The organism is Bradyrhizobium sp. i1.15.2, from assembly GCF_040548425.1.
Taxonomy (GTDB): Bacteria; Pseudomonadota; Alphaproteobacteria; order Rhizobiales; family Xanthobacteraceae; genus Bradyrhizobium; species Bradyrhizobium canariense.
This window is the reverse complement of record NZ_JBEPRQ010000030.1, coordinates 1-89,672: the sequence shown is the minus strand read 5'-3', so window position 1 is coordinate 89,672 and position 89,672 is coordinate 1. Positions and strand designations below refer to the sequence as shown.

The 89,672-nt window shown below is 62.9% G+C and carries 92 protein-coding genes and 4 pseudogenes; 63 read left to right on the top strand and 33 right to left on the bottom strand.

The window, feature by feature from the left end:
* Positions 1-100: 100 nt before the first annotated feature.
* The 3 genes from ABIB80_RS33690 to ABIB80_RS33680 all read right to left on the bottom strand — a co-directional run bounded on the left by ABIB80_RS33690 (position 101) and on the right by ABIB80_RS33680 (position 3,210).
* A complete protein-coding gene (locus ABIB80_RS33690; protein ID WP_354129021.1) occupies positions 101-1,681 on the bottom strand; it encodes a winged helix-turn-helix domain-containing tetratricopeptide repeat protein in 1,581 nt (526 codons plus the stop codon).
* Between the two features lie 229 nt (positions 1,682-1,910).
* Positions 1,911-2,036 (bottom strand): hypothetical protein, encoded by a 126-nt coding sequence (locus ABIB80_RS33685; RefSeq protein WP_283806973.1) that lies wholly within the window; start codon positions 2,034-2,036, stop codon positions 1,911-1,913.
* 814 nt (positions 2,037-2,850) lie between these two features.
* Positions 2,851-3,210: a VanZ family protein gene (locus ABIB80_RS33680; protein WP_219684112.1), complete on the bottom strand. Its 360-nt coding sequence runs from the start codon at positions 3,208-3,210 to the stop codon at positions 2,851-2,853.
* A gap of 243 nt (positions 3,211-3,453) precedes the next feature.
* On the opposite strand from ABIB80_RS33680, the gene ABIB80_RS33675 reads away from it, so the two are divergent.
* The gene (locus ABIB80_RS33675) at positions 3,454-3,873 is read left to right on the top strand and encodes a hypothetical protein (protein WP_219684131.1); all 420 of its coding nucleotides are present in this window, start codon (positions 3,454-3,456) and stop codon (positions 3,871-3,873) included.
* Positions 3,874-4,935: 1,062 nt separating this feature from the next.
* On the opposite strand, the pseudogene ABIB80_RS33670 reads toward ABIB80_RS33675, so the two are convergent.
* Positions 4,936-5,851, bottom strand: a pseudogene (locus ABIB80_RS33670) (IS3 family transposase); the annotation flags it as partial.
* Positions 5,852-5,871: 20 nt separating this feature from the next.
* Here ABIB80_RS33670 and ABIB80_RS33665 point away from each other — a divergent pair.
* Both ABIB80_RS33665 and ABIB80_RS33660 read left to right on the top strand, forming a co-directional pair.
* Positions 5,872-6,458, top strand: a pseudogene (locus ABIB80_RS33665) (IS110 family RNA-guided transposase); the annotation flags it as partial.
* 429 nt (positions 6,459-6,887) lie between these two features.
* Positions 6,888-7,283, top strand: a pseudogene (locus tag ABIB80_RS33660) (hypothetical protein); the annotation flags it as partial.
* A 42-nt stretch (positions 7,284-7,325) separates the two neighbouring features.
* Here the strand turns inward: ABIB80_RS33660 and ABIB80_RS33655 are convergent.
* The 21 genes from ABIB80_RS33655 to ABIB80_RS33555 all read right to left on the bottom strand — a co-directional run bounded on the left by ABIB80_RS33655 (position 7,326) and on the right by ABIB80_RS33555 (position 27,324).
* Complete coding sequence (locus ABIB80_RS33655) at positions 7,326-7,778, bottom strand: hypothetical protein (RefSeq protein WP_354129020.1); 453 nt, start codon at positions 7,776-7,778, stop codon at positions 7,326-7,328.
* A gap of 40 nt (positions 7,779-7,818) precedes the next feature.
* Positions 7,819-9,303: a terminase large subunit domain-containing protein gene (locus ABIB80_RS33650; protein ID WP_246649281.1), complete on the bottom strand. Its 1,485-nt coding sequence runs from the start codon at positions 9,301-9,303 to the stop codon at positions 7,819-7,821.
* Complete coding sequence (locus ABIB80_RS33645; protein ID WP_219684107.1) at positions 9,300-9,479, bottom strand: hypothetical protein; 180 nt, start codon at positions 9,477-9,479, stop codon at positions 9,300-9,302. The genes ABIB80_RS33650 and ABIB80_RS33645 overlap by 4 nt, the downstream gene beginning before the upstream one ends.
* An 899-nt stretch (positions 9,480-10,378) precedes the next feature.
* Positions 10,379-11,047 carry a hypothetical protein gene (locus ABIB80_RS33640; protein ID WP_246649279.1) on the bottom strand — a complete coding sequence of 223 codons (669 nt, stop codon included), beginning with the start codon at positions 11,045-11,047 and terminating at the stop codon, positions 10,379-10,381.
* Between the two features lie 11 nt (positions 11,048-11,058).
* Positions 11,059-11,460, bottom strand: a complete 402-nt coding sequence (locus ABIB80_RS33635; protein WP_246649278.1) for an acyltransferase family protein — start codon at positions 11,458-11,460, stop codon at positions 11,059-11,061.
* A 549-nt stretch (positions 11,461-12,009) separates the two neighbouring features.
* Positions 12,010-13,044 (bottom strand): Gfo/Idh/MocA family protein, encoded by a 1,035-nt coding sequence (locus ABIB80_RS33630; RefSeq protein ID WP_219684105.1) that lies wholly within the window; start codon positions 13,042-13,044, stop codon positions 12,010-12,012.
* On the bottom strand, positions 13,041-14,252 hold the full coding sequence (locus ABIB80_RS33625; RefSeq protein WP_007602944.1) for a class I SAM-dependent methyltransferase: 1,212 nt from the start codon (positions 14,250-14,252) through the stop codon (positions 13,041-13,043). Before ABIB80_RS33625 ends, ABIB80_RS33630 begins: the two co-directional genes overlap by 4 nt.
* Complete coding sequence (locus ABIB80_RS33620) at positions 14,245-15,462, bottom strand: class I SAM-dependent methyltransferase (RefSeq protein WP_219684103.1); 1,218 nt, start codon at positions 15,460-15,462, stop codon at positions 14,245-14,247. The genes ABIB80_RS33625 and ABIB80_RS33620 overlap by 8 nt, the downstream gene beginning before the upstream one ends.
* Entirely contained in the window at positions 15,455-16,075 is a 621-nt protein-coding gene (locus tag ABIB80_RS33615; protein ID WP_007602946.1) for a WbuC family cupin fold metalloprotein, read from the bottom strand. Before ABIB80_RS33615 ends, ABIB80_RS33620 begins: the two co-directional genes overlap by 8 nt.
* Positions 16,053-16,718, bottom strand: a complete 666-nt coding sequence (locus ABIB80_RS33610) for a class I SAM-dependent methyltransferase (protein WP_007602947.1) — start codon at positions 16,716-16,718, stop codon at positions 16,053-16,055. Before ABIB80_RS33610 ends, ABIB80_RS33615 begins: the two co-directional genes overlap by 23 nt.
* 25 nt (positions 16,719-16,743) lie before the next feature.
* Positions 16,744-17,136: an LIC12192 family sporadic carbohydrate cluster protein gene (locus ABIB80_RS33605; RefSeq protein ID WP_007602948.1), complete on the bottom strand. Its 393-nt coding sequence runs from the start codon at positions 17,134-17,136 to the stop codon at positions 16,744-16,746.
* Positions 17,129-17,935: a sporadic carbohydrate cluster 2OG-Fe(II) oxygenase gene (locus ABIB80_RS33600; RefSeq protein ID WP_007602949.1), complete on the bottom strand. Its 807-nt coding sequence runs from the start codon at positions 17,933-17,935 to the stop codon at positions 17,129-17,131. Before ABIB80_RS33600 ends, ABIB80_RS33605 begins: the two co-directional genes overlap by 8 nt.
* The gene (locus ABIB80_RS33595) at positions 17,932-19,050 is read right to left on the bottom strand and encodes a DegT/DnrJ/EryC1/StrS family aminotransferase (protein ID WP_354129019.1); all 1,119 of its coding nucleotides are present in this window, start codon (positions 19,048-19,050) and stop codon (positions 17,932-17,934) included. Before ABIB80_RS33595 ends, ABIB80_RS33600 begins: the two co-directional genes overlap by 4 nt.
* The gene (locus ABIB80_RS33590; RefSeq protein WP_007602951.1) at positions 19,040-20,146 is read right to left on the bottom strand and encodes a DegT/DnrJ/EryC1/StrS family aminotransferase; all 1,107 of its coding nucleotides are present in this window, start codon (positions 20,144-20,146) and stop codon (positions 19,040-19,042) included. The genes ABIB80_RS33595 and ABIB80_RS33590 overlap by 11 nt, the downstream gene beginning before the upstream one ends.
* 8 nt (positions 20,147-20,154) lie before the next feature.
* Positions 20,155-21,114 (bottom strand): transketolase family protein, encoded by a 960-nt coding sequence (locus ABIB80_RS33585; RefSeq protein WP_007602952.1) that lies wholly within the window; start codon positions 21,112-21,114, stop codon positions 20,155-20,157.
* 10 nt (positions 21,115-21,124) lie between these two features.
* Positions 21,125-21,973, bottom strand: a complete 849-nt coding sequence (locus ABIB80_RS33580; RefSeq protein WP_007602953.1) for a transketolase — start codon at positions 21,971-21,973, stop codon at positions 21,125-21,127.
* Positions 21,970-22,998 (bottom strand): aminoglycoside phosphotransferase family protein, encoded by a 1,029-nt coding sequence (locus ABIB80_RS33575; protein WP_219684100.1) that lies wholly within the window; start codon positions 22,996-22,998, stop codon positions 21,970-21,972. The genes ABIB80_RS33580 and ABIB80_RS33575 overlap by 4 nt, the downstream gene beginning before the upstream one ends.
* Positions 22,995-23,606, bottom strand: a complete 612-nt coding sequence (locus ABIB80_RS33570; protein WP_245286052.1) for an HAD family hydrolase — start codon at positions 23,604-23,606, stop codon at positions 22,995-22,997. The genes ABIB80_RS33575 and ABIB80_RS33570 overlap by 4 nt, the downstream gene beginning before the upstream one ends.
* Before the next feature lie 5 nt (positions 23,607-23,611).
* Positions 23,612-24,613: an NAD-dependent epimerase/dehydratase family protein gene (locus ABIB80_RS33565; protein ID WP_007602964.1), complete on the bottom strand. Its 1,002-nt coding sequence runs from the start codon at positions 24,611-24,613 to the stop codon at positions 23,612-23,614.
* Positions 24,614-24,640: 27 nt separating this feature from the next.
* Positions 24,641-26,212, bottom strand: coding sequence for a PfkB family carbohydrate kinase (locus tag ABIB80_RS33560; RefSeq protein ID WP_354129018.1), 1,572 nt, complete (start codon positions 26,210-26,212; stop codon positions 24,641-24,643).
* 83 nt (positions 26,213-26,295) lie between these two features.
* On the bottom strand, positions 26,296-27,324 hold the full coding sequence (locus ABIB80_RS33555; RefSeq protein ID WP_007602976.1) for an SDR family oxidoreductase: 1,029 nt from the start codon (positions 27,322-27,324) through the stop codon (positions 26,296-26,298).
* A 162-nt stretch (positions 27,325-27,486) separates the two neighbouring features.
* Between ABIB80_RS33555 and ABIB80_RS33550 the strand changes: the two genes are divergently transcribed.
* From ABIB80_RS33550 to ABIB80_RS33490, 13 genes are all read left to right on the top strand, one after another.
* The gene (locus ABIB80_RS33550) at positions 27,487-28,074 is read left to right on the top strand and encodes an SIS domain-containing protein (protein WP_007602979.1); all 588 of its coding nucleotides are present in this window, start codon (positions 27,487-27,489) and stop codon (positions 28,072-28,074) included.
* Between the two features lie 52 nt (positions 28,075-28,126).
* Positions 28,127-29,419: a methyltransferase domain-containing protein gene (locus tag ABIB80_RS33545; RefSeq protein WP_311985920.1), complete on the top strand. Its 1,293-nt coding sequence runs from the start codon at positions 28,127-28,129 to the stop codon at positions 29,417-29,419.
* A 376-nt stretch (positions 29,420-29,795) separates the two neighbouring features.
* On the top strand, positions 29,796-29,987 hold the full coding sequence (gene secE / locus ABIB80_RS33540; RefSeq protein WP_007602984.1) for a preprotein translocase subunit SecE: 192 nt from the start codon (positions 29,796-29,798) through the stop codon (positions 29,985-29,987).
* Positions 29,987-30,541 (top strand): transcription termination/antitermination protein NusG, encoded by a 555-nt coding sequence (gene nusG / locus ABIB80_RS33535; protein ID WP_007602985.1) that lies wholly within the window; start codon positions 29,987-29,989, stop codon positions 30,539-30,541. The genes secE and nusG overlap by 1 nt, the downstream gene beginning before the upstream one ends.
* Before the next feature lie 130 nt (positions 30,542-30,671).
* Positions 30,672-31,100, top strand: a complete 429-nt coding sequence (gene rplK, locus ABIB80_RS33530; RefSeq protein WP_007602986.1) for a 50S ribosomal protein L11 — start codon at positions 30,672-30,674, stop codon at positions 31,098-31,100.
* Between the two features lie 6 nt (positions 31,101-31,106).
* Positions 31,107-31,799, top strand: a complete 693-nt coding sequence (gene rplA, locus ABIB80_RS33525; RefSeq protein WP_007602988.1) for a 50S ribosomal protein L1 — start codon at positions 31,107-31,109, stop codon at positions 31,797-31,799.
* 90 nt (positions 31,800-31,889) lie between these two features.
* Positions 31,890-32,837 (top strand): 2-hydroxyacid dehydrogenase, encoded by a 948-nt coding sequence (locus ABIB80_RS33520; RefSeq protein WP_007602991.1) that lies wholly within the window; start codon positions 31,890-31,892, stop codon positions 32,835-32,837.
* A gap of 577 nt (positions 32,838-33,414) precedes the next feature.
* On the top strand, positions 33,415-33,933 hold the full coding sequence (rplJ, locus tag ABIB80_RS33515; RefSeq protein ID WP_035995742.1) for a 50S ribosomal protein L10: 519 nt from the start codon (positions 33,415-33,417) through the stop codon (positions 33,931-33,933).
* Positions 33,934-33,987: 54 nt separating this feature from the next.
* Complete coding sequence (gene rplL / locus ABIB80_RS33510) at positions 33,988-34,365, top strand: 50S ribosomal protein L7/L12 (protein ID WP_007602994.1); 378 nt, start codon at positions 33,988-33,990, stop codon at positions 34,363-34,365.
* Positions 34,366-34,847: 482 nt separating this feature from the next.
* Positions 34,848-38,963: a DNA-directed RNA polymerase subunit beta gene (gene rpoB / locus ABIB80_RS33505; protein ID WP_007602996.1), complete on the top strand. Its 4,116-nt coding sequence runs from the start codon at positions 34,848-34,850 to the stop codon at positions 38,961-38,963.
* A gap of 128 nt (positions 38,964-39,091) precedes the next feature.
* Complete coding sequence (gene rpoC, locus ABIB80_RS33500) at positions 39,092-43,288, top strand: DNA-directed RNA polymerase subunit beta' (protein ID WP_007602997.1); 4,197 nt, start codon at positions 39,092-39,094, stop codon at positions 43,286-43,288.
* A gap of 190 nt (positions 43,289-43,478) precedes the next feature.
* The gene (locus ABIB80_RS33495; RefSeq protein WP_007602998.1) at positions 43,479-45,539 is read left to right on the top strand and encodes an FAD-dependent oxidoreductase; all 2,061 of its coding nucleotides are present in this window, start codon (positions 43,479-43,481) and stop codon (positions 45,537-45,539) included.
* A 132-nt stretch (positions 45,540-45,671) separates the two neighbouring features.
* Positions 45,672-47,693, top strand: a complete 2,022-nt coding sequence (locus tag ABIB80_RS33490; RefSeq protein WP_007602999.1) for an ABC transporter ATP-binding protein — start codon at positions 45,672-45,674, stop codon at positions 47,691-47,693.
* Here ABIB80_RS33490 and ABIB80_RS33485 read toward each other — a convergent pair.
* Positions 47,621-48,859 (bottom strand): FAD-dependent oxidoreductase, encoded by a 1,239-nt coding sequence (locus tag ABIB80_RS33485; protein ID WP_219684095.1) that lies wholly within the window; start codon positions 48,857-48,859, stop codon positions 47,621-47,623. The genes ABIB80_RS33490 and ABIB80_RS33485 overlap by 73 nt on opposite strands.
* A 640-nt stretch (positions 48,860-49,499) precedes the next feature.
* Here ABIB80_RS33485 and rpsL point away from each other — a divergent pair.
* The 34 genes from rpsL (at position 49,500) to ABIB80_RS33315 (ending at position 71,429) form a co-directional block, all read left to right on the top strand.
* On the top strand, positions 49,500-49,871 hold the full coding sequence (gene rpsL, locus ABIB80_RS33480) for a 30S ribosomal protein S12 (RefSeq protein ID WP_007603006.1): 372 nt from the start codon (positions 49,500-49,502) through the stop codon (positions 49,869-49,871).
* A gap of 15 nt (positions 49,872-49,886) precedes the next feature.
* Positions 49,887-50,357: a 30S ribosomal protein S7 gene (rpsG, locus tag ABIB80_RS33475; protein WP_007603009.1), complete on the top strand. Its 471-nt coding sequence runs from the start codon at positions 49,887-49,889 to the stop codon at positions 50,355-50,357.
* Positions 50,358-50,387: 30 nt separating this feature from the next.
* Positions 50,388-52,460, top strand: a complete 2,073-nt coding sequence (gene fusA / locus ABIB80_RS33470) for an elongation factor G (RefSeq protein WP_007603010.1) — start codon at positions 50,388-50,390, stop codon at positions 52,458-52,460.
* A 40-nt stretch (positions 52,461-52,500) separates the two neighbouring features.
* Positions 52,501-53,691, top strand: coding sequence for an elongation factor Tu (gene tuf, locus ABIB80_RS33465; RefSeq protein WP_007603012.1), 1,191 nt, complete (start codon positions 52,501-52,503; stop codon positions 53,689-53,691).
* An 82-nt stretch (positions 53,692-53,773) separates the two neighbouring features.
* Positions 53,774-54,082, top strand: a complete 309-nt coding sequence (gene rpsJ / locus ABIB80_RS33460) for a 30S ribosomal protein S10 (RefSeq protein ID WP_002712302.1) — start codon at positions 53,774-53,776, stop codon at positions 54,080-54,082.
* Positions 54,083-54,135: 53 nt separating this feature from the next.
* The gene (gene rplC, locus ABIB80_RS33455; protein ID WP_007603016.1) at positions 54,136-54,849 is read left to right on the top strand and encodes a 50S ribosomal protein L3; all 714 of its coding nucleotides are present in this window, start codon (positions 54,136-54,138) and stop codon (positions 54,847-54,849) included.
* Position 54,850: 1 nt separating this feature from the next.
* Positions 54,851-55,471: a 50S ribosomal protein L4 gene (gene rplD / locus ABIB80_RS33450; RefSeq protein ID WP_007603018.1), complete on the top strand. Its 621-nt coding sequence runs from the start codon at positions 54,851-54,853 to the stop codon at positions 55,469-55,471.
* Complete coding sequence (locus ABIB80_RS33445; protein WP_007603019.1) at positions 55,468-55,770, top strand: 50S ribosomal protein L23; 303 nt, start codon at positions 55,468-55,470, stop codon at positions 55,768-55,770. Before rplD ends, ABIB80_RS33445 begins: the two co-directional genes overlap by 4 nt.
* Positions 55,771-55,782: 12 nt before the next feature.
* Positions 55,783-56,616: a 50S ribosomal protein L2 gene (gene rplB / locus ABIB80_RS33440; RefSeq protein WP_007603020.1), complete on the top strand. Its 834-nt coding sequence runs from the start codon at positions 55,783-55,785 to the stop codon at positions 56,614-56,616.
* Between the two features lie 12 nt (positions 56,617-56,628).
* Positions 56,629-56,907, top strand: coding sequence for a 30S ribosomal protein S19 (gene rpsS, locus ABIB80_RS33435; RefSeq protein ID WP_007603021.1), 279 nt, complete (start codon positions 56,629-56,631; stop codon positions 56,905-56,907).
* Between the two features lie 10 nt (positions 56,908-56,917).
* Positions 56,918-57,304: a 50S ribosomal protein L22 gene (rplV, locus tag ABIB80_RS33430; RefSeq protein WP_007603022.1), complete on the top strand. Its 387-nt coding sequence runs from the start codon at positions 56,918-56,920 to the stop codon at positions 57,302-57,304.
* Positions 57,305-57,322: 18 nt separating this feature from the next.
* Entirely contained in the window at positions 57,323-58,048 is a 726-nt protein-coding gene (rpsC, locus tag ABIB80_RS33425) for a 30S ribosomal protein S3 (protein WP_007603023.1), read from the top strand.
* A 32-nt stretch (positions 58,049-58,080) separates the two neighbouring features.
* A complete protein-coding gene (gene rplP / locus ABIB80_RS33420; RefSeq protein ID WP_007603024.1) occupies positions 58,081-58,494 on the top strand; it encodes a 50S ribosomal protein L16 in 414 nt (137 codons plus the stop codon).
* A gap of 5 nt (positions 58,495-58,499) precedes the next feature.
* Entirely contained in the window at positions 58,500-58,706 is a 207-nt protein-coding gene (rpmC, locus tag ABIB80_RS33415) for a 50S ribosomal protein L29 (protein ID WP_007603026.1), read from the top strand.
* A 13-nt stretch (positions 58,707-58,719) separates the two neighbouring features.
* The gene (gene rpsQ, locus ABIB80_RS33410) at positions 58,720-58,968 is read left to right on the top strand and encodes a 30S ribosomal protein S17 (protein WP_007603028.1); all 249 of its coding nucleotides are present in this window, start codon (positions 58,720-58,722) and stop codon (positions 58,966-58,968) included.
* An 83-nt stretch (positions 58,969-59,051) separates the two neighbouring features.
* Positions 59,052-59,420 carry a 50S ribosomal protein L14 gene (rplN, locus tag ABIB80_RS33405; RefSeq protein ID WP_007603030.1) on the top strand — a complete coding sequence of 123 codons (369 nt, stop codon included), beginning with the start codon at positions 59,052-59,054 and terminating at the stop codon, positions 59,418-59,420.
* Positions 59,420-59,734 carry a 50S ribosomal protein L24 gene (rplX, locus tag ABIB80_RS33400; protein WP_007603031.1) on the top strand — a complete coding sequence of 105 codons (315 nt, stop codon included), beginning with the start codon at positions 59,420-59,422 and terminating at the stop codon, positions 59,732-59,734. The genes rplN and rplX overlap by 1 nt, the downstream gene beginning before the upstream one ends.
* Entirely contained in the window at positions 59,727-60,284 is a 558-nt protein-coding gene (gene rplE / locus ABIB80_RS33395; protein ID WP_007603032.1) for a 50S ribosomal protein L5, read from the top strand. The genes rplX and rplE overlap by 8 nt, the downstream gene beginning before the upstream one ends.
* A 46-nt stretch (positions 60,285-60,330) precedes the next feature.
* On the top strand, positions 60,331-60,636 hold the full coding sequence (gene rpsN / locus ABIB80_RS33390) for a 30S ribosomal protein S14 (RefSeq protein WP_007603033.1): 306 nt from the start codon (positions 60,331-60,333) through the stop codon (positions 60,634-60,636).
* A gap of 14 nt (positions 60,637-60,650) precedes the next feature.
* A complete protein-coding gene (gene rpsH / locus ABIB80_RS33385) occupies positions 60,651-61,049 on the top strand; it encodes a 30S ribosomal protein S8 (protein ID WP_007603034.1) in 399 nt (132 codons plus the stop codon).
* A gap of 16 nt (positions 61,050-61,065) precedes the next feature.
* Positions 61,066-61,599, top strand: a complete 534-nt coding sequence (gene rplF / locus ABIB80_RS33380) for a 50S ribosomal protein L6 (RefSeq protein ID WP_007603035.1) — start codon at positions 61,066-61,068, stop codon at positions 61,597-61,599.
* Positions 61,600-61,610: 11 nt separating this feature from the next.
* Entirely contained in the window at positions 61,611-61,973 is a 363-nt protein-coding gene (rplR, locus tag ABIB80_RS33375; RefSeq protein WP_007603036.1) for a 50S ribosomal protein L18, read from the top strand.
* Between the two features lie 47 nt (positions 61,974-62,020).
* Positions 62,021-62,608 (top strand): 30S ribosomal protein S5, encoded by a 588-nt coding sequence (gene rpsE / locus ABIB80_RS33370; RefSeq protein ID WP_007603037.1) that lies wholly within the window; start codon positions 62,021-62,023, stop codon positions 62,606-62,608.
* 25 nt (positions 62,609-62,633) lie between these two features.
* A complete protein-coding gene (gene rpmD / locus ABIB80_RS33365) occupies positions 62,634-62,840 on the top strand; it encodes a 50S ribosomal protein L30 (RefSeq protein WP_007603038.1) in 207 nt (68 codons plus the stop codon).
* Positions 62,841-62,912: 72 nt separating this feature from the next.
* Positions 62,913-63,398: a 50S ribosomal protein L15 gene (gene rplO / locus ABIB80_RS33360; protein ID WP_007603039.1), complete on the top strand. Its 486-nt coding sequence runs from the start codon at positions 62,913-62,915 to the stop codon at positions 63,396-63,398.
* 152 nt (positions 63,399-63,550) lie between these two features.
* On the top strand, positions 63,551-64,882 hold the full coding sequence (gene secY / locus ABIB80_RS33355; protein WP_007603040.1) for a preprotein translocase subunit SecY: 1,332 nt from the start codon (positions 63,551-63,553) through the stop codon (positions 64,880-64,882).
* 280 nt (positions 64,883-65,162) lie between these two features.
* The gene (locus ABIB80_RS33350; RefSeq protein ID WP_007603041.1) at positions 65,163-66,044 is read left to right on the top strand and encodes an adenylate kinase; all 882 of its coding nucleotides are present in this window, start codon (positions 65,163-65,165) and stop codon (positions 66,042-66,044) included.
* A 187-nt stretch (positions 66,045-66,231) separates the two neighbouring features.
* On the top strand, positions 66,232-66,600 hold the full coding sequence (gene rpsM / locus ABIB80_RS33345) for a 30S ribosomal protein S13 (RefSeq protein WP_007611599.1): 369 nt from the start codon (positions 66,232-66,234) through the stop codon (positions 66,598-66,600).
* Positions 66,601-66,723: 123 nt separating this feature from the next.
* Positions 66,724-67,113 carry a 30S ribosomal protein S11 gene (gene rpsK / locus ABIB80_RS33340; RefSeq protein ID WP_007603045.1) on the top strand — a complete coding sequence of 130 codons (390 nt, stop codon included), beginning with the start codon at positions 66,724-66,726 and terminating at the stop codon, positions 67,111-67,113.
* A gap of 111 nt (positions 67,114-67,224) precedes the next feature.
* Positions 67,225-68,256, top strand: coding sequence for a DNA-directed RNA polymerase subunit alpha (locus ABIB80_RS33335; protein ID WP_007603046.1), 1,032 nt, complete (start codon positions 67,225-67,227; stop codon positions 68,254-68,256).
* 120 nt (positions 68,257-68,376) lie between these two features.
* Positions 68,377-68,793, top strand: a complete 417-nt coding sequence (gene rplQ, locus ABIB80_RS33330; RefSeq protein ID WP_007603047.1) for a 50S ribosomal protein L17 — start codon at positions 68,377-68,379, stop codon at positions 68,791-68,793.
* 159 nt (positions 68,794-68,952) lie between these two features.
* Positions 68,953-69,741 (top strand): SDR family NAD(P)-dependent oxidoreductase, encoded by a 789-nt coding sequence (locus ABIB80_RS33325; protein ID WP_007603048.1) that lies wholly within the window; start codon positions 68,953-68,955, stop codon positions 69,739-69,741.
* A 9-nt stretch (positions 69,742-69,750) separates the two neighbouring features.
* Positions 69,751-70,047, top strand: a complete 297-nt coding sequence (locus ABIB80_RS33320; protein ID WP_007603049.1) for a DUF1330 domain-containing protein — start codon at positions 69,751-69,753, stop codon at positions 70,045-70,047.
* 53 nt (positions 70,048-70,100) lie between these two features.
* The gene (locus tag ABIB80_RS33315; protein ID WP_007603050.1) at positions 70,101-71,429 is read left to right on the top strand and encodes a chloride channel protein; all 1,329 of its coding nucleotides are present in this window, start codon (positions 70,101-70,103) and stop codon (positions 71,427-71,429) included.
* A gap of 3 nt (positions 71,430-71,432) precedes the next feature.
* Here the strand turns inward: ABIB80_RS33315 and ABIB80_RS33310 are convergent, their stop codons facing one another.
* A complete protein-coding gene (locus ABIB80_RS33310; RefSeq protein ID WP_354129017.1) occupies positions 71,433-72,446 on the bottom strand; it encodes a zinc-binding alcohol dehydrogenase family protein in 1,014 nt (337 codons plus the stop codon).
* Positions 72,447-72,524: 78 nt separating this feature from the next.
* Positions 72,525-74,138, bottom strand: a complete 1,614-nt coding sequence (locus tag ABIB80_RS33305; RefSeq protein WP_007603052.1) for an OprO/OprP family phosphate-selective porin — start codon at positions 74,136-74,138, stop codon at positions 72,525-72,527.
* Between the two features lie 312 nt (positions 74,139-74,450).
* Between ABIB80_RS33305 and ABIB80_RS33300 the strand changes: the two genes are divergently transcribed.
* From ABIB80_RS33300 to ABIB80_RS33260, 9 genes are all read left to right on the top strand, one after another.
* The gene (locus tag ABIB80_RS33300) at positions 74,451-75,857 is read left to right on the top strand and encodes a DegQ family serine endoprotease (protein ID WP_007603053.1); all 1,407 of its coding nucleotides are present in this window, start codon (positions 74,451-74,453) and stop codon (positions 75,855-75,857) included.
* Positions 75,854-77,188: a replication-associated recombination protein A gene (locus tag ABIB80_RS33295; RefSeq protein ID WP_007603054.1), complete on the top strand. Its 1,335-nt coding sequence runs from the start codon at positions 75,854-75,856 to the stop codon at positions 77,186-77,188. Before ABIB80_RS33300 ends, ABIB80_RS33295 begins: the two co-directional genes overlap by 4 nt.
* A 78-nt stretch (positions 77,189-77,266) precedes the next feature.
* On the top strand, positions 77,267-77,584 hold the full coding sequence (locus tag ABIB80_RS33290) for a HigA family addiction module antitoxin (protein WP_007603055.1): 318 nt from the start codon (positions 77,267-77,269) through the stop codon (positions 77,582-77,584).
* The gene (locus ABIB80_RS33285; protein WP_007603056.1) at positions 77,581-78,798 is read left to right on the top strand and encodes an RluA family pseudouridine synthase; all 1,218 of its coding nucleotides are present in this window, start codon (positions 77,581-77,583) and stop codon (positions 78,796-78,798) included. Before ABIB80_RS33290 ends, ABIB80_RS33285 begins: the two co-directional genes overlap by 4 nt.
* A gap of 50 nt (positions 78,799-78,848) precedes the next feature.
* Positions 78,849-79,643, top strand: coding sequence for an ATP12 family chaperone protein (locus ABIB80_RS33280; protein ID WP_007603057.1), 795 nt, complete (start codon positions 78,849-78,851; stop codon positions 79,641-79,643).
* A gap of 54 nt (positions 79,644-79,697) precedes the next feature.
* The gene (gene fliK / locus ABIB80_RS33275) at positions 79,698-81,302 is read left to right on the top strand and encodes a flagellar hook-length control protein FliK (RefSeq protein ID WP_007603058.1); all 1,605 of its coding nucleotides are present in this window, start codon (positions 79,698-79,700) and stop codon (positions 81,300-81,302) included.
* The gene (locus ABIB80_RS33270) at positions 81,299-81,559 is read left to right on the top strand and encodes an EscU/YscU/HrcU family type III secretion system export apparatus switch protein (protein WP_007603059.1); all 261 of its coding nucleotides are present in this window, start codon (positions 81,299-81,301) and stop codon (positions 81,557-81,559) included. Before fliK ends, ABIB80_RS33270 begins: the two co-directional genes overlap by 4 nt.
* Positions 81,560-81,627: 68 nt before the next feature.
* Positions 81,628-82,446: a class D beta-lactamase gene (gene blaOXA, locus ABIB80_RS33265; RefSeq protein WP_219684091.1), complete on the top strand. Its 819-nt coding sequence runs from the start codon at positions 81,628-81,630 to the stop codon at positions 82,444-82,446.
* A gap of 65 nt (positions 82,447-82,511) precedes the next feature.
* Positions 82,512-83,168, top strand: coding sequence for a carboxymuconolactone decarboxylase family protein (locus ABIB80_RS33260; RefSeq protein ID WP_007603060.1), 657 nt, complete (start codon positions 82,512-82,514; stop codon positions 83,166-83,168).
* Between the two features lie 108 nt (positions 83,169-83,276).
* Here ABIB80_RS33260 and ABIB80_RS33255 read toward each other — a convergent pair whose 3' ends face one another.
* From ABIB80_RS33255 to ABIB80_RS33245, 3 genes are all read right to left on the bottom strand, one after another.
* Positions 83,277-84,272, bottom strand: coding sequence for a dienelactone hydrolase family protein (locus ABIB80_RS33255; protein ID WP_007603061.1), 996 nt, complete (start codon positions 84,270-84,272; stop codon positions 83,277-83,279).
* Between the two features lie 79 nt (positions 84,273-84,351).
* A complete protein-coding gene (locus ABIB80_RS33250; RefSeq protein ID WP_035994713.1) occupies positions 84,352-84,945 on the bottom strand; it encodes a hypothetical protein in 594 nt (197 codons plus the stop codon).
* Positions 84,946-85,095: 150 nt separating this feature from the next.
* Positions 85,096-85,500 carry a DUF4260 domain-containing protein gene (locus ABIB80_RS33245; protein ID WP_354129016.1) on the bottom strand — a complete coding sequence of 135 codons (405 nt, stop codon included), beginning with the start codon at positions 85,498-85,500 and terminating at the stop codon, positions 85,096-85,098.
* 148 nt (positions 85,501-85,648) lie between these two features.
* Between ABIB80_RS33245 and ABIB80_RS33240 the strand changes: the two genes are divergently transcribed.
* Positions 85,649-87,181, top strand: a complete 1,533-nt coding sequence (locus ABIB80_RS33240; protein WP_007603066.1) for an acyl-CoA carboxylase subunit beta — start codon at positions 85,649-85,651, stop codon at positions 87,179-87,181.
* Between the two features lie 122 nt (positions 87,182-87,303).
* Positions 87,304-87,651 carry a hypothetical protein gene (locus ABIB80_RS33235; RefSeq protein WP_354129015.1) on the top strand — a complete coding sequence of 116 codons (348 nt, stop codon included), beginning with the start codon at positions 87,304-87,306 and terminating at the stop codon, positions 87,649-87,651.
* A 10-nt stretch (positions 87,652-87,661) separates the two neighbouring features.
* Here the strand turns inward: ABIB80_RS33235 and ABIB80_RS33230 are convergent, their stop codons facing one another.
* Together ABIB80_RS33230 and ABIB80_RS33225 are read right to left on the bottom strand one after the other, a co-directional pair.
* A complete protein-coding gene (locus ABIB80_RS33230) occupies positions 87,662-87,814 on the bottom strand; it encodes a hypothetical protein (protein ID WP_007603069.1) in 153 nt (50 codons plus the stop codon).
* Between the two features lie 170 nt (positions 87,815-87,984).
* Positions 87,985-88,632 carry a glutathione S-transferase family protein gene (locus ABIB80_RS33225; RefSeq protein WP_354129014.1) on the bottom strand — a complete coding sequence of 216 codons (648 nt, stop codon included), beginning with the start codon at positions 88,630-88,632 and terminating at the stop codon, positions 87,985-87,987.
* A gap of 130 nt (positions 88,633-88,762) precedes the next feature.
* Here ABIB80_RS33225 and ABIB80_RS33220 point away from each other — a divergent pair.
* Both ABIB80_RS33220 and ABIB80_RS33215 read left to right on the top strand, forming a co-directional pair.
* Positions 88,763-89,078, top strand: a pseudogene (locus ABIB80_RS33220) (hypothetical protein).
* Positions 89,079-89,215: 137 nt separating this feature from the next.
* A complete protein-coding gene (locus tag ABIB80_RS33215; protein WP_354129013.1) occupies positions 89,216-89,494 on the top strand; it encodes a twin-arginine translocation signal domain-containing protein in 279 nt (92 codons plus the stop codon).
* Positions 89,495-89,672 lie beyond the last annotated feature (178 nt).

Here is an 89,672-nt window from a genome sequence, read left to right as displayed (position 1 = left end):
TCCTTGTTTGAGGCTCTACCCGGTCCATCCGGGCAACCCTCGTCGCAACATCGAGGGTGAGTCGCCTCATTTTGTGGGGGGACATACAGTCTAGCCGACATCATCCCTCCGGCACCTCCGCCAGCCGCAGGCCCCGATACACACGCTCACGTTTGGCGAGGTAAATTGGGTTATCGCTGCAAGCTCCATCCCGGAAGCGGCGGATGGTGAAGCTTGGAACAACCGCAAATAGCGCTTTTGCAGCAGCTTTCGCTTCGTCCAGCGAGCCAAGCAAGGCAAGCGCGGCAGCCAGCCCAAAATGTGCGCTCACGTCATTTCGATTGGCCTCGATGCTGCGGCGGAACCAGCAGACTGCTTCGGCATCCTCGTTGATCTGCAGCTTGGCAAAGCCGGCTATCATGAACCATCGATGGCTGAAGATATCACGAGGAGACAGGCGAAGTGCTTCGTTGATATGGGTCACTGTCTCCGCTCCGCGGCCCATGTACAACTTAGCGCTGCCGGTTTGCGCGTGAGCCTCAGCCAAATTGTGATCCAGCTCCAACGCTCTCTCTAACTCAGCGATGCCCTGAGCCGCACGATTCCTGCACAATAGTGCGCAGCCTAAAATCATGTGTGCATAGGCATGGTTCGGCGCGAGGGACACCGCCTTTATTGCTGTTGCCTCGGCCACTGCGAAATGCTCGGCCGTGTCGTCATCCATGAAGCTCACCCCAAGTATCAAATCGACGCCAGCCATCCATACCATCGCTTCGACATTCCTGGGATCGAGGGTCAACGCCCTTTCAAAAATCTCGCGCGCTTGAGGTACGCCTTCAGACGTCCACCCCTTGTGCAACAAAGCTTTGCCTTGAAAATACAAGTCCATCGAATTGGGATGCGGGGATCGCTCTGATCGCCTCGCCTCTTGCTCGGTGAGCTGAGCGTCCAGCGTGTTGGCAAGGCGCGATACGATCTCGTCTTGCATGACAAAAAGATCGGCGATGGGTTTGTCAAACCGGTCTGCCCATAGATGCGCGCCGGTTTCGGCGTCCACGAGTTGAACGTTTACGCGAAGTCGATCACCGGCTCGCTGCACAGAACCTTCTAGCACGTACCGAACATTCAGTTCGCGGCCAATCCGCTTGAGATCGATCGCTTTGCCCTTGTACGTGAATGCGGTGTGTCTGCCGATAACGAACGAGCCGGAGATGCGCGACAAATCCGTGGTCAAACTCTCGGTCACGCCATCGACAAAGTAGTCCTGTCCAGGATCGTCGCTGAGGTTAGCGAAGGGCAACACAATGATGGAAAGGCGGGGCGCTGAAGGCGACGTTTGTGCCGTGCCGCCGTAATGCACCGTCGAATTCGCTAACGCGGTTTCGGACCTCTGTCCTTCGTGCACTCCGCCAACGAAGCGGAAGCCTTTGCGCTGCAATGTTTTGATTAGGCGCTGCTTTTCACCGTCGTCACCGACTGCTGCCCGAGCGGCATTCAGGCGGGTCGTTAACGCGGCGTCTGAGACGATGCGTCCATTCCAAACTGCGTTAATGAGATCGTCCTTGCTGACAACGCGCTCCCTGCGTTGGATCAAATAGTCGAGCAGATCGAAGACCTGCGGCGCTGTGGGGACCACGTCGGCTCCCCGCCGTAGCTCGCGCCGGTCGGTGTCGAAAGCGAAGTCCTCGAAAAAGTAGCGCAACCTACCGCTCCTTGGATGCCACGCAGACGGCTCTAGCGACAATTGCGGTTCAAAAATACGCCGCTGGCGCGCCCGAGGGAAGTCCCCTTCTGGCCCGTTGGCGAAGTGCGGTTTGGCTCAGATATGGCCTGCTAAAGGGGCGGACCGGAAGTGAAAAAGCGCCCATCAAACCGGCGCTGGTGACCCCAAGCCGTCATCGTCGGCGTGCGTTTCAGGAGGGCCCGATCCGCTAACGCTTGCGCACCAGCAAAGACCAAACAGGCGACGCACCGTCCCAGCCGCGAAGGCGCCCCGACAGCCGCACCTTCAGCCCGGCTTCCGTGATCCGCTCGACAACAAGATGCAGCGCGATCACGTCGCCCTCTGACAGCTCCACACAGCCACGCTTCCGCGACCACACCGCGCCCGGGAAGCGAAACAAGTTCGCCTTTAGCCATCGTCCGCTGCGCTCCGACAGCGGTTGTAAGTCGACCTGAGCGCCGGCCCTAGGCCGCAGCCTGACATCTGCCCGTCGCAGCCAATTCGGAATCCACGCCATGCGAATGACTAGCCGTTACTTTCCACGTTTGTCTAGGCTTTGTCCGTCTGAATGGATTCGTCGCCCGAAGCCGAGGACGCTCTTTCAATGTAGACTGGAAGTTTGCAGCCCGCGCCGATCGGCGCCTATTGGCGCGTTGCCGCCCTTCGCCGACAGGGCCGCTATGTCTGCCTTCAGGAGATAAGCCGACCCATAGACGGGTCGCTTATGGAACGGCGCGAATAGAACTCATTGCTCAACTTGAGAAGTTCCGAGCGGAGGCAGGCTATGTTTACAATTTCGCTGCCTATTCCGCCTGTCGCGTGGCCTCAGCCTTCGTGCGCGCTCTCGTGGCGATACTGACGTTGGAGCTAGAGGACATGGTGGTCCGATTGGTTTGAACCCGGCTGCGAAGCTGTTCATCGACACCATCCGCGGGGCGGGAAAGGCAATTGGCAATCCAATCACAGTAATCACGGTGCGGAAGAGTTCAGACGCAAACCTTATGAACCATTCGGCTCCTGTCCTGGTTGAAGGGACCGAGCAGGCTAACCAGCTCGCCAAGTCGATATCGACATTGCGACGTGAGCTATGTCAACGGACGTCCCTGGCTTATGGCACGATTGGGCATGAACCCAACCCGCAATAACCGTTAAACATCAGATGCAGCCGTCCAGCGCTCAATCAGGCGTAAAGCGATGCTGGCGAGCAAAATCCCGAGCAACCCGCCAACCACCTTTTCGGACGCATCCAGCAATCTAGCATGGCGATCTGGCGTCAGCTTTTGGAACAATTCCAGCACCACTGCGCTACCAAGCACGAGGCTGCACACCAGCGTCATCCGGTCCCGGTACGCGGCACAAAATGCGAAACCTAGAAACGCAAAGGCCGCTACGTGTTCAATGTTGGCCGAACTGCTCAGTTGAGGCCTGTCGTGGATTGGAGACAGACTCGCGTAGGTGATAAAGGCAAGAGAAGCCCACGCCACGGCAATTGAAATTCTATACAGCATAGTAGCGACTGACCCCGAGTTGTTGCCGCAAAATACTTAAGCGCCAACCGGATCCAGCGGCTCGCATTTGCCAGCGTGGTGGCTGCGGTTCTTCACCCTCATCCAGAACTTCTGCCGCCCGCGGCAGGGCAGTACGAAGCGCACTAGAACGCAACTTTTCGTGATTGAATCAATTAAAAGGATTTCATTTATTTAATCTAATTTAAGTTAAATAGTCGCAGTTTGAGCCCAGGGGAATACCTGATGCCCGCAAAAGAAGACGAAGACCGCCGGGAGTTCTTGAAGATGTGTGGCAGGTTTGCTGCCGTAACGCCGCCATCGATGACTCTACTCCTGTCGACGTCGTTGACGTCAACAGCCATCGCACGTTCCGGCGCCCATGACGGAGCAGGATATAGCAGCGGTGGCAGCAGTCATTCAGTCTTCGACAATGATCCACACAGCGCGACCGAGGATCACTCGACCAAGGAGCATTCATCAGCCGGCGGCGGTGGTGGGGGCTCTGGCGGGGGTGGCGGCGAGAACTCGGGTGGCGCAAAGGGGTCCAAGGTCGCGCATTCCGGAGAGGAAGGCTCCCGATCTGGAGGTGGCGGCGGTAACAAGGGCTCCTCGGGCTTTGGCGGCCAGGATGGAGATGACAAGAAGAAGAATGAGCGCGATTGAAAAGGACCAGCCAAGCGCCGCTTAGCTGCTGTCTGGTGGGGGGAACATGCGCCGTCTCAAGGTGACAATCCTGGTTTTGGCATATGCGGTGATATCGCCCGCGTCTGCGCAAACCTGTTGCCCCACCGGCTGCGCGCCAGACGCCAATCGATGCGTGAGCGGCGGTCCGCTGTGGACCAGATGCCTTCCTATCGCCTGCGCCGAAGATTCTCGAGGGCCGTCACGTGGGTCCGCCGTGAGCAAGCACAGAGCCGCCGTGCTCGCCCGCCGGCCAGCGCGTACCTACGTGGTCCCAGCTCAGATTCCCCCAGAGTGCCCATTGGTGAAACCGACCAAGGTGCAGGTCGTCGACGCGACCGCTCAATGCATGAACGTGTTGACTCGAAATGCGCAGTTGCGGGATTGCTTTTTTGAGGACGACGCCGGGAGGGTCGAAGACGAAAGAACCGGCCTGAACTGCCCCGATCGCCAAGCTGCGCTGGCGAGGCAGTGTCTAAAGCGCTGCGTCAACTATGCATCCGATACGACACATCTGGTTTGCGCCGGCAGCTATCCAAACACCATCTGGCGTGCGTCTTTTGGAGCTATCTCGGGCTACGCTGTCGGTTCCGAGCTTGTCGACCTTTGCGGCCCTCGGCTAAGAACGCTGCGGCAAGCTCCAACGCGCTGAGGTGCGCTGGACTGAGCCCTTGCCTGCCATCAGGGGGAGACAAGGGTCCGCCAACTGGCCCTCAATCGAGATGAACAAGGGCTCTCTTTGGGCGTCCTGCCGTGAGCTAGATGGCGAGAGAGGCTATTCATCGTTCCGATGTTGCCGATCAGCAAAGGTCTGTTTCTGGCCCTCAAGCGGAAGAGCGCCTCAGCCGCATAAGTCCGCTGGTTCGAGGATATTGTTGCAAAAGTCGTCTTTCGCCGATGACCAAAATTCTGCGGGCCGTGGGCGCGACTTTCGCGTACAAGATGCGAGGGACCTCACGGCCTCACGCAAAATTCACAGGCGACTTCGGTAAGACGATTGAGGTCATACGAATCAGCGGTCGCTCGTGACCTGCCACCGAACTTTCATCCGGCCGCGGTTAGAGCCTCGGGGTTTTTACGCCAAGTGGCGCGGTTGGAGCAACGGACGATCGGCGGAGCTGGTCGGGGTTGCGTAGCCGATCGTCCGTTGCGGTGAGGTGGGCGGCATAAGCCGCGGGGGTCATGTATTTCAGCGACGAGTGAGGCCGCTGAAGATTGTAGTCGGCAACCCAATTGGCGATCTTGGCGCGGGCGTCGTCCAGATCGAAGAAGAGAGTCTCGTTGAGCAGCTCGTCACGCATCCGGCCGTTGAAACTCTCGACGAAGCCGTTCTGCATCGGCTTTCCCGGTGCAATGAAGTGCCAGTCGATGGCTGCGTCCCTGCACCAGGCGAGCATGGCATTGCAGGTGAACTCGGTGCCGTGGTCGGACACGATCATACCTGGCTTGCCGCGTCGTTCGACGACGGCCGTCAGTTCGCGAGCGACGCGTCGTCCTGAGATCGATTTATCCGGAATGGCGCCCAGACATTCTTTGGTGACGTCGTCGACGATGTTGAGGATGCGGAAGCGCCGACCGTTGGCGAACTGGTCGTGGACGAAATCCAGCGACCAGCGCGCGTTGGGCATCGCCTCGACTAGGATCGGGGCACGGGTCCCCACGGCCTTGCGGCGAGCCCGCCGCTTGCGGACGGTGAGCCCTTCTTCCCGATAAAGCCGGTAGATCCGGTTGATCCCCGATGGCTCACCCTCCCGCCGCAGCAGCACGAACACCGGCGGTAGCCGAAACGCCGCCGCTCGTTGGCAAGGTCACGCAGCCGGCCACGGAGAGTCGCGTCCGGAGGACGGCTGGAGCGATAGCGGATCATCTTCCGATCCGCTCCGACAATTGAACAGGCCCGCCGCTCCGACAGGCTCATGACGGCCTGCAGATGCGCGACCGCAGCGCGCTTGGCGGCGGGGCTTTTGAAAGGAGGAAGCAATGAGGACACGGAACAAGCCCAGGCCGGCAACGGTGTTTGGGATCGACATTGGCAAGAACCTTTTCCACGTCGTTGGGCTCGACGCCGCCGGAATGCCGATCCAGAAGGCGACCTTTCGGCGCGATACGCTCTTGCAGTTCTTAACATGCAGGACCGGCTTTGGTGGGGATGGAGGCCTGCTCCGGCTCGCAATGGTTGGCCCGCAAGATCGCCGCCATGGGGCACACCGTTCGCATTATCCCAGCTCAATTCGTGAAGCCATATGTGAAGTCCAACAAAAATGACATCATCGATGCCGCGGCGATCCGAAGCCGTGACGAGACCAACGATGCGCTTCGTCGAGCTAAGGTCGCCTGAGCACATTGACCTGCAAGCGCTGCATCGTGTTCGCGATCGGATGATGTCGCAACGGACGTGCCTCATCAATCAGATGCGCGCTTTTTGCCTGGAATATGGGATCGCTATTCACCAGGGCGCCGGCAAGTTCAAGGCTGATCTGCCGAAGGTTTTGGCCGATCAGTCGAATGATCTAACCTCGACAATGCGTCGCATTCTTGCATCTACATTTGACGAGCTGCGGCAGCTGGGGGGGGGTGAGCTGGCCTTTGTCGAGTCTACGGTAAGCGAAGAAGAGAGAGGGGGACCTAAACCCTCGGTGGAGCGGCCTATGGTGCTGTTTTGTCACCAGTACTTCACCCCGCAGCGCTGCGTGAAGGGAGGCTCAGCAGGACCGGAACCAAAATCAGGCGCCGTAAAGCTGATGGGTGCTCCCGGCGAGACAGAAGCAATTGATCTGGCGCGGCATGGTAGTAAAGAGATCCGCGACGAATGGGAAAAACTCAGCAAGTAAACGCTATCTTCTTCCGTCGATCTGCTGGCGGTGCCCGGCAGGGTCACGCATGCCAATGGCACCGCCGAACGCCGGGCTGCGGAGGTCATGCTGAAGGCGAGACCCAAAGCCCGCAGGTCGTCGCATCACGGCTGGTGAGGACAAGGCGTACGATACCGCCGATCATGTCGCCAATCTTCGCGCCCTCGGCGTGACGCCTCATGTGACACAGAACCAGGCCATCAAGCGATCGACGAACGAACCACGCGGCATCCGGGATTCGGCATGTCGCAATCGCCCGGGGCGATGGTCGAGTGCATTTTCGGATGGGGCAAGCAGCATGGCACCATGCGCAAGAACAAACATTGGGGCATCGCTCGCGTCGCCGCCGACTTCCTGCTTAATCTGATCGCCTATAACCTGATCCGAATCCAAAACTGCTCGCCGCAGAGGCGCCCCATCAGCGCGGAATTTGCCTCGGGCAGTGCTTGTCCAGCCCTGGCTTTGCGCGAGGTTTTTTCTTTGGATCTGGCACAGGAGCGTTCGAAGGTCCCGCCGCGGAACGCGCAGGCACGACGCTGAGGCAATCAGCCAGCGGACAATATGCTTGGGTCACTGACCACTTCAATAGTGCAGGCAATAGGCAGACCTCTGCCGTATCTTACTCCTCTCCAGCAGAAGTCGCTCCATCGCGGCGAGTCCACCTCGTAGTTCGTCCAGCGCCTTGATCAACTTCTGCTTCGCCTCTGACTCTTGCGGCGTCAGCTCCTCGCGTCTGTGCAGCCGCTCGATTTCCCTGGTGGCTGCCACGCTGGCACTATCGAACGGCCTGAACACAGCCAGCTGCTTCATCGCCCGGTGGCCGACCTCGGCGCGGCGTCGCATGATCTCATCACGGGCGAGCTGTCTGCTTCCCTCGATCTCAGTACAGTCGCTATCAAAGGTTCGGGCGAAGTCGTGAAGCTGCTGTACGCACTCATGCAGCAGCCTCCAGACGACGCTCGTGGACGCTTCAGGCCAGCGCAGATGGGTCGGCACGATCCGTATGGCTATCTCGTTCTGGGTCAAGCGCCTCATTGCGGTCTCCTTCTCAATTTAGGACTTCGTAGTGTTGCGATTAGTTCACCTTCAGCCACCGAATTCGCTCTCGCTCAATCGGGCGCATAGTTTTAGGATCGATCTCGCAGCCGGGCCTGCTACCCACTACTGGATAGGTGAACATGCGAAGCCCCGAGCGGACGGCGAGGTTGGAGGCGAGAACGCCGGCGACAGCGTTCGCGAGGTCGTCGTGAGCCCCCGGGGGATGGTCGATTGATTCCCGACCGCTCCTGGCAGTGCGGCGCTCCAGGGCGATGAGCTGGGCGGCGAGTCGCGGGTTGTCGAGTAACTCAGCCCGGCGGCTATTCAGGAGCGGCAGCAAGTCGAGATACAGGTCGCTCTTCGACTTGTTTGAGACGTCATAACTGATGCCGTGCTTGCGAAATTGCTCTCTGGGAAACTCGCCCGCGTACCTGTCGCCCACGATCCCTGAGATTCGGTAGGACCTGCAGGTAGAGGCGAACTCCGCAATCGCGGCTTCGGGTGAGAACGGCGGCTTGATCTCGCGAATACAGTCCAGAATCAGGCTGTCGTTCTCTCGATGAGCGATGGCAAGCGTAAAGCTGTCGGACGACCCGCCACTCGGGTCAGTGAAGGCGAGGTAGCGCAAGCCTGTTCTCGGCTGGCGCTCGAACGTGCCTCTGCTGATGCACGCCTGCACGGCTTCGAGGTTGATGAAGGACTCGACGTCGGACCTGAACTCCGCACCGAACTCGGCGCTCGCGGAGGCGGGATCGCGTTCGTAAGCCTGGTCAATCAATGCCTGCGGGATCGTCGGGTTCATTACCCTCGTCGGTGCCTGCCAGACCAGGACCGGATCGGCATCGCGGCCGAAGTGCCTGCGGTGAGCGTCCCACAGCGCGCCACGCCGCGCGTAGGGGCTGGAGGCGCAGAGCAGCAGCGAATTCGGGAACTGCGCCATGCCGGGCCGCAGAGCATTGATGATCTCGAAGTCGGGCTCCGCCGCGTCGTCGGTCGGCCAGAAGGCAATCTCGTCGCAGAGTGCGGCAACGATGCTATAGCCGCGGGTACTCCGGAATGAGGCGACGTGAACCTCGATGGTGATCTGGTTGTCGAGGTCGAATGCCTCGGCCGTCTCGCGCTCGATCATTTGGGCAAGGAGCGGAACGCGCAGCAGTGCCCGGATGTATCTGAGAATGATACGGGCCTGCTGCCGGTCGCGGGCGATCACCATAATCGTGCCGCGCTCGCCGGGCGCCAGGAATTGTCGGCAGTCGCGGAAGCAGGCGATGAATACCGCCAGCATTGCCAAGACGAACGACTTACCGCCCCTTCTTCCGACGGCCAGCCAAGCCTCGGTCGCGGCTGTAGTAGGCAGCGCCTCGCGGCCCGTGCAGGCTCGATACACCGAAGCTTGCTCCTCCGTCATTTCGATTGCGAACAGGGCAGCAAGAAAGGCGAACCACGCGGCCCAGTGTTCGCGGTTCTTGAACCAAGGGGCGAAGAGGTGCCTGTCACAGGCCGCGTCGAGGATCGAGATCATGTCTCGTCCTCCTCGTCCTCATCCAACTTGCCTTTGAGATAGCTCTCCAGCGAAGGCAGGACCTCCCGCGCCCTGCGGTTGATGCCGATCCGCTGGGCGACCCGGACCATCGTCGACGTGAGCGTCGAGTGGGTGGCCACGTCGATGGGGTGGCCCAGCGCGAGTTGCGCCTCCATCTGCTCGGCGACAACAGCGCTGGCCGCGAAGCGGCGGATCAGCTGAAGCCGAGTCTCGCTAACCTGACGTCAATGGGTACCGCTTTACGATGTACCATCGCGGATTGGTGACGAGTACCGCGGTACGCATGGGCATTGAGAACCCGTCGGCTACCGGAGCCGGCGGGTTTTTCTGTTCGGAATGAGTTAGCGCCGCACTCACTTGCTACCTGTGCCGGGGCAACGCCCTTGTCTCTCGTTGGAGGCGGCCGGTTCGTTCGGATGCCTACAGGAAAGACTCGCCGATCCATTTGCTCTGGAATACGTTGCTCGAGCTACGCGCATTTCGCGTGGCGAATTTTGAACAACGTATATTGGGAGCAGCAAATGTCGATTATGAGAGCTTTTGCCCTGTTCGTAATTCTTGCATTCGGAGGCGCCGTGATCGCCGCCGGGTTCATGACATCGCCGGCATCGGCTAACAAAATGGATGGTAAGCCTGGGGGCTATGGCTCTCGTACCACAGCGAATTATGGTACCCCGAAGAGCGGCACAGCGAAACCGCCAACCGCGACGAAGAAGCCTCCGCAGTAAGCCGTACGGCCCGCCGGTTCGCTGGCGGGCCTCTCTCCCAGGGCGAACTAGTGCTATAATGTGAGGATCGATTCTTCGGCAATCGGTTGGATGAGTCAATGCGCATCCATGTCCTTATGTGGGCAGGTTCGTTGACCCTCTGCGGTCTCCTCATCTCAGCTTGCGCGCATTCAACTGATTCCAACTCGCCGTCAGCTATTCGCGCTGGGGCACCATGGGCGCGAGACCTCAACGAGCCGCCGCCAAGTAGAGAACCCGCTGGTGCGGCAATGCCGCAGATAAAGGCCGATCTAGATGCTGCGCGTGTGAAAGCTTCCACGATTAAATCAAGAAGAAGGAAAGATGCGTCGCGCTAATCTTTGACGTGTTTTAGATCGGGCACCATGCTCGGCGATGCGGGCCATAAACTGCCTTGCCAAGACAATGGACGGATCCGCTTTCGCACTCGAAGCATAGGCTGCTCGATCAATAGCGCCGAAAGTGTACCCATCAGGAGCGTGACCATGAAAGCGAAAAGGGCCCTTGCTCCAGAAGCTTAAAGGCAGGTCTGACGTTAGGTGTTGTATTGGAAGAGCATAGAGATAGACGCCATACGAGATATCGAGCTTGGGCGCAGTCCACCGGGGCAGCGGGATAGTGTTTAGTACGACACAGACCGGTGCGATCGCCACGAGTGCAAGGGTTTCTTTATGGCCACACCACAGGAGCAACACCGCGATCGACGTAAAGCAGGCAACTGCAATCGTCTTCGTTAGGCAACGTTCTAACAGAGCAACGCCGACCCCACCGGCGAAAAGAATTGCGCATGTCAGGCCCCGCTCGCCGAGCCAGATCGGCAATAGCTCGCTCCAAATGCCGGAGATTGCAAAGCCGCCAAGAACAACAAAAACGGCGCCTCCAATGGCGCGGGCATCGAACCGGCAAACTAATGCAACGATGGCCAAACAGACATAGAGCTTTGCCTCCTGGGGAAGCGTCCAGAGCGGTGTTAGCACCTCAGTTGTGCCTAGGCTCGACTCGAAAACTCCCGGAAGCTTGTAATCCAACCCGAAGAAGAGAATCGAGTCCCGCCATAAGAACAAAATGGCGTGTTTCGACCATTGAATCCCAAACCTGGCGGAGCAAAGTAATCGCTTAACGGGAGGGTTGTGACGACAGCACCCATCAGGACGCACAAAGAGACGCAAACGATCAGAGCAGGAAAAATTCGAAACGCGCGACTGACGAGGAATTGCGCCGACGAACGCGATCGGACCATGCTTAGAGAATTCAAATAACCGCTAATCGCAAAGAAGGCGAAGACTGCAAATCCACCCAGCGAGCCAACCCACGGCACGGCGGGCTCAGGGAACCCTGTAATTTGATACTGGTGCGACCAAAACACAAGGGAAGCGGCGACGAGCCGCATCAGATCGAAATTCCCGGCCCGCGGATTCATTGCCGCAACTTATTCGAACGAAAAAAGCAGCGCAATGTACTGCATTGGCCGACACTGTCTGTGTGGCCCGGGCCATGGGCGGACTCCTAGACTTGACGGCGACCACCCGTGGGATCCTGAGCCGCCGCATGGGGCGAGATCAGCGCATCATCGACAAGCTACGGGCATTCGAGCGGCTTTGCATTGAGCTGGCGGCCGACGCGACCATGCCGGAGGAGCCGGCAGGCTCGAGATGGCAGCGAACTATCGCGCCGAGGCTGGCCGCTGCTGGACCCAATCCCGGACCCAAAGGCGAAAGTACAGGACAGAACTGAACGGATAGGGTGGATCAGGGGGCGAGGAGAGCCGCTTGATTTCATTACGCAAACGAATTTGGCGGCACCGGATGATACGATGCCGCCCGTACTCCAAAACCGGGGGTCGCAGGTTCGAGCCCTGCCACTCCTGCCAGCGAAATCAAACGCTTAGCTAGGATGTGGCGATCAGCGATCGGCTGGATATTGCTAGATGGCGTGAGCCCTAGGCGATGACCTGCCGTTTCCAGATCGCCTCCGCAAGGGCGATATCGGCCACAGACTCTGCGCCGGAAGCCAGCGGCGTCCTCCGTTCCACGATATCGGCGACGAATGCATCGGCTTGACGCCGAAACGCCCAGCTCGTGTCGCGCCGCAATTGCGTGCGTTGTCCTTGCTGATCGAGGATGACCTCCGCCTCCTGCTCGGCAAAAGGCGGGGGCAATTCGATGGTCAGCGCGCCCCGCTCGAACGCGATGCTCAGCCCCTCGCGCCAGACGCCTTCGGATCCGTTCGCGAGTTGCAGCGCGCAGGCGACGCCGTCGAAGTCGAGCGTCACGGTCGCCGCGCCCGAGCTCTCGATGGTGCTTTCCGCGACTGTCGGTGACGATCCGAGCATGTAACGCGCGAGGTTGATGATATGGCTGAACACATTCAAAAAATTGTCGTAGCCGGGTAGCATCACGCCCGGCATCCAGTCTGGGCCGTCCTGCCAGAGCTCGAGCCCGTCCGGCCGCACTTCGCCGGTCATGACGAAATTGTCCTGCGACCGGCCAGTGCTGCCGCCGAAGCACCAGCCTCGCGCGCCGACAATGCGTCCAAGCGACTGATCCGTTCGCAGGCGCGCCAACTCGGCCAGCGCGCGCGCCACGCCGGCGTCGTGACGCTTCATGTAGCCGATGCTGTAGACGAGGTTGTGCCGCCGCGCCGCCTCGGCCAGCGCAACGGCCTGAGCCGCGGTGTAGGCCATCGGCTTTTCCGACAGCACATGGCGGCCGCTGTTCAACGCATCCAGCACGATCGGGCCGGTGGCGCGACGCTTCGTAACGACGACGACGGCCGACACCTCGCTATCCGCCAGCAATTCCCGGTGCGTGCCGTAGACCCGCGCGATGTCGAATTTCTGCGCCGCTGCGGCGGCGAGATCAGGCCGGAGATCCGCGATCGCGACAACGCGGCAGGCGGGGTTCGCGGCGAAATTGGCGAGGTGGCACATCTGGCCGACCATGCCCGTTCCGATGATGCCAATGCCCGGCCTCACTTGCTAGGACCCTCGAAGCGTTTCCGGAGAACGAGGAAATGCGCCGGCTGTCCCCAGGTGTTGATGAACGCCCGGTCTGACTGGGTGAGGGCGGTGACTGTGGACGCATCCCGTCGCCCGATCGCGTCAAAGATGCGATGGAAGCTGTCGAGGGTCGCGATGATGGCGTCGATGTCGGACGCATCGTCGGCAAGAATGTCCGTCGCCGGTATCGTCTCGCGCAGTGACGCGAGGTTCGCGATCACACGGGGCAGGCTGGCGCCGAAGGGATCGTCGATCATCGCATCGACATCGAGAACCAGTGTCTCGATCGAAGCCGAGATCGCCTCGACCGCTTCGGTCTTGCCGGCCAGATAGAGCTTCCGTCCGCCGAGAAAGCTCAGACGGCTGCGACCGAGGTGGCGCGTCGCGCGGCGCAGCTTCTCGTCGTCGGAGAGGACCTTCTTGTGCCAGTAGACGTCCAGGCTGTCGCGATAGACGGGCCACCCCGAACAGATATCGAACCCCTGCTCGTGCGCCGCCGTGCACAAGGCCCCCGCGTCGAGGAAGTAGCGGTGCCGGACGAAAGGGTTCTCGAGCACGTCCATCAGCCAGGATTCGAAGCTGCGCGTGTGCGGAATGCTGTTCCATTTCGCGTCGAACAGCAGCTTCGCCGTCTCGAGCCCGGGACGGCCCGTCAGTGCCTTGCCGGCCGCATGAATCGCCTTGAGCGCGAGCTCGAAGAAGCCGCCGTAGCGCTCGTAGTAGGAAACGACGGCGTAACCGTCCGGATTGAGCAGCCGGTGAAAGATGCCGAGCCAATTTTCAGTCGGCTGCACCGTGTAGATGAATCCTTCGGCATCGATAATGTCGAAACGACGATCGCTACGAAATCCTTCGACGTCGAACGACACGAGTTCGCGGAGACGTTGGGCTTGGCTGAAATGCGCGAAGTAAGCCTGGATTTTTGCGTGCGCATGCCGGTTCGGCTCGGCGAGCGTCATGTTCGCGCCCCAGCTCGCAAACACGAGCGCGTTCTCGCCGGAATCAGGGCCGAATTCGAGCATGTCGGCGTCGCGGAACAACCGCGGCGGCAGCACCAGCTTGTCCGAAAACAACTCGCGCCGCAGGCCGGCATAGGCTTCGAGTTCGGCGGCGGATTTGAAATTCCCGAACGTCGGTAGGACGTCCTGACGTTCGTAATAGTTGAAGAGCTTGTCCTCAGCCATGCCGCGACCCTGCGGCCGCCTCGAGACGATCGAGCTCGCTCCAGATGTCGGAGGGCGCGAAGATCGAAACGATGTGGAGCGGACGCTTCACGTTTTCACGCAGCCGGCTGCCGACCTTGTCTTCGTTCTCCTGGTTCACGGCCAGAAGACAGACGAGCGGCTCCGACTTGCCGGCGAGGTCCTCCGGCGGGCGGATCGGAATGCCGGTGCCGGGCAGGAACAAGCCCTGGCGCTCCTTCTGGTCGTCGACCGAGAGGTCGACAAGATCCGCAAATTCATGGGCATTGGTGAAGGTGCAGGCGCGGCAGCCGGCGCCGTAGATGGCAATCTCGGCGCCGTCGGCGCGGGCCTTGGCGAGGATCGGGCGAAGACGCGCGCCGTACTCCCTGGCGCGCCGACCGAATTTCTCGCCGACGCCGGACGGCGCGGCCGGCGTCGTCACGTCGCGCGTCGCGCGTCGCGCTGCAATCGCGAGGCTGCCGCCGCTGAAATTGTACTTCTTCACCGACACCGCCTCGAAGCCGTGGCGCGCCAGCAGCGACAGCAGCGTCGGCTCGGTGAAATAGCTGACGTGCTCCTCCCACAGGACGGAGAGGTCGCCCGCCGTCGAGCCGGGCGCGAAATCAGGCACATCGATGAACAGCAGCCCGTCGTCGCGTAGCGCGATTTTCACGCAGTCGAAAAAGTTCTCGAAATCGACGATGTGCTCCAGCACCTGGCGCGACACGACGAGGTCGAACTTGCCGGCCTCGGCAACCGCGTCGTGAGACAGCGCCGGGCTGATCATGTCGGCATAGACCTTGACGCCACGCTCGCGGGCGATCTTGCCGGACACCGGGTTGGGCTCGACGCCCACCAAAACCTTCGCGCCGCGTTCGCGAAGCCTGTCCATGAACAGGCCGTCGTTGCATCCGATCTCGAACACGGATTGGTGGCTCGAGAATTTGGCGATGGTGTCGAGTTCGTCGACCTGGTGCGGCTCCGGCTTCCAGCTGCTGAAATTGTAGTTGAACTGCCGATACAGAATGTCGGGATCGATCGGCTTCACGATCTGGGGCAGGCCGCACTCGCCGCAGGCGAACACCTCGAACGGATACCGTTCGTCCTGTTCGTCGCGGCTGTGCCGAAGCCGATGCGCAATCGGCATCTGTCCGAGGTCGATGACCGGGCGCAAATTGGTCGAATGGCAGAGGCGGCAATGATTAGTCATCGGTAGCAACCTCTGCTGGAATGGCTCGTGAAGTATGGCGATGGGCCAGATGCTTCGCGGCGAGCGCACCGGTCCTAGTGACATAGTCCTGCACTTCCGCGGCATCGCCGCCATCCGGAGCCCAGTCGGGAAACGCCGTGCGGGAGGGATCGAACGGACCGGCGGTGGTTTCGTGAAACACCAGCCACTCCGAGGTGATCAGGATCGAGTGAAGCACCTGCTCGGGCATCCGGTAGTAGCAGAGCGCGCCCCGACCGTACGGCGCCATCTCTAGCACGTCGCGAATGTGGCCGTCGTCCTCGAAGATCACGACCTGCGCGGTACCCTCGATCAAATGAAACGACTCAGGTTTGCCAAAATGCTTGTGAGGCCGCACATAGGCCTCGCGATGATGCACGATCAGCATCTCGTGCAGGCCGGACGAGGGGTCGGGATGCATGCACAGCCGGCTGCGCAGACGCGGATTGCCTGCGGCGATGCGCTTCAGTTCCGCGATCGTGGCGTCGTCCGCCGTGACGATGGCGTCGTCCGAATAATACACTTCAAGATTTTGCGCTCGCAGCGAGGCCGGCCGGCGCAGGCCCGTTGCTTCATTCGAAGAAGATGAACCCATGGTCGCCCCGGTAGCCGCATTTGTCGTAGATCCAGGCCCAGGTTTTCGGACCATGGAAACTCAGGCAGGTGAGCTGCCAGTAGAGCAGGTTCGCCTTCTCGCGCTCGTCGCGGAACGATTCCACCATCAGATATTTCGAGGTGCCGCGTCCAACGCGCTCGATCTCCGACACGGCGCGGAAGACGTCCTCGAGCGGAAGATTGTGGAGCACGCCGAGCGACACCACGAGATCGAAGCTGTGGTCGGGGTAGGGGAGCTCGACGGCGCTGCCGACCTTCAATTGCGGTCGCACCTCTTCCTTGGCATTGGCGATGCCATAGTCGGAGATGTCGATGCCGGCGATGGTGAGGCCAGGGACGAGTTGGGTGAATTCGTAGAGCAAATAGCCCTTGCCGCAGCCGACATCGAGCACGCTCATCCCGGGCTTGATGCCGTAGCGGTCGATCAGGGTCTGGGCGAGCGGCCGCCACCGTCCGTCGTAGCTATAACCGCCATAGCCATAGCGGCGGTCGCCGTCCCAGTAGTCGCGTCCCCATTGCCGCGCGACAGTGGCAGATTCCGCCTTGTCGTGCTCGACGACCCGCTGAACGTAGTGCCGCTTGGTCGATGCGTGCATTGGCTGGAGCAGGTTGATCTCGGTCATTGTTTTCAACCGGTCCGCGGCATCGTCACAGGATGGTCGCGAATTTGTTGACGAGCAGGATGTCCTCGACGGCCTGAATGTTGTCGCGCGAGGACAGCGTGATCTCCTCGACGGCCGCGTGCAGGTCGCAGCCCTCGCTCAGCACGCGGTCATAGATCTTCCGCCGCCTTGCCTCGTCGGGCGGCAGCATGAAGATGCTGTAGAGAATCAAGCCGCGCAATCGAGGCAACTCGTCCAGGATGTCCTCGAGCACCATGTAGCTGCCGGGCATAGTGTGCTCGGCGGCGCTGAGCAGATAATGCAGGTTCTTCCGCCGCGCGTAGTCGCGGATCACGATGTTCTGGACGTGCTGCGGGGTGCGGCTGCCGTTCAGCGGCCGGGCGCCGATATAGCCGCGATGGCCGGCTCGCTCAGCCATGGAAGCCTCCCGGGAGCTTGTATTGCATGCCGACGCGGGTCGCCGGACGTAGCAGGATCGGTTCGAAGAATTCGCCGAATCGCTTGTCCGCATAGGGCGACATGATGCTCTTGAAGCGGCAGTTCATGCTCCAACGCGAGCCGGCTTCCTCGTTGACGCGATTGCCGTGCATCAGGGTCTGGTTGAACAGCATCACGTGACCGTAGGGAATCTCGATGAAGGTCGCGTGCGGCTTGATGGTCTGGTAGAGTTCCTCGGCGCTGCGCAGGCTGGCCATCCGGTCCTGCATGTCGCCGTTCAGGGATGGCGGCAGCAGATACATCGATTTGGTGCGGTGGACGTCGACCAGCGGTACCCACACCACGACCTCGAACGGCGAGTCGCCCGACCAGACGTCGGAATGGGTGGCGAGGAGCGACGAATCGTCTCCGGGCAGCTGGATGCTGAGATTGACGCGGCGCTGCATGCAGAGTTCGTTGCCGACGATGGTCTCGATCGTCGAGCGCGCCAGACGGAAATAGGTCGGCCGGAACCAGGGTTCTGCATTGAGGCCGTTGAAGACGTGCAGCCGCAGGCCGTTGAGATCATCGACGCTCACCCGCGTGTGGATGGTGTCGAGCATCGCGTAGGGGTCGTTGCCGTGTGGCAGCTTCAAAAAGTCCGCCGCGAGCTCGGCGGCGCGCCGCTGGATCCGGTCGAGCCCGGCGCGATCGTCGGCCGGCGTGGTGACGAAGCCGTCATCGATGAAACGTTGCGCCAATGCCTGCTCATCGGCCTCGAGGAAAGCCGTGTCCGTCATGCAAAGTACTCCCGGGCGGTCGCGCAAATATAGCTGATGTCCGAGGTCGAGAGGAACTGGTTGATGGGGAGCGTGAGGATCTGATCTGCCTGCCGCTCGGTCGCCGGGAACGCGCCGCGACCGTGGCCAAGATGCGCAGCCGCCTCCTGGAGGTGGATCGGTACCGGATAGTGGATCGCGGTCTCGATACCTTTGTCGGCAAGATATTTTTGGAAGCTATCGCGACGGTCCGTCTGCACGACGACGGTGTGGAAGGTGTTGAACTCGATGTTGCGACAAAGCGGGATGAACAGGGGAAGGCCGGCGAGCTCGGCGCGGTATTGCGCGGCGTTGCGGCGCCGGCGTTCGATGACAGAGGGCAGGTGACGCAAGCGAATCCGGAGCACCTCGGCCTGGACCGTGTCGAGGCGTGACACGATGCCCCATTCCTGGACGTCACTGCGATTGATCAGGCCATGATTGCGCAGGCGGCGAATTCTCGCGGCAAGCTCGGCGTCGGCGGTGACGACGAAGCCGGCGTCGCCCGCGGCATTGAGGTTCTTCAGCGGGTGGGCGGAGAAGCAGCCGAACGTTCCGATGGTCCCGCTCATCCGCCCGTCATAGGTCGAGCCGACGGCCTGCGCGCTGTCCTCGATCACGGCGAGAGCGTGCTTGGCCGCGATCGCCATCAGCGGGTTCATGTCCGCCATGCGTCCGGTCAGGTGCACCGGCATGATCGCTTTGGTGCGCGAGGTGACGGCGGCCTCAACTGCGGCGGGATCGATATTCTGGTCCGGCAGCACGTCCGCAAACACGGGCTTGGCGCCGACGGCAATGATGGCCGCGGTCGATGCCACGAACGAATTGGGTGGGGTAATCACCTCGTCCCCGGGACCAATGTTGAGCGCCCTCAAGGACAGGATCAGCGCATCGGTGCCGGAATTCAGCGTCACCACATGCGGCGAGCCGATATAAGTGGTGAGCTCCTCTTCGAACTTGGCAATGGCCGCGCCGCCGATGAAATCGCCGCGCCGGAATACGCCCTCGACCGCCTGCATGATCTCAACGCGCTCTTCCTCGAATTGGGCGGGAAGATTGACGTAACCGATGCGCCGGCGGCCGGTGTCAGCGTCCATGGCAGAACGCCCGAACGATCTCGATGACGCGGTCCTGCTGCGCCCGTGTCAGATGCTGGTCGACGGGGAAGCTGATGACTTCCCGGGCATGGCGGTCGGAGACCGGGAAGGTGCCTGGCGCGTAGCCGAGGTGTTTGAGGCCTTCCTGCTGATACAGCGGGATGGGATAGTGGATCTTCGCTTCGATGCCGTTGTCCAGGCAGTGTTTGTAGAGCTCGTCGCGGCGCTCGGCGAACACCATGTAGAGATGGTAGACGTGCTTCACGTTAGGCCGGCGCGGCGGAATGCGCAGGCCGGGCAGGCACGCGAGGCCTGCATCGTAATAGGCCGCGTTCTCGATTCGACGGCGCGTGATCTCGCTGGTCTGGCCGATCAGCCAGTTGCCGACGACCGCCTGGAGGGAATCGAGCCGCGAATTGCAGCCGAGAATCGCGATTTCGTCGCGATTCTTCATGCCGTGGTTGCGGATCAGGCGAAGCCGCTCGTTCATCCCGTCGTCGTTGGTGACGACGACGCCGGCATCGCCCCAGACGTTGAGGTTCTTCAGCGGATGCAGGGAGAAGCCGGCCGCGATACCGTGGGTGCCGGACCGCTTTCCCGCGAATTCCGACAGGATGCCCTGGCAGGAATCCTCGACCACGGGGATGTTGTGACGCTGGGCGATCGCCATCAGCCTGCCCATGTCGGTGACCTCGCCGGTCAATTGAACCGGCATGATCGCCTTGGTTTTCTCCGTGATCGCGGCTTCGACGTAGTCGACGTTCATGCAGAAGGAGTCGTCGCAGTCGACCAGCACCGGGGTCGCGCCGGTCTCGGCGATGGCGCCGACGGTGGCGATGAAGGTGTTGGCGGCCGTGATGACCTCGTCCCCATGGCCGATGCCGAGCGCCTTGAGCGGCAGCTTGAGCGCATCGGTGCCCGATCCGACGCCGATGGCGTGACGCACGCCGATCAGCTCGGCAAAGCGCCGTTCGAATTCCGCGACCGGCTTGCCCAGAGTGAAGTCACCCGTCGCCACCAGTCGGCCGATCTCGGCCAGGATCGGTGCTGGGTCGGAGAATTGCTCGAGCAGATAGGAATATCGAACGTCGTGCATGGGACCCGTCAGGTGGAATGAAGTTGCGGAGAGGAGGTGTATGAGGCGGGAAGCGCGCGCGCGATCGAGGTCGCAATGGCGTCGGCGGAAAGTCCGTGCTTCTTCAGCAGCGAGTCCTGCGATCCGTAATTGTGCATGAACCGGTCCGGCAACGACAACCGCAGCATCGCGGGCAGGCCAGAGCCGAGCTTGTCGATCAGCGTCTCCGCGACCGCGCTGCCCAGGCCGCCCGAGGGCACGTGCTCCTCCAGCGTCGCCACTAGCCTGATACCCCGGATCGCTTGCAGCAGCGCCTTGGTGTCGAGCGGCTTGACCGTGTGCATGTGCAGGATGCCGGCGCGAATGCCTTGCGCGGCCAGCAGGTCGGCCGCAGCGAGTGCCCGCTGGAGCATGATGCCTGTCGTGATCATGACGACGTCGCCTGGCGGCCGCATCAGGATGGCCTTGCCGATCTCGAAGCCGTGCTCGGCCTTTGAGACTACGGCGTCGCCACCTTTGCCGAGCCGGATGTAGATCGGCCCGGTCCAGTCGAGCGTTTGCCCCATCAGCCGCGCCGCTTCGTCGGCGTCGCACGGGCAGACCACCGTCATGTTCGGCAGCGCCCGCATGATGGCGATATCCTCGATCGCCTGGTGGGTGGGGCCGAGCGGGGCGTAGACGAGCCCGCCGCCATTGGCGATCAACCGCACCGGCAGATTGTGCAGGCACAGATCGACCGCGACCTGCTCGTAGCAGCGGCGGGTCAGAAACGTGGCGATGGTGTTGACGTAGGGCACGAAGCCTTCCATCGCGAGACCTGCCGACATGCCGATGATGTGCGCTTCCGAAATGCCTTCGATCAGGTGGCGCTTGGGAAACTCCTTGCTCATCGCGCGCAAGGTACCTGCGCCGGGATCGGAGCCGATGTAGAGCACACGCTCGTCGCGCGCGGCGAGCTTGTGGACCATGTTCATCGCGGTGTTGCGCATGAGAAGCCGATCAAAAATCCCCGACGGCGACGCGGATGGCGTCGAGCTCGCTGTCGGTGAGCTTGTTCTTGTGATGCCAATCCGCGTTGGATTCCGCGGCCGGCAGACCCTTGCCCTTGACGGTATGGCAGATGATCGCTGTGGGTTTTCCCGGAACGGCCGGGACCTGCTTCAGGACAGTGCGCAGGGCGCCGACGTCGTGGCCGTTGAGCTCCTGCACGGCAAAGCCGAAGCTGCGCCATTTGTCCGCGAGCGGCTCCAGCGGCAGGACGTAATCGGTGGGCCCGTAGCTCTGCAGCTTGTTGTAGTCGATCAGCGCGACAAGATTGTCGAGCCCGTGCTTGGCCGCGCCCATGGCAGCTTCCCACACCGATCCCTCGTTGATCTCGCCGTCGCCGAGAAGGACGAAGGTACGGTAGGTCCGCTCGCGCATGCGCGCGGCGAGCGCCAGGCCGACACCGATCGACAGTCCGTGTCCGAGCGCGCCGGTCGAGGCCTCGACCCCCGGCACCATTCCGTATTCGGGATGTCCGCCCAAAATGCTGTCGGGGCCGCAGAAACCGTCCAGCTCCGACAGCGGAAAGAATCCGCGATCGGCCAAGAGCGCATAGAGTGCCAGACACCCGTGTCCCTTGCTGAGGATCGCGCGGTCGCGGGTCGGATCGCGCGGATTGCTCGGATCGATCCGCAGCACGTCGTCGTAGAGCACGCGGACCATCTCGATCAGCGACAATGCCGGACCGACATGTCCGCGTCCCGCAGAGCGGACAGAACCGAGCACCAGGCGGCGCAGATAGAGGCTGCGCTCATCCAGCGTGCAGGCGAGGGCGGTTTCAGCGTGGGGTGAGATCCGGGTCACTTCGGTAAATCGGTTGGGCGAATCGTCTGGTGAAGTCGGCGGGCTTTGTCGAGCTGACCGGCGAGGCGGATCCTAACATCGCCACCTTGCGCAGGCATTGCGCGCCGGGAGCGGCTGTCCGGCAAATACGCGTTCAGGACAATCAGGCACCAGATTCCCTTGAACACAGGATATAGTACGTCAAGGCGGATCGCAAACGCGTCATCGCTCGCCTCGAAGGCGCGCGACAGCCGTTCGATCAAGCGATTCGCGCTCGCTTCCGGCAGGTCGCTGCCGGGGTGAATGGCGGTGTCGGACACGAGCTTGACCGGATCGTCCCAGCCAAAATATTCGAGGTCGATGAATCGCAAGCGCCCGTCTTCGGCGCGCAGCGCGTTGTGCAGTCCGAAGTCGGACGGACTCAGCGCGCGATGGGTGGGCGCAAGGTCCACCGAGGGACCCCGGCCCAGTTCCGCGTAGCGCCGGCGGAGCTGCCGAATCGCGACGGCAGTGCTGGGAACGAGGCTGCCTTCGATAAACGTGCGCAGGTCCGGATGATCATCCAATGCCCGCCTCAATGCGTCCAGGCGCTGCTCGTACTGGGCGATGGCCGCTTCTGGCGAAAAGATGCTGGCTGAGGCGTTGCGCAAATGCTGCGCGCCTTCGGCGTCGCGCAGCTTCTGCAGCCCGATGAGGAAATCGGCGAGTTGATCGGCATCGTCGCCCTGGGGGCGCAGCACCGCAGGTTCGCCGTCGAACCATTGGTACAGCGCGCAGAACGCATCCGCGTCCTTCGCGACCGGCCGTGGTGTCGACGTGATGCCGTGGCGCGCCAGGAACGAGAGTGCATCATACTCCTGTCCCAGGCGATCGCGTCCGTCGGACCGATAATGCTTGAGGGCGAGGGGCGGTCCCTCCGCCATCTCCAGCCGAAAAACCCTGTTGTTGCCGCCGGACCGTGCCGGCTGGGCGTCTGCGACACGCGCACCGGCCAGGCGGCTGCCGATTGCCATCGCATCCGGCGCGGTGATGTCGCTCTCGCTCATGCTGCAAACACCTCGCGGCGGATATCGGCCCATGTCGCGATCGGCTTGCAGTGTTCGGGGTGAGGAGGCTCCGACCGCGTGAACAGGATCGATCGCGTGGTTTTCGGAAAATGCGGTTGCTCGAAGACGTCGACCAGATCGTCGATGAAGACGTCCAGCTTCAGGCTCGCGAGCCTCTCGACCTTGGCGGCCAGTGTGTGCTCGAAATAGACGTCGTCGACGGCCAGCGCCGCATCCGCAGCGTCGATCAGGCCGGCTCCCCGCAGCCAGCCGCGCGCCGCGTCGCGCAGGTCGGTGCGGTCGGGGTCCTGATGACCGAATCGGGTCTTGTGGCTGACGATGCAGACCTTCGAGCCGGCCCGCTTGCACGCCACCAGGAATTCCCGCACGCCCGGATAGATTTCGGCGCCGCCAATTCCCTTGCCGTAGACGAAGCCTTGCAGTCCTTGCCAGGCGAGCTCGCCGCCCGCGCTGGACCGGAGATGATCCCGTAGGTCGGTCTTCAGCCCCTCCCACCCTTCCGGCACCAGCCCACGCTGAAGTGCGACGGCGGCAAAGACCTTGTCGTAGCAGATGATCGTGTTGTCGAAATCGATGCCGATCCGCACGCCGCTCACTTCAGGCTGATGTTCTGCATCATCTTGATGTTGAAGTACCGGGGGTCGTTAAGCGAGTTCGGCAGGTGGCCCGCCTTGAAAGCGTCAACGAGGCCGGACACGGCCTGCTCGATCGTATGGGACGGCGCAAAGCCGAGCTCGCGCCGGATCTTCTCCGAAGAAACGTGGTAGGAGCGGAGATCGTCGGTCGGCTCGACGACGACATCGACATTGCTGCCGACCACCGACTTGACGATGTCGGCGATCTTCATCAGCGAGTGGTTCTCGTAGCCGATATTGTACGTCTTGCCGTCGATCTTTGCGTCATCCAGCTGGAGCAGGAACAGATAAGCGGCTGACATGTCCTGGATGTGCAAATTGGGCCGGCGCTGCGTTCCGCCGAACACGCGGATGCGGCCGGTGTTAACCGCGAGATTAGTCAGGATGTTGACGACGACGTCGAGCCGCTGTCGCGGTGCGTAGCCGCAGACGGTGGCGGGGCGAACCGTGCAGGCGACGAACCCGGACGCGGCCTCGTCGGCTAGGTCGGTCTCGCACATCGCCTTGAACTTCGAGTAGTCCGTGAGCGGCTCGCAGGACAGGTCCTCGGTCACCTCGGCTTCGTCCTTGATTCCGTAGACGCTGGACGAGGAGGCATAGATGAAGCGCTTGATGCCAGCCTTCTTGGCGGCGCGCACCATCGGCCGGAAGCAGTCGTAGTTGATGGACTTGCCGAGCCCCGGGTCCAGCTCGAACGACGGGTCGTTGGAGATGCAGGCGAGGTGGATTACGGCGTTGTTGCCGCGCAGGGCCTCGTTGATCGCGGCTTCGTCACGGATGTCACCCTTGATCAGGCGCAAATTGGGATTGTCGCGGACGGCATCGAACACGTCCTCGCCATACATGAACAGGTCGAGCACGGTGACCTTGTGGCCCGCAGCGAGCAACTGGGGAACCAGCACGCTACCGACATAGCCGGCACCACCGGTGACCATCACATTCCATTTTCGACCAATCACTGTCGTTCTCCAGTATCTGCCGTCGCGCTACTTCAACAGCGCGGTGACGAACTTGACCAGCGGCACCTTTTCGACCGAGCTGCGGTGGCCGACGATCCCGACCTTGATCGCGCCGGCTGCGTTCCCGATGAAGGCGACGTCCTCGATATTGCCGCCGGCGGCAACCAGCGGCGCGGTGATCGTTAGGAAGGCGTCGCCCGCGCCGACGGTATCGACGACGGTCTTGGTGAAGGCGGGGACGCGCGTGACGCCGGTTTTCGACGAGAAGGGGTAGCAGCCGAAGGAGCCGTGCGTGATGATCATGTTGTCGCAGTCGATCTTGCCGTGCAAGCCGGCCTCGATCACGGACGCGATGTCGCTGAACTTGTCGCTTGCAGCCAGACGCGCCTCCGGCGCGTCGATGCAGATGTAGTCGGCCCGCGGATACCTCGTGATCAGGTTGTAGCCGTGATTGCCGCTGTTGCTCTGGGCATTGACCGCCAGGAATCTGGAGTTGGCGATCAGGATGTCGATCGTGCTCGACGCGATCATGCCGTGACCGAAATCGGTGGCGATCACCACGTCCGCGCCACGGACGCGCTCCGTCGTGATACGGTCGATCTCCTTCCGATCGGCCTCGTCGAGCGGCGTGTCGTCCATGGTGTAGACTTCGAAGAGCTTGTGCAGATATCCGAGCTCGACGTACCGCGATTTGCGGGTCGTCGGACGGCCCTGAAGGCGGATCGGCGTCAACGTGACGTTCGGGCGGACATGCGCCCGAATGAACTCCTCAGGGTAGTCGTTGCCACCAAGCGTCGTGACGACCTCCACCGACTTGCAGAAGCTCGCGACATGGTTCGCCGCGGCAATGACGCCGCCCGCAAATTGCTCGCCGCTCTTGAACAGCGTGGCGACGATGTTTTCCTTCGAGGCCTTTCCGAGCGCCGTGACGTACTGGTATTCGTCGATGATGGTGTCGCCGACCAGCACGACGTGCATGTCCTGCACCTTGTCGATCAGCTTCAGCAGGCGATCGGCGCCGCCACCTTCACGGACTTTTTGCAGGTAGTCGCGGAGGGGAGGATCGTAGATGTCGAAATACCGGTTCACCAGCGACGAGGAGCTGAATGTCACGTCGCGCGTGAACACGATGCGCCCGCCGTGACGCTCGACGGCGTCGCGCTCGGTCCGGATCTTGCCGGTTACGTCGTCTTCGGGGTTTTCATAGTCAGACCCCTTCACATAGATGTCCGGCCGCACCGTATCCAGGATCGGCTCGGCGCTGGAAGTGTGATTGATGCCGACCCAATCGACGGTCGCGAGCGAGGCCAGCATCTCGGCCCGCATGTTTTCGGGGAAGATCGGCCGACCGGGTCCCTTGTTGACGTAACGGTCGGCGGTGATCGTGACCATGACGACGTCGCCGTCGTTGCGCGCCGCCTGGATGTGTCTGATATGGCCGAGATGCACGAGGTCGAAGACGCCATGGCAGAGTGCAACCTTCCGGCCCCGCGCTTGCGCGGAGCGCGCGATCTCGCCCAGTTCCTCGATTGTCCTGATCTTTTCGTGCTCCGCCAGTTGGTCGTTCAACGCGGGATTGTCGGTCGGAATATAGCCCATGTGAATTACCTAAAGCGCCGGCCGGCCTCAGCCGGGCGGCCCGGAATTGATCGATTCGCGGCAACGATACCCGGCGAACCTGTTCACTGGCTTGCCTTCTGCGGCGCGCCGGATGGCGCGTCGTTGTTGTCTGCGAGATATTTGAACCAGTCCTTCGTGGCGTCCGCGATCTTGTCCACTGTCCACAGGGGAGCGTCCTTGTACTGATCCATCGAATTCAGCATCGTCGCGACCCCGTCCTCAAATCTTACCTTCGGCGTCCATTTCAGGATCCGCTTGATCTTGGTGATGTCGGCATAGGTGCAATCGGGCTCGCCGGGACGCTTGGGAATGTGGACCTTGTCGCCGCCGAGAAGCTCAACCAGCCGGTTGACACTGTAGGTGTTGTCGGAGCCGACGTTGAAAATCTCGTTCGAGACCTCGGAGCGCGCGGCGGTCACGAAAGCATCGGCGACATCGCTGACGAAGGTGAAGTCGCGGGTCTGTTCGCCATCGCCGACCACCGTGAAGGGCTTGCCGGCGAGCTTCTGCGCCATGAACACGCCGAACACGGCGCCGTAGGTGCCCGTGGTGCGATGGCGCGGCCCGTACACGTTGAACAGGCGCAGCGCGACCGCGGGCAGCTTGTAGACCTGGCACCAGTGCATGACGCACTGCTCGCCGAGATTCTTGGTGAGGGCATAAGGATACATCGGTCGGATCTCAGCGCTCTCCGGCGTCGGATAGACATCGGGAATTCCGTAGCAGGAGGACGACGCAGCATAAACGAAGCGGCTGACGCCGGCCTGCCGGGCAGCCTCGAGAACGTTGATCGTGCCGTCGACATTGGCGCGGTGATACGGGATCGGGGACTCGATCGAGGGGACGATGTCGGCCAGCGCGGCGAGATGAAACACCCAGTCGATGCCGTCGAAATGCGGCTTGATCGATTCGAGTTCGGTGACGTCGGCCCGCACGATCTTCAGTCGACCAGAATCGACACGCGAGGCCAGATTTTCGGGGCGTCCGATCACGAAATTGTCGAGCGCGACGACCTCATGGTCGTCGTCGAGGAGGCGGTCGACGAGGTGACTGCCGATGAAGCCCGCGCCACCGGTAACGATGCATTTCATAGGAACATCCGTGATGCGAATGCCCAGCGAAACAGGCCCGCCAATGTTGAGTGAAGGTGGAAACCGAATCGGCTGTTGGTCGACTTCGATGGTAATATAGCTTTGCAATCGCTGGTGATAGCCGGTATCAGGGGCGCCATGTTGCCGTCGAGCTGCCAACCCATGCCTGTGGAGCCCATCAATCCCGATCACAAGGCCTTCCTCGACGATTATGTGGGGCGCCTCCATCGCGCGACGGCGGTTGACGACGGGGTTTTCGCCAGGATTTCCGCCACCCGCACGGCTTGGTTGCGCGCGCGCGAGCAGGGCGGCCGAGTCATCTTCATCGGCAATGGAGGCTCGGCCGGCATCGCCTCCCATCTCGCGATCGATCTGGCGAAGAACGCATCGGTGCCCGCACTCTGCTTCAGCGATGCCAGCATGATGTCGTGTCTTGCCAATGATTACGGTTTCGAGCACTGGCTTGCGCATGCTGTGCGGCTGAGCGCCCGCGCCTGCGATTGCCTCGTCGCGATCAGCTCGTCGGGACGCTCGAAGAATATTCTCAATGCGGTCGCGCAGGCGCGGGCGATGAAGCTCGATGTGATCACGCTGTCGGGCATGAACGCCGAGAATCCGCTGCGCAATCTCGGCGACGTCAATTATTACGTCGACAGCCGCAGCTACAACATCGTCGAGACCACGCATCAGTTCTGGATGATGGCCGCGATCGACCTCATCATCGGTGGCGCGGAATATCCGGCGTCCTGAGGCGGTGCCGTCGATCTGATCACCACGGGGTGAGATTGCCTCACCCGCTCGCATGTCTCCGTTTTACGGTCCTACGATGAAAAACCTGTTTTACGTCCGCCATACCTGCCGCCTCTGTCATTCGGACAAGCAAGAGCTTGTCGTCCCGATGGCGGGCATGCCCATCGGCACCCCGAACTTCCAGGTGCCGGATGCAAGCGCCGACGATTCTGTCTTTCGGGCCGCGGTGCCGATGGCGCTGCACCTGTGCGCAGACTGCGGCCACCTGCAGATTCTCCACGTCGGCAATCCGGAGATCCAGTACCGCAACTACGTCTATACCACCTCGCTCTCGCTTGGCCTGCGGGAGCACTTCGCAGGCTATGCCAACGACGTCGTCAGCCGGTTCGCCGTCGCGCCGGGCTCGCTGGTCGTCGAGCTCGGCAGCAACGACGGATCGCTGCTCGGTTTCTTCAGGGAGCGCGGCATGCGGGTGCTGGGTGTCGATCCCGCCGTCGACATCGCGCGGCGTGCGACGGAAGCAGGAATCGAGACCATCGGCGATTTCTTCACCGATGCCATCGGTCGCCGCATCCTGCAAAGCCACGGCGCGGCCAGCGTCGTGATCGCCAACAACATGATCGCAAATGTCGACAATCTCGACCCGCTGGTGATCGGGGTTCGCGACGTGCTTGCGCCGGACGGGCTGTTCGTTTTCGAAACGCAGTATGGCCTCGACGTCACCGAGAAGAACCTTCTCGACACCGTCTATCACGAGCATCTGTCGTATTTTAACATCAAGCCGCTGACGCGCTTCTTCGCGCGGCTCGGCATGGAAGTGATCGACGTCCAGCACATCGAGACCAAGGGCGGCTCGATCCGGGTGACGGTGCAGCGTGCCGGCGGCGCGAAGAAGCCGTCCGCTGAGGTCGCGCGCTTCATCGCCGAGGAAGATCGGCTCGGCGTCGACCAGCCGGGCTACTATGTGCCCTATGCGAAGAGGATCGCCGCCATCCGCGACGAGTTGGTCGCGATGGCCGATGCCGCCCATGCGCGCGGTCAACTCGTGGCCGGCTACGGCGTCTCGGTCGGGACCACGACCCTGCTGCCGCAGTTCGGCCTGGAGAACAAGATCGACTTCCTGGTGGACGACGATCCCAAGAAGGCGAACGTGATGGCCGGCCCGGGATACGACATCCCCATCCTGCCGCCCGCCGCCCTTTACGAGCGCAAGCCAGCGTTCGTCGTCGTCTTCGCCTGGCGCTACGTGGACCCGATCCGGGCCAAGCATGCCGGCTATTTCGCCGAGGGCGGAAAGTTCGTTGTGCCGTTGCCGGGCATTTCGACGATCGACCGGGCCGACTGACCTTGAGGAGGCGCTAATGGGGCGGCAGATGACGGGCCCGGTGGTCTCGTCCTGCCAGGAACCGGCTGCGCCCCTTGGGACGGCGGATTGCAGGCGGCAGATAAGCCCTTGATTGGCCTGATCTCTGGTCGGTCGCCTGTGGAGGTCGTTTTGCTCGCGCCAGCCCTCCCTGTCTTGACCTTTGGCCCCATCCGCAGTAGATACCGCGCACTCGCAGCCGGCCCGTTAGACGCGGATCTCCGGCGCGGCTTTGAAATCCCCGAACAATCGAGCCCGGATTCCGGCTCATCCTTCGAGACAGAGGGCTGGGCCAACGGCGGCTGTTCGGATCCCTGAAATTCATTCGCGTCTGTCGACGGACGTTGGACATCAAACGATGGCAGTCAGCCCGTTCAAGTTCTTGCAGGAAGTGCGCTCGGAGACCGCCAAGGTCACCTGGCCGACCCGCCGCGAGACCACGATCACCACCATCATGGTGTTCGTGATGGTCGCCGTGGCCTCGATCTTCTTCTTCGCCGCCGACCAGATCATCCGCGTCCTCATCACCTTCCTTCTGGGCATTCACTGATGGCAACAGCAACGGCTCAATTGTCTGACAAGCGCTGGTACATCGTCCACGCCTATTCGAACTTCGAGAAGAAGGTCGCCGAATCGATCCGCGAGCAGGCCAAGCAGCGCGGGCTCGAGGAGCTGTTCGAGCTGGTGCTGGTCCCGACCGAGAAGGTCACGGAAGTGCGCCGCGGCCGCAAGATCGATGCCGAGCGCAAGTTTTTCCCGGGCTACGTGCTGGTGAAGATGAAGCTGACCGATGAGGCGTTCCATCTAATCAAGAACACGCCGAAGGTGACCGGCTTCCTCGGCGCGGAAAACAAGCCGATGCCGATCTCGGAAGCCGAGGCCATGCGCATCCTGCACCAGGTGCAGGAGGGCGTGGAGCGGCCGAAGGCGTCGGTGTCGTTCGAGATCGGCGAGAACGTCCGCGTGGCCGATGGCCCGTTTGCCTCGTTCTCGGGTGTGGTCGAGGAAATCGACGAGGCGCGCTCGCGCGTGAAGGTCGCGGTGTCGATCTTCGGCCGCGCCACGCCGGTCGAACTGGAATTCGGTCAGGTCGAGAAGGTCTGATCGGGTAGGCGCGAGACTTCGGTCTCGCGCAACAAGAGGCCGTGGGAGGGAGAGGGCGGTTGCCAGCCGCATCCGACCCAGACCACGAACCTGAAACCGCCGGCCCAGGCCGGCCCAACAGGAGTGATACATGGCAAAGAAAGTGACCGGATACCTGAAGCTTCAGGTCCCGGCCGGTGCGGCGAATCCTTCGCCCCCGATCGGTCCCGCGCTCGGTCAGCGCGGTCTCAACATCATGGAGTTCTGCAAGGCGTTCAACGCCCAGACCCAGAAGGAAGAGAAGAACACCCCGATCCCAGTGGTCATCACCATCTATGCGGACCGTTCCTTCACGTTCGAGATGAAGACGCCGCCGATGTCCTTCTTCCTCAAACAGGCTGCCAAGATCCAGTCCGGCTCCAAGGCGCCGGGCCGTGACAAGGCCGGCGCGGTGACCAAGGCGCAGGTGCGCGAGATCGCCGAGAAGAAGATGAAGGATCTCAATTGCGATTCCATCGAATCGGCCATGAAGATGGTCGAGGGCTCTGCCCGCTCGATGGGTCTGGAAGTGGCGGGGTAAGGGCTCATGGCAATCGGAAAACGTTTGAACAAAGCCCGCGAAGGTATTGATCGCGAAAAGCTTTACCCGCTCGCGGACGCCATCAAGATGGTCAAGGAACGCGCGAAAGCGAAGTTCGACGAGACCATCGAGGTCGCGATCAATCTCGGCGTCGATCCGCGTCACGCTGACCAGATGGTCCGCGGTGTCGTGACCCTGCCGAACGGCACCGGCCGTACGCTTCGCGTCGGCGTGTTCGCCCGCGGCGCCAAGGCCGACGAGGCCAAGGCTGCGGGAGCCGACGTCGTCGGCGCCGAGGACCTGGTCGAGAAGGTGCAGAACGGCACGATCGATTTCGATCGTTGTATTGCGACCCCCGACATGATGCCGCTGGTCGGCCGCCTCGGTAAGGTGCTCGGCCCGCGCGGCCTGATGCCGAACCCGAAGATCGGCACCGTGACCATGGATGTCACCGGTGCGGTGAAGGGCGCCAAGGGCGGCTCGGTCGAGTTCCGCGTCGAGAAGGCTGGCATCCTGCAGGCTGGCGTCGGCAAGGCCTCGTTCACCGAGGAAAAACTGGTCGAGAACATCAAGGCTCTGGCGGACGCAGTCTCCAAGGCCAAGCCGGCCGGTTCCAAGGGCACCTACATCCAGCGCGTTGCGGTGTCCTCGTCGATGGGCCCCGGCGTGAAGGTCGAGCCGGGTACTATTCTCGGCTGAGGTTTGGAAATGACATGAGGCGAGGGGCGGAATTGGGCAACCGATTCCGCCCCTCGTCGTTTGTGACGGCGTTCACCGGAAACAAGAACAATGACTGACAAGGTCCTGATCTACTCGCGCTTTCCCAAGACGATGATGGCGCGCTTCGCCGAGCGGTTCGAGCTGCTCGACACCGGCGGCAGGCCGGCGCGGGAGGTGTTTTCGGCCGACGCGCTCGGCGGCATCCGCGCGGTGCTCACCGCGGGTGGCACGCCAATGGGTGCGGAGGCGATGGACCTGTTTCCGAAGCTCGGCGCCATCGTCTGCTACGGCACTGGCTATGACGGTGTTGACCTGAAGGCCGCTGCTGCCCGCAACGTCGCAGTCGGACACAGCCCGGGCGCCAATGCGGCCTCGGTCGCCGACATCGCGATGACCCTGATGCTCGCGGCGACGCGGCGAATCCTGGTGGCCGACCAGTACGTCCGAAGCGGCGATTGGGCCGCGTCAAAGCCCTCGCCGATGATGCGCCCGCAGGCCGGGATGCCGGGCCGCCGCATCGGCGTCTACGGCATGGGCGAGATCGGCCGCAAGATCGCAGCGCGCTGCGCATCCTTCGAGAGCGAAATCGGCTATTTCAGCCGCAGCAAATACGATCTGCCCTATCAATATTTTCCGACGCTGGAGGCGCTCGCCGACTGGTGTAGCGTGCTGATGATCGCGGTCCGGGCAGGGGCCGAGACCCAGCATGCCGTTGGCGCCGATATCCTCAAGCGCCTCGGGGCGGACGGCTATATCGTCAACATCTCCCGCGGCTCGGTGATCGACGAGAAAGCCCTGGTGGTGGCGCTCACCGAAAAGACCATCGCCGGCGCCGGTCTCGACGTCTACGACCAGGAACCGCACGCCCCGGACGCGCTGACGGCGCTCCCAAATGTCGTGTTCGCCCCCCATATCGGCGGCCACACCCTCGAATCGCACGTAGCCATGCAGAACTGCGTGCTGGCGAACCTGACCGCGTTTTTCGAAGGCAGGCCGCTGCCTTATGAGGTCAAATGAGCGGAAACCGGCCCTTGTCGGCCATGGTTAAGCGCGAGCGGCAACGGATTGGAACTGGTGTGAATTTTGCTCTTGGCAAGCAGGCCCCGGGCGGTTAAAGAACCTCTTCCGGACGTGCCGGCCTCGGCTGGCGCGTTCGTGCACGCATTCCGAAAACAAGCGATGGAGATCATTCCTTTTCAGGACGTCCGTGAGGATTGGCTGGAAAAGGAGGGAAATTCGTCGGGTGTGGGATGCGGGCAGAGGTCGGGCGGTTCGCCGGCTGACCTTGTCCTGTCCAAGACTGCAGGCGCCCGCGGGGAATTTCGATTTCTCAACGGCTTAATCGCATGGCCTGCATAGACGGGTGAAGACCGGATTTCACTTCGTGGCCACCTTAGGGTCGGTTGCGGAATGGGTTTGGTTCGGACCTCGACACGCCGTGGGCCCTAACGGGCTCCCGGAGGGCAGGCTTTGAATTGTCGTCTTGCCCGGCGTGTCCGATGGGTTTGGCCCTGAGGTTCAGGTTTGGGCGGGACGATGGGTGCAACCCGGCGGTCCCGCTTTCGCGATGACCGCCAACCGGAAAGAGCTTGCTGTGGAACGAGCGGCAAAAAAGGAAGCGGTCGAACAGCTCAATGGGGTCTTCAAGACCACGAGCGTCGCGGTCGTTGCCCAATATTCCGGCCTGACCGTTGCCCAGATGCAGAAGCTGCGCATGCAGATGAAGCAGGCTGGCGCCTCGGTGAAGGTCTCGAAGAACCGTCTCGCCAAAATTGCTCTTGAAGGCACTGACGTCGTTGCCATCGGCCCCATGCTGAAGGGACCGACCGTGATCGCCACCTCGGACGATCCGGTAGCGGCGCCAAAGGTCGCCGTCGAATTCGCCAAGGCGAACGAAAAGTTCGTCATCATTGGCGGCTCGATGGGAAAGACCGTCCTGAATGTCGACGGCGTGAAGGCACTTGCCTCGCTGCCGTCGCTTGACGAACTGCGCGCCAAGATCGTCGGCCTGCTTGTGGCCCCGGCGACCAAGATCGCTCAGCTCGCCAACGCGCCCGCGGGCAAGCTCGCGCGCGTCATCCAGGCTTATGCCTCAAAGGGCGAAGCGGCCTGACGCCCTTCGCAAAACTCAAACCCGAACCAGACTTACATTCAAGGAAACTGAACAATGGCTGACCTGCAGAAGATCGTTGACGACCTCTCGAGCCTCACCGTGCTCGAAGCTGCCGAACTCGCGAAGCTCCTCGAAGAGAAGTGGGGCGTTTCGGCTGCCGCGGCTGTCGCCGTGGCCGGCCCGGCTGGTGGTGGCGCTGCCGCCGCTCCGGCCGAAGAGAAGACCGAGTTCACGGTCGTTCTTGCCGCCGCCGGCGACAAGAAGATCGAGGTCATCAAGGAAGTCCGCGCCATCACCGGCCTGGGCCTGAAGGAAGCAAAGGACCTCGTCGAGGGCGCGCCCAAGCCTGTCAAGGAAGGCGTGAACAAGGACGAAGCCGAGAAGCTCAAGGCCCAGCTCGAGAAGGCTGGCGCGAAGGTCGAGCTCAAGTAAGCAACGCTTACTGGCACGAGATCCCGGTGCGCATCATCGCAACCGGGGTCTCGGTCCACTCCCCGAAAGGGTGGGCTGGATGCAAAAGGCGTGCGACGGAACGACCCGACGCAGGCCGAACACGAAAAAGTGTGGGGATTTGAGGGTTTGTCCCTCGAATCTGCACTAATGTCGCCCCATATCGGGTCGGCAGCACGAAAGCGCGGTGGGCAGGGATGCCGCATTCCCTGTAAGCCGTTGGGAGAGCAAGCTATTTCGGGCTTTTGCAGTCCGTGAAGAGGATGGTTGTGACGGGCGGGCGCGCTCCTGCGCCCCGCGCGTCGTTTTGCGTTTTGAAGGTCTGAAGAACAGATTCAGGACATTCCTGCCTGAAACTGAGTCTCCGGCCCCCAAGACGGGTTCGAAAAATTCAACCCGGGGAGCGGCGGTCGCCGCGTTCCGGAGGGCGCGCCCAAATCGGGCGACGAAAATGAGAGGCCACGATGGCGCAGCAGACATTCACCGGTCGCAAACGCGTTCGCAAGTTCTTCGGACACATCAAGGAAGTGGCCGAGATGCCGAACCTCATCGAGGTTCAGAAGGCGTCCTATGACCAGTTCCTGATGGTCGACGAGCCCCAGGGCGGACGGTCGGACGAGGGCTTGCAGGCGGTGTTCCGCTCGGTGTTCCCGATCTCCGACTTCTCGGGCACCTCGATGCTGGAATTCGTCCGCTACGAGTTCGAGCCGCCGAAATACGACGTCGACGAGTGCCGCCAGCGCGGCATGACCTTCGCGGCTCCCCTCAAGGTGACGCTGCGCCTCATCGTGTTCGATATCGACGAGGAAACCGGCGCGAAGTCGGTCAAGGACATCAAGGAGCAGGACGTCTACATGGGCGATATCCCGCTCATGACGATGAACGGCACCTTCATCGTCAACGGCACCGAGCGCGTCATCGTCTCGCAGATGCACCGTTCGCCGGGCGTGTTCTTCGACCACGACAAGGGCAAGACCCATTCGTCGGGCAAGCTGCTGTTCGCCGCCCGCGTGATCCCGTATCGCGGCTCCTGGCTCGACATCGAGTTCGACGCCAAGGACATCGTCTATGCGCGTATCGACCGTCGCCGCAAGCTTCCGGTGACGTCGCTGATGTTCGCGCTCGGTCTCGACGGCGAGGCGATCCTCAGCACCTTCTACAAGAAGATCCAGTACAAGCGGATCAAGGAAGGCTGGCGCGTTCCGTTCGACGCCAATCGTTTCCGCGGCTACTCGACCATCAACGACCTGATCGACGCCGATACCGGCAAGGTCGTGCTCGAAGCCGGCAAGAAGCTCACCGTGCGCGGTGCGCGTCAGATGCAGGAGAAGGGTCTGAAGGCGCTGCGCCTGTCGGATGCGGAGCTCGTCGGCAACTACATCGCCGAGGACCTCGTCAATCCCAAGACCGGCGAGATCCACGCGGAAGCCGGTGAAGAGATCACCGACAAGTCGATGAAGGCTCTCAACGAGCAGGGTTACAAGGAACTGCCGCTGCTCGACATCGACCACGTCAATGTCGGCGCCTACATCCGCAACACGCTCTCGGCCGACAAGAACATGACGCGTGAGGACGCGCTGTTCGACATCTACCGCGTCATGCGTCCCGGCGAGCCGCCGACGCTGGATTCGGCGCAGGCGATGTTCCAGTCGCTGTTCTTCGACGCCGAGCGCTACGACCTCTCGGCCGTCGGCCGCGTCAAGATGAACATGCGCCTCGACCTCGATGCGCCCGACACCCAGCGCACGCTGCGCAAGGAAGACATCCTCTCCGTCATCAAGACGCTGGTGGACTTGCGCGACGGCAAGGGCGAGATCGACGACATCGACCATCTCGGCAACCGCCGTGTGCGCTCGGTCGGCGAGCTCATGGAGAACCAGTACCGCATCGGCTTGCTCCGCATGGAGCGTGCGATCAAGGAGCGCATGTCTTCGGTCGACATCGACACGGTCATGCCGCAGGACCTGATCAACGCGAAGCCGGCGGCCGCTGCCGTGCGCGAGTTCTTCGGCTCCTCGCAGCTCTCGCAGTTCATGGACCAGACCAACCCTCTGTCGGAGATCACCCACAAGCGCCGCCTGTCGGCGCTTGGACCGGGCGGTCTGACCCGCGAGCGCGCCGGCTTCGAGGTGCGCGACGTGCATCCGACGCATTACGGCCGCATCTGCCCGATCGAGACGCCGGAAGGTCCGAACATCGGCCTGATCAACTCGCTCGCGACCTTCGCGCGCGTGAACAAGTACGGCTTCGTTGAGACCCCGTATCGCAAGGTCAAGGACGGCCGCGTCACCGACGAGGTCGTGTACCTCTCGGCAATGGAAGAGGGCCGCTACACGGTCGCGCAGGCCAACGTGCCGCTCGATCCGAAGGGCCGCTTCACCGAAGACCTCGTGGTCTGCCGTCACGCCGGCGAAGTCTTGCCGGTGACCCCGGACAAGGTCGACTACATGGACGTGTCGCCGAAGCAGCTCGTTTCGGTCGCAGCCGCGCTGATCCCGTTCCTCGAGAACGACGACGCCAACCGTGCGCTGATGGGCTCGAACATGCAGCGCCAGGCGGTGCCGCTGGTTCGCGCCGAAGCGCCGTTCGTCGGCACCGGCATGGAAGGCGTGGTTGCGCGTGACTCGGGTGCTGCGATCGCGGCGCGCCGTTCGGGCGTGATCGACCAGATCGACGCGACCCGCGTCGTCATCCGCGCCACCGAAGATCTCGATCCGACCAAGTCGGGCGTCGATATCTACCGGCTGATGAAGTACCAGCGCTCCAACCAGTCGACCTGCATCAACCAGCGTCCGCTGGTGAAGGTCGGCGACATCGTCAAGAAGGGCGACATCATCGCCGACGGTCCGTCGACCGATCTCGGCGAGCTCGCGCTCGGCCGGAACGTGCTCGTCGCGTTCATGCCGTGGAACGGCTACAACTTCGAAGACTCGATCCTGCTCTCCGAGCGGATCGTGAAGGAAGACGTGTTTACCTCGATTCATATCGAAGAATTCGAGGTGATGGCCCGCGACACCAAGCTCGGACCCGAGGAAATCACCCGCGACATTCCGAACGTCTCGGAAGAAGCGCTGAAGAACCTCGACGAAGCCGGCATCGTGTACATCGGCGCGGAAGTGCGCGCCGGCGACATCCTGGTCGGCAAGATCACGCCGAAGGGCGAAAGCCCGATGACGCCGGAAGAAAAGCTCCTGCGCGCCATCTTCGGCGAGAAGGCTTCCGACGTCCGCGACACCTCGCTGCGCGTTCCTCCGGGCGTGCAGGGCACCATCGTCGAAGTGCGCGTGTTCAACCGGCACGGCGTCGACAAGGACGAGCGTGCGCTGGCGATCGAGCGGGAAGAGATCGAGCGTCTGGCCAAGGACCGCGACGACGAGCAGGCGATCCTGGACCGCAACGTCTACAACCGCCTTGCCGAGCTGCTCGAAGGACGGCAGGGCATCGCCGGTCCGAAAGGCTTCAAGAAGGACACCAAGATCACCCGTGCGGTGCTCGAGGAGTACCCGAAGTCGCAGTGGTGGCTGTTCGCTTCGCCGAACGACAAGCTGATGGCCGAGATCGAGGCCATGCGGAAGCAGTACGACGAGTCGAAGAAGGGGCTTGAACAGCGCTTCCTCGACAAGGTCGAAAAGCTTCAGCGCGGTGACGAATTGCCGCCCGGTGTGATGAAGATGGTCAAGGTCTTCGTCGCGGTGAAGCGCAAGATCCAGCCCGGCGACAAGATGGCCGGCCGCCACGGCAACAAGGGCGTGGTGTCGAAGATCGTGCCGATCGAGGACATGCCGTTCCTCGAAGACGGTACGCATGCCGACATCGTGCTCAATCCGCTCGGCGTGCCCTCGCGCATGAACGTCGGACAGATCCTCGAGACCCATCTCGGCTGGGCATGTGCCGGCCTCGGCAAGCGTATCGGCCAGACGGTCGATGCCTATTTGTCGAAGCAGGACATCAGGCCGCTGAAGGAAACCTTGAAGAAGGTCTACGGCGAGGACGAGACGATCAAGTCGCTCAACGACAACGAGTTGATCGAGCTCGGCCACAATCTGAGCCGCGGCGTTCCGATCGCGACGCCGGTGTTCGACGGCGCCAAGGAAGCCGACATCGAGGAGATGCTGAAGCTTGCCGGTCTCGACGCTTCGGGCCAGTCGACCGTCTATGACGGCCGCACCGGCGATGCCTTCGACCGCAAGGTGACGGTGGGCTACATCTACATGCTCAAGCTGCACCATCTCGTCGACGACAAGATCCACGCGCGTTCGATCGGTCCGTACTCGCTCGTTACCCAGCAGCCGCTGGGCGGCAAGGCGCAGTTCGGCGGCCAGCGCTTCGGCGAAATGGAAGTGTGGGCGCTCGAGGCTTACGGCGCGGCGTACACGCTCCAGGAGATGCTGACCGTGAAGTCGGACGACGTCGCTGGCCGTACCAAGGTGTACGAGGCGATCGTGCGTGGCGACGACACCTTCGAGGCCGGTATTCCGGAATCGTTCAACGTGCTGGTCAAGGAAATGCGCTCGCTCGGCCTCAACGTCGACTTGCACAATTCCAAGGTCGGACCGGGGACGGCGGAAGCGGCCGAGTAATACGACCCTCATGCCCGGCCTGAATGGCCGGGCATCGGCGCCCAGTCCTCGAATCGCGAGGGCAGGGCGCCCCGCATAGTGATTTTCGAATTTGCTGCCGGAGGCGACCGGCACGCGAGGAGAAGACGATGAACCAAGAAATTATGAATCTCTTTAATCCGACGACGCCGGCTCAGGTCTTCGACCAGATCCGGATCTCGATCGCGAGCCCCGAGAAGATTCTGTCCTGGTCGTACGGCGAGATCAAGAAGCCGGAAACCATCAACTACCGTACCTTCAAGCCCGAGCGCGATGGCCTGTTCTGCGCCCGCATCTTTGGGCCCATCAAGGACTACGAGTGCTTGTGCGGCAAGTACAAGCGCATGAAGTACAAGGGCATCATCTGCGAGAAGTGCTCGGTCGAAGTCACGCTGTCGCGCGTCCGGCGCGAGCGCATGGGCCATATCGAGCTCGCAGCCCCCGTCGCCCACATCTGGTTCCTGAAGTCGCTGCCCTCGCGCATCGGCCTCCTGCTCGACATGACGTTGAAGGATCTCGAGCGGATCCTCTATTTCGAATATTACGTGGTGCTCGAGCCGGGCCTCACCGCGCTGAAGGACCGTCAGCTCTTGTCCGAAGACGAGTATCTGAAGGCGCAGGACGAATACGGCCAGGATTCCTTCACCGCCATGATCGGCGCGGAAGCGATCCGCGAGCTGCTCAAGGGCATGGATCTCGAGAAGCTCGAGCTGACCTTGCGCGCAGAGATGCAGGAGACCGACTCCGACATCAAGCACAAGAAGCTCGCCAAGCGCCTGAAGATCGTGGAAGCGTTCCGCCACTCCGGCAACAAGCCGGAATGGATGATCATGACCGTGGTCCCGGTGATTCCGCCGGACCTGCGTCCGCTGGTGCCGCTGGATGGCGGCCGCTTCGCGACCTCGGACCTCAACGACCTGTACCGCCGCGTCATCAACCGCAACAACCGCTTGAAGCGGCTGATGGAGCTGCGCGCGCCGGACATCATCATCCGCAACGAGAAGCGCATGCTTCAGGAGGCCGTCGACGCGCTGTTCGACAACGGCCGCCGCGGCCGCGTCATCACCGGCGCCAACAAGCGTCCGCTGAAGTCGCTCGCCGACATGCTCAAGGGCAAGCAGGGCCGGTTCCGTCAGAACCTGCTCGGCAAGCGCGTCGACTATTCGGGCCGTTCGGTGATCGTGGTCGGTCCCGAGCTGCGCCTGCATCAGTGCGGCCTGCCGAAGAAGATGGCGCTCGAGCTGTTCAAGCCGTTCATCTACTCGCGGCTTGACGCCAAGGGCCTGTCCACCACCGTGAAGCAGGCCAAGAAGCTGGTCGAGAAGGAGCGGCCCGAGGTCTGGGACATCCTGGACGAGGTCATCCGCGAGCATCCCGTGCTGCTCAACCGCGCACCGACGCTGCATCGCCTCGGCATCCAGGCGTTCGAGCCCGTGCTGATCGAGGGCAAGGCGATCCAGCTCCACCCGCTGGTCTGCGCCGCGTTCAACGCCGACTTCGACGGCGACCAGATGGCCGTGCACGTCCCGCTGTCGCTCGAAGCGCAGCTGGAAGCGCGCGTCCTGATGATGTCGACCAACAACATCCTGCATCCGGCGAACGGCCAGCCGATCATCGTGCCGTCGCAGGACATCGTGCTCGGTCTCTACTACGTCTCCATCATGCGCGAAGGCCTGCCCGGCGAGGGCAAGATCTTCGGCGAGATGGCGGAGCTCGAGCACGCGCTGCACGCGAAGGTCATCCACCTCCACACCAAGATCAAGTACCGGTGGGAAGGCATCGACGAGACCGGCAAGATCTCCAAGCGCTGGATCGAGACCACCGCTGGCCGCGTCATGCTGGGCAATTTGCTGCCGAAGAACCCGCGCGTTCCGTACGAGATCATCAACAAGCTGATGACCAAGCGCGAGATCTCCGGCGTCATCGACCAGGTCTACCGCCACTGCGGTCAGAAGGAGACGGTGATCTTCTGCGACCGCATCATGGCGCTCGGCTTCTACAACGCGTTCAAGGCCGGCATCTCGTTCGGCAAGGACGACATGGTCGTGCCGCACTCCAAGTGGAAGATCGTCGACACCACACGTACGCTGGCGAAGGATTTCGAGCAGCAGTACAACGACGGTCTGATCACCCATGGCGAGAAGTACAACAAGGTCGTCGACGCCTGGTCGAAGGCCACGGAAGAAATCGCCAAGGCGATGATGAAGGAGATTTCCTCGACCAAGAAGACGGCGAGCGGGGCGGATGCCGACATCAACTCGATCTACATGATGGCTCACTCCGGTGCCCGCGGTTCGCCGGCCCAGATGCGCCAGCTCGCCGGCATGCGCGGCCTGATGGCCAAGCCGTCTGGCGAGATCATCGAGACGCCGATCATCTCGAACTTCAAGGAAGGCCTCTCGGTGCTCGAGTACTTCAACTCGACCCACGGCGCCCGCAAGGGCCTCGCGGACACCGCGTTGAAGACTGCGAACTCCGGCTACCTGACCCGTCGTCTCGTCGACGTCGCGCAGGATTGCATCATCACGCAGGACGATTGCGGCACCAAGCTCGGCATCAAGATGCGCGCCATCGTCGATGCCGGCACCGTGGTCGCTTCGCTCGGCTCGCGCATCCTCGGACGCACGGCCTGCGAAGACGTGCGTGACAGCACGGGCAAGGTGATCTTCAAGCGCGGTACGCTGATGGAAGAGAGCCATCTGGATGCCATTCATCAGGGCGGCGTCCAGGAGGTGAAGATCCGCTCGGCGCTGACCTGCGAGCTCGTCAACGGCATCTGCGGCAAGTGCTACGGCCGCGATCTCGCTCGCGGCACGCCGGTCAACCACGGCGAAGCGGTCGGGGTCATCGCGGCCCAGTCGATCGGCGAGCCGGGCACCCAGCTCACCATGCGTACCTTCCACATCGGCGGTGCGGCGCAGCTGAACGAGCAATCTTTCGTCGAATCCAACTTCGACGGCAAGATCGTGATCAGGAATAAGGCCATCGCCCGCAACAGCGACGGCCACCTGGTTGCGATGGTTCGCAACATGGTGATCGCGATCGTCGATGCCGACGGCACCGAGCGTGCGACGCACCGTATTCAGTACGGTTCGCGCCTGCACGTCGACGAGGGCGACATGGTCAAGCGCGGCCAGCGTATCGTCGAATGGGATCCCTACACCCGTCCGCTCCTCACCGAGGTCGAAGGCACCATCGGCTTCGAGGATCTGGTCGAGGGACAGTCGATCTCGGAAACGCTCGACGAGGCCACCGGCATTGCCAAGCGCGTGGTCATCGACTGGCGCTCGATGCGCGGCGGCGGGGACCTGCGTCCCGCCATCGTGATCAAGGGCAAGGACGGCAAGGTGCTCAAGCTCGCCCGTGGCGGCGATGCTCGCTACATGCTGTCGGTCGACGGCATTCTGTCGGTCGATGTCGGAGCCAAGGTCCAGGCGGGCGACATTCTCGCCCGTGTCTCGACCGAAAGCGCCAAGACGCGCGACATCACCGGCGGTCTGCCGCGGGTGGCGGAACTGTTCGAGGCTCGGCGTCCGAAGGATGCGGCGATCATCGCCGAAATCGCGGGCACCATCCGGTTTGGGCGCGACTACAAGAACAAGCGTCGCATCTCGATCGAGCCGATGGACAAGACCGACGAGGCGCGCGAGTACCTGATCCCGAAGGGCAAGCACATCCACCTTCAGGACGGCGACGTCGTCGAAAAGGGCGACTTCATCGTGGAAGGCAACCCGGCGCCGCACGACATTCTGGCGGTCAAGGGCATCGAGGAACTCGCGGCCTATCTGGTCAACGAGATCCAGGAGGTCTACCGGCTCCAGGGCGTGCTCATCAACGACAAGCACATCGAGGTGATCGTCCGGCAGATGCTCCAGAAGGTGGAAGTCACCGACCAGGGCGACACGGACATGATCTCGGGTGAGCAGATCGACAAGATCGAGTTCGACCAGATCAACGCGAAGGCCAAGGAAGAGGGCAAGAAGATCGCCACGGGGACGCCGGTTCTGCTCGGCATCACCAAGGCCAGCCTTCAGACCCGCTCCTTCTTCTCGGCGGCCTCGTTCCAGGAGACCACCCGCGTCCTCACGGAAGCGGCGGTCAACGGCAAGGTCGATCCGCTCGAAGGCCTCAAGGAGAACGTCATCGTCGGTCGGCTGATTCCGGCAGGCACCGGCGCCTCCATGGCGAAGATCCGCGAAGTCGCGGTGAAGCGCGACAAGATGATCCTCGACGAGCGCGAGAAGCAGGCGGCCGTCGTGCCGCCGGCGCCGGAAGTGGAGCCGATGGCGCTGCCACCTGCGGAATGATCATTCATCCGTAGGAATACCGAGGACACTGAAAAGGCCGGCGCAAGCCGGCCTTTTTGCTGCTTTGTTTCCCTGTTGCGGTGCAGGATCAACCTTTGTTCATCTTTCCTTCAGGCGCAAAAGCGCTTCTGCTAGGAGAGCTTAGACCGGTGGTCCCGTGAAGGGGCGGGCCGGAGACCACGGAATTCTCATGCTTGATCTCGCAATCGTAGGCGGCGGCCCCGGTGGGCTGATGAGCGCTTGGTATTTGAAGCGCAAGCTCGGCGACCTCTGCCGCGTCACCATCTACGAGGCATCCGACCGGCTCGGCGGCAAGATCGTCACGCGCAAATTCGATTCCGCGCCCGCGATGTACGAGGCCGGCGTTGCCGAGATCTACGACTACTCGATGACCGGGCCGGATCCGTTGCGCGAGTTGATCCAGCATTTCGGCTTGCAGACCATTCCGATGGATGCCGAGCAGGTGCAGTTCGGCGGCGAGCTCCTCAACGACGTCGCGGGCATGCGTCGCAAATATGGTGCCAAGACCGCGGCTGCGATTGAGGCGTTCCGTAAGCGCTGCGCCGAGGCGATGACGCCGATCGAGTATTACGAGGGCGTCGGCGCGCACGACAACGAGAATCCCTGGGCCTACAAGACCGCCGAACAGGTGCTCGACGAGGAGGTCGAGGACGAGACCGCAAAACGATTCTTCAAGGTGATGGCGCGTTCGGACCTCGCGACCGAGAGCCACAACACCAACGGTCTCAACGCGCTCAAGAACTACCTGATGGATGTCGACGGCTATATCGGCCTCTATTCCATCCAGAACGGTAACGAGCAGCTCATCGAGTGCCTCCAGTCGGAGGTCAATGCCGACATCCAGCTCAATCACCGAATCCTCACGGTCGGCAAGGCGCCGACCGGTCGCTATCAACTCAAGATGATGAACGGCAAGGGGCCAGAGACGCGCGACTTCGACCTTGTGCTGGTCTGTCTGCCGCATTCCTGGCTCGGAACCGTCGGCTGGGAGGGCGAACAGCTCCGCAAGTCGATGGTCAAGCACGTCTCGTACTTCGACCGTCCTGCGCACTATTTGCGGGTCTCGATTCTGTTCGACACGCCGTTCTGGGGCGACAAGATCGCCGGCGCCTGGTTCATGTCGGAGGCCTTTGGCGGTTGCTGCGTCTATAACGAGGGCGCGCGCCATGATGTGGGCAAGCACGGCGTGCTGAACTGGCTGATTCCGGGCTCCGACGCGCTGGCGTTCGCGAATCTCTCCGACCAGGAGCTGATCGATGCCGCGCTGAAATCGCTGCCGGCATCGCTCGGCGATGCACGCGCGCATTTCATGGAAGGCAAGATCCACCGCTGGTTGTCGTCAGTGAACGCGATTCCGGGCGGCTTGCCCGTGCGCGACGTCATGACCAATCACCGCCCCGAGCCGAAGGAACATCCCGGAATCGTGGTGGTCGGCGACTATCTGTTCGACTCGACGCTGAACGGCCTGCTCGATTCCTCGGACGCGGCGACCGACATCATCTTGACCGAGATGATGCGCCTGCGCCGCGAGCGTTCGCAGGACGACAAGCCGCTCTCGGACAAGATCGATCGCGATTATTTTGACAATTATCGCGGCCAGGGTCCTTACAGCGAAGTGTGGCAACACTTCACCGATCCCGACTATCTCACAAAACTGATCGGCATCGTCTGGGGCAAAACCAAAGGCACGAAGCTCTTGATCGCGGGCTCGGCCAGCGGCGAGCTTGTCGGCGCGCTGCGCGACCGCGGTATCGATGCCTTCGGCATCGAGAACAACCGCACCATTCACGCCAGAACGCCGAAGGCGCTGAAGAAGTACAACAAGCTCGGTTCGATCACCGCCATGCCGTTCAAAGACGGTGCGTTCGACTTCGTGTTCGAGACCAGCCTCTGCCATGTTTCCCCGAAGCAGGTGGTCCGTGCGATCAGGGAGCTGAACCGTGTGGTCAAGACCGGGCTCGTGTTCGGCTCGATCACCTCGGACATGGCGCCGGCACTGATCGACCGCTACGACCTTCTGCGCGGCGTCAAGAAGCTCGGCACCTGGTGGGAATGGTCCGAACTGTTCTTCGGCAACGGCTTCGAGCTGTCGATGCACCGCAAGGACTGCACCGACGCGCTCTGGGAGACGACGCTCGCCGCCAACAAGGGCCCGGGCCAGTGGTACGCCGACGCCGATTCGTTGCGCTATTCCTTTTTCGACAAGGTCGAGGACGAGGAAGACGACTAGCCGCCTGAAGCGGACGCCTTCGCCAATTGTTTTGCCGAATTCATCCTGATCGCATAGAATCGATGCAATAGCGGTTTCCGCTATTTCCTTCTTTCTCTGCGGTCATGCCGGCCGTCAGCATCGGTTGGTTTCATGGCGTCCAAGCCCCTCCCGCCCGACAAACAGAAGCTCGCCGCGGAAGAGGCGGCCGAGCTCGACGATAAGCTCGTCCCTATCGCCAAGCCGGACCTCGAAGACGACGAGGACGATGAAGACGAGGAGGATGGCGGGCTGGAGCTCGATGACGACGATGAGGACGAGGACCTCGTCGTCTTTACCGCGCGCGAGGCCGCCGGCGCGCTCGCGACTATCCTGGGCTTCGTCAAACCCTTCCTGGTCAATTACAAGCAGATGCTGTCCTTCGTGGCGTTTGGCGTCTTCGTCGAGACGCTATTCAACGTCATCATGCCGCTCAGCCTGAAGTACCTGATCGACGACGCGCTCGGCGAGGAGGATTTCCAGGCGCTGTACAAGATCCTCGGCGTGCTCGCGGTCGCGGGCATCTTCACCTCGATCGTCGCGGTCTGGTACGAGCGCTGGGATGCGCGGCTCGCGGCGTGCATCATCTCCGACGTCCGCAAACGGCTGTTCGAGCACGTCCAGGACCTGCCGGCGGCCTATTTCGGCCGCACCAAGCGCGGCGAGATCCTGTCGCGCTTCTCCGTTGACCTCGCGGCCTTCGAGGGCTCGGTCAAGACCTTCGCCAACAGCGCGGCATTGCCGTTCCTGGAGTTGATCGCGGGAATCATCCTCATGGTGTTCCTGAACTGGCAGCTCGCGGCGGTTGCGCTGCTGGTGTTCCCGATCACGCTGATCGGTCCCCGCATGCTGACGCCGAAGGCCGTTCAGGCGAATTACGAGCAGAAGCTCAATGAGTCCGCGCTGCTTGGCATGGTGCAGGAGAACGTGGCGGCGCAGGCCGTGATCAAGGCGTTCAGCCTGCAACGCCGGATGCTCGGCTTCTTCACCTTTCGCAACGACGAGACGCGAAACAGGATGGCCTCGGCGGCGTTCCTGTCGACCATGGTAGAGCGGACGGTCACCATCTCGGTGCTGCTCTTGCATCTCGTCGTGCTCGCGATCGGCGCATATCTGGCGACAAAGGGTCAGATCACCATCGGCACCTTCGTCACCTTCGAGAGCGCGTTCTGGGAGGTGTCCTACAACATCGCCCATGTGATGCACTTCATCCCCGTGTCGATCTCCTCGGCAGCCGCGATTCGTCACATGCAGGAGCTGCTCGACGAGCCCACGCGCAGCGCCGATCGTGCCGGCGCGCCCGATCTGCCCCGCATCACCAACGACATCACCTTCGACCACGTGACGTTCCAGTACGAAGGCAGCCAGACGCCGGTGCTGGACAATCTCAGCCTCAAGCTCAATGTCGGCAAGCGCATTGCCGTCGTCGGTCCCTCGGGCTCCGGCAAAAGCACGCTGCTGAATCTGATCCTGCGGCTCTATGTGCCGGACGAGGGGCGGGTCACCATCGACGGCGTCGACGTCCGCAAGGTGACGCTGGATTCGCTGCGCCGGAGCATGGCGGTGGTGTTCCAGGAGAACATGCTGTTCAACATGTCGATCCGGGAGAACATACGGCTCGGCAAGGAGGGCGCGACCGACGAGGAGGTGGAGGAGGCGGCCAAGAAGGCCGAGATCCACCGCTACATCATGAGCCTGCCGCAGCGATACGACACGCCGGTGGGCGAGCGCGGCGATACCTTGTCGGGCGGCCAGCGCCAGCGCATTGCGATCGCGCGCGCGGTCATCCGTAATCCCTCCGTGCTGCTGCTGGACGAAGCCACTTCGGCGCTCGACCAGACCACGGAAGCCGCAATCAACCGCACGCTGCTGAAGGTTGCCAAGGGCCGCACCATGATCTGGTCGACCCACCGCCTGACCTCGGTGGTCGAGATGGACGAGATCATCGTGATTTCAGGGGGCAGGGCGATCGAGCGCGGCTCGCATGCCGAGCTGCTCGCCAAAAACGGCACCTATCGCAAGCTGTGGAACGACCAGATCCATCAACCGCATGGCGCGCCGGCTCACGTCGACGAGGACAGCGACGATGACGACGAGGATGAAGACGACCTCGACGAGGACGATGAGGAGGAGTGACCGAGGAAGTTCGGCTCCAGATCGAAGGCTCCTCCAAGCGGCCGCAATAGCCCCTGAACCGACCAGGCAATGAAGCGTCCCCAGCGCTGCGCCGTCCAATAGGGGCTCGTCGCAATCGAGACCGAGCGGAAGTCGAACGCCTTCGCCGCCGACCAATCGTCGCACGCCCGCTTGACCGGATCTGCGTAGAAGGTGGCGATCTTGCTTGTATCCATCCCGTCGGAGGCCAGCCACTGCGGGATGTAGAGGTTGCAGAGCCGCTCGACGTCGGTGAAGACCTTGTCGCAGCCGGTGCCGGCGGCAGGGCAGGAGGTCGAGAAGGCATCGCCCACCAGCACGAGGCCGGGTTGGCCGCTGGCATCGTTCACATAGAGATCGACCGGGCGGATTTTCAGCTCACCGGGAATGTCGAATCGTCCGGTGATGCGCTTGAGCCGTGGCAGCGCGGCGTTCAACGTCTCGGCGGGCGCGCGGCGCAGCTCAACCAGCCAGGGATCGTCGAAGCTGCGGTAGACGAACAGATTGGCGCGCATCCGCGTCCCGATCGGAAAAAGCGTGAGATAGGGGATGCGGTCGCTCGGCCGTTCCGAGAAATAGGTCAGCGCCGGGAAGTCGAACGAGTCCCGTCCCGCGGGCACCACGTCGAACCCGATCGAAATCGAATGGCAGGCACTGACGACTTTTCGGGCGATTCCCAGCTGGTGGCGCAGGCCGACATTGAGTCCGTTGGCGAGCACGACCAGTCGGGCGGAGACCATCTCGTCGTTGGACAGAGTGACCTTCTGCCGCTCCGTACTTGTCTCGACCGAGACGGCCTTGGCGCAGACGCGCTCGACACCGGCAGGAATTTCGTCGCGGACAGCGTTGACGAGGGAATCGTAGAGGATGTTGAACTGCCGGCTTGGCGCCTTGTCGAGAAGGCGGCCAAAGCGCGCGATCCAGTTCTCACCCACAAAGGTCGCGCGGCGCAGCACCGATTCGGCGATTCCCGTCTGCAAGAATCGCCCGACCTGCACGTGGCCGCTGAGTTTTTCGACTCGAAAGTCCGCAGAATAGCTCTCATGCGGATCGATCAGGATGGTCGAAATGCCGCTACGGCCGAGCATCGCGGCGGCGGTCGAGCCGGACAATCCCCCGCCGATAATGGCAATGTCGGTGTACCGCATGGTGCCAATCCCTGCCCAAGGCGGGACATTGGCGCCCCAACAGGAAAGAAAGCCTTAGCCAAAGGTCATAAAAGTATATTTAACCCGGGTATAAATTGGATTCGAGGTGGCGGAACGCGCTCTTCATTTCCATGTCGCGAAGGCGCAGCGAGCGGCCCAGGAAGCGATTTCGGCAGGCGCGGGAAGCGCTTCTGACTGACGTTTCGCCTTGACTTGACCGACTCCCACTTATAGAACCCCCTCACTTAACGACAGGCGGTGAGCATCGCCAACGTCGGAACGGGCCACCTGTTTGATCCCCTGGGATCACCAAGACAGGCACCAACCTCGACGAATGCCGCTCAAACGCTGTCGATCATAGCTAGGCAATGCCAGTGCGATTTTAGGTCTCGTGAGCATGTTCTCTCGAGATCGAATTCGGATGCATGACCTCGGTGCGCGGACCGCAGCTTCAAGCTGACCGGTTCAACTACTGCGGTCCTCTGTGGCGTCGAAGCGCTTTCCGCCCGTTAATGGGTGGTTGGCGCGATTTCGCTTTGTGCGGATTGTTCCGCGCAAGGTGGCCTCGTCGGGCGGGTAGCTCGAAAGAATTTGCGGACCCGGTGACGGGCCGCGGCAGAACACAAAGGGTAATGCCAGGATGCCGACGATCAACCAGCTGATCGCTCAACCGCGGGAAGTGCAGAAGTCGCGCAAGAAGGTGCCGGCGCTGCAGCAGTCGCCGCAGAAGCGCGGTGTTTGCACGCGCGTTTACACCACGACCCCGAAGAAGCCGAACTCGGCGCTTCGTAAGGTTGCCAAGGTGCGCCTGACCAACGGCTTCGAGGTGATCGGCTACATCCCCGGTGAGGGCCATAACCTCCAGGAGCACTCGGTGGTCATGATCCGCGGCGGTCGCGTCAAGGACTTGCCCGGCGTGCGCTACCACATCCTCCGCGGCGTTCTGGATACCCAGGGCGTCAAGAACCGTAAGCAGCGTCGTTCGAAGTACGGCGCCAAGCGTCCGAAGTAAGCGGGAACCAGGTCCATGTCTCGTCGCCATTCTGCCGAAAAGCGCGAAGTCCTTCCCGATCCGAAGTTCGGGAATATCATCGTTACGAAGTTCATGAATTCGGTGATGTACGCCGGAAAGAAGTCGGTCGCCGAAGGCATCGTCTACGGCGCGTTCGGCCTCATCGAAAGCAAGACCAAGCAGAACCCGCTCGGCGTGTTCGAGCAGGCACTCGAGAACGTCATGCCGACGATCGAAGTGCGCTCCCGCCGCGTCGGCGGCGCGACCTATCAGGTTCCGGTCGAAGTTCGCTCGGTGCGCCGTCAGGCGCTGGGCATTCGCTGGTTGATCTCGGCTGCGCGTGACCGCAACGAGAAGACGATGACCGAGCGGCTCTCTGCGGAGCTCCTGGACGCGTCGAACAACCGGGGTAACGCCGTCAAGAAGCGCGAAGACGTGCACCGGATGGCGGAAGCCAACCGCGCCTTCTCGCACTATCGCTGGTAACGGCGACACACGGAATCTAAGGAACACTCCATGCCCCGCGTTCATGCCATAGAGAACTACCGTAACTTCGGTATCATGGCGCATATCGATGCCGGCAAGACCACGACCACCGAGCGCATCCTCTATTATACCGGCAAGAGCCACAAAATCGGCGAAGTGCACGAAGGTGCCGCGACGATGGACTGGATGGAGCAGGAGCAGGAGCGCGGCATTACGATTACGTCGGCCGCGACCACCGCGTTCTGGGAAGGCAAGCGTCTCAACATCATCGACACTCCCGGCCACGTCGACTTCACCATCGAAGTCGAGCGCAGCCTGCGCGTGCTCGACGGCGCCGTGTGCGTGCTCGACTCGAACCAGGGCGTCGAGCCCCAGACCGAGACGGTCTGGCGCCAGGGCGACAAGTACAAAGTTCCGCGCATCGTCTTCGCCAACAAGATGGATAAGACCGGCGCCGACTTCTACAAGTGCATGCAGGACATTATCGATCGTCTCGGCGCAAAGCCGATCGCGATCCAACTTCCGATCGGTTCCGAGAACAACTTCAAGGGTCTGGTCGATCTCGTTCGCATGAAGGGCGTGATCTGGGAAGAAGAGAAGCTCGACGCCAAGTTCGTGGACATCGATATTCCCGAGGACATGGTCGAGAAGGCCAAGGAATATCGCGAGAAGCTGCTGGAAGCCGCCGTCGAGCTCGACGACGAAGTTCTCGCCGCTTACCTCGACGGCAAGGAGCCCGATGAGGCGACGTTGAAGCGCTTGATCCGCAAGGCCGTGCTGACTGGCGCGTTCTTCCCGGTGTTGTGCGGCTCGGCGTTCAAGAACAAGGGCGTGCAGCCTTTGCTCGACGCGGTCGTGGATTATCTGCCGTCGCCGGTTGACGTGCCCGCCATCAAGGGCGTCGATGAAGACGGCAACGAGGTCGTTCGCCTGCCGGACGACAAGGAGCCGCTGGCTCTGTTGGCCTTCAAGATCATGGACGACCCGTTCGTCGGCACCATCACCTTCTGCCGCATCTATTCCGGCACGCTGCTGTCGGGTACCGGCGTCATCAATTCGACGCGCGACCGCAAGGAGCGCATTGGTCGCATGTTGCTGATGCATGCGAACAACCGCGAAGACATCAAGGAAGCCTATGCCGGCGACATCGTTGCGCTGGCTGGCCTGAAGGAAGCGCGCACCGGTGACACGCTGTGCGATCCCGACAAGGCGGTGATCCTCGAAAAGATGGAATTCCCCGAGCCGGTCATCGAGATCGCGATCGAGCCCAAGTCCAAGGCCGACCAGGAAAAGCTCGGTGTGGCGCTGGCGAAGCTCGCTGCGGAGGATCCGTCGTTCCGCGTGTCGACCGACCAGGAGTCCGGCCAGACCATCCTCAAGGGAATGGGCGAGCTCCATCTCGACATCAAGGTCGACATTCTCCGCCGCACCTACAAGGTCGATGCCAACATCGGCGCGCCGCAAGTGGCGTTCCGTGAGCGCGTCACCAAGAGGGCCGAGGTCAAGTACACCCACAAGAAGCAGACCGGCGGTACCGGTCAGTTCGCGGAAGTGTCGATCGTGGTCGAGCCGAACGAGCCCGGCAAGGGTTACGAGTTCGAGTCCAAGATCGTCGGCGGTGCGGTTCCGAAGGAATACATCCCCGGCGTCGAAAAGGGCCTCAACAGCGTGATGGGCTCTGGTGTCGTCGCGGGCTTCCCCGTGGTCGACGTCAAGGTTCAGCTCGTCGACGGCAAGTATCACGACGTCGACTCGTCGGCGCTCGCCTTCGAAATCGCATCGCGTGCTGCATTCCGCGAAGCCTTGCAGAAGGGCAAGTCCGTCCTGCTCGAGCCGATCATGAAGGTCGAAGTGGTGACCCCGGAAGATTACACCGGCTCCGTCATCGGCGACCTGAATTCCCGGCGCGGTCAGATCCAGGGTCAGGACATGCGCGGCAACGCCAACGTCATCAACGCGATGGTGCCGCTCATGAACATGTTCGGTTACGTGAATAACCTGCGCTCGATGAGCCAGGGTCGCGCAACCTTCACCATGCAGTTCGACCACTACGCAGAAGCGCCGGCCAACGTGTCGGCAGAAGTCCAGAAGAAGTTTGCCTGATTGTCGTCGGTCTCGAACTGACGATTGAACGGAGAGTCAAATGGCCAAAGCAAAGTTTGAACGTAACAAGCCGCACTGCAATATCGGCACCATCGGTCACGTCGACCATGGCAAGACGTCGCTGACCGCGGCGATCACCAAGGTCCTCGCCGAAGCCGGCGGTGCGACGTTCACGGCGTACGACCAGATCGACAAGGCGCCGGAAGAGAAGGCGCGCGGCATCACGATCTCGACGGCGCACGTCGAATACGAGACCAAGAACCGCCACTACGCGCACGTCGACTGCCCCGGCCACGCCGACTACGTGAAGAACATGATCACCGGCGCTGCCCAGATGGACGGTGCGATCCTGGTCGTGTCGGCCGCTGACGGTCCGATGCCGCAGACCCGCGAGCACATCCTGCTCGCCCGCCAGGTCGGCGTTCCCGCGCTGGTCGTGTTCCTCAACAAGTGCGACATGGTCGACGATCCGGAACTGCTCGAGCTGGTCGAGCTCGAGGTTCGCGAGCTGCTCTCGAAGTACGAATTCCCGGGCGACACCATCCCGATCATCAAGGGCTCGGCGCTTGCCGCCCTCGAAGATTCCGACAAGACGCTCGGCCATGAGGCCATCCTCGAGCTGATGAAGCAGGTCGACGCTTACATTCCGCAGCCGGAGCGTCCGGTCGACCTTCCGTTCCTGATGCCGGTTGAAGACGTGTTCTCGATCTCGGGCCGCGGCACCGTCGTGACCGGCCGTGTCGAGCGCGGTATCGTCAAGGTCGGCGAGGAAATCGAGATCGTCGGTCTGCGCGCCACGCAGAAGACCACGGTTACCGGCGTCGAAATGTTCCGCAAGCTGCTCGATCAGGGCCAGGCCGGCGACAACATCGGTGCGCTGCTTCGTGGTACCAAGCGCGAGGACGTCGAGCGCGGCCAGGTGCTGTGCAAGCCGGGTTCGGTCAAGCCGCACACCAAGTTCAAGGCTGAGGCCTACATCCTCACCAAGGAAGAGGGCGGCCGCCACACCCCGTTCTTCACCAACTACCGTCCGCAGTTCTACTTCCGCACCACCGACGTGACCGGTGTCGTGCATCTGCCGGAGGGTACCGAGATGGTGATGCCGGGCGACAACATCGCGATGGAAGTGCACCTGATCGTGCCGATCGCGATGGAAGAGAAGCTCCGCTTCGCGATCCGCGAAGGCGGCCGCACCGTCGGCGCCGGCGTCGTGGCCTCGATCATCGAGTAATTACGAGAATAGGGATCGGCGAATAGCGAATGTGACATTCGCTATTCGCTATTCGCCACCCCACTGAAGAAAGACCACGGCAATGAACGGCCAAAATATTCGCATCCGTCTCAAGGCGTTCGACCATCGTATCCTCGATACGTCGACCCGCGAGATCGTGAACACGGCGAAGCGCACCGGCGCGCAGGTCCGCGGACCCATTCCGCTGCCCACCCGCATCGAGAAGTTCACCGTCAACCGTTCGCCGCACGTCGACAAGAAGAGCCGCGAGCAGTTCGAGATGCGCACTCACAAGCGCCTGCTCGACATCGTCGACCCGACCCCGCAGACCGTCGATGCTTTGATGAAGCTCGACCTGGCCGCCGGTGTCGACGTCGAGATCAAGCTCTAAGATTTTTGGATCACGTTCGCCACTAGCGGACAGAAAGAACAGGAAGCACGCCGATGCGCTCCGGAGTGATCGCACAAAAGGTCGGGATGACGCGGGTCTTTACAGAGGCCGGCGAACATATCCCCGTGACCGTGCTGAAGCTCGGCAATTGCCAGGTCGTAGGCCACCGCACCGAAGAGAAAAACGGTTATGTCGCGCTCCAGCTTGGTTCTGGCAGCCGCAAGACCGTGTACATGCCCAAGGCGGAGCGCGGCCAGTTCGCGGTCGCCAAGGTCGAGCCGAAGCGGCAGGTCGAGGAATTCCGCGTCTCCGCGGATCAGATGATCCCCGTCGGTGCCGAGATCCTGGCCGACCACTTTGTCGTCGGTCAGTTCGTCGACGTCACCGGTACTTCGGTCGGTAAGGGTTTTGCCGGCGGTATGAAGCGCTGGAACTTCGGCGGTCTGCGCGCCACTCACGGCGTCTCGGTCTCGCACCGTTCGATCGGTTCGACCGGTGGCCGTCAGGATCCGGGCAAGACCTGGAAGAACAAGAAGATGCCCGGTCACATGGGCGTCGACCGCATCACCACGCTCAACCTTCGGGTCGTTCAGCTCGATGTCGAGCGCGGTCTGATCCTCGTCGAAGGCGCCGTTCCCGGTTCCAAGGGCGGCTGGATCCGCGTGCGCGACGCCGTCAAGAAGCCGCTGCCGAAGGAAGCTCCGAAGCCCGGCAAGTTCAAGGTTGCTGGCGAAGCGGACGCTGCTCCGGCTGCGCAGGAGGCGTGAGATGGAATTGAAGGTCACGACCCTCGAAGGTAAGGAAGCCGGCTCGGTCCAGCTTTCCGACACCATTTTCGGCCTCGAGCCGCGCCAGGACATCATTGCACGTTGCGTGCAGTGGCAGCTCAACAAGCGCCAGGCCGGTACGCACAAGGCCAAGGGCCGCGCCGAGATCTGGCGCACCGGCAAGAAGATGTACAAGCAGAAGGGCACCGGTGGTGCTCGTCACGGCTCGGCTCGCGTGCCGCAGTTCCGCGGCGGTGGCCGTGCCTTCGGTCCGGTGGTGCGTTCGCACGCCACCGACCTGCCGAAGAAGGTCCGTGCGCTCGCCCTCAAGCATGCGCTCTCGGCCAAGGCCAAGGACGGCGATCTCATCGTGATCGACAAGGCAGCGCTGGAAGCTGCCAAGACCAAGGCGCTGCTCGGTCATTTCTCCGGTCTGGGTTTGACCAACGCGCTGATCATCGACGGCGCCGAGCTCAACAACGGCTTCGCCGCTGCAGCCCGCAACATCCCGAACATGGACGTGCTGCCGATCCAGGGCATCAACGTCTATGATATCCTGCGCCGTCGGAAGCTTGTTCTGACCAAGGCCGCCATCGATGCGCTGGAGGCGCGCTTCAAATGACGAAGAACATCGAGCCTCGCCACTACGACGTGATCCTGTCGCCGGTCGTGACCGAAAAGGCCACGATCGCCTCGGAGCACAACAAGGTGCTGTTCAAGGTGGCCGCAAAGGCGACCAAGCCGCAGATCAAGGAAGCGATCGAGAAGCTGTTCGACGTCAAGGTCAAGAGTGTCAACACGCTGGTCCGCAAGGGCAAGACCAAGATCTTCCGCGGCAATCTCGGCTCGCAGTCGAACTCCAAGCGCGCGATCGTGACTCTCGAAGAGGGTCACCGGATCGACGTGACCACCGGTCTGTAAGGTCGTACGACGATGGCACTGAAGACATTCAATCCCACGACGCCGGGCCAGCGCCAGCTGGTCATGGTCGATCGTTCGGCCCTCTACAAGGGCAAGCCGGTCAAGGCGCTCACCGAAGGTAAGCACTCCTCTGGCGGCCGCAACAACACCGGTCGCATCACCGTGCGCTTCCGCGGCGGCGGTCATAAGCGGACGTTGCGTACGGTCGATTTCAAGCGTGACAAGGTCGATGCGCCCGCGACGGTCGAGCGGCTGGAATACGATCCGAACCGCACCGCCTTCATCGCGCTGGTCAAGTACGAAGACGGCACCCAGGCCTATATCCTGGCGCCGCAGCGTTTGGCCGTCGGTGATTCCGTCGTCGCCGGCAACTACGTCGACGTGAAGCCGGGCAATGTCATGCCGCTCGGCAACATGCCGGTCGGCACGATCATCCACAACATCGAGGTCAAGATCGGGAAGGGCGGCCAGCTCGCCCGTTCCGCGGGCACCTACGCCCAGCTCGTCGGTCGCGACCAGGACTACGTGATCGTCCGCCTGAACTCGGGCGAACAGCGCCTGGTGCACGGCCGTTGCCGCGCCACGATTGGCGCGGTGTCGAACCCGGATCACATGAACACGTCGATCGGCAAGGCCGGCCGCAACCGTTGGCTGGGCCGCAAGCCGCACAACCGCGGCGTTTCCATGAACCCGATCGACCATCCGCACGGCGGTGGTGAAGGTCGTACCTCGGGCGGTCGCCACCCGGTTACTCCGTGGGGCAAGCCGACCAAGGGCAAGAAGACCCGCTCGAACAAGTCGACCAACAAATTCATTCTCCTAAGCCGCCACAAGCGGAAGAAGTAAGGAACGCCGGACATGGTTCGTTCAGTCTGGAAAGGCCCGTTCGTCGAGGGTTCTCTGCTCAAGAAGGCAGATGCCGCGCGCTCGTCCGGCCGTCACGACGTCATCAAGATCTGGAGCCGTCGCTCGACGATCCTGCCGCAATTCGTCGGCCTGACCTTCGGCGTCTACAACGGTCAGAAGCACGTGCCGGTGGCCGTCAACGAGGAAATGGTCGGTCACAAGTTCGGCGAGTTCTCGCCGACCCGTACCTTCCATGGCCACTCCGGGGACAAGAAAGCCAAGAAGGCTTGAGGATTAAACGATGAGCAAACCTAAGCGCGAACGGAGCCTCGCCGAGAACGAGGCCAAGGCGGTCGCCCGGATGCTGCGGGTGAGCCCGCAGAAGCTCAACCTGGTCGCCCAGCTCATTCGCGGCCGGAAGGCGGCTGCTGCGCTCGCCGACCTGCAGTTTTCGCGCAAGCGGATCGCGGTTGACGTGAAGAAGTGCCTGGAATCGGCTATTGCCAACGCCGAGAACAACCACGACCTCGACGTCGACGATCTCGTCGTGGCGCAGGCCTTCGTCGGCAATGGCCTCGTGATGAAGCGCTTTGCCGCCCGCGGCCGTGGCCGCTCGGGCCGTGTCTACAAACCATTTTCACAGCTGACGATCATCGTTCGTCAGGTCGAAGCCGCAGCAGCGGCTTAAGGGACGCAGGAGAACACGATGGGTCAAAAGATCAATCCGATCGGTCTGCGTCTCGGCATCAACCGGACCTGGGATTCCCGCTGGTACGCCGGCAAGCAGGAATACGGCAAGCTGCTGCACGAGGACGTCAAGATCCGCGAGATCCTGCACAAGGAGCTCAAGCAGGCGGCCGTCGCCCGCATCGTGATCGAGCGTCCGCACAAGAAGTGCCGCGTCACCATCCACTCGGCTCGTCCGGGCGTGGTGATCGGCAAGAAGGGCGCCGACATCGACAAGCTGCGCAAGAAGGTCGCGGACATCACCGCGTCCGACGTCGTCATCAACATCGTCGAAATCCGCAAGCCGGAGCTCGATGCGACGCTGGTGGCCGAGTCGATCGCGCAGCAGCTGGAGCGCCGCGTGGCGTTCCGCCGCGCCATGAAGCGCGCCGTCCAGTCGGCGATGCGTCTCGGCGCGGAAGGCATCCGCATCAACTGCTCGGGACGTCTGGGCGGTGCGGAAATCGCGCGCATGGAGTGGTACCGCGAAGGTCGCGTGCCGCTGCACACGCTGCGCGCAGACATCGACTACGGCGTTGCGACCGCGTTCACGACCTTCGGCACCTGCGGTGTCAAGGTCTGGATCTTCAAAGGCGAGATCCTCGAGCACGATCCGATGGCCCAGGACAAGAGAATGGCCGAAGGTGAGACTGGTGGCGGCGGCGATCGCGGCGGCCGGCAGCGCCGTGACAACGCTGCAGCCTGACGCCAGCACAGAGAATTTGAGGGCTTGAAGCCATGATGCAACCTAAGAAAACGAAGTTCCGGAAGGCGCATAAGGGCCGTATCCACGGCGTTGCGTCTTCGGGCGCGACGTTGGCGTTCGGCCAGTTCGGTCTGAAGGCGACCGAGCCTGAGCGCGTCACCGCGCGCCAGATCGAAGCCGCTCGCCGCGCACTGACCCGCCACATGAAGCGCGCCGGCCGCGTCTGGATCCGCATATTCCCCGACGTTCCCGTGTCGAAGAAGCCTGCCGAAGTCCGCATGGGTTCCGGCAAGGGCGCGCCGGAATTGTGGGTCGCGCGCGTCAAGCCGGGCCGGGTACTGTTCGAGATCGACGGCGTCAACACCCAGACAGCGCGTGAAGCGCTGACCCTGGCGGCAGCCAAGCTGCCGATCAAGACGCGCTTCGTCGAGCGCATTGCGGAGTAATGGCCATGGCCCAGATGAAAATCGAAGACATCCGCGCGTTGAGCCCCGATCAGCAGGATGACGCCATCCTGAACCTGAAGAAGGAGCGCTTCAACCTGCGCTTCCAGCGCGCCACCGGGCAGCTCGAGAACACCTCGCGCCTGCGCGAGGCCCGCCGTGACATCGCCCGGATCAAGACCGTCGCCGCGCAGACGCGCGCGAAGAAGAAGTAAGAGGCTTACGAAGATGCCGAAACGTACTTTGCAGGGCGTGGTCGTCAGCGACAAGCAAGCCAAGACCATCGTGGTGCGCGTCGATCGCCGCTTTACGCACCCGATCTACAAGAAGACGATCCGCCGTTCGAAGAACTACCACGCGCACGACGAGAGCAACGAGTTCAAGCCGGGCGACATGGTGTGGATCGAGGAATCGAAGCCGATTTCGAAGTTGAAGCGCTGGGTCGTGATCCGGGGCGAACACAAGAAAAGCGCCTGATCTGTTGGCTTTAGCCGACTGACTTCAGGTAAATGTTGAGCGCCGGCTGGGCTGGCGCAAAGAGAAGAGGACGAGGTGCATCAATGATTCAGATGCAGACCAACCTCGACGTGGCCGATAATTCTGGCGCACGCCGTGTCATGTGTATCAAGGTGCTCGGGGGCTCCAAGCGCCGCTACGCCACGATCGGCGACATCATCGTTGTCTCGATCAAGGAAGCGATTCCGCGTGGCAAGGTGAAGAAGGGCGACGTGATGAAGGCCGTCGTGGTGCGCGTCCGCAAGGACATCCGCCGCGCCGACGGTTCGGTCATCCGCTTCGACCGCAACGCCGCCGTTCTGATCAACAATCAGTCCGAGCCGGTCGGTACCCGTATCTTCGGGCCCGTGCCGCGCGAGCTGCGCGCCAAGAACCACATGAAGATCATCTCGCTCGCGCCGGAGGTGCTGTGATGGCTGCGAAGATCCGCAAGGGCGACAAGGTCGTCGTGCTGACCGGCCGCGACAAGGGCCGCACCGGCGAGGTGTTCGAAGTGCGTCCCGACGCCGGTACGGCGCTGGTGCGCGGCATCAACATGGTCAAGCGTCACCAGAAGCAGACGCAGGCCCAGGAGGGCGGCATCATCTCGAAAGAGTCGCCGATCCAACTGTCCAACATCGCGTATGTCGGCAAGGACGGGAAGCCGACCCGCGTCGGATTCAAGATTCTGGCGGACGGCAAGAAGGTCCGCATCGCCAAGAGCTCGGGAGCTGAGATCGATGGCTGAGGCCGCTTACACGCCGCGCCTGCGCGCGGAATACGACGCGAAGATCCGGACGGAAATGACCGAGAAGTTCGGTTATGAGAACGTCATGCAGGTTCCGCGGCTGGACAAGGTCGTGCTGAACATGGGCGTTGGCGATTCCGTCAACGACCGCAAGAAGGCCGAGAACGCCGCTGCGGAATTGACCCAGATCGCCGGCCAGAAGGCGATCGTGACCTATTCGCGCATCGCAATCGCGACCTTCAAGTTGCGTGAGAACCAGCCGATCGGCTGCAAGGTCACGCTGCGCAAGGCCCGCATGTACGAGTTCATCGATCGCCTGGTGACGGTCGCGCTGCCGCGCGTCCGCGACTTCCGCGGCTTGAACCCGAAGAGCTTCGACGGCCGCGGCAACTACTCGCTCGGCCTCAAGGAACACATCATTTTCCCCGAGATCGACTTCGACAAGGTCACGGAATCCCGTGGTATGGACATCACCGTCTGCACCACGGCCAAGACCGACGACGAGGCGAGGGCCTTGTTGACCGCTTTCAATTTCCCGTTCCGGCAGTGAGACGCTGACCTAAAGCCTCTCAAACGCGGATACCCAGGAGCCAAGCATGGCAAAGAAGAGTTCAGTCGAGAAGAACAACCGGCGCAAGCGGATGGCGAAGAACGCCGCTCCGAAGCGCGAGCGGTTGAAGGCGATCATCGCCGACAAGTCGCTGCCGATGGAGGAGCGGTTCGCCGCGACCCTGAAGCTGGCGGAAATGCCGCGCAACTCGTCGACGACCCGCATCCGTCTGCGTTGCGAGCTGTCGGGCCGTTCGCGCTCGAACTATCGCTTGACCAAACTGTCCCGCATCGCAATGCGGGATCTTGGCTCCAGGGGCATGGTCCCGGGCCTCGTAAAGTCCAGCTGGTAAGGAGGGTCGTTTAGATGTCTACGCACGATCCAATCAGCGATCTGATCACCCGCATCCGTAACGCGCAGATGCGTTCCAAGAACAAGGTCTCCACGCCTGGCTCGAAGATGCGTGAGAACGTCCTCGAGGTGCTCAAGAGCGAGGGCTACATCCGCGGTTACGCCACGCTCGAGCACTCCTCGGGCCGCAGCGAGATCGAGATCGAGCTGAAGTATTTCGATGGCGAGCCCGTTATCCGCGAGATCGAGCGTGTCTCCAAGCCCGGGCGTCGCGTTTACGCCTCGGTGAAGAACCTGCCGCGGGTCAATAACGGACTCGGCATTTCGGTGTTGTCGACGCCGAAGGGAATCATGGCTGACCACAGTGCGCGTGAAGCGAACGTGGGCGGTGAAGTTCTCTTCACGGTGTTCTGAGAAGGATTTTTGATCCATGTCACGTGTTGGCAAAAGGCCGGTAGCGGTGCCGTCGGGTGTGACCGCGACCGTCGACGGGCAGACCGTCAAGATGAAGGGGCCGAAGGGCCAGCTTCAGTTCGTCGTCCATAACGACGTCGAGGTGAAGCTCGACAACGGGCAGGTCAAGGTGAACCCCCGGGTCGAGACCAACCGCGCGCGGGCCCTGTACGGGACCGCTCGCGCCCAGGTCGCGAATCTGGTCGAAGGCGTCACCAAGGGTTTCGAGAAGAAGCTCGAAATCACCGGCGTCGGTTACCGCGCCGCGCTGCAGGGCAAGAACCTGCAGCTCGCGCTCGGCTACAGCCACGATGTGGTCTACGCGATCCCGGAAGGGATCACGATCACCGTGCCGAAGCCGACCGAGATCACGGTGACCGGCAGCGACATTCAGCGCGTCGGCCAGGTCGCCGCCGAGATTCGCTCCTATCGTCCGCCGGAGCCCTACAAGGGCAAGGGCGTGAAGTATGTTGGCGAATTCATCTTCCGCAAGGAAGGCAAGAAGAAGTAACGGAGCCGGTCATGTCGAAAGCCAAGGTTACGAATGCCCGGCGCAAGCGCAGTGTACGTCTGAAGCTGCGCCGCTCGGGTGGCGGCCGTCCGCGCCTGTCGGTGTTCCGCTCGTCCAAGCACATCTACGCCCAGGTCATCGACGACCTGAAGGGCGAGACGCTGGCCTCTGCCTCGTCGCTCGAGAAGTCGATGCGCGATGGCGGCAAGACCGGCGCCGATATCGATGCGGCGAAGGCGGTCGGCAAGCTCCTGGCCGAGCGCGCCGCCGAGAAGGGTGTCAAGGAAGTCGTGTTCGATCGCGGCAGCTATCTCTATCACGGGCGCGTCAAGGCTCTTGCCGACGCGGCGCGTGAGAGCGGGCTGAGCTTCTAACAGAATTTGAGGATTGAGGCGTAAGCCTCTGAAGGACTGGAAAAACCATGGCAGAACGCGAACAACGTGGTGGACGCGATCAACGCGGCGGCGGACGTGAACGCAGGGAAGAGCGCGACAGCGAGTTCGTCGACAAGCTCGTCCACATCAATCGCGTCGCCAAGGTCGTCAAGGGCGGCAAGCGCTTCGGTTTCGCAGCGCTGGTCGTGATCGGCGACCAGAAGGGCCGCGCCGGCTTCGGTCACGGCAAGGCGCGCGAAGTGCCCGAGGCGATCCGCAAGGCAACCGAATCCGCCAAGCGCAACCTGACCCGCGTGTCGTTGCGCGAGGGCCGCACGCTGCATCACGACATCGCCGGCCGTCATGGCGCGGGCCGTGTTTACCTGCGCGCAGCTCCGGCCGGTACCGGCATCATCGCCGGCGGCCCGATGCGCGCCGTGTTCGAGACGCTCGGCGTCCAGGACGTGGTTGCGAAGTCGATCGGCTCGTCGAACCCGTACAACATGGTTCGCGCGACCTTCGATGCGCTGAAGCATCAGGATTCGCCGCGCTCGGTCGCTGCCCGCCGCAATATCAAGGTGTCCACCCTCCAGTCCCGCCGTATCGGTGGTGACGCCGAGGCGGTTGCCGAATAACGCAAGCTTTTCGGAGTAGACGCCCATGGCCAAGAGTGCCGTTACGACCGCAAAGACGATCAAGATCGAGCAGACCGGCAGCGCGATCCGCCGCCATCACTCGCAGCGCTCGACGCTGATCGGGCTCAAGCTCAACAAGATCGGCCGCACCAGCGAACTGCCGGACACCCCGGCGGTCCGTGGCATGATCTTGAAAGTTCACCATCTCGTTCGCATCGTCGACGAGAAGTAAGCAAAGGCGCACGATCCCGGAGCGGGACCCGTTTTCGGTGAAGGTCATGCGCAAGAAACAAGGAGCAGGGCGATGAAGCTCAGCGATATCGCCGACAATGCCGGCTCGCGCAAGAAGCGTATGCGCGTCGGCCGCGGCATTGGTTCGGGCAAGGGCAAGCAGGCCGGCCGCGGTGGCAAGGGCCAGACCGCGCGTTCGGGCGTGCGCATCAAGGGTTTCGAAGGCGGCCAGATGCCCTTGCATCGTCGTCTGCCTAAGCGCGGCTTCAACAACATCTTCCGTGTGGAGTTCGCCGAGATCAATCTCGACCGGCTCCAGGACGCGGTCGATGCCAAGAAGATCGACACCGGCAGCGTCGTGAACGTCGAATCCCTGGTCAAGGCCGGCGTGCTGCGCCGCGCCAAGGGTGGCCTGCGGCTGCTCGGCCGTGGCGAGTTCAAGGCCAAGCTCAACATCGAAGTGCACGGCGCCTCGAAGACCGCGATTGCGGCAGTCGAGAAGGCCGGCGGTTCGGTGAAGATCCTCGCGCCTGCCAAGGAAGAAGGCGAGGCGGCGTAACAACTGCGTCATCGGCCCGCGGCTCGCGGGCCTTTACGCATGCGGGACGATGGACTTATCGAAGCCGTAGCCCCAGATAATGTCCGGTGTCCGGTATAATGTAGCCCGGCCGCGGGCATAACGGCGCAATAAGCGGCGGGAGAAAGTCCAAGATGGCCTCTGCAGCGGAACAACTGGCAGCCAATCTCAATTTCGGTGCGTTTGCCAAGGCCGACGAACTGAAGAAGCGCATCTGGTTTACCCTGGGTGCGCTGCTCGTTTATCGGCTCGGGACCTACATCCCGCTCCCCGGCATCGATCCCAACATCTGGGAGCAGGTGTTCCGCTCCCAGGCGGGCGGCATCCTCGGCATGTTCAACATGTTCGCCGGCGGCGGCATTCACCGCATGGCGATCTTTGCGCTGAACATCATGCCGTACATCTCGGCCTCCATCATCATCCAGCTCCTGACCACCGTCTCGCCGCAGCTCGAGGCGCTGAAGAAGGAAGGCGAGTCCGGCCGCAAGCTGCTGAACCAGTACACCCGTTATCTCACGGTGATCCTGGCCGCGTTCCAGTCCTACGGCATCGCAGTGGGCCTCGAAGGCGCCGGCAACGTCGTCAGCGACCCCGGCATGTTCTTCCGCCTGTCGACGGCGATCACGCTGACCGGCGGCACCATGTTCCTGATGTGGCTGGGCGAGCAGATCACCTCGCGCGGCATCGGCAACGGCATTTCTCTGATCATTCTCTCCGGCATCGTCGCCGAGCTGCCCGCGGCGCTCGCCAACATGCTCGAACTCGGCCGTCAGGGTGCGATGTCGACCGGCCTGATTCTGGTCGTCATCGTCATGGCGGTGGCCGTGATCGCCTTCATCGTGTTCGTGGAGCGCGCCCAGCGCCGGCTCTTGATCCAGTATCCGAAGCGCCAAGTCGGCAACAAGATGTTCGAGGGGCAGTCCTCGCATCTGCCGCTCAAGCTCAACACCTCGGGCGTGATCCCGCCGATCTTCGCGTCCTCACTGCTGCTGCTGCCGACCACGGTTGCGAACTTCAATGCGGGCAGCGGGCCGGAATGGTTCCAGTGGATCACCACCCAGCTCGGCCACGGCCGTCCGCTGTTCCTGATCATGTATCTGGCGCTGATCGTGTTCTTCGCCTTCTTTTACACCGCGATCGTGTTCAATCCGACCGAGACTGCGGACAATCTGAAGAAGCACGGCGGCTTCATTCCGGGTATCCGCCCGGGCGAGCGTACCGCGGAATATATCGACTACGTGCTGTCGCGCATCACCGTGCTCGGCGCGGTCTATCTCGCGATCGTCTGCTTGATTCCAGAAATCCTGATCTCCTACGCGTCGGTGCCGTTCTACTTTGGCGGCACTTCGCTGCTGATCGTCGTCAGCGTCACCATGGACACGGTGGCACAGGTGCAGGGCTATCTCCTGGCGCATCAGTACGAAGGCCTGATCCGGAAGTCGAAGCTGCGCGGCCGCCGCCGTTAAGCGCGGCGTCCTCTCGGGCGGCGCAATTGCCGCCGCCGATTCGCCGCGCGTGCAACGCGCGCGGACGGCGAGCCGGCCATTCGGTCGCCTCGGCAAAGCCGCTCTTACTGTCGTGCAAGCACTTATCTCCAAGCACTGGTCTCAAAGGCTTCTTGGCGTCCGGCCATCTGCTCCCCTATGATATGGGTAGCGGTGCGGCGCTGATTATGATTTGCACTGTAACTGGACTTCAAAACACAGGTGCACGACGTATCGCGCACCAATCGGGGGGCGTACGCCGATGAGAATCATACTTCTGGGGCCGCCGGGATCGGGCAAGGGCACCCAGGCGCAGCTGCTGGTGCAGCGCTATGGCATCGTCCAGCTCTCGACCGGCGAGATGTTGCGTGCAGCGGTGGCGGCCGGAACGCCGGTCGGTCTCAAGGCCAAGGAGATCATGGCCAGCGGCGGCCTCGTGCCAGACGATGTCGTGGTCGGAATCATCTCCGATCGGATCGATCAGCCGGATGCCAAGAACGGTTTTATCCTCGACGGTTTCCCGCGGACCGTGCCGCAGGCCGAGGCGCTGGATGAGCTGCTCAAGCACAAGCACCTCAAGCTCGATGCCGTGATCGAGCTCCGCGTCAACGAGAGCGCGCTCCTGAACCGTGTCGAGACTCGCGTCGCCCAGATGCGCGAGCGCGGGGAGGAGGTCCGGCTCGACGACACTCCGGAAGTCCTCACCAAGCGACTCGCCAGCTACCGCAACCAGACGGAGCCGCTGATTCACTACTATTCCGAGCGGCGGAAGCTCTCGACCATCGACGGCATGATGGCCATCGACGAGGTCACCCGCGCCATCCATCGCCAGCTCCTGGCGCTCGGGGCGGTCGAGCCCAAGACACATGGCAAGACCCGCGCCCGGAGCGCGGCCAAGGCGGCCCCGGCCAGAAAGGCCAAGACTGCTAAGAAATCGGCCAAAACGCCCGTGAAAGCGGCCAAAAAGGCTGCGAAATCCAAGAAGGCGGCCAAGAAGGCGACGAAGGCAGGCAAGAGAATCGTCAAGAAAGCCGCCAAGAAGGTAGGAAAGAAGAAGGCAGCCAAAAAGACCGCCAGGAAGGCTGTCAAGAAAGGTGCCAAAAAGGCCGCAAAAAAGGTCACGAAAAGGCGAGCTAAGCGCTAGCAGCGGTTGACGAAAGCCCCCTGAATCCCCTAATAAGCCCCGCATCCAAGTCGGATAGTTTCAAACGATGCCGGGCCCCAGGAAGACCAGGGGTGGGCGTCGTGTTCGCGTTTGTGAACACCTGCCCGAGAAACCAAGCACTTAAAGCCCGATTCCTGACGAGGGATTGGCGACAGGAGAGAAGGCCGTGGCCCGTATTGCCGGCGTGAACATCCCGACCAACAAGCGCGTGCTGATCGCGCTCCAGTACATCCATGGCATCGGTCAGAAGATCGCCGGTGAGATCATGGAGAAGGTGAAGATCCCAGACGATCGTCGGGTCAATCAGCTCAGCGACGCCGAAGTGCTTCAGATCCGCGAAGTGATCGACCGCGACTATCTCGTCGAGGGCGATTTGCGTCGTGAGGTCGGCATCAACATCAAGCGTCTGATGGATCTCGGCTGCTACCGCGGCCTGCGCCATCGTCGCGGTCTGCCGGTGCGTGGCCAGCGTACCCACACCAATGCGCGTACGCGCAAGGGTCCGGCCAAGGCCATCGCCGGCAAGAAGAAGTAAGTTTTCGCATCCAATCACGGCGTGTGGCGACCCGGGGATGACCCGTTCGCCACGCGCCTTTCGTTCCACAGGTGTAGCCGCTGGCATTACGGCGGCGTTTGAGATCTTCAGGAAAGGTAGTCTATGGGCAAGGAAGCCACCCGCGTTCGTCGTCGTGAGCGCAAGAACATCGCCTCCGGCGTCGCGCACGTGAACTCGTCGTTCAACAACACGACCATCACCATCACCGACGCGCAGGGCAACACGATTGCCTGGTCCTCCGCCGGCACGATGGGCTTCAAGGGCTCGCGCAAGTCGACCCCGTATGCCGCACAGGTTGCCGCCGAGGACGTGTCGAAGAAGGCGCAAGAGCACGGCATGCGCACGCTGGAAGTCGAAGTCGCCGGTCCCGGTTCGGGCCGCGAATCGGCGCTCCGGGCGCTGCAGGCCGCGGGCTTCACCGTCACCTCGATCCGCGACGTGACCACGATCCCGCACAACGGTTGCCGTCCCCGTAAGCGTCGGCGCGTTTGATACCAGATTGCGGGCGCATCGGCGCCCGCGATGACTTTTTGCAAAGCCGTGGAAATGATCTGCGGCCTTTCTCCAACGCCAGTGCCTGCAACAGCAGTCTGACTGGCCTGTATGGGTGAAACAGTGACGATCCAGAAAAATTGGCAAGAACTGATTCGGCCGAACAAGCTGCAGGTACAGCCCGGCAGCGATCCGACCCGTTTCGCGACCATCGTCGCCGAACCGCTCGAGCGCGGCTTCGGCCAGACGCTCGGCAACGCGCTGCGCCGCATCCTGCTGTCCTCGCTCCAGGGCGCGGCAGTGCAGTCGGTGCACATCGACGGCGTGCTGCACGAGTTCTCCTCGATCGCGGGCGTCCGTGAGGACGTCACCGACATCGTGCTCAACATCAAGGACATCTCGATCAAGATGCAGGGCGAAGGCCCCAAGCGCATGGTCGTCAAGAAGTCCGGCCCGGGCGTCGTCACCGCCGGCGACATCCAGACCGTGGGCGACGTCGTCGTGCTCAATCCCGACCTGCAGATCTGCACGCTCGACGAGGGCGCCGAGATCCGCATGGAGTTCACGGTCGCAACCGGCAAGGGCTACGTTCCCGCCGAGCGCAACCGCCCCGAGGACGCACCGATCGGCCTGATCCCGGTCGATAGCCTGTACTCGCCGGTCCGCAAGGTCTCCTACAAGGTCGAGAACACCCGCGAGGGCCAGATCCTCGACTACGACAAGCTGACCATGACGATCGAGACCAACGGCGCGCTGACGCCTGATGATTCCGTCGCCTACGCTGCGCGCATCCTGCAAGATCAGCTCAACGTGTTCGTCAACTTCGAAGAGCCGCGCAAGGAAGTCGCCCAAGAGATCATCCCGGACCTCGCCTTCAACCCGGCCTTCCTCAAGAAGGTGGACGAGCTCGAGCTGTCGGTGCGTTCGGCCAACTGCTTGAAGAACGACAACATCGTCTACATCGGCGACCTCGTGCAGAAGTCCGAAGCCGAAATGCTCCGCACTCCGAACTTCGGCCGCAAGTCGCTGAACGAGATCAAGGAAGTGTTGGCCCAGATGGGTCTGCACCTCGGCATGGAAGTGCCGGGCTGGCCGCCGGAGAACATCGACGAGCTCGCCAAGCGCTTCGAGGATCACTACTGATCCGAACGACGACAGGCTGAGGCGCGAATTCATCGCGCCTTAGCGGGCGAACGCAGGCAGCCCACCTGAGCAACTGGTCCGACGAACCGTCGCGACGAATGAAATTCAAGGAATAGATAAATGCGTCACGGCAAGGTTCATCGTAAGCTCAACCGCACCGCCGAGCATCGCCGCGCGATGTTCGCCAACATGTGCGCCGCGCTGATCAAGCACGAGCAGATCGTCACCACGCTGCCGAAGGCGAAGGAATTGCGTCCGATCGTCGAGAAGCTGATTACCCTCGGCAAGAAGGGCGGGCTGGCCATGCGCCGCCAGGCCATCTCCGAAATGCGCGACAAGGATCAGGTCAGGAAGCTGTTTGACACCCTCGCGCCCCGCTACAAGGATCGCCAGGGTGGCTACACCCGCATCATCAAGGCCGGCTTCCGCTACGGCGACAACGCCCCGATGGCCGTGATCGAGTTCGTCGACCGCGACGTCGATGCCAAGGGCCAGGACTCCGGTCCGGTGCAGGAGAAGGAAGCCGAGGCGGCGTAAGCCGACCGGCAGAGAGTTTTCAGAAAGCGGCGCCTTCGGGCGCCGCTTTTTTATTGGCCGTCCTCGTTGGTTGCGTCCTGCTCTCACGCGTCGGTGAGTGCCGATTGCTATCGTGCCGGCAGCGCCCAATATCTCCGCCAGCATCAACGGAGATCACGCATGAACATCGACCTTTCCGGAAAGACCGCCCTCGTGACCGGCTCGACCGCTGGTATCGGCCACGCCATCGCCAAGGGCCTTGCCGGCTCGGGTGCGAGCGTCGTGATCAACGGACGCGGCCAGGACAAGGTCGATGCCGCCGTGCGCAAGCTGGAAGGTGTGGGCGGGAAGGTCCGCGGCATCGCTGCCGATGTCTCGACCGCTGCCGGCTGCAAGGCGCTGGCCGCGGCGCTGCCAGACGTCGATATCCTCATCAACAATGCCGGCATCTTCGAGCCGAAGGACTTTTTCGACATTCCGGACGAGGACTGGAGCCGCTTCTTCGAGGTCAACGTCATGAGCGGCGTGCGTCTCTCGCGCGCGTATATGAAGGGCATGCTCAAGCGCAACTGGGGCCGCATCGTCTTCATCTCCTCGGAGTCCGGGCTCAACATTCCCGTCGAGATGATCCACTATGGAATGAGCAAGACGGCGCAGCTCTCGGTCGCGCGGGGCCTGGCGCAGCTCACCCGCGGCACCGGCGTCACCGTCAATTCCGTGCTGCCGGGCCCGACAATGTCGGAGGGCGTCGAGACGTTCGTGAAGGATCTTGCCAAGCAGAACGGCCAGTCGGTCGATGAGGCCGCGGCCAATTTCGTCAAGCAGCATCGCCCGAGCTCGCTGATCCAGCGCTTCGCCAGCGTCGACGAGATCGCCAACATGGTGGTCTATGTCGCCTCGAAGGAAGCGTCCGCGACCAACGGTGCGGCGCTGCGTGCCGAGGGCGGCATCGTCAACACGATTGCCTGAGGCCTGCGCATGCCGGCCTACGTGATCTCCGAGGTCGAGGTGCGCGACAGAGCCGCGATGGAAGCCTATCGCACGTTGGCCGCGGCAACCATCGCGCAATATGGCGGCCGCTATCTCGTGCGTGGCGGCGCCACTGAGGTGGTGGAGGGCGGCCCGCCGCCCAAGACCATCATCATCGTGGAGTTCCCATCGATGGCGCGGGCGCAGGAATGGTACGCGTCAGTGGAATATGCCGAAGCGCTAAAGCTGCGGCAAACGGCGCTGGAGCGACGGTTGATGTTCGTCGAAGGCGTGGTTCCAGTCTAGCTGGTCTGCTCGCTTGCCCCTTCAATTCGCGACGTGACCGGCTAAAACGGCTCATGCTCTGGCCCCTGTCGACCCGCCATAAACGCCTGTTCAGGCTGACATCCGCGCGATGGCAGCGGCGGGCGATCTTCGTGCTCGGTGGGATCGGGGTTGGCGCCGCGGCGGTGGTGCTGGCCCAGCTCGCCGATCTCGCCCAGCACGCCTTTGCGCTGCTGTTGGCTCAGTCGCGCTACGTCGTACTCGCGGTGACACCTCTCGGCTTCATGCTCTCGGCCTATCTGACCACCCGGCTGTTCCCGAACGCACAGGGCAGCGGCATTCCCCAGGCGATCGCCGCGCGGCATCTGACCGACCAGGCGGCGCGCGAGAGCCTGGTCTCGATCCGAATCGCGATCGGAAAAGTGATCCTCACCTTGTTCGGCCTGCTATGCGGCGGCTCCGTCGGCCGGGAAGGACCGAGCGTTCAAGTCGGCGCTTCCATCATGTTCGCCCTCGGCCGCGTCTCGCCACGCCGCCAGCCCGGATTGATCCTGGCCGGCGCGGCCGCCGGCGTCGCGGCCGCCTTCAACACACCGCTGGCGGGAATCGTCTTCGGCATCGAGGAGATGAGCCGTGCTTTCGAGACACGTACCAGCAGCCTCATCATTGCGGCGGTGATCGCGGCCGGCCTGACCTCGCTCGCGCTGATGGGCAACTACGCCTATTTCGGCAGCAGTGCGATGTCGCTGGCCCCCGGCGTCGACTGGCTGGCGGTTCCGGTGTGCGGCGTGGTCGGCGGTTTGGCTGGCGGCATCTTCAGCCGTATCGTCATCATTATGGCGCGCGGCTTGGCCCATCCGTTCGGACGCGCGGTGAAGGGCCACCCTCTGTGGTTCGCGCTTGCGTGCGGATTGGCGGTCGCGATCTGCGGCCTTGTCTCCGGCGATACGATCTATGGCACAGGCTACCAGCAGGTAAAGACGGCCCTGGAGCAGGGCGGACCGCTGCCGCAGGACTTCGGCATCCTCAAGCTTCTCGCCACCACCTTCGCGGCAATCAGTGGCATACCCGGCGGAATTTTTTCGCCGTCACTCGCCGTTGGAGCCGGCCTCGGCAGCAATATCGCGTCCTTCTTCCACGACGCTCCGGTCGGCGCGATCATGCTGCTTGGCATGGTGTCGTATTTTGCAGGTGTAGTGCAGGCGCCGATCACCGCTTTTGTCATCGTGACCGAGATGACCGACAACCACGCCATGGTGGTGCCGTTGATGGCCGCCGCCCTGATTGCACATGCCACATCGCGGATGATCTGCGAGGAAGGGATCTACCACGCGCTCGCCAAGGGCTTTATCGAGCGGGCGACGCGTCCGCCGGAGACGAATGCGGCGCCCGGTTCGAGCTAGGACCTACCACCCCTCCAGCACGATCTTGCCGCGCGACTTGCCACTCTCGAGCAGTGCATGCGCGCGCTTGAGATTGATCGCGTTGATCGTGCCAAAGGTCTGGTCGAGCGTCGTGCGCAGCACGCCCTTGTCGATGAGGTCGGCGACATCGTTGAGCAGATGATGCTGCGCGATCATGTCGGCGGTCTGGAACGAGGAGCGCGTGAACATCGATTCCCAGTGCACCGAGATCGCCTTGCCCTTGAACGCGCTCACGGTGAATTCCGGGGGATCGTCGATCAGGCCGAACTTGCCCTGCGGTGCCATGAATTCGGCGATGCTCTTGTAGTGCTGGTCGGTGAAGGTGAGGCTCGCCACCAGCGCGACCGGCGGCAGCTTGAGCTTCTCGATCTGCTCCTTCATCGGCTTGCCGTGGTCGATCACCGCATGCGCGCCGAGATCGAGGCACCATTTTTGCGACTCCGGTCGCGTCGCGGTCGCGACAACCGTAAGGCCGGTGAGGCGGCGTGCAAGCTGGATCAGGATGGAGCCGACACCGCCGGCGCCGCCCGTGATCAAGAGCGTGCGCGGATCAACACTCTTGCCGGGCACCGCACCGAGCCGATCGAATAACAGCTCGCAGGCGGTGATGGAGGTGAGGGGTAGGGCGGCGGCCTGCGCAAACGACAGGCTCTTCGGCTTGTTGCCGACGATGCGCTCGTCGACGAGATGGAATTCGGAATTGGTACCCTGGCGCAGGATCGAGCCGGCGTAAAACACCTCATCGCCCGGCTTGAACAGCGTGACGTCCGGACCGACGGCGTCGACCACGCCGGCCGCGTCATAGCCCAGAATCTTCGTCTCGCCCTCTGGCGGGGCTGCGCGCTTGCGCACCTTGTAATCGACCGGATTGGCCGAGATCGCCTTCACGGCCACGCGGATATCACGGCCCTTCGGTTCGGGCTTTGCGGTCTCGAAATCGATCAGCGCGTCCTGATCCTCGATCGGAAGCGACTTCCTGTAGCCGACGGCCTTCATGGCGTGTCTCCTTCAGATAGCGTTGCAGATGCTGGGTCCCGGGTTCGCATTTTGGCGCCCCGGGACGACAGGCGAGACCTAGAACGCGAACTGCGTCCGCATCGCGACCGCATCGAATTTCGAGCCGACATCGGCGGTCGAGACCGGCGAGGCCTGCCTCGACACCGTGCCATGCAGATAGTCCAGCATGAAACGGACGTTGCCGTTGACGTACCAGTTCAGCGCCGCCGTGTAGACGGTCTGCCGGCCGCCTGCGACGCCGGTGGCGGTTCCGAGCTGATCGTTGAGGTCGACCGTGGAGAACCGTCCCGCGATTTCCCACGCGCCCCAGCCACCGCCCTCGAGCGAGAACGGGTGCGCTGGCTTAACGCCGCCATAGGCCGCATTCGCCGCATTGTAACTGCGGCTCTCGCCCGTCAGCACGTAGCCGGCCTGCGCGTAGCCGCCCTGGAATTTGAGGCTCGGCGCACCCAGCGGCGGCAGGCCGGTATTGGCGCTGCGATCGATGTTGTACCAGAAATACTCGCCTTGCAGGATCAGCGGTCCATAGGTGGCGGCCGCTTCGACGCTGTAGACCTGCGCGCCGGAGGCATTGGCGATTGCGCTGGTCGTAGCCAGTGCCGTGGGATCGATGCGCAGTTCCGGACGATCGCTCAGCGTCACCGTCTGTGCACCCGTCACCAGATTGCGCGTCGGCTGGATCAGCCATTCGGCATTGCCGCCGAGATGGACTGAGTAGTCTTTGCCGCTGACGACCTGGCCGGCGACACGGGCGACCGCGCCGTATTGTTCCGTGGTGCCGTTCGGCGCAACGCTCGAGGCTGAGTGGATCGCACCGGTAGCGGGACCGGTAACATAGCCGCCCGCCCAGAACACGTCGTTGTACCAGCGCGTGCCGACAGCCGAGCGGAAGTCGCCTGCGGCGATGCTGGTGGCAACGATGCCCGCCGAGGCGCGCTCCATGAACATGATGTCGTTGGAGCTCGTGGCCTCATCGAGCGTGTAGGGCAGGTCCATGATGCCGCCTTCGATGGCCATCTTGCCGCCGAATGGCTTCAAGCCGGTGTAGCTGAGATAGGCGTTCTCGACGCCGGAGACGCCGCCGCCGGGCAGCGAACCCGGAGCTGCGCCGCCAAATCCGTCGGAGGAGCCGCCGAAGTCGTAGATCAGCGCGAAATTCCAGTCATTGAAGAACTTGCCGGCGAGACCGATGCGCGCGCGGCGGACGTTCTCGCCGCTGTCGAGCTTTTGCGGCACGGTCGCCCCCGTGTTGGGCCGATAGTCATAGCCGCCGACATCCCAATGCACGCGGCCTGTGATTCCGACGCAGTTTGCTCCATCGGCAGTGCAGATAGTGGGCCGGTTGTTCGGCATCGTCACGACGACGCCGGATGCGGGCGCTGGTCCCTTGAGCGGGATCGCCGCGTTGGCGTTGGCGACGACGGCCTTCGCTTCGGACCGCGCTTCGGCTTTCGCCTCCGCCTTCGCCTCAAGCCTGGCCTTCGCCGTCGCCGCGGTATTCGCGGCGGTCTGGCTCTGGAGCTTGTCGAGCTTCTGCTCCAGCATCTTCAACTGCTGCTTCAGGAGCGCGATCTCCTGGTCGCTGCTGCTCGCCGATTGGGCCTGGGCCTGCGAAGCTGCCAGTGCGGCGGCGAGACCAATCGCCGTGGCTGCAATTCTTGTCCTGCTCACGTCATGACTCCATCGTTTGACGAACTTCCCCAAGTCGCTGGCGGAGAGCCTAGGTGTGATCGATGACTGCCCCGCGACGCTGCGCCCGGTTGCGCGGTTCCCACTGGTGTAAATTCGCCGCAACCGAATCCGCCTTGCACCACCATGCAAGATGACGCACATCATGCCAATCCACAGCCCCGGCAAATTGCCATTTCGCACGCACAGCTTGCAGGCCGGACACACCAAAAAGGGGGGCGAATATGGCGCCGGGCGCCCTTCTATTGGGGGGCGAACGCGCCTATATTCCGGCGTCTTTTCCAAGAGGTAGGAATGTTTCGATCGACCTGGACCGCCGTCGTCACGGCACTGTGCATAGCCTTTTCGGCCAACTTCAATCCGGCCGCCGCGCAGGACCGCCGAGTGCCGTCCTCGCCCGCCGAACTGCGGCTGTCCTATGCGCCGATCGTGCAGCGGGTGCAGCCGGCGGTCGTCAACGTCTATGCCGCCAAGGTGGTGCAGAACCGCAACCCGCTGCTCGACGACCCGATCTTCCGCCGCTTCTTCGGCGTGCCTGGCCAGCAGCAGGAGCAGGTGCAGCGCTCGCTCGGTTCGGGCGTGATCGTCGATGCGTCCGGGCTCGTCGTCACCAACGTCCATGTCATCGAAGGCGCCGACCAGGTCAAGGTGTCGCTGTCGGACAAGCGTGAGTTCGAGGCCGAGATCGTGCTGAAGGACTCTCGCAGCGATCTCGCGGTGCTGCGTCTGAAGGACACCAAGGAGAAGTTTCCGGCTCTCGAATTCACCAATTCGGACGAGCTGCTGGTCGGCGACGTCGTGATGGCGATCGGCAATCCCTTCGGCGTCGGCCAGACCGTGACTCACGGCATCATCTCGGCCTTGGCGCGCACGCAGGTCGGTATCACCGACTACCAGTTCTTCATCCAGACCGACGCGGCGATCAATCCCGGCAATTCCGGCGGCGCGTTGGTCGACATGAACGGCAGGCTCGCGGGCATCAACACCGCGATCTATTCGCGCTCCGGCGGCTCGCAGGGCATCGGCTTCGCCATCCCCGCCAACATGGTGCGCGTCGTCGTCGCCTCCGCCAAGGGCGGGGGCAAGGCGGTGAAGCGGCCCTGGTTAGGGGCGAAATTGCAGGCGGTGACGCCGGAGATCGCCGAGAGCCTCGGGCTGCGTTCGCCGACCGGTGCGCTGGTCGCAAGCGTCGTTCCGAACGGACCGGCGGCGAAGGCCGGGCTGAAATCCTCCGACCTGATCGTCTCGATCGACGGCCAGACCGTGGATGATCCCAACGCCTTCGACTATCGTTTCGCCACACGGCCGCTCGGCGGCACGGCGCAGATCGACGTGCAGCGCGGCGGCAAGCCGATTAAGCTGACGGTGGCGCTGGACGCCGCGCCCGATGCCGGCCGCAACGAGCTCGTCATTACCGCGCGCTCGCCTCTCCAAGGCGCGAAGGTCTCGACCATCACCCCGGCGCTCGCCGACGAGCTGCATTTGGATGCCGACACCGAAGGCGTCGTGGTCACCGATCTCGGCGGCGACAGCGCGGCCGCGAATGTCGGCTTCCAGAAGGGCGACGTCATCCTGGCGGTCAACAACCAAAAGATCAGCAAGACCAGCGATCTCGAAAAGGCGGCGGCCGAGCGCCAGCGCATCTGGCGCATCACGCTGGTGCGCGGCGGCCAGCAGATCAACGTCACGCTGGGCGGATGAGTCCGAAACGACCACAGGAGACGCCAACTCTCTTCGCCGCGGCGGGGCTCGATCACGAGGCTCCGCATCCGCTGCCGGATCGGCTGCGGCCGCGCGCGCTCTCGGAGGTCGTCGGCCAGGATCACATCCTGGGTCCCGACGGCGCGCTGACGCGCATGCTGGAGACGCGCACGCTGGGCTCGCTGGTGTTCTGGGGCCCGCCCGGCACCGGCAAGACCACGGTGGCGCGGCTGCTCGCGGACGCCACCGATCTGCATTTCGAGCAGATCTCCGCGGTGTTCTCCGGCGTCGCCGATTTGAAGAAGGCCTTTGAGGCGGCGCGTGCACGCCGCGAGATGGGCAAGGGCACGCTGCTGTTCGTCGACGAGGTGCATCGCTTCAACCGCGCCCAGCAGGATTCGTTTCTGCCCGTCATGGAAGATGGCACAGTGGTGATGGTCGGCGCTACCACCGAAAATCCGTCATTCGAGCTCAACGCGGCGCTTCTGTCCCGGGCGCGCGTGCTGGTGTTTCGCTCGCTCGACGCGGCCGCGATCGAAAAGCTGTTTGCGCATGCCGAGGAGGTCGAGGGCCGCAAGCTGCCCCTCGACGAGGAAGCGCGCGCCGTGCTGGTGCGCATGGCCGATGGCGACGGCCGCGCGTCGCTGACGCTCGTCGAGGAAGTCTGGCGCGCCGCGCGCAAGGACGAGATTTTCGACGCCGCGCAGTTGCAGGAGATTTTGCAGCGCCGCGCGCCGATCTACGACAAGTCGGCCGACGGCCATTACAATTTGATCTCGGCGCTGCATAAGTCGGTGCGGGGCTCCGATCCCGATGCCGCGCTGTATTATCTCGCGCGCATGCTCGATGCCGGCGAGGATCCGCTGTTTCTGGCCCGCCGCGTCGTGCGCATGGCTGTCGAGGATATAGGGCTTGCCGATCCGCAGGCGCTGGTCATCGCCAACGCCGCCAAGGATGCCTTCGACTTCCTCGGTCATCCCGAGGGCGAGCTCGCGATCGCGCAGGCGGTGGTCTATCTCGCCACCGCACCGAAATCGAATGCCGTCTACACCGCCTTCGGCAAGGCGATGCAGGTCGCAAAGCAGGCCGGCTCGCTGCTGCCGCCGAAACACATCCTCAACTCGCCGACCAAGCTGATGAAGTCGGAAGGCTACGGCGCATCTTACGAATACGACCATGACGCCCCCGACGCCTTCTCCGGCCAGGATTACTTCCCGGATGCGCTGGGCCGCCAGACCTTTTACGACCCGCCCGACCGCGGGTTCGAGCGGGAGATCAGGAAGCGGCTGGATTATTGGGCGAAGTTGCGGAAGGAGCGGGGTGGGGCCTAACCCTTTCGGGCTTGCTGCAGGGTTCGATTTACGGTTTACGTAACGCGTAATTCACGCTAGTCCGGCCAAGAAATCGCCATGCCCCGCACGCCCATACATCCCGGTGAACACCTTGCCGAAGAACTGCGACAACTCGGCATCTCCGCCGCAGAACTCGCGCGTCAGGTCGATGTACCCGTGAACCGGATCACCGGCATCATCAATGGACAGCGCGGAATCACGGCCGATACGGCGTTGCGTCTTGGTCACTGGTTCGACACCAGCCCGCAGTTCTGGATGGACCTGCAGCAGCAATATGAGCTGCGCCTCGCGGAAGAAGAGGTGGGGGCGCAGGTTGCGTCGCTGCCGCGCCGCGCGACGGTGCAGTCGACACGAAAGCTTGGAAAAACCGCATGAGCCGCCGCATCAAGAGAATGAACCCGAAACCTCGCGAGCGCGACGAGCGCAAGGAGGCGCGTCCGTTCAAGGCGCGCAGCGCCAAGGCGGCGGGGCCGCGGCCTGGGGCGAAGCCAGGCGGGAAGCCGCCGCGATTTGCGGCCGAGCGCAACGAACGGCGCGCGCCCAAAGCTGTTGTGCAGGAAACGCCGGTTGCTGCAAAGCCCGTCGAGGCATTGCTGCCGACCAAGGTGCAGACCGTCAAGGTGACAGCCGACGAGAACAACATGCGCGTCGATCGCTTCCTTGAAGCGCACTTTCCCGGCCTCTCATTCTCCCACATCCAGCGCGTCGTTCGCAAAGGCGAGCTGCGCGTCGACGGCAAGCGCGTCGACAGCAAGGACCGCCTGGAGGAGGGTCAGAGCGTCCGCATTCCGCCGTTGAAGCTCGACACGCCGAAGGCACCCAACCCGCAGTCGGAGGCGGCGCAAAAGACGCTTGCCGCGCTGAAGGAGATGACGATCTATGAGGACGACGACGTTCTCGTCCTGAACAAACCGGCCGGTCTCGCCGTGCAGGGCGGCTCGGGCATGACGCGACACATCGACCAGATGCTGGAGGTGATGCGCGATTCCAAGGGCCAGAAGCCGCGCCTCGTGCATCGCATCGACAGGGAGACGTCGGGCTGTCTCCTGGTCGCCAAGACGCGCTTTGCCGCCTCGCATCTGACCGGCGCGTTCCGTTCGCGGTCGGCGCGAAAAACCTATTGGGCGCTGGTGCCGGGGCTACCGAAGCCGAAGCAGGGCCGCATCTCGACATTCCTTGCCAAGGAAGAGAGCGAGGACGACACCATCATGCGCATCGCCCAGCATGGCGACGAGGGCGCAAGCCACGCTGTGACATACTATGCGGTGGTCGAGACCGCCGGCAACAAGCTGACCTGGGTGTCGCTGAAGCCGGTGACGGGGCGCACCCACCAGCTGCGCGCCCACATGGAACATATCGGCCACCCCATCGTCGGCGATCCCAAATATTTCAACATCGAGAACTGGCAGCTGCCGGGCGGCCTGCAAAACCGGCTGCACCTGCTGGCACGCCGCATCGTCATCCCGCATCCGCGCGGCGGCTTCATCGATGCCACCGCGCCGCTGCCGCAGCACATGCAGCAGTCGTGGAACCTGCTCGGACTCGACGCAAGCCGGTTTGATCCGATCGAGAACGCGCCTGAAGAGTAGTTGAACGGGGGCGGTTGAAGGGTTGGTGACTGGGCAGGGACCGAAACAAGATGCGCGAATTGTTCGATGAAGCTGCGGGGCGATCCCCGCTCGATCCGCAGGAGTTGGTCCGCCAGGCCACGCGCGTGCCGTTGCGCAAGCGTTTCTACAAGGAGGCAGGGGTAACCGAGGCCGAGGACGGCTTCGCCATCACCCTCGATGGCAAGGCGATCCGAACGCCCTCCGGGCGCCAGGTGGTGATCCCCTCGCGCGCGCTGGCCGACGCAGTGGCTGCCGAGTGGGCGGATCAGAACGAGACGATCAAGCCCATGACCATGCCGCTGACGCGGATCGCCAACAGCGTGGTCGAGGGCGTCGTCGACCGCGTCGATCTGGTCACGGACGACCTCGCAAAATACCTCCAGTCCGATCTGCTGTTTTATCGCGCCGGCCATCCCGAGGGACTTGTCGCCCGGGAGGCCGCGCATTGGGACCCCGTGCTGTTCTGGGCCGCGGAGACGCTCGGCGCGCATTTCATCCTGTCCGAAGGCGTCATGCATGTTACGCAGCCGGAGGAGGCGCTCCAGGCCGCGCGTGCGGCGCTGCCGGGGGATGCCTGGTCGGTCGCCGCGCTCCACGTGATCACCACGCTCACCGGCTCGGCCCTGCTGGCGCTGGCACTAGCCCATGGCGTACGCGACGCCGATCAGGTCTGGGCGGCGGCTTATGTCGACGAGGACTGGAATGCCGAGAAATGGGGCGTGGACGAGGAGGCGGCGGGCCGCCGCGCAGCCCGCCTGCGGGATTTCGAGGCTGCCGTGGCGGTTTTGGCCGCTGTGAAGCCGCCTGCGGCCAAAGGTCCTTAACGAGAGGTTTACGACGCAGGCGTTAGGGTGGCCCGTGCTCCAGGGCCCCTCGCGATGCCGACGCCGATAAGCTCGATTCTTCCCGTCAGTGCCGCCAGCCCTGTTGCTGACGCGGCGACGCCCGATCTTGTGCTGCAGGCCGGCAGCGTGGTCGACGCCAGAGTGGTCAGCGTGCTCGCCGATAATCTGGTGCGGATCGCGATCGCCAACCTCTCGATGGATGTGATGTCCGAGGTGTCGCTGACACCGGGACAAAATCTCCAGCTTGCGGTGTCGCAGAACGGCGGCACCATCCGGCTCGCCGTCATGGGCGGCGCCGGCGAGGCGACCGCCGATCAGGTCACGCTGACGCCGGCTGCGGCCTCGCTGGTTGACAGCCCCTCGCTTGCTCCGTCGGCGAGCGCGGGACGCAACGTGCTGACGCCATCGGAGCAGGTCGCCGTTACCGCAGCTTCGGCCGAGGCGGTCACAAAGCAGGGCAGCCAGGCGCCGCTGTTCGCCAATCTGGCCGCGGTCGTCACCGGCAGCGATCTTCCGGCGGGGCTGAAGCAGGCGATGCTGGGCGTGCTGGCGCAGCAGACGCCGCTCAACACCGGGCTCGATGGCGGCGATATCGAATCCGCCTTCCAGAAGTCCGGGCTGCTCCTCGAGGCCTCGCTCGCCGCAGGCGTGACGCCGTCCTCCGGAACGATGCCGGATTTGAAAGCCGCGCTGCTGGTGCTGCGGCAGACTCTGACAACGCTCGAGACGGCGCCACAGGCGCAAGGTGCCGCCCTTCCAGCTGATACCGTGGCGGCACCGCAGGTCGCTGTCGCGCAGACGCAGGCTGCACAGGCCGCATTGACCGCAACCGAACCTGAGATCGCCCAATCACCGCAAATGCCGCGCAGCGCCAATCTCGTAGCCTCTGTGTTGGCGGACATCGCTGGCGGTGCGCCGCAGGCCTCGATGCCGCGGACCATGACCGCAGGCCTTGCCGCCAGTCTCCTGCAAGAGATCACGCAAAACCTGCCGCGCATGATGGGGAACGTGCCGGGCTCGAACAAGGCCGTGCCCGACGGACATATTTTCGAGGCCGCCGCGCGCGCGACGCCACCACCGGTTCGCGGCGCGCTGCCGTCGCCGCAATCCATCGCCTCGCCGTCACTCGTACCGGATACGCCGCTCGCTGCCACCGTGCATCGCCTGCTCGACGACACCGATGCAGCGATCGCGCGCCAGACCTTGCTGCAGGTTGCTTCGCTCCCCGATCGCACCGACGCCGGCGGTCACAGGATCGATCCGACCGTGCCGCAGTGGAATTTCGAGATTCCATTCGCAACGCCGCAGGGCACGGCAATGGCGCAGTTCGAGATCTCGCGCGACGGCGGCAATGAATCCGCCGATCCCGCCAAGCGCGCCTGGCGCGCGCGCTTCACGCTCAATGTCGAGCCGGCCGGCCCCGTGCACGCTTTGATTACTCTGAACGGTGACAAGACCTTCGTGCGGATGTGGGCGGAGCGGCCGGCGACCGCACAGCAGCTCCGCGCCGGAATCGGCGAGCTCAACCAGGCCCTGACCAGGGCCGAGCTCAAGCCCGGCGACATCCTGGTCCGCGATGGCACCCCGCCGCAGCCCACACCGGCCCGTGCCGGCCACTTCCTGGATCGCGCCACATGAGCGACCCGTCGAAGCTTGCGATTGCGCTCCATTACGAGAAGGGCAGCAACGCGCCTGTCGTCGTCGCCAAGGGCAAGGGCACGATCGGCGAAAAAATCGTCGAGATCGCCAAGGCCAACGACATCCCGATCGAGGAGAACGAGATCCTGGCCGGCGCGCTCTCCAAGGTCGAACTCGGCGAGGAGATCCCGCCCGACCTCTACAAGGCCGTCGCCGAAGTACTGGTGTTCGTGCTGCGGCTGTCGGGCAGGCGGTAGCTGTCATCGTTTCACCACGATAACGGCTTCATGGTCGGGTCCATTTTATCGTTCAACGGACATCGCTCTTGCTCACCCGCCGTTCGACTCTCGGTCTTCTCGCCGCAGCCGCGATCCTGCCATCGCGCGCACTCGCTCACGTCGCGCCGCCGCGCAACGAGATCCGTGACAGCCTTGCAAAGCGCTTCACCGACCTCAACACGGCCGGGACGTTCGTCGGCTACAAGGTCGAGGACTATCTGATCGTCGCCAGCGACAAGGAACGTTCGGGCGAGGCGAAGCTGCCGGCTTCGACCTTCAAGATTCCGAACTCGCTGATCGCGCTCGAAACTGGCGTCGTCACTGACCCCGACAAGGACGTATTTCCCTGGGATGGCGTGAAGCGTCCGATCGAGGCCTGGAACAAGGACCACACGCTGCGCAGCGCGATTCTCGTGAGCGCGGTGCCGGTCTATCAGGAGATCGCGCGCCGGATCGGGCAAGAGCGCATGCAGAAATACGTCGATCTGTTCGACTACGGCAATCGCGACATCGGCGGCGGCATCGACCAATTCTGGCTCACCGGCGCCTTGCGCATCGATCCGGTCGAGCAGGTCGATTTCGTCGACCGGCTGCGCCGTCGCGCGCTGCCGATCTCGAAACGCAGCCAGGATCTCGTCGCTGACATCCTGCCGGTGACCAAGGTCGGCGATAGCGTCATTCGCGCCAAGTCCGGGCTGCTTGGTGCAGAGCGCGGCGAGCCGTCGCTTGGCTGGATGGTGGGCTGGGCCGAGAAGGGCGAAGCGCACACCGTGTTCGCGCTCAATATGGACTGCAAGGAGCCGCGTCTGGTCGGTGAGCGCATGCCGCTGACGCAAGCCTGCCTTGCCGAGATCGGCGCGATCTAGCGCTACCGCGCGAGCGCCGCTCGACTAGCATCCTCCGGGTCAAGAAAAAACCGGGAGGACACAACATGAACTCAACGCCGCTCTGGCTGTCGTCGCTGACGCTTGCTGCCGCGGGCGGCTGGCTCGCCGCTACGATGTTTGCCGCTCCCGCCACCAGCAGGGAGCCGCGCTTTCCGCAGCTCACGATGGACCAGCTCGACGCCAAGCAGAAGCCGCTCGGCGAGCAGATCATGAAGGTCTCGAGCGTGGGCATCGGCGGGCCCTACAATCCGATGATCCGCAGCCCGGTGCTCGGCCAGCGTCTGTTTGACCTGTTCCACTATCTGCGCTGGGAGACCTCGGTCCCGACAAAACTCAACGAGTTCGCGATCCTGATCATCGGGCGGCAATGGCGCTCGCAGGTCGAATGGTACGCCCATGCGCCGCTCGCGGCGAAGGCGGGCCTGTCGCCCGACGTCATCGCGGAGCTGATGGCCAATAAGCGGCCTGCGAACATGGCCGAGGACGAGGCCGTGGTCTACGATTTCGTCACTGAGCTCACCACGACGAAGAAGATCGGCGACGAAACCTTTGCGCGCGCGAAGAAGGTGTTCGATGACCAGCAGATCGTCGACCTTACCGCGGTCGCCGGCAATTACGTGATGGTCGCGATGCTGCTGGCAATGGCGGAGGAGACCGTGCCGCCGGACAAGCAGGAGCCGTTCAAGCCGGGCGAGCCGTAAGAGCGCGTCATTGCGAGGAGCGAAGCGACGAAGCAATCCAGACTGCCGCTGCGGAAAGATTCTGGATTGCTTCGCTGCGTTCGCAATGACGGAGTATGTCGCGCTGGCCTAACCCAGCTTGAACAGCGCCTGCAAAAACTCCACCACGGCCTTGCGCGACTCGGCGGCAGTCGCGGGATTGCCGCCGACATGCGGATTGAGCTCGACGCAGGAATCCTTGTACGTGAATGGCGCTTTCGTATCGGCGTTCATCAGCACGCCGCCATCGCCTTCCTTGATCTGGCAGCTGCGTACCGTCTGCGCGCCCGTGGACACGGCAACCGTATTGACGCCGAGCAGCCCACTGTCAAAACCATGCGCGCTGTCGGGGTATTCGGTCAGCACCACGTCGCGGCCGGCCGTCTTGAGCCGCTCAACGAAAGCCTTGCAGCTCTTGACGGGATTGTAGTCGTCGGGCGTGCCGTGAAAGATGCGGATCGGGCGCACGGCGACGTCCGTGTCGTTCTGATAGGTCGTCGAGCAGTCGGGGTAGAACGGAATGTAGGCGGCGAACTGGATGCCGGACTTGTTCCAGAGCTTGTGGAAGCGCTCGAGGCTCGCATAGAGCGTCGCCTGTCCGCCGCGTGAAAAGCCCATCAGCACGATGCGATCAGGATCGACGCGGGGATGTTTTGCGAGGATCTCCAGCGAGCGGTAGATGTCGATGACGAGGTTGAGCCGGCCGAGCAGAGCCTGGTTCGGCCCCACCACCGTCAGCCCGCGGCCGGTAAAGCCGTCGATCACGAAGGTCGAGATGCCCATGGCGTTGAACGCGTGCACCCAGGCTTCGGTGGTGGTGCCGACGCCGCTCGAGCCGTGCATCAGCACCACGACGGGGAGTTTTCCGCTGCCTTGCGCCACGCGGAGTTCGCCTGCGACCGTCACCGGCTTGCCGGCCGCGGCGTCGCCGCTCAGGAATTGCTGGTCGGAGAGGGTGAGCGAGGGGATCGGGTAGATCTCGGCGCGGGTGGCGACTTCCCTGGGAAGCGATTGCGCGTTGGCGCAAATGCCGACGAACAGCGTTGAAATGCAGAGCGCCATGGCGACGCGGAATGCCGTCGGCATCGGATCCTCCCCCGTGATTTTCAGTGAGTAGAACAACAGGCCTGCGCGCTGTCAAATTGACGCAAGCCGGCGGTTCGCCTCAGGCGGGATCGACCTTCTTCACCGTCAGCGCCTGGTCGATCGCAAAACCGCCAATCTCGCTCATCGCCTGCGAGATCACGTCGCCCTTGCGGGCAAAGCCGGCGAAGAGGAAATCGAACTGGGTGCGCGCCAGCCGCAGCACCTCGATCGGCACGGAGATTGCGGTCTCGTTGAAGCTGTCGACCGAGGCGTGCAGCGTTTCCAGCTCGCTTGTGAGCTGGCCGATATGGCTCTCGGCGTGCTGCATCAGGCCGACAAGCTTGCCGCGCTCGGCATCGAATGCCGCGCGCTCGGCCGCCGCGGCCGAGGTGACCTCGGCAAGCTGGCTGCGCAGCCCGTCGATTTGCTTGACCATGGCGTCGGACGCCATCTCACCGGCCTCGCGCAGCTCGCTGTTGCGCGTGTTCTCTTCGTGCTCCCGGTGATAGAGGCGTTCCGCCGACATCGCCCGTTGCGTCAGCGACTCGATCAGCGCGGCCGCGCGCAGCAGCATCTCGCCGTTCCGCCCCGACACCATGCTGGCCATGCGCCGCAGGAAGTCCGTGGTTTCGGACGATGGGTTCGGCGGCAGGGGAACGACCGTCGCGGACATGGGGTGATGCTTGCAGCCGGAAATGATGACCGCCGCCGTACCGACTGAGCTCACGCAACATTCGGCGCCTGATCGTAAACGTGAGCAAGCCTGAATCGGCAGGTCCGGTCAACCGGAGCGGGCCGCCAAATTTACGGGCAGCGCGTGGGGTCAGGTATCCTTCTGCCGGCCGATCCGGCCGAGATGGGTGAAGCCGAACCCGGCCGAATATTTCAGGCCATAGCCCAGTGCCCGGTCGAGGCCGATATGGGCGAGCCAGATCAAGGCGATGGACAGGGTGAGCGGCGAGGCGAGGCCGAAGCCGAGCGTCAGCAGCGCGACCGGCGCCATGTAGCTGTGGGCGGCGTTGTAGACCATCGCGCCGAGTTTGGCGTCCGACAGATATGCCAGGAAGCTGAGATCGGGGACGAAGAACAGCAGGGCGAACACGAGCCATGAGCCGTCCCAGGCCCAGTAGAGCATCACCATCCCCACAAACAGGGTCAGGCCCTCCAGCCGCAGCAGGATGTTGACGCCGCCCGTCGCCGCGCCGGTCTCAGCCGTTCCTTCGGTCATGCTCGTCTCCCAGGCAAAACTTTGTAATTCCTTGCGCTTTCCCGCTGCGGCAAGGCAGCCCTGCGGGACCGAAAGCCGCTTCCCGGCCCGCAAAATGCCGTGTTAGAACCCCGGCAATCGCATTTAGGCTAAGAACTGGCGGGAGCAAATGAAGAATATCCTGGACGCCCTTGAAGACCGTCGCGCCGGCGCAAAGCTCGGCGGCGGTGAGAAGCGCATCGAGGCGCAGCACGCCCGCGGCAAGCTGACCGCGCGTGAGCGTATCGAGCTCTTGCTCGACAAGGGATCGTTCGAGGAATTCGATATGTTCGTCGAGCACCGCTCCACCGAGTTCGGCATGGAGAAGAACAAGGTGCCCGGCGACGGCGTGGTCACCGGCTGGGGCACCGTCAACGGCCGCAAGACTTTTGTGTTCGCCAAGGACTTTACGGTGTTCGGCGGCTCGCTCTCGGAAACGCACGCGCTGAAGATCACGAAACTCCAGGACATGGCGATGAAGGCGCGTGCGCCCATCATCGGCCTCTATGATGCGGGGGGCGCCCGCATCCAGGAAGGCGTCGCAGCGCTCGCCGGCTATTCCTACGTGTTCCGCCGCAACGTGCTCGCCTCCGGCGTGATCCCGCAGATCTCCGTCATCATGGGCCCCTGCGCCGGCGGCGACGTCTATTCGCCTGCGATGACCGACTTCATCTTCATGGTGAAGAACACCAGCTACATGTTCGTCACCGGCCCGGACGTGGTGAAGACCGTCACCAACGAGGTCGTCACGGCGGAAGAGCTCGGCGGTGCCTCGGTGCACGCCACGCGCTCCTCAATAGCCGACGGCGCCTTCGAGAACGACGTCGAGACGCTGTTGCAGATGCGGCGCCTGATCGACTTCCTGCCGTCCAACAACACCGACGGCGTGCCGGAATGGCCGAGCTTCGACGACATCGGCCGGGTCGACATGTCGCTCGACACGCTGATCCCCGACAATCCGAACAAGCCCTACGACATGAAGGAGCTGATCCTCAAGGTCGTGGACGAGGGCGACTTCTTCGAGATCGCGGACGCTTTTGCCAAGAACATCGTCACCGGCTTCGGCCGCATCGCGGGCCGGACGGTAGGCTTCGTCGCCAACCAGCCGATGGTGCTCGCCGGCGTGCTCGACTCTGACGCCTCGCGCAAGGCGGCGCGCTTCGTGCGTTTCTGCGATGCCTTCAACATCCCGATCGTCACCTTCGTCGACGTGCCGGGCTTCCTGCCCGGCACCGCGCAGGAATATGGCGGCCTGATCAAGCACGGCGCCAAGCTGCTGTTTGCGTACTCGCAGTGCACCGTGCCGCTGGTCACCATCATCACTCGAAAAGCCTATGGCGGCGCCTTCGACGTCATGGCCTCCAAGGAGATCGGCGCCGACATGAACTATGCCTGGCCAACCGCCCAGATCGCGGTGATGGGCGCCAAGGGCGCGGTCGAGATCATCTTCCGCGCCGACATCGGCGACCCCGACAAGATCGCCGCGCGCACCAAGGAATACGAAGACCGCTTCCTGTCGCCCTTCATCGCGGCCGAGCGCGGCTACATCGACGACGTCATCATGCCGCACTCGACCCGCAAGCGGATCGCGCGGGCGCTGTCGATGCTGAAGGACAAGAAGGTGGAAACGCCGGCGAAGAAGCACGACAATTTGCCGTTGTAGAGCGCACTTGTAGCCCGGATGAGCGTAGCGACATCCGGGTTTTCTATCCAAGTCCCGCATGTCGCTTCGCTCATGCGGGCTACTGATTCTGTTTCTGAGTTGGCATCCCCGATCCAAATCCAATGACCGACAGCGATCCGACCGACGCCATTTCCGACATCGAAGCGCGTATCGAGGCTTTGGCCGAGATTGCCGAGCGCTGCCGGAAGTACATCCTGGCATCCAAGCTCGCGATCGGTGGCGGGGCTGCGCTGTTGCTGATCACGATCCTCGGCTTGTTCGGGATGGGTCAGACCGCCGCGCTCGGATCGATCGCTCTGGTGCTCGGCGGGATCGTCTCGCTTGGTTCGAACGTCAGCACGCTGCGGCAGACGGAGGGTGCGATCGGTGATGCGGAGGCGCTTCGGTCTCAACTGATCAGCCGCATCGACCTTCGCGTGGTCGCGGATGCGCCGATGAAGCTCGTGTAACTGAGCAGCCTTACGCCGCAACCCTGCGCGACAGCACCTGCAGCTCCTCGCGGCATTCGGCTGCGAACGCCTGAAGCTGCTCCGCGGTTTGCCGGTCGAGGATCGCTTTTGCCAGTCTTTCGGCGCGGGCAAGCTGGTCTCTGAGATATGCGATGCGGGCCATGTGTCACCTTCCGCAGGGTTGATTTGATGGCCGAGCCTACGGCCGCCGTCGGGCTAGTTATGTGCGGAGCATCACGTTCGGTGCGTAGGGTGGATTAGCGACAGCGTAATCCACCAAGGTTCATCGGATAGGGAAGTGGCGGATTACGCTTCGCTAATCCGCCCTACGAACTACGAACGCGCCGCGTCCGCCGCGGCGAAATGCGCCATCTGGTCGGCGTGGGCCTTGGCGAAGGCCGGGCGGGCGGTGGCGCGCGCGACGTAGGCGCGGCAGGCCGGATGCTCCGTGAGCCCGTCGAAATGATCGACGAGGCGCAGCACGTCCGCCATCAGGATGTCGGCGACGGAGAACGTGCCTGCCAGCCATTCGCGGTTGGCCAGCACCGCCTCCATGTGCTGGAGGCGGAGTTTGAGGAAGTCGTCCACGAATTTCCACGCCGCCGTGGTCGGATGTCCCATGAACTTCGACATCCCCCAGGGCAGGCTTGCCATCTCCACCGAATTGAGTGCGGCGAACAGCCATTTCGTCGTCTCGGCGCGGCCGCGCGGGTCTTTGGGCATCAGCTTCTCGCTGCGGTCGCCAAGATGCAACAGAATCGCGCCGGTCTCGAAGATGGAGATGTCGCCGTCGGTCAGCCATGGCACCTGGCCGAACGGCTGGTGCGCGAGATGCGCAGCGCCGCGGTCGTCGAACGGCACGCTGGCGACGCGATAGGGCAGGGCGGCTTCTTCCAGGGCCCAGCGCACGCGAAGATCGCGCACCCAGCCTCGCGGTGGTTCGGGAACCCAATTGAAAGTGGTCAGGGTGAGGTCGGCCATTTGCTGTCTCCGTGTCCTGGTTCGAAGCAAAGGACGAGCGAAGGGCGCACATTCCGACACCGGTGCCACTCTTTTTTGTCGTCCGCGACGTCACCGGCTGGTCTCACCCCAAACAACAGAAGCAAATCCGATGCCGTCAGCCTTCTTCGTCGTCCGCGCCATCGTCCCCGATGCCCGGCAGGCGCGCCGCCTTTGACAGATGGTACGAGACGGAATATCTGCCCGACGCGGTGAAGGCGTTCGGTGTGGCTAAGGCCTGGCGGTTCTGAAGCCTCGACGATCCGCCACTGCATCAGGCGATGTATCAGTTCGAGAGCGAGGCTGCGCTGCACGCCATGTTGAAGGGCGATGCGCTGACGCAGCTGGTGGCCGATTTCAACCGCGATTGGCCCGACGTGACGCGCACGCGCGAGTTGCTGGTGCTGGCGCAGGAGTTTGGGAAATAGAGCACCGGGCTACGGCGCTGCGAATCCTCCCTGTCACCTGCGCAACGAAGCTGAACGCGCGATTCAGCTTCGGTTCATGTCGTCGCCGCGACACTTCCTCTGCATCACTGGCACGACCATCCAAGAGGAAAGAAGTCATGGAGCGCCGGAACTTTTTAAAATTTGCAATCGGTGTCGCGGCCGGAGCTGCCGCGTTCACCACTGCCGCACAGGCCGCGCCGCTGGCGCCGCAGCCGCTCGGTGATGGCAGGATGCCGCAAGGTAATCCCGACGCTCATCCCGCAGTCACCAGCAGCGAAGAGGCCGCGCAGTTGAAGCCGGAGCAGGTGCACTGGCACGGCCATCACCGTCATTGGGGTTGGCGCCGCCGTCACTGGGGCTGGCATCGCCGGCGCTGGCACCGCCGCCATTGGTAAGCTTCGCGCTAAGCGAGGCTCGAACGGGGACCGCGATCACGGTCCCCGTTCTGATTCGAAGCATCCCGGTGCGACGTCAGGCGCTCTGAGCCTCCCCTAAATCGGTGGACACCTATAGCTTAGACAGCAAGAGGTGTCAGATGACGAAACGGCAGCGACGTTCTTATTCGGACGAGTA

What these genes read in the sequence shown, in the direction of transcription:
- ABIB80_RS33605 (WP_007602948.1), bottom strand. Translation starts at nt 17,136, where the DNA reads ATGGCTGAGCGAGCCGGCCATCGCGGCTATATCGGCGCCCGGCCGCTG.
- rpsQ (WP_007603028.1), top strand. Translation starts at nt 58,720, where the DNA reads ATGCCGAAACGTACTTTGCAGGGCGTGGTCGTCAGCGACAAGCAAGCC.
- ABIB80_RS33260 (WP_007603060.1), top strand. Translation starts at nt 82,512, where the DNA reads ATGAACTCAACGCCGCTCTGGCTGTCGTCGCTGACGCTTGCTGCCGCG.
- nusG (WP_007602985.1), top strand. Translation starts at nt 29,987, where the DNA reads ATGGCAACAGCAACGGCTCAATTGTCTGACAAGCGCTGGTACATCGTC.
- ABIB80_RS33240 (WP_007603066.1), top strand. Translation starts at nt 85,649, where the DNA reads ATGAAGAATATCCTGGACGCCCTTGAAGACCGTCGCGCCGGCGCAAAG.
- ABIB80_RS33215 (WP_354129013.1), top strand. Translation starts at nt 89,216, where the DNA reads ATGGAGCGCCGGAACTTTTTAAAATTTGCAATCGGTGTCGCGGCCGGA.
- rpoC (WP_007602997.1), top strand. Translation starts at nt 39,092, where the DNA reads ATGAACCAAGAAATTATGAATCTCTTTAATCCGACGACGCCGGCTCAG.
- ABIB80_RS33230 (WP_007603069.1), bottom strand. Translation starts at nt 87,814, where the DNA reads ATGGCCCGCATCGCATATCTCAGAGACCAGCTTGCCCGCGCCGAAAGA.
- ABIB80_RS33490 (WP_007602999.1), top strand. Translation starts at nt 45,672, where the DNA reads ATGGCGTCCAAGCCCCTCCCGCCCGACAAACAGAAGCTCGCCGCGGAA.
- ABIB80_RS33650 (WP_246649281.1), bottom strand. Translation starts at nt 9,303, where the DNA reads ATGATCTCGATCCTCGACGCGGCCTGTGACAGGCACCTCTTCGCCCCT.
- ABIB80_RS33320 (WP_007603049.1), top strand. Translation starts at nt 69,751, where the DNA reads ATGCCGGCCTACGTGATCTCCGAGGTCGAGGTGCGCGACAGAGCCGCG.
- ABIB80_RS33325 (WP_007603048.1), top strand. Translation starts at nt 68,953, where the DNA reads ATGAACATCGACCTTTCCGGAAAGACCGCCCTCGTGACCGGCTCGACC.
- rpoB (WP_007602996.1), top strand. Translation starts at nt 34,848, where the DNA reads ATGGCGCAGCAGACATTCACCGGTCGCAAACGCGTTCGCAAGTTCTTC.
- ABIB80_RS33585 (WP_007602952.1), bottom strand. Translation starts at nt 21,114, where the DNA reads ATGCGCAACACCGCGATGAACATGGTCCACAAGCTCGCCGCGCGCGAC.
- rpsN (WP_007603033.1), top strand. Translation starts at nt 60,331, where the DNA reads ATGGCAAAGAAGAGTTCAGTCGAGAAGAACAACCGGCGCAAGCGGATG.
- rpmD (WP_007603038.1), top strand. Translation starts at nt 62,634, where the DNA reads ATGGCCAAGAGTGCCGTTACGACCGCAAAGACGATCAAGATCGAGCAG.
- ABIB80_RS33655 (WP_354129020.1), bottom strand. Translation starts at nt 7,778, where the DNA reads ATGAGGCGCTTGACCCAGAACGAGATAGCCATACGGATCGTGCCGACC.
- rplK (WP_007602986.1), top strand. Translation starts at nt 30,672, where the DNA reads ATGGCAAAGAAAGTGACCGGATACCTGAAGCTTCAGGTCCCGGCCGGT.
- rplA (WP_007602988.1), top strand. Translation starts at nt 31,107, where the DNA reads ATGGCAATCGGAAAACGTTTGAACAAAGCCCGCGAAGGTATTGATCGC.
- ABIB80_RS33295 (WP_007603054.1), top strand. Translation starts at nt 75,854, where the DNA reads ATGAGTCCGAAACGACCACAGGAGACGCCAACTCTCTTCGCCGCGGCG.
- ABIB80_RS33285 (WP_007603056.1), top strand. Translation starts at nt 77,581, where the DNA reads ATGAGCCGCCGCATCAAGAGAATGAACCCGAAACCTCGCGAGCGCGAC.
- ABIB80_RS33675 (WP_219684131.1), top strand. Translation starts at nt 3,454, where the DNA reads ATGCCCGCAAAAGAAGACGAAGACCGCCGGGAGTTCTTGAAGATGTGT.
- ABIB80_RS33610 (WP_007602947.1), bottom strand. Translation starts at nt 16,718, where the DNA reads ATGACCGAGATCAACCTGCTCCAGCCAATGCACGCATCGACCAAGCGG.
- ABIB80_RS33600 (WP_007602949.1), bottom strand. Translation starts at nt 17,935, where the DNA reads ATGACGGACACGGCTTTCCTCGAGGCCGATGAGCAGGCATTGGCGCAA.
- rplV (WP_007603022.1), top strand. Translation starts at nt 56,918, where the DNA reads ATGAGCAAACCTAAGCGCGAACGGAGCCTCGCCGAGAACGAGGCCAAG.
- rpsJ (WP_002712302.1), top strand. Translation starts at nt 53,774, where the DNA reads ATGAACGGCCAAAATATTCGCATCCGTCTCAAGGCGTTCGACCATCGT.
- ABIB80_RS33300 (WP_007603053.1), top strand. Translation starts at nt 74,451, where the DNA reads ATGTTTCGATCGACCTGGACCGCCGTCGTCACGGCACTGTGCATAGCC.
- ABIB80_RS33645 (WP_219684107.1), bottom strand. Translation starts at nt 9,479, where the DNA reads ATGGAGGCGCAACTCGCGCTGGGCCACCCCATCGACGTGGCCACCCAC.
- secY (WP_007603040.1), top strand. Translation starts at nt 63,551, where the DNA reads ATGGCCTCTGCAGCGGAACAACTGGCAGCCAATCTCAATTTCGGTGCG.
- ABIB80_RS33575 (WP_219684100.1), bottom strand. Translation starts at nt 22,998, where the DNA reads ATGAGCGAGAGCGACATCACCGCGCCGGATGCGATGGCAATCGGCAGC.
- rplP (WP_007603024.1), top strand. Translation starts at nt 58,081, where the DNA reads ATGATGCAACCTAAGAAAACGAAGTTCCGGAAGGCGCATAAGGGCCGT.
- rpsH (WP_007603034.1), top strand. Translation starts at nt 60,651, where the DNA reads ATGTCTACGCACGATCCAATCAGCGATCTGATCACCCGCATCCGTAAC.
- ABIB80_RS33350 (WP_007603041.1), top strand. Translation starts at nt 65,163, where the DNA reads ATGAGAATCATACTTCTGGGGCCGCCGGGATCGGGCAAGGGCACCCAG.
- ABIB80_RS33635 (WP_246649278.1), bottom strand. Translation starts at nt 11,460, where the DNA reads ATGCGGCTCGTCGCCGCTTCCCTTGTGTTTTGGTCGCACCAGTATCAA.
- ABIB80_RS33555 (WP_007602976.1), bottom strand. Translation starts at nt 27,324, where the DNA reads ATGAAATGCATCGTTACCGGTGGCGCGGGCTTCATCGGCAGTCACCTC.
- ABIB80_RS33485 (WP_219684095.1), bottom strand. Translation starts at nt 48,859, where the DNA reads ATGCGGTACACCGACATTGCCATTATCGGCGGGGGATTGTCCGGCTCG.
- rpsL (WP_007603006.1), top strand. Translation starts at nt 49,500, where the DNA reads ATGCCGACGATCAACCAGCTGATCGCTCAACCGCGGGAAGTGCAGAAG.
- ABIB80_RS33595 (WP_354129019.1), bottom strand. Translation starts at nt 19,050, where the DNA reads ATGGACGCTGACACCGGCCGCCGGCGCATCGGTTACGTCAATCTTCCC.
- ABIB80_RS33255 (WP_007603061.1), bottom strand. Translation starts at nt 84,272, where the DNA reads ATGCCGACGGCATTCCGCGTCGCCATGGCGCTCTGCATTTCAACGCTG.
- ABIB80_RS33315 (WP_007603050.1), top strand. Translation starts at nt 70,101, where the DNA reads ATGCTCTGGCCCCTGTCGACCCGCCATAAACGCCTGTTCAGGCTGACA.
- ABIB80_RS33495 (WP_007602998.1), top strand. Translation starts at nt 43,479, where the DNA reads ATGCTTGATCTCGCAATCGTAGGCGGCGGCCCCGGTGGGCTGATGAGC.
- ABIB80_RS33270 (WP_007603059.1), top strand. Translation starts at nt 81,299, where the DNA reads ATGAGCGACCCGTCGAAGCTTGCGATTGCGCTCCATTACGAGAAGGGC.
- rpsG (WP_007603009.1), top strand. Translation starts at nt 49,887, where the DNA reads ATGTCTCGTCGCCATTCTGCCGAAAAGCGCGAAGTCCTTCCCGATCCG.
- ABIB80_RS33560 (WP_354129018.1), bottom strand. Translation starts at nt 26,212, where the DNA reads ATGGGCTATATTCCGACCGACAATCCCGCGTTGAACGACCAACTGGCG.
- ABIB80_RS33625 (WP_007602944.1), bottom strand. Translation starts at nt 14,252, where the DNA reads ATGGCTGAGGACAAGCTCTTCAACTATTACGAACGTCAGGACGTCCTA.
- ABIB80_RS33290 (WP_007603055.1), top strand. Translation starts at nt 77,267, where the DNA reads ATGCCCCGCACGCCCATACATCCCGGTGAACACCTTGCCGAAGAACTG.
- rplD (WP_007603018.1), top strand. Translation starts at nt 54,851, where the DNA reads ATGGAATTGAAGGTCACGACCCTCGAAGGTAAGGAAGCCGGCTCGGTC.
- rplR (WP_007603036.1), top strand. Translation starts at nt 61,611, where the DNA reads ATGTCGAAAGCCAAGGTTACGAATGCCCGGCGCAAGCGCAGTGTACGT.
- secE (WP_007602984.1), top strand. Translation starts at nt 29,796, where the DNA reads ATGGCAGTCAGCCCGTTCAAGTTCTTGCAGGAAGTGCGCTCGGAGACC.
- fliK (WP_007603058.1), top strand. Translation starts at nt 79,698, where the DNA reads ATGCCGACGCCGATAAGCTCGATTCTTCCCGTCAGTGCCGCCAGCCCT.
- ABIB80_RS33335 (WP_007603046.1), top strand. Translation starts at nt 67,225, where the DNA reads ATGGGTGAAACAGTGACGATCCAGAAAAATTGGCAAGAACTGATTCGG.
- rpsS (WP_007603021.1), top strand. Translation starts at nt 56,629, where the DNA reads ATGGTTCGTTCAGTCTGGAAAGGCCCGTTCGTCGAGGGTTCTCTGCTC.
- rplC (WP_007603016.1), top strand. Translation starts at nt 54,136, where the DNA reads ATGCGCTCCGGAGTGATCGCACAAAAGGTCGGGATGACGCGGGTCTTT.
- ABIB80_RS33225 (WP_354129014.1), bottom strand. Translation starts at nt 88,632, where the DNA reads ATGGCCGACCTCACCCTGACCACTTTCAATTGGGTTCCCGAACCACCG.
- rpmC (WP_007603026.1), top strand. Translation starts at nt 58,500, where the DNA reads ATGGCCCAGATGAAAATCGAAGACATCCGCGCGTTGAGCCCCGATCAG.
- rplL (WP_007602994.1), top strand. Translation starts at nt 33,988, where the DNA reads ATGGCTGACCTGCAGAAGATCGTTGACGACCTCTCGAGCCTCACCGTG.
- rplB (WP_007603020.1), top strand. Translation starts at nt 55,783, where the DNA reads ATGGCACTGAAGACATTCAATCCCACGACGCCGGGCCAGCGCCAGCTG.
- ABIB80_RS33445 (WP_007603019.1), top strand. Translation starts at nt 55,468, where the DNA reads ATGACGAAGAACATCGAGCCTCGCCACTACGACGTGATCCTGTCGCCG.
- tuf (WP_007603012.1), top strand. Translation starts at nt 52,501, where the DNA reads ATGGCCAAAGCAAAGTTTGAACGTAACAAGCCGCACTGCAATATCGGC.
- ABIB80_RS33235 (WP_354129015.1), top strand. Translation starts at nt 87,304, where the DNA reads ATGACCGACAGCGATCCGACCGACGCCATTTCCGACATCGAAGCGCGT.
- rpsK (WP_007603045.1), top strand. Translation starts at nt 66,724, where the DNA reads ATGGGCAAGGAAGCCACCCGCGTTCGTCGTCGTGAGCGCAAGAACATC.
- ABIB80_RS33680 (WP_219684112.1), bottom strand. Translation starts at nt 3,210, where the DNA reads ATGCTGTATAGAATTTCAATTGCCGTGGCGTGGGCTTCTCTTGCCTTT.
- rplO (WP_007603039.1), top strand. Translation starts at nt 62,913, where the DNA reads ATGAAGCTCAGCGATATCGCCGACAATGCCGGCTCGCGCAAGAAGCGT.
- ABIB80_RS33550 (WP_007602979.1), top strand. Translation starts at nt 27,487, where the DNA reads ATGCCTGTGGAGCCCATCAATCCCGATCACAAGGCCTTCCTCGACGAT.
- ABIB80_RS33280 (WP_007603057.1), top strand. Translation starts at nt 78,849, where the DNA reads ATGCGCGAATTGTTCGATGAAGCTGCGGGGCGATCCCCGCTCGATCCG.
- fusA (WP_007603010.1), top strand. Translation starts at nt 50,388, where the DNA reads ATGCCCCGCGTTCATGCCATAGAGAACTACCGTAACTTCGGTATCATG.
- rplE (WP_007603032.1), top strand. Translation starts at nt 59,727, where the DNA reads ATGGCTGAGGCCGCTTACACGCCGCGCCTGCGCGCGGAATACGACGCG.
- ABIB80_RS33250 (WP_035994713.1), bottom strand. Translation starts at nt 84,945, where the DNA reads ATGTCCGCGACGGTCGTTCCCCTGCCGCCGAACCCATCGTCCGAAACC.
- ABIB80_RS33615 (WP_007602946.1), bottom strand. Translation starts at nt 16,075, where the DNA reads ATGGGTTCATCTTCTTCGAATGAAGCAACGGGCCTGCGCCGGCCGGCC.
- ABIB80_RS33545 (WP_311985920.1), top strand. Translation starts at nt 28,127, where the DNA reads ATGTCTCCGTTTTACGGTCCTACGATGAAAAACCTGTTTTACGTCCGC.
- rpsE (WP_007603037.1), top strand. Translation starts at nt 62,021, where the DNA reads ATGGCAGAACGCGAACAACGTGGTGGACGCGATCAACGCGGCGGCGGA.
- rplX (WP_007603031.1), top strand. Translation starts at nt 59,420, where the DNA reads ATGGCTGCGAAGATCCGCAAGGGCGACAAGGTCGTCGTGCTGACCGGC.
- rplQ (WP_007603047.1), top strand. Translation starts at nt 68,377, where the DNA reads ATGCGTCACGGCAAGGTTCATCGTAAGCTCAACCGCACCGCCGAGCAT.
- rpsC (WP_007603023.1), top strand. Translation starts at nt 57,323, where the DNA reads ATGGGTCAAAAGATCAATCCGATCGGTCTGCGTCTCGGCATCAACCGG.
- ABIB80_RS33310 (WP_354129017.1), bottom strand. Translation starts at nt 72,446, where the DNA reads ATGAAGGCCGTCGGCTACAGGAAGTCGCTTCCGATCGAGGATCAGGAC.
- ABIB80_RS33245 (WP_354129016.1), bottom strand. Translation starts at nt 85,500, where the DNA reads ATGACCGAAGGAACGGCTGAGACCGGCGCGGCGACGGGCGGCGTCAAC.
- ABIB80_RS33520 (WP_007602991.1), top strand. Translation starts at nt 31,890, where the DNA reads ATGACTGACAAGGTCCTGATCTACTCGCGCTTTCCCAAGACGATGATG.
- ABIB80_RS33590 (WP_007602951.1), bottom strand. Translation starts at nt 20,146, where the DNA reads ATGCACGACGTTCGATATTCCTATCTGCTCGAGCAATTCTCCGACCCA.
- rplN (WP_007603030.1), top strand. Translation starts at nt 59,052, where the DNA reads ATGATTCAGATGCAGACCAACCTCGACGTGGCCGATAATTCTGGCGCA.
- rplF (WP_007603035.1), top strand. Translation starts at nt 61,066, where the DNA reads ATGTCACGTGTTGGCAAAAGGCCGGTAGCGGTGCCGTCGGGTGTGACC.
- ABIB80_RS33620 (WP_219684103.1), bottom strand. Translation starts at nt 15,462, where the DNA reads ATGACTAATCATTGCCGCCTCTGCCATTCGACCAATTTGCGCCCGGTC.